This is a genomic window from Flavobacteriales bacterium TMED191 (assembly GCA_002171975.2).
Classification (GTDB): domain Bacteria; phylum Bacteroidota; class Bacteroidia; order Flavobacteriales; family TMED113.
Map to the genome: position 1 here is coordinate 1 of NHIO02000051.1, position 108,395 is coordinate 108,395.

Here is a 108,395-nt window from a genome sequence, read left to right on the forward strand (position 1 = left end):
AAAAAGAGGTCGGAACCGGATTCGAACCGGTGTAGATGGTTTTGCAGACCACTGCCTAGCCACTCGGCCATCCGACCTGAATTTAGACTGCAAACATAATAAAAAAAGTTATACAAAATAAAATTGCGCTTTATTGCTGACGTCGTTCAACAGTGTACTCGACAGATTTAACAAGTTCATTCATAGGGGGAGAAATTTTAATTACTGTCAACCCCGCAAGTTCTATGTGCGGCCATTTATTGATTATCTTTGTGATAATTCGATCTGCAACATGTTCAATTAGCTTAGATGATTTTGACATCTCCTTTGCAGCTAAATCAGTAAGTGCAACATAGTCAACCGTATCAAATAGCGAATCCGTCTTTTCAGCTTTTGAAAAATTACCTTCAACCCAAATATTTAACTTATACTTTGATCCTATTTTATTCTCTTCATTATAGCAACCGTGATAGCTATACAAAATTAAATCCCGAATTAAAATTTTTCCCACTATACAATTGTATTTAAAGCATACTTAATGCGACCTTGAACTTTGCTTGATCCAAGTAATTCCATCACAATAAACAGTGATGGACCTGCTATTTTACCGGTAACCGCAATTCTTAACATTGGCATGATTTTTCCAAAACCTAAATTATTTGATTGTAGATAGTTTTTAAAAACTAACTCTATATCTTCTGCCACAAACTCTTCAAGAGCCACTAAAGAGTCTAAAATATTGTTTAAATGAGGGATCATCTGTTTATTCCATTTTTTTTCAATAGCTAATGAATCAAAATCAATTTTTTCATTGAAAAAACATGATGCTTCATCAAAAATATCAGACACGAAAACTGCCCGATCTTTAACCAATGAAATAACCTTTAATATAAATTCTTTTGAGAAATTATTTAATATAGAATCATCTTTTAATATCAACAACTCAAATAAATCTGTATCCGATTTAAGCCTTAAATGCTGTTGATTAAACCACTTCGTTTTAGTGTAGTCGTATTTTGCACCTGACTTACCTACTCGATTTAAAGAAAACGCCGAAATTAACTCTGTCATTGAAAAAACTTCTTTATCAGTTCCTGGATTCCATCCTAAAAAAGACAACATATTAACAAATGCATCACTTGAAAAGCCCTTTTCACGATAACCAGGAAACACTTCACCTTCTTGAGAGGTCCAATTAATTGGGAATACGGGAAAACCTAATCTATCTCCATCTCTTTTACTTAACTTTCCGTTTCCATCAGGCTTTAAAATTAACGGGAGGTGCGCAAATTTAGGTGCCGATCTCAGCCATCCAAAACATTCATATAAAAAAATATGTAGTGGNGCTGAAGGAAGCCACTCCTCTCCTCTAATAACGTGAGTGATTTTCATGCAATAGTCATCTATAACATTTGCTAAATGATAAGTTGGCATACCATCAGATTTATAAATTACCTTGTCGTCAATATGGTTTGTGTTTACACTTACCCAGCCACGAACCAAATCTTCAAACTTAACCTCCTGGTTTCTTGGCATCTTTATCCGCACAACATACTTTTCCCCAGAAGAAATTAGTCTGTTTGTTTCTTCAGAGGGGAGAGTCAAAGAATTTTTCATGCTTTCTCTTGTAATACTATTATATGTTGGCGACTGAACACCCGATGACTTCANTTTAGATCTCATTGCATCTAGCTCTTCTGGTGTATCAAACGCATAATATGCATGCTTGGACTCCAAAAGCTGCTGAATAAACGAAGAATATATTTCTTTTCTTTCGGACTGTCGATAAGGACCAAAACTTCCACCTAAACCTGGACCCTCATCAGGATTTAAACCACACCAATTTAATGAATCAAGAATATACTTTTCAGCACCATCAACAAATCTTTTTTGATCAGTGTCTTCTATTCTGAGTATAAATTTGCCGTTATGTTTTCTGGCAAACAAAAAATTATATAAAGCTGTTCGAACTCCACCCAAATGCAATGGACCTGTTGGACTAGGTGCAAAACGTACTCTAATATTTTTTTGTTCAGAACTCATACTAATAATCAATATAAATGTAAAAGCAAATATAATTAAATCTAACATCTTCAATTTGTCTTTATTACTATTTTTGTATAATGAACCGCAACTACACAACTCTTCTTGAAAGACTAAATATATTTGTTCGCGAATACTATAAAAATCAAATACTCCGTGGCACAATTTATTCTTTAATTGGATTAGCTTTAACACTAATTGTCTTTGCAATTATTGAGCACTATGGTTTTTTTAACGGTCTTATTCGAACAATTTTGTTTTGGACATATTTATTTACAGCTGCAATAGTCTGCATTTGGTTTATTTTACGTCCTCTATTAAAAATGTTAAACCTAACTGGAACTATAACGCACCAAGAGGCAGCTAAAATTATTGGAAAACATTTTAGTGATGTATCTGATAAACTAACTAATATTCTAGAACTTAATGATATTGATTCTGGGAATTATGAAATAATTCAGGCAAGTATTAATCAAAAAATAAAAGAAATTGAACTTACACCCTTTCAGCGAGCAGTTGACTGGAAAAAAACATTAAATTATAGTAAATACTTATTAATCCCGCTAGGAATTATTTTAACACTTTTTCTTTCAGGCAACAAAATTGTTATCTCCGAAAGCACTCATAGAATTATCAATTATAATAACGAGTTCATAAAGCCAGCACCTTTTTATTTTAAACTTGATTCTGACACAATTGATGTCATAGAAAAAGACAATATTAATTTAATATTAGAAATTTATGGTGAAGAGCGACCGAAAGAGGTATTTATTAACTATAACAATAATATCAAAAAATTAAAAAAGTTAGCTATTGACCAGTACTCACATAAATTTAAAAATGTACAAACTGACATTTCATTTTATTTTTCTGCTAATAATGAGTTGTCACAAGAATACAACATCCGAGTTCTTTCTAGACCTGAAATTCAAAGTTATGCTTTGACCATTAGTCCGCCGAAATACACAAATACTTCAACACAAAAATTAAAAAACCTAGGAACTATAAGCATACCCGAAGGGAGTCTGGTAAACTGGAAAATAAAAACGCTTCAGACAGATAGTATTATTTTCAACATAAACGATCAAAACACCCCCACAAATAAAGTTCAGGACAATAATTATTCAGCTAGTAAAAGGATTTATGTTGACACTGAATATGCAATCTCACTAGCTAATGAACATGTCAATTTCACAGATACAACTTTTTACAACATAAAAGTTCTTAAAGATTCACCGCCAAGTATTCAAATTGTAGCAAATAAAGAGCCTGAAGTAAATAAATCGCTAATATCTGGTGTAATTCATGATGACTATGGTTTCTCTAGCTTAGTATTTTATAGTGAAATAATTGGAAACACAAGTGTAATCATTGACACAATCGCTATAAATAACGATTTAACTTCGCAGTCATTCATTTACAGTCTTGATTTGATTACAGCTCAAGCACAAGCTGGTCAAAAAATTAAGTGCTATTTAAAAGTATCTGATAATGATAAAATAAACGGATTCAAAACCACAACCAGTGAGTTAATTATAATAAATATGCCAACAAGAGAGGAAATCAAAAATGAATTTGCTGACAAAACAGATGATGTTAAAAAATCTATTGAATCCGAAATAGATATACTTGCAGATCTTAAAAAAGAATTAATCGATTTTGAAAAAATATTAATTGAAAAAGACTCTCTGGACTGGAGGGACAAAAAAAGATTAGATGAAATTTTGCAAAAACAAAAGGCTTTTGAATCAAAAATTACAGAACTAAAAAAAGAAACAAAAGAAAATTTTGAAAAACTAAACGCATCTACGAACCCAACTGAAGAAATGATAAAGAAGCAACAACAATTAGAAAAATTGTTTAACGAAATTATGCCCGAAGAAATTAAAAGCCTTTATGAAGAACTAAACAAACTGAAGGACGAATTAAATAAAGATGACCTACAAAAAAAAATCAAAGACTTACAACTATCTAATGAAGACTTAGAAAAAGAACTTGATCGAAATTTAGAAATCCTTAAACAAGTTGAATTTGAACAACAGCTTATTGATGTCATTTCACAATTAGAAACACTTAGCAAAGAGCAGTTAAATCTCTCATTAGACAGCTTGAATAATAAAGAGAGATTAGATCAACAGCAAAAACATCTTAATCAATTTGAAAAAACACAGCAAGAAATCCAAAAGCTGAAAGAACTAAATCAAAACTTAGAAAACAAACAGGATTTGCTGGATACGAAAACACAAGAAGACGAGATTACCAAAGAACTAAAAGAGGGATTTAATCAACTTGAAAAAAAGAATAAAAAACGAGCAAGTAAAACACAAAAAAAGACTGCTCAAAATCTAATGGAATTAGCCGATTTGTTTAGCCAAATGAAAAAAGAAAACGACAAAACAAAAAGCTATGAAGACATGGAGGCACTAAGACAAATTTTAGAGAATCTAGTTTATTTCTCTTTTGAAGAAGAAAACATACTGCTATCATTTCAAGAAATAAATAAAAACAACCCGCAATATATCGACTTAATGCATAAGCAACAGGACCTACGAGATGCTTCAAGTATAATTGAAGACTCGCTATTTGCATTAAGCAAAAGAGTGCCGCAAATATCATCAAAAGTAAATCGTGAGATAAACGCTATCGACCAAAAAACAATTTCAGCAATAGACCATTTAAGAGAGCGAGAAACATTAAAGGCTGTCCAGGACCAACAATTTGTTATGACTTCGGCTAATAATCTTGCCGTTATGTTGTCTGGAATATTAGAGAGCATGCAAGAAGAAATGGCTAGTGACCTTCCAAGCACACAAGAATGTGAAAAGCCTGGAAAGGGTTCTCCAAAACCCGGGGACCTAAAAAAAATGCAAGAGGAATTAAATAAACATATGGAAAATTTAAAAAAACAATTAGAAAAGGGGGAGACAAATAATATGCAAAAAGGGGAACAGTCCAAACAACTAGTTGAAATGCTAGCTAAACAAGAATTAATACGCAACTCACTTGAAGATTTAAGAAAAGAAATGCAAAATAAAGATGCAATGAATAAATTGAACAACACTATTAATGAAATGCAAAAAACCGAAAAAGACATAGCAAATAAAAAAATAACCTATGAATCTCTTAATCGACAAAAACAGATTGTAACCAAACTAATCGAAATTGAAAACGCAATGAGAGAACAAGGTGAAGATGAAAGAAGAGAATCAAAAACTAATCTAACAGAGTTTGAAAGAATTATCCAGGAGATTCAGCACAAATATGAACTCGAAAAACTACGACAAAACGAGATGTTAAAGACACAGCCTCCTAACATAAACAGATTTTATCAAGAAAAGGTTGACCAATATTTTAACAAAATGTTACAATAAAAAAGTACTTAATGTGAATCAAATAAATTACTTTTTTGAAGATATAAAAAACTACAAGCATCAATTGCCCGCTAAAAGTTGGATAAAACGATGTTTAGAGAACGAAAAATTTTGTATTGGATGTATAAACTTTATATTCTGCTCTGATAAATATCTAAAAAAAATTAACAAAACCTATCTAGAAAAAACATACCTAACTGATGTTATAACCTTTCAAACAACTCCTCCTAAAATAAATCGCATCAATAATAAAAAAAATATTTTTGGAGATGTCTTTATCAGTATTGAGAGAGTAAAAGAAAATAAAAAAATATATAAGACTATATTTGCAAGTGAGTTGCAAAGGGTTATGATTCATGGAGTCCTGCACCTATTAGGTTATAACGACAAAACAGAATCCGAAAAAAAAATAATGACACAAAAAGAAAACCAATATATAAACCTATTAAATAAATAATTATGTTCTCAAGAAATTATGACATTATTGTAGTTGGAGGGGGACATTCTGGTTGTGAAGCAGCCGCTGCAAGCGCCAAGCTGGGCAAAAAAACGCTACTAGTTACTATGAACATGCAAACCATTGGACAAATGTCATGTAATCCTGCTATGGGGGGGATTGCAAAAGGTCAAATAATTCGAGAAATTGATGCACTTGGCGGACTTTCGGCAGAAATTACAGATAAAACAATGATTCAGTTTAAAATGCTAAACCAATCAAAAGGACCTGCAATGTGGAGTCCAAGAGCTCAAAGCGACAGGATGGAGTTTGCAAAAGAATGGAGATTAAAGCTGGAGAGCATTAAAAATATAGACTTCTGGCAAGATATGGTGACAGATTTAGTTATTGTAAACAAGAAAATCAAAGGAGTAAAAACCGCACTCGGCATGACTATTAAATCTAAATGCGTGATTCTTACAAATGGGACATTTCTTAACGGAAAAATTCACGTAGGAGAAAAAAAATTTAAAGGCGGGAGATCAGGCGAATCTGCTTCATATGGGATATCAGAATCACTGAAAAAAGCTGGATTTAAAACAGGAAGAATGAAAACCGGAACTCCTCCAAGAGTGGATGGCAGATCAATTAATTTTAATAAACTTGAAGAAGATTGCGGAGACACAAATCCTAAAAATTTTAGTTTTTTGAACAAATACCAAATAACTAATCAAATACCTTGTCATATAAGCTACACAAACAAAAGTGTCCACAAAATACTTAGGGACGGGTTTGAGAAATCACCTCTTTTTGATGGATCAATACAAGGCCTAGGCCCCAGGTATTGCCCATCGATTGAAGATAAAATAACAAGATTTGCAGAAAAAGAAAGACATCAAATATTTATTGAACCCGAGGGGCGGGAAACGTGTGAAATTTACGTTAATGGTTTTTCAACATCTCTCCCAGAAAATATTCAAAATGAAGCACTAAAACAAATACCAGGTTTTGAAAAAGTAAAACTCTTTAGACCTGGATACGCAATTGAGTACGACTATTTTCCGCCAGTTCAACTTTTTCACACTCTAGAAACTAAACCAATTAGCAACCTGTACTTTGCAGGGCAAATTAATGGAACAACAGGCTATGAAGAGGCCGCATGTCAAGGGTTGATGGCAGGAATAAATGCAGCATTTAAAATTGACAAACGAGACCCTTTTATCTTAAAAAGAAATGAAGCATATATTGGCGTACTTATTGATGACCTAGTCACAAAGGGCACTGATGAGCCATATAGAATGTTTACGTCAAGAGCAGAATATAGGATAATTTTAAGGCAGGACAACGCCGACTTAAGACTAACCCCAATTGCACAAAAAATTGGGCTTGCTACAACGAAAAGAATAAAAAGACTGGAGCGCAAAACTGCGTACATAAACGAGCTTATTGATACTTTAAAGTCCAAAAACATACAGCCCAATGAAATAAACCCAAAGCTGGAAAGTTTGGGTGAAAGCACCATCTCAAGAAACACTAGGCTTGAGAGACTCTTATCACGCCCAAACATACGTTTTGAAGATATAAGAGAGGCAAAAGCATTTGAATCTTTCTTTCAAAAAAATAATGATGACCAAGAAGCTATAGAGCAAGCCGAGATACAAATAAAATACTCCGGATACATTCAAAAAGAGCAGGAAAATGTTGAAAAATTTAATAGACTAGAATCAATCAAAATTCCCGAAGATTTCAATTTTTCAAAAATTAAATCTATTTCAAGTGAAGGAAGAGAAAAACTTACCAAAATAAAACCAAAGACAATAGGACAGGCCTCTAGGATTTCTGGGGTTTCCCCTTCTGATATTAGCGTGCTTTTAGTTTACATGGGAAGGTAATGTTCCACATGGAACATGCTAATCTGTTAATTTAATTTAAGGCCGCTTCTGACGCCCCACAAGGTGATTTGGTGTATAAAAAGAAAGAGTGCCTCCAGCGGCTCCTTTTTTTTAACCCGCTGCTTATCAGGGCTTTAGCTACCTGCTTATGGATACCTTTTCGACAAAAACGCCAATTTCTGTTTGAATACTTACAAAATAAATCCCAGTATTAAAAGAACTAACGTCAATTGTAAATGCACCATCAGTATTGATATCTGCATTTACACATGAAAAAACCTTTTTACTAGCCATGTCAAATAAGGAAATAGACTGAAGAACTTTTGCGTCAGTGTAAATTTTAAGCCCTGTGGAAGCGGGACTAGGAAAAACTATTAAGTTTTCTGTATAATCAAGCTCTGTTGTAGATGTTGGTGCAACCTCCTCAATCACAATATTTACAAACAAACACTCCAACTCTCCAAGTGTATTAAATTGAGTTAGAACTATCTGACCCTCTCCAGTACCATAATTCCACTGAATACCAATAGTATTTTCAGACGATGAAGTAAACAGAACTTCTCCACCTGAAACACTCCACTCAGACGTGTTGGTAAATTCAGAAGGAAAGGTATACTGCCAAATTGAACCTCCTTCAACAGCTGTTGGTCCAATTATATCTGTTGTTGGAACAGATGCGCATGCATCAAAATATGCCACAATTGTTACAGGGCCATTTATGTCAAATACTAGATTCGGGTCTGTGGGATCGTCTAAAACAACATCCCCATCGATTACTTCCCAATAAAAATTAAATAACTCATCACTATTTGAACTTGCTTCTAATTCAACTGGAAGACCCGAGTAATAAATCCCCGTCCAGGGACTATCAAGAGTCTCAATGTCGATCGTATTAATAGAAACCTCGCCCTGCCCTTCAATTATAACAGTTAAATCGACTGCTTCAACATCATAACAGTCTTCCATGCCCTCAACAAACTCATCTGAACATCTGTCTAGAATAAAGTCTCTAAGCTCTTGTACGTTTTCTTGCCATTCTGAATAATCACCCCCCCATCTTTCAATCTGCCTAGGCATTTCTGGATCAATAATAGTTATTAGACTATCTAAATGACTAATCATGAAATCACAGCTAAAAATAGTGTTTGACAGGTCTGCATATCTGTTAATATAACTGGCTTCAAAATCTGGATTATCAAATAAGGCATTTAAAATAGGGACATGTCCTTGTCCACCAGGATCACCGAGTTCCTCTGGATCACAAGGATCAGCATCTGAACTTGTATCTGGTACGCCTGTATAATTCACATAATGATCAAAAGTGGCATCCATGTCCCACAAAATGTATCTCCACTTTTTCTTGTCGCCATCCGGGTTCCTTCCTCTCCACCATCCTGTATTCCAGTTTAACCAATCCATAGCAACGACATATGAGTTTAAAATAAAGTAGTCGATTAAGCTTCCAGTATTGTATACACTCTTTACATAGTCATAATTGTCTGCGTCTGACATATCATTGCTAGTAATAAAATCTACTAAGTTGTCCCATTCATTATTGGTTGCATTATTACCAAACTCAACCCAAGTATTCCCCCAAGTTTTCAAAAAATCTACATAACCTTCTCCTTGATCATAATAATGTTCTAAAAAATCTAAATCGTCCACCTTTTCTCTAACATCATAAACCCCCCAGTACTCACCATTAACATATAAAATGCATGACTCATGTGAGCGCTCATCCATCCTTAAGTCACCAACTTGAGATAAACTGTGGCAATATGAATCTCTAATATGCGCCGGTGAACCAAAAGTAAATGGGTAATTATCGTTTGCTGCGGCCTTCAAAATTAACCTTTGAAAGGAATCTCTGTTTTTAATAGTAAATAATTTATCATTAATTGCGTAATTATAGCCATACTGATCTCTTGTTATGTAATCAAGTCCCCTCTGACCATATGCCCAAGAGTCATTACCATGCTTATTAAACTCTCCGACGGCCTCATCGATAAGATCGCCGTTTTGATCAAAAATCTCAAAAGAACCAATAGGCCTATTGCCATAATCACCATTAATTAATTCATCAACTTCATCTCCTGCGATTGACACTACATATAAACTGTGATTATCATTAATAAAATATGTGTTCGTTTCTGAAAAACTAGACAAAAAGTTTGAATTTTGTGAAATAGCAACAGCGCGGACTACAGTTGTGTTATTAATCGAAATGGGGGCAGTGTAATAATTTGAATTTGCATCAGGGAAAGAACCGTCTAGTGTATAATAAATGTCAACCTCCGAGTCATTTGAAGATAAGCTCAGGTCAACTGAATTATTAAAAAAACCAGACTGCACATCAAAAGTAGGAACAGCCACATAGCTATTATATCCTGTAGATGAAGTGTTATTATAGCCTGGAGTTGGACTCTCATATACTCGCCATTCAGATTCCCCATTTCTTCCCCATGAATGAGTTAATTGATGACGATCTATCTTTTTATAATCAACTATCTGTTCACTGCTGTCTGTTAAGACAATATACTCGGAAGACTTTGTTTGTGTTAGTTTAAAGCTTGTATTTGTATTAGATATATCAAGTGTAGGATCAAGTCCTGAGGCGTATACAATTAAATACGAATCCGGCTCAATAACCGTTGAGCTTGAAAACTGCCATTTTGTGATATTATCAATCTTGTCACTTAAGAAATATCCTGCAAGATCTATTGAGTTGTTAGAGTTATTATATAACTCAATCCAGTCTTCGTAATCGCCACAATCACTGCCGTCTGGGTTACAATTAGCCGCAGAGTATTCATTTATGATGAGTCCCGATATATCGTCAAACATACAAGAGCCATCATCTACGGTGGCATCCTGATTATAATTATACGCATTAACACTAGTACAGCCTTCTACTAGTGGACATGGCTCATTGAACTCTCCCGGAGTTGGACACATGGTTAAGTCCCAGCCAAGGCTATATGGAGCTCCATCTGGAAAAGCAGAGTACGAAACATCTTCAATTTGAGCAGGAAAAGCAACATTTATAATGGTGTCACCATCTTCATTTAAACATAAAACAACTTCACCGTCATTATTTAGCTTTGCGTCGATATGTAATGGTCCTTGTTCCGGGTCATTATCAAACCAAAGCAATAAGACCTGACCACTACTTACAGTGGTAAGTTCAGGGTAACCAGAGGGAATAATACTTCCGCCATTTCCATCGCCGAAAAAATACCCTGCAATATTTACGGGAGCAGGGCCAGTATTGATAATCTCAACAAAGTCCTCAGTTTCCAAAGAATCATCTAGACAACATGCGCCATTATCTGCAAAAATCTCATTAACTTGTATTTGTGAAAATGAAATAAATGGAATAGCAATAAATAAATATAAATAATACCTCATAGTAACTAATTTATTAAATTTTTGTTTTTTTATTTTAAGTCTCTTAGCCGGTTAATGTAGTTGGCTATTTCTGACAAACCTAAGTTCAATCGGGTCTTTAATTTTTTTATTTTCAACCAATTCTTCTTTTGAGACAACCTTCTGGGGGAGAGTTGCTGGATTTAAAGATCCGCTCAAACATATAGTATCGTCTTTTTTTTCTAATCTTTTTCTAATTTTAGACTGCACCTTTTGACAGACCTTTTCAGTCTTGTCTAATTTTTTTTGTATTCTATTATTCCACTTTTGCTGAGGAACAGGATTCTTAATAGCACCGCCTTTTTTTGGATTCCATGCCGTTTCTACGCTATAGTTTTTTCTTATCTGAACACATTCTCTCTCTTTTAAACTGAGAGCCTCCCAGGCAATTAGAATTGACTCATTATTACATGGTAATTTTTTTTTGTTTAACTCAATCTCTAGTTCTTTGGCGTGCCACTGTATAATATCAAATTCTCGTTGACGAGATGCTAAGATTATTGATTTTGTTTTAGGCGGTATCGAACTGCTCCACCAAGATAAATTTTTTCTAAAAATAGATGCACCTTCAAAAATTGCAAAGCCCGAGAGACATTCACATGAGAGAATAATAGAACCCTCTATGGCTGCAGGGTTTTTTAATTTTTTATAGTCCCGCTCTGATAATCGCTTATAGTATCTAAAATCTTCCGACTTCAGTCCAAAAGAGGACCAAAGAATTTCATCTTCATATTCCTCAGTTAATCTTCCTTGAAAAACACCATTTACAAACGTTCCTTTTAATTTGTTTTTTTCGATTTTTTTAGACCTACCATACTTGACTTCTCTAACATAACTTAGTTCACCTTCGCCGCAAATTACATCATTAGACCACTCACCTGTATAAACTATCTCATCAATAAACCTGGTGCTAGGAAACCAGGCGGTACCATTTCCGTGCTTTAAGTTTGATGCGAATTCCCCCTTGTAAGTATGGCCACGCTTGAAACTTTCTTCACCAAATTTATTTTTCTCTCCCTGGTTCCAATTCCCAGAGTATGTGTAGCCTTTCCTGCTTTTAAAAAGCCCATTTCCGGTTAGTGTCCCGTCAACAAAATCGCCAGTATAGGTTCCATTTTTATATTTATATTCTCCTTGCCCATTAGTGCAGTCTCCAGAAACACACTGGGAAAACACGAAAAACGGGACTAAAGATAATAATATAAGTGGCAATTTATTCATACTTCAAATATACGAGTTTTATAGCAAAAAATATAAATGTAATTTAAGAATTGTTTTTCGGTTTTATGTCCTGTAACCGACATTAAACAGTGCATATAGTTGGGTAAATTGCTTCATATGTATTTACATAGCTTTACATAAATATAAATAATAGTAGCAAATTAATCTGTTTTTTTAGATGAGATTATAAAGGTGCGTAAAGCGATGAAAAGAAGTTTGTGACCCTGGCAGGATTCGAACCTGCAACCGGCAGAGCCGAAATCTGCTATTCTATCCAGTTGAACTACAGGGCCATATATGGTGTACAAAATTACCAAAATAGTAAAGATATTCGTTATATTTGAAAATAAGTTATAATGAGAAGTTTTTACATATTTTTTTTAATTATTGCTTTATCTTTCAAGGCAACATCTCAAATTCCTGTGGGTCAGTGGGATATGCATCTTAATTACTCGAATGCTAACATAGTGTTAGAAGTAGACAATAGTGTTTACGTCGGCACAAAATCTAATTTATATATATATGATCGAGAAGACTACAGCCTCGAAACCTACTCTGTACTTAATGGTTTATCGTCCATGGATATTTCTGCCCTATCATATAGTTCAGAATATAATCTATTGATTATAGGATATAGTAACGGCAATGTGGACCTACTATCAAATGAAAATGTAATTAACATTCCATACATAAATTTGGCTAATACACTTACAACAAAAACTATCAACCACATATTTATTGATAATAAACTAGCCTACCTGTCTTGTCCTTTTGGACTGGTAGTATTAGATATTGAAAAAGCTGAGATCAAAGAAACCTGTTATTTATCAAACAACGGGATTAATGCTGTAATATATGAAAGTTTTGTTTTTGATGAATCAATCTACACTCCGTCGGACAGTTTTCTAGCTAATAAAATATTTTTAGGCACCAATAATGGGCTGTATTACGCAGATAAAAATGAAAATCTACTAGATTTAGATGTGTGGCAAAATGACTCTAGGCTTTCTTTCGCTCAGGGGAATTACGATTCAATAGTTAGCATTGCAAATATTCCTATATTACAAATAGATGGCATTGACCTAAAAGATGAGGGTGGCAAGAGATTGGTGATAGGCACTGATATTAACTTCGATGAGCTCGACATACCGTGGGTTAAGGACTCTAAATATAATTTTTTTGAATTTAATACAATCGCTTACATGGAACCCTTTTCCCCATCTTTAAATCTTTTTGTGGTTAAAACTGAAGTGCCGGGTGAAATTATTGACTTAAACTATAATGCCAGCACCAATTATGCTGTTACTGTTACCAATGACAACTATACAGAAAAAGTTATTGTTTTAGGAGCTTGTGGGGGGGATTGTTTTGATTCACAAAGTCTAGAAAGCCTATTGTCAAAAAACACCAATGAAATCAATGACCTAAACACAGCTACAAGCATAAAAAGTGCTGTATTATCTGAAAATTATATCAACAATCAAATGGTATTTCTCGGTAGCGAAAAATTTGGATTAATAACAGGTAAAAATAGTTGGTATGACCTAAGGGAAATAAACATCATTGCACCAAACGGACCGGCAGCAATAGATCAAGGTTCTATTTTTGCTCACAAAAACAGTGTTATGTTTACACATGGTGGAATTAATTCATCCTGGAATAACAATTACAATTATAAAGAATTATCACTGTACAAAAATTATATGTGGTCTCAATCAAGTCAACTTGTTAATTTAAATATCTACGATGTAATTGCGGTATCGGGGGACCCCAAAAATGAAAATCGTTTTTTTGTGGGCACATGGAATAGTGGCTTAATAGAATTAAATGATGATTCTATTACAACTATTTACAATGCTGAAAACAGCTTATTACAAAGCGCCACTAATGAGGGTTGGATTAGAATTGGTGGGCTAGCCTATGACAATAACAACGATTTATGGATAACAAATAGCCAAGCAGAAAAGCCTCTAGTNAGGTTATCCAANAATGAGTGGCAACAATTTACAATACCNAGTTTATCAACTAGCTCAATGGTNGGGAAGATAATGTGTACAAGTAATGATCAGTTTTGGATTCAGCTTAGAAATGAAGGACTAATCGTTGCTTCAGAATCAGGCAGTGGAATGGCATCTAAAAAACTTGGCACCGGAAATGGCTTAGCAAGTCAAACTGTTAATTGCTTTGCAGAAGATCAGGAGGGAGTTGTCTGGGTGGGGACTGCTCAAGGGTTATCAATATGTTTTAATACAAATAACATTATCAACAACAATAATTATAGTGCAGATTATATTTTGGTTGAAACAATTGATGGATATGTGGAGCGTTTATTTGAAAACACTAATATTTTAGACATCGAGGTTGATGAAGCCAATAGAAAATGGGTTGCAACTAATAATAATGGCGTGTTTTTAATGTCCGAAGATGGCACAAGGGAAGTTCTTCATTTCACAAAAGAAAACAGTCCACTTCTGGATAATACAGTTTCTGATATTTCTATTTTAGATAATACTGGAGAAGTTTTTTTTGTTACTGGGCAAGGTTTATGTTCATACAGAGCTAATGCCACAAGCTCTATGGTTGAGTTTGATAACGTTAATGTTTTTCCTAATCCAGTTAAAAAAGACTTTAGTGGAGACATTGTGATATCTGGCTTAAAAAACAACACAAATGTTAAAATAACAGATGTTGCAGGAAACATAGTATTTGAAACATATTCTTTAGGCGGAACTGCCACATGGAATGGTAAAAATTTTGATGGAAGAAATGTTTCAACAGGCGTCTATTTATTTTTATGCATAGATGATACATTTAATAAAAGTGTAGTTAAAAAAGTTCTCATATACAATTAACTATAGTATGTTTAAGACAACAAAGGGAATTATTCTTAAGGTTACTCAGTATAAGGATAGACAATTTATTGCAAATATATACACTAGAGATTCGGGTATTATTGGTTTGATAATTAGAAAGACCAAAGAACATATTATTCTGTCCCAACCACTAACAATTGCTGAAATAACTTATAGACATTCAGATAATCGAACCTTATTCTATGTGAAAGAAGCTTCGGTCGAATACGCATACTCTGATTTAATTTTTAACAATCGCAAGCTTAATAAAGCTGTAATATTATGCGAGCTTTTAAGCCAACTTCTAACTGAAAAAAATCATGAAATATATGATTTTACCGTTAACAGTCTAATTTGGCTAGACAAAGCACAAAATGACTATACCGGCTTTATCAATTTATTTTTAATGAAATTTTGTAAAATCGCCGGCATTGGTCCCACAAGTAACTTGGTGGATTCTAAAGAAGCATGTTTTCAACTAAATATAGCCGACGGGGTCTTTCAAAGACACAATAATAAAGATGAATCAAAGCAACTAACACCTAAACTAGAAAGCCGTATAATTAAACATTTATGCGAAATAGAATTTAATGATTTACAAAATCAAAAAACTAGTTCAGAACTTCATGATTCTGTTTTTAATTACATTATAAATTATATATCTGTACATCTTTCAAATATTAAATCCATTAAGTCTCTAAAGATTATAAAAGAATTAATGTAGTATTGGTATGATTTTTGATAAATAGTATAAAAAACTTTAAATGATTGAAAATAGGCTATTAATAATTTGTATAATGTTAATTCATATTAATTTTTGGGGTCAAGAAATTCTAATTCTAGACGAAGAAAAGAACCCTATTACAAATGTAGCTGTTTTTAATTCTAAAAATACAAAAAGTGCACTATCTAACTCCGAGGGCTTTGTTAATCTAAGCAGGTTTGAAAAAACTGAACTTTTGACAATGCAACACCCAAATTATGAGGAGAAAAAAATAGTCAAAAAGTTAATTCAATCTACTGTGCAACTAGAAAAAAGTAATAAGCTTTTACAAACTATTAATTTAAAAGAAAATAAAAACATTAATAATATTACAAATGTAGCTGAAAAAAAAATATTTATATCTAGTGCTGAAATTCGCGAGCTAAACGTTGTATCTACTGCGGATCTATTAGAAAAAAAAGGTGGCATAAGTGTACAAAAGAGTCAAATGGGTGGAGGGAGTCCAAACATAAGAGGTTTTGAAGCTAATAAGGTTTTATTAATGCTAGATGGGGTCCGACTTAACAATGCAATTTATAGGTCTGGACATCTTCAAAACATAATAACAGTTGATGAATATATGCTAGAAGATATTGAGGTTATATTTGGGCCAAGCTCTGTTTTATATGGCAGTGACGCTCTTGGTGGAACCATTAATATGAAAACTAAAAATGTCAATTTTAAAAATTCCAAAAAATGGAGTGGTAGCGGAACATCTTCTTATAGTAGCGCATACCAAGGAATAAAGAATAGTTTCTCTTTAAGCTATGAAGCGTCTAAATTCGCAACTATCACTAACATTTCAATTAAAAAATTTGGTGACCTAAAAATGGGTAGTTGGAGACCACATGGTTATGATACTTGGGGGCTAATATATCACTATGTAGATGATAATGGAATTCAGTGCAATGATGAACCCGAAATACAAAAAGGCACTTCATATAGCCAATATGATTTTTTTAACAAAAGCCTAATCAAAATAAACTCAAAATGGAGGTTTACATCTAACATACAATACTCAAATTCTTCTAATATCCCTAGATTTGACAAATTAAATGATGGCAATGTAAAGTACATGTATGATGACAATGGAAACTGCTTAGCGGGAGAAAACTTAGAGTTCCACTCATATTATTATGGCCCTCAAAAAAGGTTATTTAGTAGCTTAAATTTAACTGGTTATAACACATATTTTGACAAGTCTGAATTTATTGTTGCATACCAAAAAATAGAAGAGTCGCGACACAAATGGTATATGGACGATTATCTTGACTATGTAGAAAGCGGGGGAGAGAATTATGATCTGCCGACTCATCAATACGAAACAGTAAATGTTTATAGTTTAAACACCAATTTTCGAAAAAAAAAATTACATCTTGGATCTGAAACAATTTATAATGATGTTCAATCCAAATCACATTCAAATGGTGAAAACATATGGGGGGTCGGGGACACCAGGTACCCGCCTGAAGGATCCAACTTATTTAGTTCTGCAATTTATGTTAATATACTTCATAGATTTTCTCATACCCTACAATTAGAAGCTGGGATGCGTTACACTTATTCAAATGTTCAAGGGGCATACCCAGACTCAATGGATCGGCCGGTTGCAAATATTGAAGGGCTCAAATTATCATCTAAAAACCATATTTTTTCAGGAAATGTTAAAATTCTATATTATCCCAGTGACTCGTGGAAGATTAGCTCAGTAACTGCTCGGGGCTTTCATGCACCTAATGTAGATGATATGCTTAAGGTGTTTAAAAAAGGTAGCATATTAACCATTCCAAATATAGATCTGAAACCCGAGTACTCACTGTCACAAGAGTTTTCTATATCAAAAAAAATTAATAGCAATCTGACATTTTATGGCGTTGGTTTTTATACAAGACTATATAATGCCATTGTAAAGGATAATTTCCCATATGAATTCTCCCCAAATCCTGATACAACTATGTTAGCATGGGCAGCTGATTATGATGATATGATGCTAGATACTTATGCGAATCAAAATATTGATGGAAGTTTAAGCATTTATGGTGCAACACTTGGTTATTACGGTAACCTTTTAGGATGCGAAATAAATGGGGATTTTAATATTGTTAAGGGGATAAATAAGGGTTTAGAGTCAGGCCCCATTGCACATATTCCCCCATTGTTTGGAAAACTTGAAATAACAAAAAAATTAAAATTATTTGATCTAAAATTATTATGTTTTTATGCAGGTCATAAACCTGCAGACGAGTTTGATGAAGCTGGGGTTGACAATATCGATGAGACCCCTCTCTTAAATGAGATGAATGGAATTCCAAATTGGGCAGGCAGTCCAAGTTGGTGGACTTTAAATTTTTATGTTAAATACAGTATTAATACAAACTTTAATCTGCAATTTGGGTGTGACAATATCTTTAATGCTCACTATAAAACTTTTGGGTCGGGAGTGAGTGCACCTGGCAGAAATTTAATTGTGGCTATTAACTACGGTTTTTAAATAAAGACATAGTGTGTACTATCGCCTCTAATTGAATTAGTGATGTTTTTTTCTCCTCACCTGGAGAATATAAATATGTATATATAAAGATCGGTTCTCTATTGATAGCTTCGCTTAAAACATAGCACATATAAATACCTCCCATAAAATCATTCTTAATGCGCCATAAAGACTGATGCTTAATCATAGGTAATCCACTAACCAAAATAGAATCTTTTTTTACTGTTGCACTGCGCTCAGTAATCATATATGAACCTAACAATGGCCCTGAAACATGGTCTTTTATTAAAGAATCAATTACGTTGGATGGCTCTTTGAAGAATTGTTCTTGTAATTCTTTACTTATGTTTGCAATAAAAATCCCCTGACTTAGTTTAGGCGTCTCTCTTCTTATCCAGGTCAAATTAGTGTCATCATGAGCTAAAAAGAAACCATTAGGGACGAGAATGGAAATTTGATGGTTTTGTGAAATTTTATTACTTAAATTTTTATTGTTCTTCTTTTTAATTTGGGAAATTAAACGATCAATTTCGACACTTTTTATACTATCATTTAATTGCCTGATTTTTACTTTGTGTAAATCTAAATCCTGTATTGATCTGCAGGCTAATAATATCACTGTTTGGTCTTTGGCAAAAACATCCTTTTTAATTTGGATACTGAAATTCTGTGACTTTGAAATTATTAGAATATTGTGGTGCCTTTGTAAAATTCCTGTAAATTTTTTATTATCTATCTCAATAATATTTAACATCATCTCTGTCTGAGGAGAAGGGCCTATGTCAGTATTCAACAAGTTAGCTAGAGTTTGATAAAAATCGCTTTTAAATTCTGACAAATCCTTAACAACAACTAATTCTAGTGGGTCGCCTATGGCGCTTGGTAGCTCTAATTCTGGTTTTAGTTGAGATAACCAAAAAAATAATCCAGATAAAACAACTATTGAGATAATAATATACTGCTGTGCCTTTGTCAACGTTTTAGCTATTTGATGGTTCTGTAAATATATAATTTTTGCCCTTCTCTTATTTTGGTAGATTTTAAATCATTCCACATCATTATGTCAGAAACCTTACATTTATATATCCTGGCTATACGACCTAAATAATCGCCCCTCTTAACAACGTGCTTCACTTTTTCTATATCACTAAAAAGGGGGTAGTCTAATTTTTCTGATTCTTCCATTTTACCCAAAATACTATAGATACTATCTTCATGATTTAAAAAGACGCCCCATTTATATTCTGGCAATATAACATGGAAGTTTTCTCCTTTCTTATATGGAACTAGTTTGCTTTTATAGACGGGGTTTAACTCTTCCAAGAATTTTTCACTTATATCTAAAACCTCAGCAAGGTGAGAAATTTTTACTGGTCTTTTTAAAAAGACTGTGTCTATTTTATGCCTATCAAAATGATAACTTGTATCCGGATAAATACCATAGTGTGAAGCGTAATTCATCACATAGACAATGGATATAAAAGCGGGTATGTAGTTTCGAGTTTCTCTAGGTAAAAAGGGACGTACCTCCCAATAGTTAAGTTTTCCTCCAGACCTTCTTAGGGCTTTGGTCACATTTCCTCTACCACAGTTGTATGAAGCAATTGCCAACTCCCAATCATTAAAGACCTTGTAAGCTTTACTTAAGTATCTGCAAGCTGCATTCGTTGACAAATAAATGTCTTTTCTTTCGTCTAAATATGAATTTATTCGCAACCCGTATTCCTTTCCTGTATAATACATAAACTGCCACAAGCCTACTGCTCCGGCTGGGGATTTTGCATTTGGATTTAAAGCAGATTCTATAATAGGGAGATACTTTAATTCTAATGGTAATGAGTGTTTGTCTAAATACTCCTCAAAGATCGGGAAATAATAATCAGAAAGCGCAAGTAACTTAGAGACTTGTTCGGGTCTTTGTTGTAAATAAAATTTAATATATTGACCAACCGTAGTGTTGTAAACTAGATTGATTGGTGTCAAACTATTTAATGAATCCAACCTTAAAGCAACAACTTCAGCATTGTATTTTTCTTTCGGTTGAAATTGAGTTTCTGGTAAATCTAAATCTAAAAGCATTGTATCATAGGATAAAAATTTATCTGAAGGAAATACTGACAAATAACTTTTATCTTGAGATATAGCTAAAAAGCTTATCAAAAATATAATTAATGGTATATATAGGGAATAATTATTCTTAAATAACATTTTGTACAGTATTTAATAAGTCTTTTTCAGTAAAAAAATTTCCAATTATCTGAGCTGATGCCTTAAATCCCCCCTCGACTTGTCCAAGAGGAAAAGAAAGTGCAGGGTGTCCTGACAAATTTGCCTGAACAGTAAACACATCTTCGTTGTAAAGCTGGGTTGGCCTTAAATTTTTTTCTCCAATTTTAAACGGTAAATTAGGTGAGGTTGGAAGTAAAATATAATCATGTTTCGATAAAATCTTATTTGTTTGGATCTGTACCAGTCTTCGAACCTTTTGAGCTTTGATATAAAAATCATCGTAATATCCTTCACTTAAAACATATGTACCAAGAAGTATTCTTCTTTTAACTTCTTTGCCAAAACCTTTACTTCTAGTTGTACTAATTAATCCATCATCAGACTGATAGCCGTATTTTACGCCGTCGTATCTTGATAAATTTGATGATGCTTCTGCGGTAGTTAAAATATAATAACAGGGAACTAAATACTCTAAAACTGGTAGGTTTACATAACAAATTTGATGCCCCTCTCGCTCTAAATTGTTTAGCATTTTTACAAATTCATTTTTTATTCCTGGATTAATCCCCTTAAAATTTATAGCCTCATTCAAAATAGCAAATTTCTTTTTTTTGTTTGTTGATATTTTTTGTGTGGTAAAACTTTTTACTGTACACGTGCTGTCAAAGTTGTCTTTTCCTGATATAATTTCCATTATTAAACTTATATCATAAATTGATTTTGCAATTGGACCTATCTGATCAAAAGAAGAAGCATACGCAATGAGCCCATGTCTAGATACAAGGCCATAAGTTGGCTTAAGTCCAATTATTCCACAAAATGCTGCTGGCTGACGAATCGATCCACCTGTATCCGAGCCTAAAGCAATGTGACATAGATTAGCAGCAACAGCGGCTGCAGAAGCACCCGAAGATCCTCCAGGAACATAGTCTTCATTAATTGGATTGCGAGTAGGACCATAAATAGAATTTTCATTACTTGATCCCATTGCAAACTCATCACAATTTAATCTACCAATAATAATTGCATCCTCTTCTATAAGACGCTCTACCACTGTGGCTGAATAGGTTGATTTAAAACCTGACAAAATTTGCGAAGCAGCAGTACAAGCGTGATTTTTATAACAAATATTATCTTTAATACCAATAACTAAACCTGCTAATTTTCCTGCTTGGTTTTCCAGTATCTTCTTATCGATTTCTTTTGCTCTTTTTAGCGCCTCCTCACTAAATACTTCCACAAACGCATTGATTTTAGAAAGCCTTGTTATATTCTTGAGATAGTTCTGAACAAGTTTTTCGCACGCTATTTCTCCACTAAGCAAGTCGACCTGTATATCTTTAAAAGAATCATAGTTTTTCAAAACGTGCTAGTCTTTAATCTCCTTGTCCTTGTTTTCTTCAGTTGATGTATCTTCACTGCTTGCCTTCTTAAACTCTTTGATTCCGCTGCCCAAACCTTTCATAAGCTCTGGAATTTTGCGACCACCAAATAATACTAAAATAACTAATGCAATGATTATCCACTCACCCCCTCCAGGCAAGCCTAATATAGCTAATGTTAAAAATACTGTATTCATATTTGAAAATTTTATCTAAAGTAACAAAGATTTTTAAATTTTAATAACTCGTAAGCCATTGAGTTGGATTTAATTTATTACGATTGTTCCAAATTTGGAAACCAATTAAATTTCTCTCTGTCTTTTCGTTCTCGTACAAAACACCAATAGTTTGCTTTGTTTTTACCCTGTCTCCTTTAAATACATTGAGGTCTAATAAATTAGAATATACTGTCAAATATGTTCCGTGTCGAATAATAACAACTTTTAAGCCGTTTGGCAGAATAATAATTTTTGTAACTTCTCCATCAAAAACTGACCTTACATATTTATCATTAGTTGCAATCTCAATCCCGTTATTCATTGTTGTAATTCCCGAGAGAATTGGGTGTGGGACTTCGCCAAATTTACTAACAAGAGAGCCTTTGTTTACTGGCCAAGGTAGTCTGCCTTTGTTTTCAAAAAAATTTTTTGAAATTAATGTTAGCTCGGGTGTTATGTCTTGATTATTTTTTTGTTTTTCTAATATTAAAATTATTTCTTCTTCTATTTTTTTTGTTTCTGCTTGTTTAACAAATAGCACATCTCTTAAAGAGTCTTGTTTATTTTTTAAAAAATTCACTGAATTTTGCTTTGCTATTTTAGACTGGGACAGTAATACTAACTCATTTTGTTTTTCAAACGAAACATCTCTTTGAAGGATTTTTTTGTTAATTATTTGTTTTTTGCGTTCTTGAATTATTAATTGCATTTGATTAATCTGCTCAAAATAATGTCTCGCATTTTGTTCAATTTTCTGCAAATGATACATTCGCCTTGCTAATTGATTAAAGCTATTAGAAGATAAAAAAAATAAAATCCTGTTATAGCTTCGAGAAATATGGTGTGCTTGCTTAATTAAAATACTATATTGTTGTTTTAATGATTGTAGACTCTTCTGTGTTTCTGCCAATTCATTTTCTATTGATTTTTGAGCATCTACTAAAACAATTAATTCTTCCTCTAGTAGCTCTAAAATTTTTTCTTGTATACTGATTTTTTCATTAACAATGCTTAACTGCTCTATAGTGTTATTTTGTATAGATTGTGTTTCTTCAAGTGTTCTAGTAATGGCGCGAGACTCTTCTATTAAATCATCCTTTTTCGTCAACAACTGATCATAAGTCTGTGCATAAATAGCCGGAACTCCCAATAAAAAAACAATAAAATGTAATCGCATATTTTGCATTTATTATTTGTTAAGTTTTATCAATTTATAGTCTATCATTATATCAACATGATTGTGATTATTGAATTGATGTACTGGCTTGATGCTTATTTGCCGTGGTAAAGAAAGGATTTTATTTTTAGTGTTTTTAATTTCTACATTGTCATAATTATAAAACATATAGTCCACATTGGGATTTTGGTAGTGCATAGTATCATTGAAGTTCTTTTTTTTTATAACTAGCCTTATTAATTTTTTCACATCAAGTTCGGGGTCAAAATCATTGATCGGAAAAGTAACTTTATCATTAGTCAAATTATTAGTAACATAAATACTATTGTCTTTTATTAAAAGTGTTGCAAAAGAAAAGCCAACCAAGGGATTAATTTGAACGACTGCACTATCGCGATATAAATCTGTTTTTAATTTTAACTTTATCGAAGATTGAGAGAGGATATTAGTAGAAAAATTAGCTATTACAGTTGTAGAGTTATTTTTTTTTCCTGAAATCAAACTGCAGGATGATAATAACAATAGTGATATTAGCGTTATACACTTATTCATTTGTGTATATTTTATTTTTTAAATCTTTATTGTTTATATCTAAGGCTAGAGCTCTTTTCCATTGAATAATCGCGCTAGCAACATCACCTAGCTCATATAGTATGTCTCCATAGTGATCATATAGTGTTCCGCTATTCGTATTTATTTCTAGTGCTTTTAATATTCGATCCTTCGCAAGTTTATATTTCTTTAGTTTATATAATACCCACGCATATGTATCTAAAAACGATGAATTAGGCTGATCAACAGTTAGTGCATTGCAGTGCCGTGCCATTTCTAAAGCTAAATTTAAATTTTCTTCTCTTAGGGCTAAATAGTAACTATAATTATTTAAAACAAATGTATTGTTGCTATTGTATTCTAATGATAAAGAATATGATTCATCTGACATTAAGTGGTTGTCTAAAGTATGATAAACATCGCCCAATAAAGAATAAAACTCTGATTTTAAAATAGGGTCATCAATAACTATATCAACACCCTTTAAAAGAGTCTCTAAGGCCATTGGGTGCTGATTTGTGTTTATGTAAGCTAATGCCTTTAAGTAAAACAATCTTGGGTTAAAGGGGTGCTTTTCAATAGCCTCTGAGGCAGTACTTATGACGGATGCATAATCACTCTGTTTAAAAAAAATTTCTAATAATTTATTATAAACATATTCCGCTTTAACGAGTGTGGAGTTTAGTGCGTATTTGTAATGAATAATGGCCTTATCGAGGCTTTGTTGCTTTGTGGAAATATCTCCTAAAATTAAATTTAATAGTGGGTCTTCAGGAGCAAGCTTTAATGCTGACTCTACAATCATTTGAAAAGAAGTGAATTTAGTAAAGTCATTTTCTAATAATAGCTTATAAAAAATATCTTTCTTAGTATCTAAGTCTATCTCTTTATTACTTGCAATTTTTGCCAAATAATTTTGCTGTTCACTTAAATCATTTTTATTAGAATATATTTGATAAAGTGCAATCAAAGCTTCTGCATTATCAGAATCATTGAAAAGAAGCTGTTTATATATTGAAATTGCTTTTTCATATTCACTAAAATGTAAATAGACCCTTGCTAAAGCACTGTAGCTGCTGCTCGATTTTGGGAAAAATTCAACTAGTTTTTGTGCTGTTTTTTCAGCTAATTTAAAATTAGATTGTGCAAGATGTATATCAATTTCGGATTCTATTAAAACTATCGATTTCCCGAAGATTTTAGTAGACTCCTTAGTAAATTTGATTGCTTGTTTGTATTGTTTTAACTGTCTTAATAAATCTAACTTTTGTATATAATAGGTAAATTGATTTTTATCTAAATTGATAAGTTGAGTGTATACAATAACTTGGCTTTGTAGATTGCCTTGAACAAAATATATATCTAGAAGCAGGTAATAATACCACTTGTTATTTGAATCTAATAAAATAGCTTCATTAATATAATACTCTGCATTGCTCCAGTCCTGCAAGTAAAAATATATTTTCGCTATTTCGTTATAGGGTGAGGACTCCTCTGGGTAGATAGAAATACACTTTTCATATAAAACTAGTGATTTCTCATACTCTTCTAAGACCTTGTATTTTTCTGCTTCAAAATAATTATTGAGAAATTGGATTTCTTTTTTTGAAATATGATTTGAAAACTCTTCTTGCGCATGTAAAAATACGCCAAATAATAAAAAAGAATATATCAGTATTTTTTTCATTTTTCTTTTTTTAATGTACAGTAGTCGCCAATATTTATCTCCGTAAAGTTTTGGTCGTAATCAACAAACTTTCCTATTATTGAGTTTTTTAAATTTGCATTATTTATATTACAATTAGATTGAATAATTGTGTCCGAAATTTCTGAAGATGAAACGATTGTATCCTTACCTATACTTACATTTGGGCCAATTTTAGAGTTCTTTATTTTAACTCCTGAATCAATAAAACATGGCGGTTTTATAATTGTATTTGGATAGTCCTTATATTTTATCTTTTGGGTTGTTAATAATTCCTTGTGAGAAGAAAGAAGATTTTTGGGAGTTCCAAAATCAAGCCACTGTTGTATTTTATGAGGAGTGAATTTTAGATTTTTATTTTTTAAATTTTCTAAAGCAGTAGTAAGTTGGTATTCACCCTTTTCAATTATATTTTTATCCAAAATATATTTTATCTCATGTTGTAGTACTTGACCACTTTTAAAATAATAAATGCCAACAATTGCTAAATTCGAAATTGGTTTTTTTGGTTTTTCTACAAACTCTGTAATATGACCATCGGCGTTTGTAAGCACTACACCATATGAGCTTGGGTCTTCAACTTCTTTTACAAAGATGCAGCCATCTGACTCAGAAGGAAAGTTTAGTTTTGTTTGAAAAATTGTGTCCGCAAAAACAATAAGAACGGGTCCCATTAACAACTCCTTTGCTGAATATAAAGCATGGGCTGTGCCTAATGGTAATCCTTGATAATAAATTTCATGAGAAAGATTATTTTTTTGCGCAACATTTTGCAACATTTTTTCAATACTTTGGTCCTGCTTTTCAAGAATAAAGCCAATCTTATTTATTTTTATACTCGACTCCTTAACAACAAGATCGACAATTCTTTGAATTATAGTCGTACCAGCAATTTCTAAAAGTGGCTTGGGAGTAGTTAGAGTTTGTGGGCGTAATCTAGTTCCCTTTCCAGCCATTGGAATAATTAAATTCATATATTTATTTTGTTCCTGTGCTTCCAAATCCCCCGACTCCTCTCTCCGTTATTGTTGACTTAGCTATATCTTGCCAATTAATTTTTTCTACTCTACTAACCACAATCTGTGCAATCCGATCTCCATCCTTAATCTCAAACAAATCTGATGAGTGATTAATTAAAATAACTTTTATTTCTCCTCTATAATCTGAGTCTATTGTCCCAGGTGTATTTAAAACGGTTATTCCACTTTTTGCTGCTAACCCACTACGGGGTCTAACCTGTATTTCAAAGTTTTCAGGTATTTCAACAAATATTCCCGTGGGCACGGTGACTCTATCTCCGCACGCAATAAAAAGACTCTTGGGAATATTTGCTCTAATATCCATCCCCGCAGAACCTGCTGTTTTATAAATGGGATTTGGATGACTTGATTTATTAATTAATCCTACTTTCATATTTATATTTTTTATTTTTATTTAAAATATCCTTCATCTGCATATATATAAATATAATGTATAAAAAGAACAAAACCGTGTTGTCTATTTGAATATTGCGACATATCTCCGCATCAAAAAATTGGCTCAAATAAAATACAACTAGTGCAATAAAAAGCCACTTCGATATTGAACTGATTTGGTATTTAATTTTAAAGTGCTTTTGACCTAAACAAAAAGATATTAACATCATAGTAGCATAGCAAGCAAGGGTAGACCAGGCTGCACCCATATATCCTAGTTTAGGAATTAAAATAAAATTTAAGGAAATGGTCACCAAACCTCCAAAAGAAGATATGATAGCAGCATATCTAGTTTTATTAGTAACCTTATACCATACGGATAGATTATAATAAACACCTAAACAAATATTTGCTAATAGAACAATGGGGATTATTTTTAACCCCTCATGATAAAGGGTATTGGGTATTAATAATTTAACTACATCAATATAAAGTGTAATTAATAAGAAAATAATTAATGCAAAGGCAACAAAGACTTTTAACATAAGTGCATATAATTTTTTAGCATTTGGCCTTTTAAACTGATTGAAAAAAAAAGGTTCAGCGGCAAATCTATAAGCCTGAACAAATAAGGTCATGAAAATTGTCAACTTATAACAGGCAGAATAAATACCTAATTCACGCATTGCGATACCTTGTGGCAATAAGTATTTAATTAATATTTTATCTGCCGTCTCATTTACTACAAAGGCAATACCTGCAATCAATATTGGCCATGCATATTGAAGCATTTTTTTCAAAATCACATAATTAAATGTGCTGAAATTATTCTTAATATCTTTAGATAAAATTACTATTGTTATTACACTGGCTATTAAATTTGATAAAAATATGTACTCAACAGAGATGGAGAAATTATCTAAATTGACCATTGAAAATAAAAATTCTTTTTCAATTAAATAAGGCAACAGTATTAAAAAGAAAATATTAAAGAATATATTAAATAAAATATTTACCGTCTTAACAACCGCGAACTTAATTGCTTTATTTTGTTGCCTTAAAAGAGCAAATGGGATTACACATAATAAATCAAATCCAATAATAAAGGTGAAATAGAGTATATATTGAGGTGTCTGGGAATAGCCTAAAATATTCGCAATTGGTTTATAAAATAAACAACCACATATTATTATTAAGAATGCGTTTGAGAACAAGAAAACTAATGCGGAAGAAAAGACGGTTGTAAACCTTTTGTCCTGATATTGATTAATATAACGAAAAAAAGCTGTTTCCATGCCAAAAGAACCAATAACCATAAGAAGGGCTGCATATGCATACATCTCTGTAACTATCGCATATTCTGAGGGGATAAATAAAATGGTGTAAAGAGGTACTAAAAAAAAATTTAAAATACGAGCTATGACACTACTAAAGCCATATATAATTGTTTGATTAAATAATTGTTTTATTTCAAGCATTAGCTAAAATTAGGTTGTCTTTTTTCTAAAAAGGCGACTACACCCTCTTTAAAATTACTTGTTTCAAATAGTTGAGAAAATTCTTTACTCTCTATTTCATCCCCCTTTGGGTGATAACAAGAATTTATAGATTTTATTGCAGCTCGTGCAGAATCAGGAGAAATTCGTCCACATAAGGAGGCAATTTTTAAAGATTTTTCCGCAATCTCATTAATAGTTACTACATGATTTACAAGACCCAACTCCAAGGATCGCTGGGCATTAAGCATCTGCGATGTTAAAATCATTTCCATAGCAATATTTTTGCTGATAATTTGAGGCAACTTTTGTGTTCCACTGTAACCCGGAATTAGTCCAAGAGAGCATTCAGGCAAACCTAACTTGGCATTATCAGTTGCCAATCTAATATGACACGCTAATGCTAATTCTAGTCCACCTCCTAAAGCATATCCATTAATTGCTGCTATAACTGGTTTTGAAAACTGTGTAATTTTATTAAACAATTTTTCTTTTCCTAATAAGCTTAAATCTAATGCTTCTTTATTATTAAAATTTTGAAACTCCTTTATATCGGCTCCTGCAACAAATGCCTTGTTACCCGAACCAGAAATTATAACAGATCTAACTTTTCTGTTTACATCTACTTCTTGCAAAAAATCTGATAAAGCACTTATTACGGTCTTATTAAGTGCGTTAAGTTGTTTCGGCCTGTTGATTAAAACTATTGCTACTTTATTATCTAAATCATATTGAACTAAAAGTTCGTTACATGTTTTGTAAAAACTAAATTCGCCTGAAAATACTGTTAAATTTTGCATATATTAATAATTAAATATTGTTGTAAATGGGTATTATTATTTCAAATACCGTTCCTTTAATGGATGTTGTATAGTTTATTTCTCCCTTAAAATCATCAACTATTTTTTTTACCATTGCAAGTCCTAAGCCTGTTCCACTACTTTTAGTTGTAAAGTTTGGTTCAAATATTCTGTCTTGAATTTCTGCAGGAATACCGGTTCCATTATCTGCAACTCTAATTATACAATTTTTATCTATCTTCTCGATCTCAATATTGACACTGATGGGGGTGTTGTTCTTTTGAGCTTGTAATGAGTTGTTAATAAGATTATTTAACACCCTTGTTAAGTGTGTTCTGTCTATAAGGACAAAAATAGCATCTAATCTCCTGCTTTTAAAATATAAATTAACGTTATTATTTTTAAATAATGTAACAACATGCTCTACCTCTTTTATTATACATATTTTTTCTAAATTTTGTGCACTTAAACTAGCGAAATCTGAAAAAGCATTGGCTATTCGTGTTAAAGTATCTATTTGTTGAATCATCGTTTTTGAGAAATTCATTAATTTTTCTTCCCACTCGTCTGAATAAAGCTCACGTCCCTTACCATCTTTAAATGATTTTTCCAAATACTGAACACTAAGCCTCATAGGTGTTAGGGGGTTTTTAATTTCGTGAGCTATTTGCTTTGCCATTTTTTTCCACGCACCTTCTTTTTCGCTTTTTATTAATTGTGTAGTTTTGATGTCTAATTCTTTTATAAGTTTATTATAGCTTTCTACCAACTGGCCTATTTCATCACGCACTGGCCAATGAAGTGGCTTTAGGTTATTATGGACGTTTGTATTAGAAAGGTGCTTGGAAATAGACCTTAGTCCTGCAGTTATTTGTTTTAAAAGTGCGAACGTAAATATAATGGCAATCAATAGAAGAATCAAATAGAGTTTTACTAAGCTTTTAATTTGTTGATTTGTTTTTTCCAAAACATCCTGCTGTGTGCTTTTATCATAAATAACATCCAATATACAAAATGGATTATCATTAATAATTGGTTTTGAAGAAGTTAAGTGATTTGTAATTGTGTCTTTATATAATATTCTATATGTCCCAAAATACGATCCTTTTTCATATTCTGTTTTTTTATTTTCTGACAAAAAGCACAGCTTAATTTTATCTTTAGATATATTTCGTGTAATAATACTATCCTTAAGCAGTGTTGTGTCTGAAGACCAAATAAATTGGCCATCCAGATTATATATGTTGATTTTTAATTTATGTATATATCCTACATCTTTTAAAATGGGCCTAAAGGCTGTTTCTAAGTCTACATTATATTGTGTGCTCAAATTAATTATTGCCTCTATTGATTTTGCAACAGCCCTGTCTTTCCTTGCTAAACGTTCTGTGTTATAATTAGTTGTGTCGGTTTTGATTTGATTAATATTAACCCATGCAACGATTGCTAAAAAAAAACTAACCAATATAATTGTCGAAAAAAATATTTGTTGACTTAATGTAATTTTTTTTACAAACATGTAGATAAAATATTTCCGTACTAATGCGGTAACGTAAACGACAGTCTAAGATCCCTTCAGTGCCTCTGCTCCAGCAACTATTTCTAAAATTTCATTTGTTATAGCTGCCTGTCGTTGTCGATTGTAAGACAGTGTTAAGTCTTGTTTTAGTTCGTTTGCATTATCAGTTGCTTTATGCATTGCTGTCATTCGTGCACCGTGCTCTGCAGCAATGGAGTTGAGAATAGCTTCAAATAATTGTGTGTGTATTTTATTAGGAACTAGAGAGTTAATAATACTAGTTTTATCGGGTTCAAAAATATAATCTTTGTTGCTAACAAGTGACTCATCCTTAATTTCTATAGGTAATAATTGTTCCTTTACAACCATCTGAGTTGCTGCATTTTTAAATTTATTATAAATAAGAGAGACTCTTTCCCAATCACCGTTTAAGAATTTACTAATGATATCTTGTGATAACTTTTTAGATTCTGCTATTTGGGGGTTATCTAAAATATTAGAATTCGTTTCAACTAAACTGTAATTTGACCTTTTAAATATTTCAATAGCTTTTTTACCGATTGCGAATACTTCTAATGATTTATTATCTATATGTTTTTTAGTTTCTTTATAAATATTTGCATTAAAGCCACCACAGAGTCCTCGGTTGGAAGCAACAGCTATTACGAGATGTTTACCATTTGTTGAAAAGTGTGACTTTAACAGTATCTCGGATTTGCTTACACAAGGCAACAGATTATTAATAATTGTTGAAATACCGGATGAGTAAGGTTTAATATTAGTCATTCTATCTTGAGCCTTTTTTAATTTAGCAGCAGATACCATTTTCATCGCACTAGTAATTTTCATCGTAGATGAAACAGAACTAATTCTAGACCTTATTTCCTTTAAGTTTGCCATTAATTATAATTTTTCAGAACTTTTTCTAATGCCGTCTCAATATCTTGTTTTACTTGGTCTGTTAATTTACCACTTCTTAATTCAGTTAAAGAGGCTGAAAATTCTTGTCTCATAATACTAATTAAGTTTTCTTCACATTCTTTAATTTTCGAAACCTGAACGCTGTTCAGCAATCCTTGTACACCACAGTAAATAATTACAATTTGCTCCTCAACTCTCATCGGTCTATTAAGGCCTTGTTTTAAAATTTCTACATTTCTTTTACCCTTTTCTAAAACCGCAGTAGTAGCTGCATCTAAATCAGAACCAAATTTTGCAAAAGCTTCAAGTTCCCTATATTGTGCTTGATCTAACTTTAGTGTTCCTGAAACCTTTTTCATGGCTTTTAACTGTGCACTTCCACCAACTCTAGAGACTGAAATTCCTACATTAATAGCTGGTCTAACACCGGAGTTAAATAAGTCAGCTTCTAAGAATATTTGACCATCAGTAATAGATATTACGTTAGTTGGTATATATGCAGAAACATCTCCTGCTTGAGTTTCTATAATAGGTAGTGCCGTCAAAGAACCGCCACCTTTAACAATCGGACGAAGAGACTCAGGCAAATCATTCATAGATTTTGCGATAGAGTCAGAAGCATTGATTTTTGCTGCACGCTCAAGCAGTCTAGAGTGTAAATAAAAAACGTCTCCTGGGTAAGCTTCCCTACCTGGGGGTCGTCTTAGTAGAAGCGACACCTCTCGATAAGAAACGGCTTGCTTAGACAAATCATCATAAACTATTAAGGCATGTCTACCTGTATCTCTAAAAAACTCACCTATGGCAGCTCCGGTAAATGGTGAGTAAAACTGCATGGGGGCGGGGTCGGATGCAGCTGCCGCAACAATTACTGTATAAGGCAATGCTCCGTTATCTTTCAACATTTTGGCAATATTTGCTATAGTTGATCCCTTTTGGGAGGTGGCTACATATACACAATATACTGGCTCCCCTTTTTCATAAAACTCCTTTTGATTAATAATAGTATCAAGTGCTACTGAGGTTTTTCCGGTTTGCCTATCGCCAATTATTAATTCTCTTTGACCTCTACCAATTGGAATCATTGCATCTATCGCTTTTATACCTGTTTGAAGCGGCTCATTTACTGGTTGACGATATATTACGCCTGGGGCTTTTCTTTCAAGTGGCATTTCATAAGTTTCACCCTCAATTGGTCCCTTTCCATCAATCGGTTTTCCTAGAGCATTTACTACACGTCCTAACATCCCTTCTCCAACATTTACAGATGCAATTTTTCTAGTTCTTTTTACCAAATCTCCTTCTTTTATTAACGAAGAAGAGCCTAACAACACAGCTCCAACATTGTCCTCTTCAAGGTTAAGGACAATACCCTGTTGATTTTTATCGTCATTGAATTCTATTAATTCTCCAGACTCAACATTTGATAGCCCATAAAGTCGCGCAATACCGTCTCCAACGGCTAGTACAGTTCCCGTTTCATCTAAACTGGTGTGATTATTTAAGTTACTTAGTTCGTTTTTGAGGATCTGAGATACTTCTGATGGTTTGATTTCTGTCATTTTATTTATTATTTATTATAGTTTCAATGTTCTTTTAACATTCATTATCTGTTTTTTAACGCTTGCGTCATATAGTAAGTCGCCAATCTTTATTACAACACCTCCTATTAATTGTGGATTTAATGTTTTTTTTAGGGTTACACTTCCCAAAACACTAAGTTTGTCTTTTATAGTTTCAACTAAAGAATTTTCTATATTTTTTGAAGAAATGAGTTCAGCAACAATGATGTTTTTTTCTTTATTATGAAGTGAATTATAATTTTCTAAAATTATTGGTAAAATAGACTCTCTTCCCTTTTTCAACAATAACGAAATAAAATCCATTGTAATTGGCTGGATATTTTGTGAAAAAACTTTCGTGAATAAATTTTTCTTAATCGCTTTATTAATCGTAGGGTTTTTTATTATAGTAAATAATTCGTCCGCTTTATTAAACTCTGACAAAATAAACTCACAGTCTATCAAAACAGAATTTTGAAGATTTTTTTCTTTGGCCAAACTAAATAAGGCAAGAGCATATCTATATGAAACTTTGTTGTTTTGCATAATTATTTATATGTCCAATTTTTTTACATTTTCCTTAATCAGTTCATTATATTTTTGCTCATTATCTAGCTCTTGCTTGAGTATTTTTTCTGCAATTTCTATTGATAATTCCGCTACGACAGCTTTTAGATCTTCCATAGCCATCCTTTTTTGTTGAGCTATTTCTTCTTTTGCAGAATCTAACTGAAGGTCTATCTGACTCTTTATTTGAGTTTTTTGATCTTTTTTATATTCTGCAATCTCCTCTTTTGCTTGACGTAAAAGAGAATTTCTTTCTTCATTTGCTTGATTGATCATTTTTTCAATATCTGAGTTGGCTGATTCTGTTTTTTGTCTGGTTTCTTCGGCCTTAATTAAAGAGTCTTCGATTCGATCTTCTCTCTCTTTTAAAGCACTTAAAATTGGCTTCCATGCAAACTTTTTCAAAAGCACTAAGACAATAGAAAATGCAAATAGCATCCAAAACAACAGGCCAACACCTGGTGTAACAAGTTCCATATTTTAACTATTTAATTATAAATTACTTCATAAACATAACTAAGAGGCCAACGACCATTGCAAAGAAAGCTGCACCCTCAACCAAAGCTGCCATCAAAATCATACTTGCTCTTAAGTCGTTAATAGATTCAGGTTGTCTAGCCATTGCTTGCAAAGCGCCCTCGCCGATTTTTCCTATCCCTAGTCCTGCTCCAAGAGCAGCTACACCTGCTCCAAGAGCAGCTACACCATAACCTATACCAAGCGTTGCTCCGTAATCTGAAGCTGCTTCTAATAAAATTGATAATACCATGTTTTAAAATTTTAATTTGTTAATAATTTATTGTTTAATGTTCTTCTTCTACAGCCGACCCAAAATAAATGGCGGCTAATAATGTAAATACATAAGCTTGTAAAAATGCTACTAAAATCTCTAAAAAGCTCATAAAAATAACGAACGCCACTGACATAATCGACGCACCATATCCAGCAACTGGATTAATTTCTCCAAAAATAAATATTAAGCTAAAGAAAGATAAAATAATTATATGCCCAGCAGTAATATTTGCAAACAACCTAATCATAAGCACGAAGGGTTTTAAAAGCATGCCTATTATTTCTACGGGTGTAAGAATTAACAAAACTGGCTTTGGAACTCCTGGCATAGCAAATATATGCTTCCAATAGGTTTTTTTTCCACTTATTGTTGTAATAATAAATACCATGGCTGCCAATATCATGGGTACAGCTATGTTTCCTGTCAAATTTGCTCCCCCTGGAAACAACGGAACAAGACCTAGTAAATTGTTTAGCCAAATAAAAAAGAAGACCGTTAGTAAAAAAGGTAAAAATCTTTGATAATGCTTTTCTCCAATAGCAGGTTTAGCAATATCATCTCTAACAAAAATAATCATGAGTTCCAAAAAATTCCAAAACCCCTTTGGGTTAGAATTTGGTTTTGATTTGTATAGATTACCGGCCTTAATAAAAACAAGCAAGATGAGAGTGATACTGAAAAAAAGAGAAAACACATTTTTTGTGATAGAAAAGTCCCAAATCTTTTTAGAATCCTCATAATCTTTTTCACCAAAAGAATCAACTGAGAAGATTTTACCATGATCCATTTTATATCCTTTGAAAGAGGATTTTCCGTGATGAAACTTGGAAGACATGAAAATATCTAGACCCTTCTCTTCGTGAAATATAATAATAGGCAACGGTATGGATATGTGCTTGCCTTTCCAATCTAAGACGTGCCATTCGTGAGAATCAGTTATATGATGCATAATCATTTTGCCGGGCTCAAACTTTTTGTCAGCGGAATCCATATTAGTATCAGGACCTCCAACCGTATTGGCAGCTAACGACAAGTAAACTGTTGAAAAAACTATCCAAAAAAACACACTTATTCTATTCATTGTTTGATAATAAAAGCACGCTTAAATAACCGGTAACAAAAGTAATTAATTTATCAACAATAACAATTTAAATTGTACGTGATTTTATTTTTTTTTTTTAAACCTTTGCACCAGGTCAATCAAAGAGAATAATATGGCCACAATCGAAGTCATGATAGTAAAGGGAGCGTGAGATGTTTTAAAAACCTTATCTAGTTGGTGGCCAATGAAAACTGATGCAATAATAGTAATCGCAATTTGAGCGCCTATTGCATAATAAATGAACGTAGGCTTATTATTTTTTTTCATTTCGATTCAAAAACGTAATAATGGTATTTGCGATTAGATATATAAAGTAAAGACTAATAAAAAACACGGAAAAACATAACTTTTCTTGATTATCTAAGTTTGTTGCGAAAAAAATATAATAAGAAATTAGAAACAGGGCTGATAAAGCAAGTTTTAAAAACGTAGACAAATTATAAAATGCCACAAACATTGAGGGGCTTATGTTGCGCATGTTTAACAACATGTTTTGAACTGTATAGATGATAAAATAAAATAGCGGAGCCAAGAAGAAAAACCCATCAATATTTAAAGAAAATGTTTTTTTGGCTAAAAATAAACACACCAAAATAGTTGCCGAAAGAATAGTGTTTAATATGATTGTTCTTATCATTAAATTAGGCGAGCTTTTCTTTGCTGTTTTCCAAGTTTTTTGTGTCAATTTTTGTAATATCCTTAATAATAGGCCCCATACTACATTTGCCACTGAAAATGGCTCCTGGCTCAATTGCTAATTGACCTGACACAATTTCTCCTGATAATTTTGCAGTAGACTTTAGAGTTAAAAGGTCTTTGGTAGTGATTTTAGCTTTTAGTTGACCGCCAATTATAGCTGACTGACATGATATTTGTCCATCAACAACACCACTTTCACCCAAAACCAATTTTCCTTGGGTTTTAATAGACCCATTCAGTTGCCCGTCAATACGAACATCTCCTGATGAAACTAAATCGCCTACTAATTTTGTGCCCGATGCAATAAAGTTGATTTCTTCTTTTTTTTCTGTAGATCTTAACATAGTAATAGGGGGATTAATTTAATAAATAAATTGTTTGAAAGTAATTTTCGTATTCTTCAATATTTTTTTCTTTTAATAAAAGGTAAAAATTATTTTTACTAATGACAAATGAACGTACGGCCTTATTTTGAAAAATGCTCTTGGATGTGTTATTTTCTTTTATTGCCTCATAATACAATAAGGCGTTTGTTTTGTCCTTAAACTCACCAACCCTAAAAATTTGATCCTGTTTTGTTAGTAACAAATTTTCTGTTTCTAGGCTGTCTAAATTATAATTTTGCTGATTAAAACGAGAAATACTTGCTTGTATTTCAGGAAGATTAATTGAAATATCTGATAATAAAAGCATAAAATAATGTGACTCTTCAAACTCATTTATAAAACCTGTTTCTATTATGCCCTCTAACTCTCCTTTTAAAATTAGTGCCATACTATCCGATTTTTTTGAAAGTGGCGATTGCGGGTACTTGTCTCGCATTTCTTCGAGCTTAGAAATAAATACTCCCTTTTGTTGATATTTGGCTTCACACAATATACTTAAAAAGTCAATTTTGTCTATGTATATATTTTCAACTTCTTGTTCTTTTAGCTGACCTATCTGAGTACATGCAGCTTTTGTGTTTTGAATATAAAGTTCATAAATTTTCTCATAATTCTTTTGATCATTTAATAACTTTTCATTTAGAGGCCCTTCGCCTTTCAAGTTTAATAAAAAGTCACTATCGGGAAACTCTAGTTCCATTTTTTTAAAAAAACTATTAGCACGCAAAGTGTCTTGTTTAAGAGTGTAGATATTGTATAGATCAAAATAAACTAATTGCTTATAGTCCGTTTTTGGAAACCTCTCTGTAAGTTCGTTGAAAATAGAAATGGCCATATTGTAATCTTGTAAGTCTGATTTAAATATTTTGGCGAGATCATAATAGTCAGTCTCTATTTCTGAAAAAAGCATTTCTCTTTTTTCCTTGGTAAGGGGGAGTTGAGAAATGTAATAATCTCTATTGTATTTTTCTTTTTCGCTCGGACCCTCTAGTTGGGCCTCATCAATAATGTCGTTAAATTCATCGATTTGATTTTTATTTTTCCTTCTCCAATTGTCCTCAAGTTTTCTGCTTCCCCACCTAGACATAAACTCGGAATAACCCAAACTTATAGCTGATGGGTTATAAAAATACCAACCTCCGCCAGAAGTTATATTTATACTGTTTTGTGTTTGTTTGTTATACTCAAAAGAATTAAAAGTTGATCCTGTTTGTCGAGGATCTGAACTTAACGATTTTTCTTTTTCATCTTTTAACTTAAGTTCAGAAATAAAATTATCTATAATTGTGTTTCTTTCTTTGTCAGACAATAAGGCCAGGCCAATTATACTATCATTATAATTAATCCTTATATATTTTTGTGCTATTTTTTTAGAGTTTCTAAGCATCCTTTTTATTTCTGCATATTTTTTAGTCTCGGGGCCTAGAAGTTTGTGAGCTGAGTCAGAGTGATGATATGATTCAATATAATTTTGATTCCCCCAAAATATTTTTGCTAATATATAGTGTGATTCTATTTTTTGACCATTATTATTTGTGGATAAATGTGCAGATTGTTTAAGTGAGGAAATCGCTGCGATAGTGTCTTGATTTGTAAGTTCCAAATTGGCAATCGCAAAATAAATCTGATCCCTATACTCTTTGTTTTTTTTGTCAACCAACATTTTTTCTAAATCCAACTTTATTTTTTTAAAGCTATCATTATTTGGAATAAATGTTTTTGCCCGGTTAAGTTTTGCGTTAAAAGCAAGCTCATATTCAGGATTGCTTTTTAACACCTTTGTAAAAAATTCTTTTGCATCATTTTTTTCATCTAAGACTAACGAGATTTGGCCTAAAAGATATTGTGTCCGTACTTTTTCTGTTTTGTTGTTTGTTAAATTAATAAATGATAATAGATGTTGTTTGGCATTTTTATAATTTTGATATGTAATTTCATTTTCGGCTTTAATTGCAAATAAAATAGATTTTTGTTGTTTAGTAAGAATATGGTTTTCTTCTAAATCATATATTCGTTGTATTAATGCTTGTTTATTTCTTAATTTTTCTTGACACTTTGCCACCCACAAAACTGCTTCTGCAGCCATTTCTTTACTGTCGGCTTTTCTGACTAAATAATTAAATGTATTAATCGCTGAATCATAATCTTGTTTATAAAATTTTGATTTACCAATAATTAAATAAGCCTGGTTAATTAATTTGTTTTTTTCTACTCCTTCGATTTCCATGGAGTGTTGTTTAATGGCTATGGTGGCTTTTTGAATAGCTTGATCAAATAGTGGTTGAGCAGATTGTGCTGACTTTAAATCTATATGCTTAAAAACAGTAATGAGTTCTGAGTAATTTTCTTGATGTGTAGTGTTAATTTTTTTTATTCCTTTCTTTAAGTAATCTTGAGCATAAAATAAACCATTGTATTTTGTGTTAAGTTGGTGATAAAGCCGATTTATGGCTACATCTTTTTGTGTAGAGCAGCCAAAACAAAACCACAAAACAATTAGTGTGTTAATATATTTATAAATACGCATTTGTAGGTTTTAGGTTAGTTGCTATCTATTAAAACGTATATAAAATTATTTTATTTTTTTTACTATACACATGTTTTGACAATCTATTTTCCGATATTTGATTAAATCTGTTTTATCTAAATATGTGGAATAGCCAAAAAAAAAACAACAGTTGGATAGTTAAACATTTAACTAACACCTTCAGTGTGATTTCAATAAACAGGTCCTCATTAGAAGAGAGAAAAATAACGGAATTTAAGGGTTATCAACTTTTAGCGCTTGCGGCATACTCCTCTTTACTAATATTAATTGTTTCTTTTTGTCTGATAGCATATAGTCCAATTAAAAGCATTCTTCCTCAAGCGGAATTAGATAAAAAAAAGAAGATCATTGAGTTAATGATTCACATCGACTCTTTAGAAAGAGACTTGTTTATCAAAGCTCAATACGTAAATGCAATTACCAGAATAATAAATGGCGATATTATAGATAGTGTGATACCTGTCTTCAATAAAGAGTCAATTGTTTATGAGGACTTAACATTGTCACCATCAAAAGCCGACTCAACTCTACGAAAAGAGGTTGCAGATGCCGACCTATACAATATCCCATCATCTTACAAAGATAACATCGGGCAATTAGAAGATTTTGTTTTTTACAGGCCCGTTGATGGTTTGATAACAAGTCTTTTTAATCCTCAAGAACAACATTTTGGTTTAGACATTGTTACAGAAACAAATGCGTCGGTTAAGTCGTGTTTAGATGGTGTGGTGCTTTTTGCAGATTGGTCAAGTTCTAAAGGGAATGTAATAATTATTCAGCACGTTGATAATATAGTATCAGCATATATGCACAATGCGCTTTTAGTTAAAGAAACAAATGATTTAGTTAAGGCTGGAGAAGTTATTGGTGTGGTTGGTAATAGTGGCGAATTAACATCTGGACCGCATTTACATTTTGAGTTGTGGCAAAATGGCACACCCATAAATCCTGAGGATTATATAGATTTTTAATATGGCACTGTCTAGTTTTATATTAAAAATATTAGCACAAAAACAATATAAAAAGAGCTCGCTAATGCAGGCGTCTGCCGTTAAAGATCAAAGCATTGTGCTAAAAACAATACTAAAAAGAGGAGTACGCTCTTTGTTTGCCCGCGATTTAAATCTTTCTAAAAAAACCACATATCACAAGTTTAAACAAAACACTCCTATAACTGACTATGAATACATCAAGCCTTATGTTCGAAAAATTTCCGAGGGTAAAAAAAATATACTTACACAAGGAACACCAGCTTATTTTGCGATCACTTCTGGTACAACATCGGGAACAAAATATATTCCCCTCACAAAAGAAATGATGTCGTTTCAGACACAAGCAATAAAAGAGCTTTTGTTATTATATGCTTATCAAACCAATAATTATAACGTTTCTAATGTGGGAATGATGTTTATTCAGGGTTCTCCCGAGCTTAAATATTTCAACCAAATCCCTTACGCTAAATTGTCTGGTATAGCCGCAAGACACATACCGTTTTTTCTTAAAAAAAACAGATACCCTTCAATGAAAACAAATTGTATTTCTAACTGGAATGAAAAAATATTTAAAATTGTTGAAGAAACTCACAATAAGGATATGTCTATTATTGGTGGAATACCGCCATGGGTATTAACTTACTTTGATTCATTATTAAATTATACAAACAAAAAAAATGTTTTAGATGTTTTTCCTAATTTAAAACTTTATATCCACGGAGGAACATGCTTTGATAGTTATAATGATTCATTTTTAAACTTTTGTGGCAAAATTGACACACTTGAAGTTTACCCTGCTTCTGAGGGTTTTTTTGCGTATCAAAACATATTACAAGAACAAGGTCTTTTGTTGTTAACAAACCATGGAGTGTTTTATGAGTTTATTAAACTAGAAGATTATAAAAAAGGGGGGAGAGAGCGCATTTGTTTAGAGGATGTTTTAATAGATGTGGATTACGTGATGATTGTTTCTACAATAGCTGGATTGTGGGCATACAACACCGGAGACACCATTAGGTTTATTTCAACAAAACCCTATAAAATATTATTTAGTGGAAGAGAGTCTCAATTCTGCTCTGCATTTGGAGAGCATGTAATCGAAAAAGAGGTGCAGTTAGCTCTTAAAAAAACGATTGAGTTGGTTGGAGGCTCTGTTGCTGAGTTTTCGGTTTGCCCTCATGTTTTAGAAAGGCCAAAACTATCTCACCACATGTGGTTTGTTGAGTTTATTAAAAAACCTTCAAATTTAAATTTATTTACAAAAACACTAAACGAGGAGTTGGAAAATCAAAACATATACTATAAAGACCTTGTTGTTTCTGGTATTATTGGTCCTCTAAAAGTTTTTTGTGTTAAAAAGGGTGGGTTTAATGAATATATGAAATCTATTGGTAAATTTGGGGGACAAAACAAATGTCCTCACCTTTCAAATGACACAAAAATTGGGGACTTTCTAACTAATGGATATGTCTACTAAAAAAAATATTGTTATTTTGGGTTCTACTGGTTCTATTGGAACACAAACACTTGAAATAATTTCCAGGTTTCCAAATTTATTTAATGCATATATATTAAGTGCCAACAGAAACCACGAACTACTATTTAAGCAAGCAAAATTTTTTAAACCAAGACATGTAGTAATTAATACCGAAATAGGATATCGTTTTTTACAAGAAGGTTTAAAAAAACAAAACACTAAAGTATGGTTGGGGGATGATGCGTTGTGTCAACTGATGTTTGAAAAAGATATTGATTTGGTTTTAACTGCTATTGTTGGTAGTGCCGGTTTAAAGCCAACAATAAGTGCAATTAATTCTCATAAAAATATTGCTCTTGCAAATAAAGAAACTTTAGTTGTAGCTGGAGAATTAATTATGCGCCTGGCAAAGAAGAAAAATGTTTCAATTATTCCTGTAGACTCTGAACACTCTGCTATTTTTCAATGCCTAGTTGGTGAGTGTTCCAAGAATATTAAAAAGTTGATTCTTACTGCTTCAGGCGGTCCTTTTTTGAAACATAAAATGGAAGATTTTAAAAACATCACTGTTGAGAGGGCGTTAAAACACCCTAATTGGGATATGGGAGCGAAAATCACAATCGATTCTGCCACCCTCATGAACAAGGGTCTTGAAGTAATTGAGGCATATTGGTTGTTTGGTGTTAGTCAAAAAAATATTGAGGTAGTTGTTCACCCAGAGTCAATTATACATAGTTTGGTTGAGTTTATAGATGGTTCCGTTAAAGCTCAACTGGGGGTCCCAACTATGACAACTCCAATCCTATACGCTCTATCACACCCTAAAAGGATTAATTATAATAAAACCGCTTTTAATTTAAGTAAATATGGTTCTTTAAAATTTTCCGAACCGGATCTCATTAAATTTCCACACCTAAAGCTTGCTCTAGACGCTCTTGGCTTGGGCGGCACGGCACCGTGCGTCTTAAATGCTGCTAACGAAATTGCAGTTGAAGCGTTTTTAAATAAAAAAATAAAGTTTCTAGACATGATAAAAATCGTCGGGAAATCATTAGAAAATTTTACTTTTGTAAAAAATCCAAATCTAGATGATTATTTGTCAGCAGATGCAGAAACGAGATTAATAGCAAATAATTTAATTAAAAAATTATGATACAAATATTACAATTATTATTAAGCTTGTCCATTTTGGTAGTATTACACGAATTTGGGCACTATGCAGCAGCAAGATTTTTCGGTTGTCGTGTAGAAAAGTTTTATTTATTTATGGACTGGGGGGTTGGCGGTTGGAGCGGCTCATTGTTTAAAAGAAAGTTTGGTGACACAGAATTTGGGATTGGTTGGGTTCCTTTGGGTGGTTATGTTAAAATTGCTGGGTTCATTGATGAGTCTATGGATTCTAAGGGGGTAGAAAGCGAACCTCAAGAGTGGGAACTTAGGTCAAAACCGGCTTGGCAAAGATTAATTGTGATGTTGGGTGGTATTTTTATTAATGTGGTTTTAGCCTGGTTTTTGTACTCTATTATTCTTTTTTATTGGGGGGAAAAATACATCCCCATGGAGAAACTGGTAGATGGTTTTTCATTTAATGAGGGGGGAGAGTTACTAGGCTTTCAGGATGGCGACAAAATAAAGGCTATTGATGGGGTTGATTTAATGGAGTATGACCCAATGTTTGTTATGAGTTCTATTTTGTTTGAGGGTGCTCAAAGTGTTGATTTGATAAGAAATAATGAAACAATTACATTGTTTTTGGATAAGTCCGCAATAAATACGGTTATTAGCAACATACAAACATATGAGGGAAACGTAATTTCACCCAACTTTAAATGGATTGTAGATGAAATTTTTTCTACAAGTCCTCTGAAAAGCTCATTATTAAAAGAGGGCGATAGAATTGTAAAAATAGATTCTTTAGATACCCAATTCATTACAACAGAAGCCAAAAAGTATCTTCTTTCTAAAGTTGGGAAAAGTATAAAACTAACATATAGAGACTCCCGTTCCAATGAAAACACAATTAAACTAACTGTTCCTAATGACGGTTTGTTGGGGGTGGGTATAACTCGTGGATATTATGATGATAAGCGGTATACATTTGGTGGGTCTATATCTGCTGGATTTAAAAAAACCAGCGAAACTATTAAAATGTATTGGGGTCAAGTAAAAACTATATTTAACCCTAAAACTGGAGGATATAAACATGTTGGAGGCTTAATAAGTATTGGAAAAATGTTTCCCGGGGACTGGAATTGGTTGGCTTTTTGGTCTATGACCGCTTTGCTTTCTATAATTTTAGCAATTATGAACCTTTTGCCTATTCCCGCTTTGGATGGGGGTCACGCTCTAATTGCTTTAATTGAGATGATTTCAGGAAAAAAACTTCCCTTAAGTGTTTTAATGCCTCTTCAAATAATTGGAATGGTGCTTTTATTTACATTATTAATCTACGCTAACGGCATGGATGTTGTTAGATTATTTAACTAAAAATTATGAATGATTTATTGAAAAATTTAAATATCGAAACTAACCACCCTGGAACATCTACTGGGCTAAATTGGGAAAACAATCAAGAAGAAAGTTTTGTATCCCTTTCCCCTGTTGATGGTAAAGAAATTGGTAGAGTTTTTTCTACTTCTAAAGATAATTATAACGATGTTATAATTAGTGCACAACAAGCTTTTAAAGTTTGGCGTGTTATTCCTGCACCGAAAAGGGGAGAAATTGTTAGACAGTTTGGTGAAGAATTAAGAAAAAATAAAAGTGATTTAGGGCGTCTAGTTTCTTATGAAATGGGTAAATCTTATCAAGAAGGGTTAGGTGAGGTTCAAGAAATGATCGACATATGTGATTTTGCTGTAGGTCTTTCAAGGCAACTTTGTGGTATTACCCTCCACTCCGAAAGAGTACAACACAGGATGTATGAACAGTATCACCCCTTGGGAATTGTTGGGATAATTTCCGCTTTTAATTTTCCTGTTGCTGTCTGGGCCTGGAATGCCGCATTAGCCTGGGTTTGTGGAGATGTTTGTGTTTGGAAGCCTTCAGAAAAAACGCCATTCTGTGCTATTGCGTGTCAAAAAATTATGTCTAAAGTTTTAAAAAGAAACTCATTGCCAGAGGGAGTCTCATGTTTAATTAATGGTGACTACAGGGTGGGTGAGTTCTTAACCTCTGACAAAAATATTCCTTTGATTTCTGCCACAGGATCAACCCGAATGGGCCGAATTGTTGGTGCAAAAGTTGCAGAAAGATTTGGAAAAACCATATTAGAGTTGGGTGGAAATAACGCAATGATTATGTCACCAAATGCCGATTTAAATATTGGAATGGTTGGAGTGGTTTTTGGTGCAGTTGGCACAGCTGGTCAAAGATGCACATCAACACGGCGACTAATTATACATGAGTCAATTTATGATGACGTAAAACATAAATTAATCCAAGCGTATAAACAAATAAAAATTGGTAACCCCTTGGATGAAAAAAACCACATGGGCCCGCTTATTGACAAAAGTGCTGTAGAAGCATACAAGGATGCGCTTATTAAGGTTGAAAAAGAAGGAGGCAAAATTGTTGTTCCTGGTGGAGTTTTAGGTGGAGATGGATTTGAGTCTGGTTGTTATGTTAAGCCTGTCGTTGCTGAGGCAGATAATGATTTTAATATTGTTCAAACAGAAACTTTTGCTCCGATACTTTATATTATGAAGTATTCCAAAATTGAAGATGCTATTGAAATCCAAAATAGCGTTCCACAAGGTTTATCTTCGGCAATTATGACAAACAATATTAAAGAAGCCGAAACCTTTTTATCTCACGCTGGTTCTGACTGTGGTATTGCAAACGTAAATATAGGAACTTCTGGGGCAGAAATTGGTGGTGCGTTTGGTGGTGAAAAAGAAACTGGTGGTGGTCGAGAGTCGGGTTCTGATGCGTGGAAAGCGTACATGAGAAGACAGACTAACACAATTAACTATTCAAGTGAGTTGCCACTAGCTCAGGGAATAAAATTTGATTTTTAGTGCCAAAAACTTAAAAGTCATTCTTTTTATCAACCCTTGGTCTATCAATTCCATTAGCAATCTCCCATGCGGTATAAAAAATTAATCGAGCGGTTTTTTCAACCTTTTCGTAAATTATTTTTTCGTGTGTATCTGTGTGCATGTGATAATCCTCATGTACTCCACTAAAATAAAATATTGATGGAATGTTTTTTTTGGCAAAATTATAGTGGTCTGATCTGTAATAAAATCTATTTGGGTCACTAGGGTCGTTAAACGTATAGTCTAAATTTAGCCCCACATATTCGTTATTTGTTTTTTCCGAAAGGTTGTGTAGGTCTGTGCTTAATTTATCAGAACCTATTAAATATACATAATTGCTATCATTTGGGTGATTTTTGTCAACCCTTCCAACCATATCAACATTTAAACAGGTTATAGTTTTATTTAGTGGGAAGATGGGATTTTCCACATAAAAATATGAACCAAGTAAGCCCTTTTCTTCAGCTGAGTTGGCAAAAATTAAAACACTTCTTTTTGTTTTTTTTCCTAACTTTTTAGCTGCCTGAAACGATTCTGCAACTTCTAAAAGAGCTGCAGTCCCCGTTGCATTATCATCGGCACCATTATGGATTTTGCCATTTATTACCCCTATGTGGTCATAGTGTGCTGTGATTACAACAACCTCTTCTTTTAAATCGGGGTCTGAACCTTCAATAAAACCTAATACATTTTTGCCAACAAAAAATTCTTCTATAGTTTTCGTGTCAATTGAAATCGGTTTTTTAACATATTTAGTTGCAGTTGTTTCCGTGTGTAGAATTGTATCTATAAGTGGGGCTATAGATTTAATGTTAAGTAGGTCTTTTGCTATTTTTTTGTCAACAAAAAAAAATGGTATTGATGCTTGTTTTGCAACCAAAAAAACACCAGGATTTTTAATGCGGTGACTAAACAGCTTGTAGTCTTTTTTTATGTTGTTTTTTATTATTAAAAGTGCTTTTGCTCCTTTTTGTTTTGCGGTTTTTAATTTTTCCCTATAGCTAGCTTTTGGTGATTTTTTATTTGTCCCTGAGACAAGATACTGACCCTCTTTATTGGTCGGTTCGCCATCAAAGACTAGTAGTATTTTGTTTTTTACATCTACATTGTAATCACTGTAATTTTCTGAATCAATTCCGTAACCTAAAAAAACTATATCGCTTGAAAAAATACTAACATCCTTAAATTTAGGGTAACTGTAAAAGTTTTGGCCAAAAAAATACCTTGTGTGACCAACTTTTATTTTAGCATAGTCGAACTTTCTTGATCCTAAACTAAACTCTTGATAATAGCTTGAGTCTTTGAGTGGAGGGATATTAATTTGTTTAAAATAATTTGATATATAATCCGCCGCTAAAAGCTCACCATTAGTCCCAACCTCTCTTCCCTCTAAGGAGTCTGAAGCTAATACAAATACGTGCGATTTGATTTTTTTAATCTTGTTTTCTATTGACCAACTTGTTGGTTGTGGTATATTTTGGTCACTTTGCGAAAGAGTTACAAAAAAAACTGCAACAACAAGCATTAAAACTGTGTTTTTGTTTATGTAGTTCATTTTATGTTGGTTTTAAATTTTTTCAACTCTTCTTTTGTGTCTTCCCCCTTCAAATGGTGTTTCTAAAAAGTTTTTAATTATACTTTTAGCTTCACTAAAGCCAACAAATCTTGCCGGCAAAGAGATTATATTGGCATCATTGTGTGCTCGTGCTAATTTAGAAATTTCTGGTGTCCAACAGAGCGCAGCTCTAATTTTTTTGTGTTTATTTGCTGCCATACTAACCCCGTTTCCACTTCCACATATTAAAACCCCAAAATCTGCACCAACAACAACCTCTTTTGATACAAGGTGGGCATAATCTGGGTAGTCTACACTTTCTTTTGAAAAGGCTCCCACATCTAAAACTTGTGCGCCATAAACCTCTTCTAAAAAGTTTATTATTTTTGATTTATACTCAAAACCGGCATGGTCTGATCCTATTGCTACTTTCATTGGTTTTCTGGTTTCATTTGAGGAAAAAACAAAACATCTTGAATGGTGGTTTTGTTTGTTAAAAGCATTGTAAGCCTATCCATTCCTATTCCTATTCCCGAAGTTGGTGGCATGCCATATTCGAGTGCTGTTAAAAACTGTTTATCAATAACCATAGCTTCGTCGTCACCCTTTTCACCCAGTAACATTTGTTCTTCAAAACTTTCTTTTTGTTTAATTGGATTGTTTTGTTCAGAGTAGGCGTTAGCTATTTCTTTTCCATTAACAAAAAGCTCAAACCTTTCTGTTAAACCCCTTTTTGTTCGGTGTTTTTTAGATAGTGGAGACATTTCTGACGGGTAGTCTGTTATATATGTTGGTTGTATCAGTTCTTTTTCGCAAAACTCTCCAAAAATTGCATCCCACAACTTTCCTTTTCCCATTGTTTTATTTATTGTAATATTTTTTTCTTTACAATAATCTTGTAGGTTTTCCTTGGTCATTTGTGAGACATCATCGCCTGTTTTTTCTTTTATAGAGTCGAAAAAGGGCTGTCTTTTGTAAGGACCCTTGAAATCTATTTGACTATTGTTGTGGTTTATTTTTGTTTTTCCACACACTCCAATTACAGTCTCCTCCAAAAGTTTCTCAACAAATTCCATCATCCAAACATAGTCTTTATATGCAACGTAAAACTCTAACATTGTAAACTCTGGGTTGTGTGTTCTGTCCATACCCTCGTTTCTAAAGTCTTTAGCAAATTCATACACCCCCTCTTTACCACCTACAATTAGCCTTTTAAGGTATAGCTCGTTTGCTATTCGCATATATAGTGGCATGTCTAGTGTGTTGTGGTGTGTAATAAATGGTCTCGCTGCTGCACCCCCTACAATTGGTTGAAGTATGGGGGTTTCCACTTCCATATAGCCGACACTATTAAGTTTATTTCTAATTATATTAAATATTTTTGTTCTTGTTTCGAAAACACCCCAAGCATCATCATTAACAATTAAGTCTAGAGATCTTTGTCTATATCGGAGTTCTGTGTTTTTAAATGCATCGTGTGACACCCCCTCAGAGTCTGTTTTTACTATTGGAAGTGGTTTAATTGATTTTGATAAAACTTTTATGTTTTTAACCATTATACTAATTTCCCCCACTTTTGTTTTAAAAACACTTCCCTCAACACCTATAATATCACCAATGTCTAAAAGTTTTTTAAATACTTTATTATACATGGATTTATCTTCTCCTTCACAAATTTCATCTCTATTTAAATATAGTTGTATTCTTCCTTTAAAATCTTTTAGTTCAACAAAGGAGGCTTTACCCATTATTCTTCTGCTCATTATTCTTCCCGCCAAAGAAACATTTTGAAAGTTGTTTTTTTCTGAGTGATAGTTTTCTTTTATTTCTTTGCTGGTCGCAGTTATTTTAAACTCCTCTGCTGGATATGGGTTGTGTCCCATGTCTATTAATTCGTTGAGCGAGTTTCTTCGCGCCTGTTCTTGTTCTGTATATTTTTCCACTATTTAATTTAATTTTATCAAATATAGTTATATTCATATAACAAATGAATACCGTTATTTTTAAAAACTTAGGTATAGTTGATTTTAAAACAGCTTGGGATAAACAAGAGTTGCTTTTAAAATCAATAATAAAAGACAAGAGATCGGGTGTAAAAACCAAAAACTATCTTCTGTTTTGTCAACATCCGCATGTTTATACTTTAGGTAAAAGTGGGGACAGTAAAAACCTGCTTATAAATGAAGCTCAGCTTAAAAAAAATCAGGCTGCCTTTTATAAAATAAATCGTGGAGGAGATATAACTTACCATGGTCCTGGCCAATTAGTTGTTTATCCTATTTTTGATTTAGATAATTTTTTTACAGATATTCATAAATACTTGCGGTATTTAGAGCAGGTTGTTATTGATGTTTTAAGACATTTTGATCTTTGTGGAGAGAGGTTGGGTGGGTCAACGGGTGTTTGGGTGTCTCCAAAAAAAAACAATGAAAACTATAAAAAAATTTGTGCAATGGGTGTAAGGGCAAGTCGGTGGGTTACAATGCACGGTTTGGCTTTTAATGTCAATGTTGATTTAAATTATTTCAACAATATTGTTCCTTGTGGAATACAGGACCGAGGTGTCACCTCCTTGTGTGCTGAGCTTGATAGGGATGTGCCCATGAAAGATATAGAGTTACTTTTTAAAAAGTCTTTTGAGAATGTTTTTAATTTTTTTTTAAAAACTTAGATTATGAGGGGGGGGGTTGTTTTTATATTTTTAACAATATTGTTTGGTTTTATTTTTGACCTTTCTTATTTGGCTCATGGTGTTAGATGTACTTATTTGAGGGGTGAAAGTTCTGCTCAAGTAGATGATTATAGTTTTTTTTTTACACGACCTGTTGTTGCAAATCACCCCTTTATTATTCCAAAGTCTATAAATTATAAAAACAAAATTGTTAATGACTCTCTAAATGCTGCCCTTGTTAAATATAAAAGCACGGCTTTTTTGGTTGTTCAAAACGACAGTGTTGTGCTTGAAAAATACTGGGGAGATGGTGGGCCTGATGTTTTGTCTAATTCTTTTTCAATGGCTAAAAGTATAATGTCTTTGCTTGTGGGGTCAGCTATAGACGAGGGTTTTATTGAGAGTGTTGATCAGGACATTGTGTCCTTTATTCCGGAAATTGAAAACTTTGATAACAAAAACCCTGTGAAGATAAAACACCTTTTAGGGATGTCTTCTGGTTTAAGTTGGTTAGAAAACTACAAACGGCCGATAAGCGTAACTGCGAAAGCTTATTATGGTAAAAATATTAATGACTTAATGTTTAAACAAAACTTTATTTCTAAACCGGGTGAGTTTTTTAAATACCAAAGTGGTGACACTCAACTTCTTGGTGTTTTGTTAGAGCGGGCTGTTGGTGAAAGCGTTTCAGATTACGCTAGTCATGCCCTTTGGTCTAAAATTGGTGCCTCAAAAAACGCTTTGTGGTCCTTAGATTCTAGTGATGGGTCGGAGAAAACCTTTTGTTGTTTTAATAGTACAGCTAGAGACTTTGCTAAAATAGGGCTTTTAATGTTAAATGGTGGGCAACTAAATAATTCTATAGTTGTTAGCCCTGAGTATTTTCGTTGGTTATTTAGTGTTCCTTTGTTAAAAATGGGTGATAAAAAATCCTCTCGCTTTGGAAAAGTGATTAAACACTATTCTAACTCTTGGTATGTTGCTAAAGTTTTGGATTATGATGTTTTTTATGCTCGCGGCTTTTTGGGACAATATATTGTAGCTATTCCTGATTTAAACTTGGTGTTTGTTCGACTTGGAAAATCCGAAGATAGTGCTTCAAATAATAATGATTTTTTATTAACTAACAGTCTTAGTTTTTATATTGAGCAGGTTATTTTAGAATTCAAACATTAAAAGAATGTCTTTACTAAAAATAAAAAACCTTAATATCACTGTGAAAAACAAACCCCTTTTAAAGGGTGGTTTTTTTAGTGTTGAAGAGGGGGAGATTGTTGGTCTTTTTGGGGCATCAGGCTCTGGAAAGTCTGTTTTTTCATTGTTTTTGATGGGTTTTTTAAATCAAAATAAATCTTTTGTTGTGTCCTCGGAGCTCTCGAAGTATAATTACCTTTCTACTTATTTTGATTTAAACTCCAAACATGCTTCCTCTTGGCAGAAATTTAGGTCCAATGAGGTTTCAATGATTTTTCAAGACCCAGCTTCTAGTCTTAATCCAACTCTTAAGTGTGGTCAACAATTAAAAGAAGCATGTGTTAAAATTGTTTCTAACAATAATTCTTTTATTAAAAAAAACTGTGTTCATTTGTTAAATGAGGTTGGTGTCGAGTTTCCTGAAAAAATTATTAATTCATACCCTCACGAACTTTCCGGGGGACAAAAACAACGAGTAGTAATAGCTATTGCTCTTGCTTCTGAACCACGACTATTGATTGCTGATGAACCTACTACTTCTTTAGATCCTGTTACACAAAGAGGGGTTTTAGATTTATTGTTGAAAATAAAAAAAACGCGGAATATTGGTGTTGTTTTAGTGAGTCATAATTTAGACTTAATAAAATACTACTGCGATAGATTTTATATTTATAAAAACCGTACTTTTTTTTCTTCTTCTTCATTAGATGGTGTAAGTTATATTAAAAAAAAGGAGGTTTTGTTGAATATTTTAAAACTAAAAAAATACCCTAATTTTAATGCTTCTCATCTAAACTCTATAATTAAAAGCTTTAAAAAAAATACAGGTTTTTCTGATTTCTCTCTAGATTTAAAAGATGTTAATGTTGTTTTTAAAAAAAACAATATTAAATTTTCGGCTATAAAAAATATTAACCTTTCCCTAGTTAAAGGTGGTGCTTTGGGTGTTGTTGGTGGTTCTGGTTCTGGAAAAACAACTCTTGGAAGGGTTCTCTGTGGGATAGAAAAAAACTATACCGGTTATTATAATCATAAAGACTCTTTTTTTTTAAAAAATTGTATTCAAATGGTTTATCAAGACCCATATTCAACATTTAATCCTAAAATAAAATGTGGTAAATCTGTACTAGAAATAATTTCTCATTTTAAATCAAATGTTACGGTTCAAGAGCTTTTTAGCTTGGTTGGTTTAGATTATAAATATATTAATCTTTATCCTCATGAGCTCTCTGGAGGGGAAAAGCAAAGATTGTCTATTGCTCGTGTTATTGCTTCTTTTCCTAAAGTAATTGTTTTTGATGAGTCTCTTTCTGGTTTAGATTTAGATGTACAATTGTCTGTTTTGGATTTAATTAAGTTTATAAATATTAATTTAAATATTTCTGTTGTTTTTATTTCTCATGATATAAATTCTGTTTCGTATTTATGCAAAAATATTATGGTTTTAAAAAAAGGGGTAATTGTTGATTTATTTGAATCAAGTAATTTATTATCTAAAAAAAGAAATATTTATACAAAAAAAATCATACAAAATTCAAACTTTTAAAATATGAGAACTTTATTTTTTTTTATTTTTTTTTTATTTTTTTCCTGTAAAAAAACAGAAAATTTAAACAATAATATTTTTAAATTAAATAGTTCTGTTATAGAAATAAAAAATAAAAATTATACTATAAATGATACATTAATAATTCCTTACAATAAAACATTATTAATTAATATTGGTGTAACTGTAAATTTTAAAAAAAATGGTTTAATTATTAATAATGGTAATTTAAATATTGGTAAAAGTAATGATAGTATTTCTTTAAATTACTATAAAAATAAATCCAGTTTTTTTAAAGGTTCTATATTTTTATCAAATAATAATAATTTTAATTTAATAAATAACTCAATATTAAAAATTGATAATACTTATTTAAAAAATATTTCTATTAATTCTAATAAAGGATCTATAATTATAGATAATTCTATTTTAGAGTATTGTTATATTAATTTTTCAGATGAAAAATTAATAATAAAAAACAGTATTATTAATAAAAATTTAAATAGTTATTTAATTAAAGATTGTAATAATTTTATTTTAAATAATTGTTTAATAATAAATTCTGAAAAACTTTTAAAACTTAAATCCACTAAAAAAATTAATATAATAAATAATATTTTTTATACAAATAATTATGTTTTTGAAATTTTAGAAAACAATGATAATTTTTCTTTTTTTAATAATTTAATTGTAAATAATAAAAACCTTATTATTTCCAATAATGATAATAATTTAAATTATTATTTTATTAATAATACTTTTGATAAAAATAATACAATAATTGATATAAATAATTTAGTTAATTATGATAATTCTATTATTTCTAAAAACAATATTTTTAATAATAATAAACCTAATTTTAAATTAAAAAATATAAAAATTAATAATAGTTATTGTATTTCAAATAATTATAATTTAAAGGGTTATTATAATTTATTAACTGATCCAATTTTTATAAATATAAATGAATTTAATTATTCATTAAGCGATATATCTCCTGGTTTAAGTTTAGGTACAAATAATTTAAATATAGGAGCAAATATAAATAACATTGATATTATTAAATATTTAAAATATTAATATATAGTATATAATAGTAATGTTAATATATACAATAAAAATTTTAATGTTTAATTGTATATATAAATTATTAAAATTTATTAACATATTATTAATATAATTTACATCTAATAAACTTTAATTATTAACCTTATAATTTATTATTAAATAATATATAAATGTTATTAAATATTTAATAAATAATTGTTAATATAGATTCAAATTATAGTGATAAAAATTTATAAAAATTAGATGTTTTTTTTTTGTTAAATAACTTGTTAATAAACTACATCTATTATTATATATTTATTAACATCAATTGTTAAAATAATTAAAAACCAAATTACCTTTTTTTTCACCTATAAATAATATTAATTGTTCTTTACTGAGGGATTTTATTTTATTTATAGTTTTAAATTTTTTTAAAAGTTTTGTAACACTAATTTCTCCCAGACCATATATATTATTTAATTCAGAATTAATAAAATATTTATTTCTTTTATTTCTATGATTTTTTAAACAAAATCGATGCGCTTCATCTCTAATAAATTTTATTAATTTTAAAGAATTAGAATTGTTATTTAAAATTATTTCAGTTTTATTATTTGTATATATAATTTCATTTTTTTTTGCAATACTTATGCATTGTAATTTATTTAATTTTAATTTATTCAAAGATTTAATAGCAGATGATAATTGTCCTTTACCTCCGTCTATGACTATTAAATCAGGTAAATTTTCACAATTAGCATACCTTCTATAAACAACCTCTTCAATTGCTAGGTAATCATTTATACCTTCAAAAGACTTTATATTAAAGAACCTATAATCTTTTTTAGAAGGCTTACCATTTTTAAAAACAACACATGACCCTATAGAAAATTTTCCGCTTAAATGAGAAATATCAAAACATTCAATATGATAAGGAATATTATTTAAATTTAAATTTTCTTTTAGGGAGATAATATCAGTATAATTTTTAACATTGTTTTTATTAATAAAACCAATCAAATTTTTATAACTTAAATCTAAGACATCCTTTTTATAACCAGTTAAAGGATAAACAACTTTTCTCCCATGAAATGAAGAAAGTTTAATATTGGAAATAATTTCTTTAGAAAGAGAACCATAATCAACAAAAGCACGAGATAAAAAACACTTTAATAAAAAGTCGAAACTCCAGTTAATGGTTTTTTTAATTTTTGAATTTTTTAAAAAAGTAATTGACCCTTCTACAACTTTTATAAAATTAACATAGAAATACCCCCCTTTTTCTAAAACAAAAAAGCAATCAATATTTAAATTTTTAGAACTAATAACAACACTTTTGTGTTTAAGGCTTTTTAATGAAGTTATTTGATTTTTAAGATCATTAGCTTTTTCAAACATTAAATTATCTGAGTATTTAAATAGTTTTTTTTCAAGACCCTTTATTACTTTCAAATATCTTCCAGACAAAAGCTCTTTTATAGATTCTATATTTTTATTATAATCTATTTCTTTTTGTAATCCTTCGCAAGGACCTAAACACTTTTTTAAATGATAATCTAAACAAACCTTATGTTTTTTTACACGTATGTTTTTTTCCGATAAATTAAAACTACAAGATCTTACAGGATAGTATGATATTATAAATTTATATAAACTTTGAAGAAGTTTTTTAGAAACATAAGGACCAAAATAAAAAAAATCAGGATTTGTTTTTCTACGAGCAATAAAAACACGGGGAAAACGCTCATTTGTAATACATAGCCAGGGGTAAGATTTATCGTCTTTTAATAAAACATTGTACTTAGGTTGATGTTTTTTTATTAAATTATTTTCTAAAAAAAAGGCATCATTTTCATTTTTAACTAAAAAATAATCAATAAAAAAAGCCGACTTTATAATATATAAATCTTTATCAGTTTTTCCCTTAAAATAAGAAGAAACCCTATTTTTAAGTTTATTAGATTTACCCACATAAATAACCTTCTTTTTTTTATTGTAAAAAACATAAACACCAAAAGTGTTAGGAATATTTTTAATTTTTAATAAAGAAGACTTATCTAACATTAATATAAATTATTAAATTTCTATAAAATTAAAACAAAATACTCATGGTTATAGCATTGATTGGAGCAACAGGTTTAGTAGGCAAAGAAATAATTAAAAAACTAGAAATAAATAAAAAGTTTAAAAATTACGACTTTTTATTTGTTGCAAGTAAAAAAAACAAAAATAGACACGTAATTTTTAAAAAAAAGCAACACAAAATTATTTCAATAAAAGAAGCCATAAAAAATAAACCCAATTACGCTCTGTTTTCAGCTGGCTCTGAAGTTTCAAGAAAGTTTGCTAAAAAATTCACCAACACGGGCACAACCGTTATAGATAATTCATCTGAGTTCAGAATGAAAAAAAACCACAAACTTATAGTGCCCGAAATAAATGGGAAAAAAATAAAAAAAGAAGATAAAATTATTGCAAATCCAAATTGTTCAACAATACAACTAGTGCTTCCACTTTTTTCTTTACATGAAAAGATAGGCATTAAAAGACTTATAGTTTCAACATACCAGTCGGTGTCTGGCTCGGGCCAAAGGGGAGTTGACCAACTACAACAAGAAATAAAAGAAAAAAAAGTAAAAAACCCCGCATATTTAAAACAAATTTATAACAACGCCATACCACATTGCGATGTTTTTTTAAAAAACGGATATACCAAAGAAGAGGAAAAAATAATAAAAGAAACAAATAAAATTTTTGAATCAAAAATTAAAATAACAGCTACAGCAGTAAGAGTTCCAACCACAGGGGGACACGGGGAAAGCGTGAATGTTGAGTTAAAAAAACAAACAAGCATAGCAAGAATAATCAAGATCATAAGCAAACAAAAGGGTGTACAGGTAAGTACAAACGAAAACTACATAACACCAATAGAGGCAAAGGGTAGTGATGATGTTTTTGTTTCTAGAATTAGAAAAGACACATCTTGTCAAAATAGTTTTAACATGTGGATTGTTGCCGACCCATTAAAAAAGGGAGCAGCAACAAATGCCATGCAAATTTTAGAAAAAATAATTAGTCTAAATAACCAATAGTATTGTCCTCTTCCAAGGAAACACTTTTTTTAACAAACTGTGTTTTATCAACTTCGTCTACACTATCACTAGAGTGGTCATAATCAGCATTCTTAACACTAATGTGTGGGGCAATAACCAAAGCCACTATACTCATTAGTTTTATTAAAATATTCATAGAAGGACCAGAGGTGTCTTTAAAGGGGTCACCCACCGTGTCTCCAGTTACAGACGCCTTGTGCTCTTCGGAACCCTTTTCACCATCCGCTTCGATAGACTTTTTAGCATTGTCCCAAGCACCTCCCGCGTTATTTTGAAAAATACCCATCAAAACTCCCGAGACAGTTACTCCAGCCAACAATCCACCAAGCACTTCAGGACCAAAACCAAAACCAACAACAACAGGGACAACTAATGGTATCGCTCCAGGTAAAATCATTTCACGAATTGATGCGTTTGTTGAGATTTCAACACACTTTTCGTATTCAGGAGTAGTTTTGCCCTCCATTATGCCAGGAATCTCTTTAAACTGTCTGCGAACCTCCATAACCATATCCATTGCGGCACGACCAACAGCAGCAATAGCTAAGGATGAAAAAATAAAAGGAATCATGGCGCCAATAAAGAGAAAGGCTAATACTTCCGCTTTATAAATATCAATAGAGTCAATTCCCGCTAAACCAACAAAAGCAGCAAATAAAGCAAGCGCAGTTAGTGCAGCAGACGCAATAGCAAAACCCTTTCCAGCTGCGGCAGTTGTGTTTCCAACCGCATCAAGATTATCAGTTCTTTCACGAACCTCTTTTGGGAGACCGCTCATTTCGGCAATTCCTCCTGCATTATCTGCAATAGGACCGAAAGCATCAATTGCTAACTGCATGGCCGTAGTTGCCATCATCCCCGCGGCAGCAATAGACACACCATATAGACCAGCAAACATAAAAGAAACAACAATTCCCCCCGCTAATACTAAAATTGGAAGTACTGTTGATTCCATACCAACCGCTAGCCCGCCAATTATATTTGTTGCGTGGCCGGTTTCAGATTGTTTTACAATTGAATTCACAGGTCGTCTTCCCATAGATGTATAATACTCAGTAATAATTGACATAAGCCCACCAACAACTAAACCTGTAAAAACAGCCCAAAACACACCCATTTTTGAAAAAACCTCACCCCCACGAATTGTAAAAGAACCATCAGGAAGAATGGCCATAATAACAAAATATGATGCAATTAAAGTGAAAACAATAGAAAGCCAATTTCCCATATTTAGAGCGCCCTGAACAGAGCCACTATCATTTTTTATTTTAACAAAACCTGCACCTACAATAGAAAAAAGCAACCCTAATCCTGCAATAACCATTGGCAATAAAATAAAATTAGTGGATGGAAAAACTTCTCCACCCATAACACCAGCTAAATCAGAAACACCACTAATAACCTTTCCTGCGCCAACAACAACAATCTCTCTACCGAGCACCATTGTGGCTAAAATGGTTGCCACGTAAGAACCAAATAAATCAGCTCCCATTCCAGCAACATCTCCCACATTATCTCCCACATTATCAGCAATTGTTGCTGGGTTTCTTGGGTCGTCTTCGGGAATACCAGCCTCAACCTTTCCAACTAAATCCGCCCCAACATCAGCAGCTTTTGTGTAAATACCACCACCAACTCTAGCAAACAGCGCAATCGATTCCGCACCCAAAGAAAAACCAGCTAAAACCTCTAGAGCAAGCTCCATTTTTAATGGATCAATATACCCCCCACCAAAAATAGCACCATGAATATTTATAAAAATAATAAACAAAGAGCCTAGTCCAAAAACAGCCAACCCTGCAACACCAAGCCCCATAACAGTTCCCCCAGTAAAAGATACTTGAAGAGCTTTCGCTAAACTGGTTCTAGCCGCTTGAGTTGTTCTAACATTAGCTTTTGTGGCTATATTCATACCAAAATATCCCGCAAGTGCAGAAAACACAGCGCCAATAACAAAAGAAATTGCAATTGCACCACCACTTGGACCATGCAACATTACACCAGACCAAGCTAATAGTGCAGCAGCAATTATAGAAAAAACACTTAAGACTTTCCACTCAGCAACAAGAAACGCCATAGCACCTTTTGCTATGTGCCCTGAAAGTTCTTTCATTTTTTCATCACCAGGGTCTTGTTTTGACACCCAGTTCGATTTTAAAAACATAAACAATAAACCAACAACACCCAAAACAGGTGCTACAAAAATTAAATTATCTAATAAAAAGTTCATAAAAAATATTTTTTTAGTTTGGCAAATATAAATAACTAAAAGAAAAAACTAGAACAAAAAGTTTTATTTTGTTGGAATTTGTTTATGTAATAACAATAGTAAAAAAGCCCCAATTGTTATAGAACTGTCAGCAATGTTAAAAATATATCTAAAAAAAACAAACTCTTTTCCACCCAAAAAAGGAAGCCATTCGGGGTAGGTTCCACTAAAAATAGGTAAATAAAACATGTCAACAACTTTTCCATGAAAAAGAGGCGCATAATCAAACAACACACCATAAAAAACACTATCTATAATATTTCCAATAGCTCCGGAAATAATTAAAATAAAAGCAAAAATTAAAACAGTAGAACCTTCTTTATTTTTTATTAAGCGGTTAAGCCAGAAACAAATAAAACAAACAAAAAGAATTCGAGTTAGTGTAAGAACTGCTTTACCATGTTTACCAAAAAACTCTAAGCCAAAAGCAAAACCATTGTTTTCAACAAAATATAAAACAAACCATGGCAACACAACAAAACTTTCACCAATTTCAAAAGATGTTTTAATATAAATCTTTAACAACTGGTCTAATAAAACAATTATTATAATTGGTATTAAGAGACCGCGGTAGCCCCGTAAAAAAAACACTATTTAGACTTGTTTTTAGCCTCTATACTTAGGGTTGCGTGTGGAACAAGAACTAGTCTTTTTTTAGAAATTAACTTTCCAGTTTCTCTACAAATGCCATAAGTTTTGTTTTCAATCCTTATTAAAGCGTTTTTTAGATCACGAATAAACTTTTCTTGTCTTGAAGCAAGAAGAGTGTTGGATTCTTTTGAAAGTGTTTCAGACCCCTCTTCAAAAGACTTAAAGGAGGAATAGGTGTCATCAGTCCCATTAGAAGAAGCGTTACTATAAGAGTCTTTTAATAGTTTTAGGTCTTTTTGAGCAATTTCAATCTTTTTAACAATAATTTCTCTAAACTTATTCAACTCTACATCAGAGTATCTTTTTGAAACACCTTTACTCATTGTATATTCAATTTATTTGTTTAAACTAACTCAACACCAATATACAGTTTAAAATCATTAAATTCAAACAGAAAACTATTTTTTGGGTCAGAATCTGTGCGTGTTATTGAGTTGGCCAAAAGCTCCTTTGAAACATAAGTTTTATGTGCTTCAACCATTTTTAAAGCAACCTGGTCACCAAACAAATAAAGTTTAATTTTATCAGTAACAACAAGCCCCATTTCTTTTCTCAACCCCTGCACCTTATTTACAAACTCTCTTGAGTAACCTTCTGAAATAAGATCTTCAGAGAGTTGTGTGTTTAATGTAACTAAAAGACCATCAGACTGAGCCGTAAGATACCCGGGCATATTTTCTACACGAACCAAAAGGTCCTCTTCTTCAAGCTTTAATACATTACCATTGATATTTATATCTATTTGTTTATTGTCCTCATAAAAACCAACATCAAAATCTGACAAAGCATTAACAGCCACCACAATATCCTTAATTAAATTGCCGTGTTTTTTTCCCAACACAGGAAAGTTTACCACAAGCTTACGTTTCACCATTTTGTTTGAATTTTCTGCAAACAAAACCCTTTTAACGTTTATTTCAGATTTTATAATATCATGTAATAGATTTTTATCAGAGCTTTTCCCACTTAAACAAATAGTGATTGAATAAAGAGGTTGTCTAACTCTAATTTTTTGTTTTTTTCGAAGAGAAAGCGCCAACGAACAAACCTCTTTTGTGAGGCTCATAGAAGACAAAAGCTCTTTGTTAATTTGTTTAGATAAATTTTGTGGAAAACTTGCTAAATGAATAGACGTGTGACACTCTTTGTTAGTGTTGAGGTTTAGGTCGCGGTACAATTGGTCCATAAAAAAGGGGGCAATAGGTGAAGAGAGTTTAGCAACAACCACCAAACAATCATACAGTGTTTGATATGCAGAAATTTTAGTTTGATCATATTCACCTTTCCAAAAGCGCCTTCTACAAAGTCTTACATACCAATTGCTCAACTTATCAACAACAAAAGACTGAATTTCTCTTCCAGCAAGTGTGGGTTCAAATTCATTATAAAAACCCTCCACAACAGCTATAAGTTGATCTGCTTCCCCTACAATCCACTGATCTAACAACGGTCGTTCATGTATTGGAACACTAGTCTCTGCATATTTAAAATCATCAATATTAGCATATAAAGAAAAAAATGAATAAATATTATGCAGAGTACTAAAAAAACGCTGTTTAACCTCAACAACCCCACCAATATCAAACTTTAAATTGTCCCATGGTTGAGAATTTGTTATCATATACCACCTAATTGCATCAGCACCGTGTTTAGCCATTTCTTTGAAAGGGTCAATAGAGTTTCCAAGTCGTTTAGACATTTTTTGGCCATTTTTGTCTAAAACTAATCCATTTGAAATAACATTTTTATATGCAACTTCACCGAAACACATAACGGCAATGGCATGCAATGTATAAAACCACCCTCGTGTTTGATCAACGCCCTCAGCAATGAAGTTTGCGGGAAAAAACTCTTTTGAGTCAATCAAGTTTTTGTTTTCAAATGGGTAGTGCCACTGGGCAAATGGCATGGCACCCGAGTCGAACCAAACATCAATTACATCATTTTCTCTATACAGGGGGGTTCCTTCGGGGTCGCATAAAACAATCTTGTCAACCATGTTTTTGTGTAAATCAAATAAGTTGTAGTTTTCACTGCTCATGTTTTTTGGGTCAAAATTTTCTAACGGGTTAGTTTTCATGTGTCCCATTTTTACTGAGAATGCACACAATTCCTTAAGCTCCCCAACAGAACCAACACAAACTACATGATTAGAGTCTTTGCTTTTCCAAATGGGCAATGGAATACCCCAAAATCGTGATCTAGAAAGATTCCAGTCATTAATATTTTCAAGCCAATTTTGAAAACGTCCCTCTCCAGTGCTTTTCGGTTTCCAGTTAATTGTTTTGTTTTTTTCAATCATTAAATCCTTGTATTTTGTTGATTGAATAAACCAAGAGTCTAAAGGGTAGTATAGTATGGGCTTATCGGTTCTCCAACAGTGAGGATAACTATGCTCATATTTTGATGAACCAAAAGCTCTCCCCATTCCCTTAAGTTTCACAACAATATCCACATCAACAGACTCTTCTTCATCATTATCACCAAAAGCTGGTTTTATTGGGCGACCTGAAAACTCACCTAAACCATCAATGAAAAAACCATTTAAATCAACAATTGGAACCGCCTGACCCTCAGAGTTTGGAACCAACATAGCTGGTAACTTTTCTTTTTTTGAAACCAAAAAGTCGTCAGCACCAAATGTTGGAGCCAAATGGACAATACCAGTTCCGTCACTTGTGGTTACAAAATCTGCGCTTACCACGCGAAATGCACCATCAGGGTTGTCCGAGGGTTGAACATAATCAAAAAGCTGTTCATATCTTAAATCAACTAAATCAGACCCCAAACACAACTTAACCACACGATAATTGATGGTGTTTTTCTTGTCAAAAATGGATAAAATTAAATCCTCTGCACATATAACAAAACACTCTTTTTTTGTATATGGGTTTATAGTTTCAATAATAGCGTATGATATTTTTTTACCCACAGCAAGACCAGTGTTTGCAAACAAAGTCCAAGGAGTAGTGGTCCAGGCCATAAAAAAAAACATCGGTTTCGGTTTGTATTATTTTAGAATGATTAAGCACCTTAAATAATGCTACAACACTCAGGTCCTTTACAACTCTATAACAACCCGGTTGATTAAGTTCGTGAGAACTTAATCCTGTACCTGCTGCAGGAGAATAGGGTTGTATTGTGTAGCCTTTGTAAATAAGTTTTTTATCAAAAAGTTTTTTTAATAAAAACCACACAGTTTCGATATATTTATTTTCATAAGTTATATACGGAGATTCTACATCTACCCAATAACCCATAAGTTTTGTTAACCTGTTCCACTCTTTGGTGTATTTCATAACTGTTGTTTTACAAGCCAAATTGTAATCAGAAATAGAAATACTTTTTCCAATATCATCCTTTTTAATTCCAAGCTCTTTTTCAACACTTAATTCAACAGGCAGCCCGTGGGTGTCCCATCCAGCACGCCGTTCTACCCTAAAACCACTAAGCGTTTTATATCTACAAAAAATATCTTTTATTAATCTAGCCATTAAGTGGTGGATGCCGGGCAGACCATTTGCTGAGGGCGGACCCTCATAAAAAACAAACATATTATCTCTAGGTCTTTGATTGACACTTTTTTCAAAAACTCCATTTTTTTCCCACAGTTCATTTATGGTGGAACAAATTTGTGATAAATCTAAATTTTTATGCTCTGGAAACATTGTTAGGTTTGTTTTTTTAGGTAAGCAATCACTTTTAATTCAATAGCAATCGGAGTTGGTAAAGAAATAACTTCGACAGTTGTTCTAGTTGGAAAGGGTCCACTAAAATACTCCTTGTAAATATTGTTAAAAGTTTTAAAATCATCTTTCATGTTTGTTAAAAAAACAGTTACATCAACAATATCATTCCAATCAGCCCCAGAGTCTTTAAGCACTAGTTTAACATTTTCAAAAACAGCAACACACTGCTCATAGATATTATAATTAACAATTTCCCCGTCACTATTAAGATTTACACCAGGAATGGATTTTTGATTGCGCTTTCTAGGACCAACACCAGACAAAAAAAGAAAATCACCTACTTTTTTTGAATGAGGATAGTGCCCCACAGGTTTTGGCGCACTATTAGAATTAAAATGATTTTTCATACCAAAATATTATCAGGTTAAATATATTATATATTATTGTTGTTTTCAATCTTAAGACACACATTTTTCGTCTCTGTAAAAAAGTTCAAAGAATGGTAGCCCCCCTCTCTGCCTAAACCAGAGTGAAGCATTCCACCAAAGGGAATTCTTAAATCACGCATTAACCATGTGTTGATCCAAACAAGCCCCGAGTTAATTTGGGCCGCCAAACGATGTCCCCGTGAAATGTTACTTGTAAACACGGATGCTGCTAATCCATATTTAGTATGGTTGCACATTTTTATAACTTCTTTTTCAGATTTGAAGGGGATTATTGTTACCACTGGTCCAAAAACCTCCTCCGTATTAATGGGGTCTGTGTATTTGGTGTTTTCAAGGATTGTAGGTAACATATAATATCCACCCGACAACTTTCCATTTAAAGAAATACTTTTTCCACCACTAATAACTTTTGCGCCCGCTTTTTTAGCAGAATTAATTTTTTTAATAATTTTTTCTAAGTGTTGTTTTGACACAATTGCACCTAAATCAGTTGTTTCTTTTAAGGGGTCTCCTACAATCAATGATTTTGTTTTTGTAAAAAATGCATTTAAGAACTTTTTATAAATTTTTTGTTCCACAAATATTCTAGATCCACATAAACAAATTTGTCCTTGATTTAAAAAAGCCGACCTTACAGCTGTTTTTACCGAAAGGTCAAAGTCACAGTCTGCAAAAATCACCGTTGGGTTTTTGCCTCCAAGTTCAAGAGAACACTTTTTAAAATTTACAGCCGCATGTGATGCAATAAGTTTCCCAGTTTCTGTACCACCAGTAAATGAAATTACATCAGACATTTTGACAATTTCGTGTCCTGCAGAATCACCGTAACCATGGACAATATTTATAACACCCTTGGGAAATCCAATTTGTTTACAAATTTTACTTAGCAAAAATGCGGTGTAAGGAGTTACTTCAGAGGGCTTGGCTACAACTGTGTTGCCAGCAGCTAGTGCAGGAGCAATTTTCCATGTGAGTAAATAAAGTGGGAGGTTCCAAGGAGAAATACAACCAGCAACACCTATGGGGGGTTTTAGTGTGTAATTGAGGGCATTACCATCCATGTCATGTGATTTAGAGTCAAAATGCAATATAGCTGTAGCAAAAAATCTAATATTTGTTGAACAACGAGGAATGTCCATTTTTTTTGCCAGCCAAAGAGGTTTGCCGTTGTCTCGACTTTCAGCTTTGGCTAAATCTTCGGCATTTGCGTCGATTGCATCAGCAAGTTTCATCATCCAGTCATAACGGTGTTGTTTTGTTGAACTGCCCCACAAACCGAAAGCTTTTTTTGCCGCCTTAAAAGCAGAGTCAACATCTTTTTTATTGCTGTTAGGAGTTAAAGAGTATATGTGCCCATTAGCAGGACTAAAATTGTTAATATATTGTCCATCAATAGGTTTAGCAAGTACACCATTAATATAATTTGCTAGTTTTTTCATACTTTATTCATTTCTGGGGGATTTATAGGGATTTTGTTCGTCCACCATCAACAGGAAGGTTGATACCATTAATGTAGCTAGCTTGTTTAGAACATAAAAAAGTCACGGCATAAGCAATCTCTTTGGGCTTAGCAAAACGCCCAACAGGAATACTGTTTTTCATTTTTTCGCTCACCTCCTTAGAGGATAAGCTATGTTTGGTTGCACTATTTTTTATTATGCTGGAAAGTCTTTCTGTTTCGGTTGCTCCCGGAAGAATATTATTAACAGTAATACCAAAGGGTCCAAGTTCAGAGGCCATTGTTTTACTCCAATTTCCCATTGCACCTCTAATAGTGTTCGATACCCCAAGTCCACTTATTGGCTGTTTAACAGAAGTAGATATAATGTTAATTATTCTCCCAAATCCATTTTTTTTCATTTCAGGCACCGCAACTTGAGCGACAGTTTGTGCAGATAAAACATGTTGAAAAAAAGCAGACTTATATTCTTCTAATTCAGCCATATGAGCCATACCGCTCGGTGGCCCACCAGTATTATTAATTATGATGTCAGCAACACGCATATTATGGTGGCTTTTAATGGATTTTAAAAGAGCACCAGAATTTGACATATCAACACTTAGCACATCATGTGTTTGATTGTTATTTGTACAAAGAGATTTTTTTGTTTGGTTTAATAATTGGGAGCTTCGAGCAATTAATAAAATATTAGCACCAGCACTTGCAAGCTCAATCGCAATGGCTTTTCCAATACCACGAGATGCACCAAACACCCAGGCAGTTTTATTTATTAGATTTATTTCCATATTATCTCAAATATAACTAATTTACAAGTATGTTATAATTAAAGCGCATGTAAAGCCCAAACTAATTAATATTTCTATGAAAAATATAACCCCCCCATTTAATTTAAACCAGTGGATTTCCGAAAATCGTCACCTTTTAAAACCACCAGTTGGCAACAAAAACCTATACGTTGATGCGGGTGACTTTATTGTTATGGTTGTGGCGGGTCCAAATGCAAGAAAAGATTACCACTACAACGAAACGGAGGAACTTTTTTATCAAATAGAGGGTAACATTATTGTAAAAACACAGCAAAATAATAAAATGATTGAAGTTGAGATTAAAGAAGGGGAAATGTTTTTATTGCCAGCACGAATACCACACTCACCTATTAGACCTGAAGGATCAATAGGATTGGTTATTGAAAGAAAAAGAAAAAAAGAAGATAAAGATGGTTTAATGTGGTTTTCAGAAACGGCAAATCAACTTTTATATGAAGAGTATTTTCATTTAACAAATATCGAAAAAGATTTTTTACCCGTTTTTAAAAAGTTTTATTCTAATAAAAAATTAAGAACGTGCCCCAAGACGGGGGAGATTATGGATGCAGATCCGAGATATATATAAATCAGTAATTTGAAAAAGAAACCGACTATAGAAAACAATTAGATTAAATATAATAAAACTTAATCATGCGAATAAACGGACACGGACACATACTTCCAGAACCTTTTCAGATTCCCACATTTATGAAAAAAAAGAAACTTTTTTGGATTGATGAACAAAAAAAATATATGATGCAAGGAAATTGGTCAAGGCCCATTGAGGGGTTAGGGGGTTTTGTTAAAGACAAAATAGACTGGATGCGTCAACATCGAATAGACCACGGTGTTATGTTGTGTCTTTCACAGTTGTATTGCAACGGTTGGAGTGAAAGAGATTGTTTAGACGCAATTCGTTTCCAGAATGATTTTAATGCCTCTATTCAAAAAGACTACCCAAAACTATTTACTTGCGGTTTTGTTGTTCAGCCTCTATATATTGAGCAGGCTCTTAGAGAGATTGAAAGATGTGTGACAGAATTAGGTTTAAAGCTACTTTGTTTGCCCACACACTTTTTAAACTCAAAAGGAGATTGGGTGTCTACTGCAGAATCACATGTTGAACCGATATTTGAGTTGGCTAACCAGTATGGTTTGGCTGTTCAAATACACCCCTACGATGGCGAAAAAATGATTGCTTTACAAAATCAATATTGGAGATTTCATTTAATTTGGATGATGGCACAGTGTGCCGATACGCTACATGTTTATACACTCAGAGGCCTACCCGACAAATACCCAAAAATAAGAACTAGTTTTGCCCACGGTGGCATGCTTGGAATAGCTAATTATGGAAGAAGAATTCAGGGTTTTGATGGCCGCCCCGATCTTTTTAAAGGTCTCCAAGACCCCCGAAAAACACTAGGTCATAAAAACATATATTTTGACTCATTAGTGCACGACTCTTATACTTTAGATCTTCTAAAAAAACGTGTTGGGTCAAATCAAATAATAATGGGCCTCGATGACCCCTTTCCCTTGGGTGAGGTTGAGGGGGTGGGGAGTACATATCCTGGAAGAGTTATTGATTATGCAGAAGAAATGGGTTTTATATCCGAACAAGAGAAAAAAGATATATGTTTTAAAAATATTTTAGATTGGTTAGGTATAAAAAAAGAGGATTTTTGTTAAAAAACAAAACTTTTGTAATACATTTAAAAACATGAGCGACATAATAAAACATGAGTGCGGAATAGCCCTTTTGAGGCTTTTAAAACCACTATCATATTATCAAAAAAAATATGGCACTGCACTGTACGGGCTAAACAAAATGTATCTCTTAATGCAAAAACAAGTTAATAGGGGACAAGATGGGGCAGGTCTAGTAAATATTAAGCTAAATATTAAACCAGGCTTACCATATATTAGTAGACGTCGATCTGTAGAACAAAATTCAATTCAAGATGTTTTTTTAAAAATCAGTGAAAATTTTGACAAAATAAAAAACAAATATCCTAATAAGTTTGCCGATCCAGTGTGGCTAAAAAACCACTGCTCATTTGCTGGAGAATTATTTTTGGGCCACTTAAGATATGGCACATACGGTGGAAACAGTATAACCAATTGTCACCCATTTTTGCGACAAAACAATTGGAAATCTAGAAACCTAGTTTTAGCTGGTAATTTTAATATGACAAATGTTGATGAACTTTTAAATCAGCTAATTGATTTGGGCCAACACCCCAAAGAAAAATCAGATACTGTCACTATTTTAGAAAAAATAGGACATTTTACAGACGAAGAAAATGCTCGGCTATATAATAATTACAAAAAGAAAGATCATACAAATATTGAGGTTTCTAAGTTGATAGAAGAGAATATCAATATTTCAAATATATTGATTAATTCTTCTAAGAAATGGGACGGGGGATATGTACTATGTGGTTTGCTTGGGCATGGAGACGCGTTTGCGCTTCGGGACCCAAACGGCATTAGGCCTGCATATTATTATTGTAATGAAGAAATTGCTGTGGTTACTTCTGAGCGCCCAGTTATTCAAACTGCATTTAATGTTGAAGCCTCTGACATAAAGGAGCTTCCCAGGGGTCAAGCTATCATAATTAAAAAAAGTGGAATAATTGACTTTCAACAAATCAATTCCCCACTAAATAGATCTGCATGCTCTTTTGAAAGAATATATTTTTCTAGAGGAAATGATTTTGAAATAAATAAGGAAAGAAAAATGCTAGGCGCTTTATTAAAGCCACCCATCTTAACAAAAATTAATAATGATTTTAAAAACACGGTTTTTTCTTACATCCCGAATACTGCTGAAACCGCCTTTTATGGACTATTGTCCTCTTTGGAGGATGAACTCAACAATCAAAAAGAAACACTTCTAAGAAACGGACAACTAGATGAATTAAAGCAGATAATTAATCAAAAATTAAGAGTGGAAAAAATGGCAGTCAAGGATGCTAAATTAAGGACATTTATCACTGCAGACAGAGATAGAGATGGACTTGTTGGACATGTATATGATGTAACCTATGGTGTTGCTAAAAAAAGTGACACACTGGTTATTTTAGATGATAGCATTGTTAGGGGCACCACGCTAAAGAGAAGTATTCTTAGGATTCTAGATAGATTAAGTTTTAAAAAAATCATTGTGGTATCTTCGGCCCCACAGATTAGATACCCCGATTGTTATGGAATAGACATGGCAAGGTTAGATGATTTTATTGCATTTAAGGCCATTATTTATTTATTACAAAAATCAACAGAGGGAGAGACATTAATAAAAGATGTTTATCATAAATGTAAAGAAGCTCTTTTGCAACCAAAAGAGGACCAAGTTAACCATGTAAAAGAGCTGTATAAAAACTTTAAAGATGAAGAAATTTCAGAAGAGATTGCTAATCTTTTAAGGATAGACAATATCTCTGCAGACTTTGATATAATTTTTCAAAAAGTTGAGGATTTGCATGTTGCATGCCCCAATCATAAAGGAGACTGGTACTTCACCGGCAATTACCCCACTCCTGGAGGAAATATGATTGCCAATAAATCATTTGTTTATTATATTGAGGGGAATAAAGCAAGAGCATATTAATTAGCTTGAAAAATTTTTTTTTTAATTGCATGTGCTAAAAGGTTCGCCGAATTCGTCTTTTTTCTAAACCACATTTCTGGCTCAATTAATTCTAGTTCTGATAGAGCTAACAGCCCAGAGTTGTCTATTATTAAATCTACCCGTGCATAGGTAGGTAAAAAATTAAGCGCTTGAATAACTTTTTTTGCAAATTCTATTTCAGAAAACCCAGCCTCATAATTAGTTACAGTTCCACCAAAATCATCTTGTACTCTAAAGTCGCCCTTGCGAGATTTTTTAAGTACCCCATGAGAGTATTCTCCATTTATTATCATTAATGAAACCTCTCCAAAAGAAAGAATTTTTTTTTGAAAAGATTGAATTAGCATTTCATGTTTTGCGCTTAGTTTTTCAAATAATTCAGATTCTTTTGGGCCGACAGGGTATTTTAATCTATATGTTTCCCATGCTGCAGCTGAAACAGTCGGCTTAATTACAATCTCAGTCCATTTTTTTTCTTCGCAAACTTTATTTAGTGATGCACTACTCCCTTTTTCAACGAGAAGGGTGCCCGGTATATTTATTCCTTTTGCCTCCAACTCTATCAAGTATCGTTTGTTTAAATTCCAAAGAATTTGTGGATAAGAATTAATAAAGGAGACCTTGTCCTTCCATAATTGCAAAAAAGAGTAAAACTCATTGATTTTATCAAAATAGTTCCAGGTTGTGCGAAATAGGGCATATTGAAAGTTTTTTAAACAATTAGGGCTGTCCCAGGCCACCCTGGTGGCCTGTATGTTCAGCAACCTAAGCGCATTAGAGACAAGCAAGTCTTCGTTTAAAATATTTTGCACATACCAATTGCTTTTTGAAGGATTTAAATATCTTTCCTCGGTTAACAGCGCGACCTTAAACATAAATTAATTAGCTGCGCCAACTTGTAGCTCTGTGTTATAAGTTTCACCTTTCCACACGAAAGTTTTTTGACCACTCTTTCTTGCTTCTAAAAAGGCATCCGAGAAACTCATCTCAGCACTTTTTTTTAGAGAAGGAGCAACACCATCGATTATTTCAGGAAATTCTTCTATTAAATTTCTAATGTCACTAATAAAACGTTCAGTTTCTTTTTTTTCGGCTGTATTTTTTTCCTCATCACTCATTTTCACCAATGTGAGTTCGTCAATTATATGGCTTGCATTTGCAAATTTATCAATGATAAATAAAATATATCTAACATCTACAGAGATCGTTCTCTGCAGATTTTCCTCAAAAGCAATATCACCACTCATAGCCTCCCAGTTGCCATCAAAAGCACAACCAATCAACTCCCCCTTACCATTAATAACAGGAGAACCTGAATTGCCCCCTGTAATGTCGTTGTTGGAAATAAAACACACATTTATCTCTCCCTCTTCATTTGCATACACCCCGTAGTCTTTAGAATTGTATAATTCAACAAGCCTATCAGGAACAATAAACTCAGGATCACTATTATCAAGCTTCTCCATAACACCATCTAGAGTGGTGACATAATCATACATCATTGCGTTTCCAGGAGAGTACTCACCAACAGAACCAAATGTTAATCGCATAGTAAAGTTGGCATCTGGATAGAAAACTTTTTTTGGTGACATTTTTCTTAACCCATCAATAAATAGTCGATTGGAAACAGCTAGTGACTCGCGCGGGGAGCTAATAGCCGGCAGAATTTTATTGAAATAATTATCTAAAATTGATTTTTGTACAATGTACCCAGGATCTTTTTTTATTTTTTTGGCAGTTGGGTTTTTTAGAAAATTTATTAATTTTTGTTCATCTACAAAAATAGATTTTTCATAAAGCATGCTGCCCCACTTTTCAAAGTTTCCTTGGTATTTAGCTTCCATATCTAAAATAATTTTTGGCAATTGATCTTTAGGGACATTTTCGAAATACATTTGCATCATTTTAACAAAAATATCTTGATCAATCTCCTTTTTGTATTCTTTAAAGCTACTTGTAACTTCAGACATAAAAGATTTTTTTGAGGCATTAATTAGACTGTCGCTTCCACCTTCTAAAGACTTTAATAGGCCTTCAGACCTTCTCGCTAGTCTTATAAAGCTTGGCCCACCCCAAGCGGCTTCATTTAGGTATATTCTAGATAGAGTCATTTTTTCAATTTCGTTGTATGCCCTATCCATGTTAATTAATACATCTCCATAAATCTTTTTATTGAGGTTTGAAGAATTTACAAATTGAGAGAAAGCACTTTCAATAGATGTTTTTCGGTCGTAAACACGTAGTCTTTTCAAACCTTTTGTCTGGCCAATATAATACTTCCAATAATTAGATATTCGCGCCTTTTTGCTTGCGTACATAATACTAATATTTCTGTCTGAGCGCATATAATCATTTAATATGTCCAACTTAGCCTCTCTAACCTTGACTACAGTCGGGTTGTACAGGTCAACAGCAAGTTTTACACCAAAGGACGAAAGGTAGCGATCTGTGCCCCCAGGGTAACCTAAAATCATGGCAAAGTCACTTTCTTTAACTCCATCAAGCGAAATAGGAAGGTGATGTTTGGGCTTCATAGGAATATTATTTTTGTTAAATTCAGCTGGGTTACCCTCCAAGTCAGTATATACTCTAAATAAAGCAAAGTCACCAGTGTGTCTTGGCCACATCCAGTTATCGGTTTCTCCACCAAATTTACCAATAGACTCTGGTGGTGTTCCTACTAAACGAACATCATTAAATCGTTCGTAAATAAACAAGTAAAATTCACTTCCGCCATAAAAAGGCTTTATCTCTGCCCAGTAGTTAGTGTCTTTTGTTTCCCGAGACTTTATTTTTTCAATTCTAGATTGAATTAATTTTTTTCGAGTTGATTCTTCAGTGTCAAAGCTAATACTGTCAAGAACCTCCGACGACACATCATCCATCCTAATTAAAAAATCAACAAACAATCCTTCATTTGGAATCTCATCTTCATAAGATTTTGCCCAAAATCCATTTCCCAGGTAGTCATTTTCTACTGAACTGTGGTTTTGAATTGCATCATATCCACAATGATGATTTGTTAAAAGAAGACCGTTAGGGGAAATAATCTCACCAGTACAGTAACCATTAAAACTAATAATAGCATCTTTTATTGACGCATTGTTTACACTATATATTTCTTCTGCAGATAGTTGTAGGCCCTTTTTCTGCATATCGTCAATATTGAGTCTTTTAATTAACATCGGCAACCACATGCCTTCATCTGCTTGTGATGGTTGCGGAATAATAAAGAAAATTGATAAAAAAACGACTAATAAACTTCTCATAATACTTAATTTTTAATTAATGGAATACTTGAACATGGTTCACCATAAAACAAGCTTTTTACATGCGGTGCAAAAGCGTCTATACAAAGCGAGAGGCAACCTAAGGGAACACTCTCATTATTGCAAACTTTTAAAAACACCCGTTTATTTTTATATTTTTCAAAATTAATAATACTTAATTGCTGCTGAAAAAGTAGTAAATCCATTGTTTCTAAATTGGTAAAAAAAACTTGTTTTGCAATATTACGCAATTTCATTTGAATAAGGGGGTATGTCCAAGGGGGAATAATAACATCTTTGGTACAAATAATTGAAACATAGCAATCAGAATAGTCTGACCAGCTATGATTTTGTAGTTGTTTTTTAAAGGACGCTTCTCGAATTATTAGGCCTTCGTCCAACCAATCGCTTAAGTCGATTATTTTTCGAGGGGCTTTTAGATTAAAATCAGAAACATCAATCGTAATTAATCCAGAAGCATCAATTTTATTTATTATTTCAAGGTTTTTTTTCATAAAAATCCCAATTCTAGTTTTGCTTCTTCCGACATCATACTTTTATTCCAAGGAGGGTCCCAGGTAATTTCTACTTCAGTGCTATTTACGTCTTTTAATTCTTCTACTTTTTGTTTTATTTCAACAGGTAGTGATTCAGCAACAGGGCAATTTGCAGCAGTGAACGTCATAAGGATTTTCACATCATTATCATTGCTGATTTGAATATCATAAATTAAGCCTAGTTCATATATGTTAACAGGTATTTCTGGGTCATGAATTTCGCACAATACACCAATAACTTCTTCGCCAATTTTTTGAGTATTTTTAGTCATTTTTTAAAGATTTTTTTTTGCATAATTTTGTATTTTTTTTATCATCATTAATAGTCCGTTTGCACGGGTCATAGAAAGATGTTGTTTAAGTTGGATTTTCTCAAAAAGAGTATTCTGGTAATTTACTATTTCTAAAGCAGTGCTTCCAGAAAAAAGTTGAATTATTAGTGCAACTAGTCCTTTAGAAATTAAAGCATCGCTATCAGCATAAAAATATAGCCTTTCCTTTCTTTTTTCACAGTCTAACCAAACATTTGATTGACAACCCTGAATAAGATAGTCTGGAGTTTTTTTGTCGGACTTAATTAAAGGAATATCTTCGCCTATTTCAATCAAATGCTCATATTTTTCCTCCCATGAACTATACAATGAAAATTCTGAAATTATTTTATTTTCTTTTGTTTGCATATTATTTTTTTAAAAAAGCAATTATTTTTCCTAAAATTAATATAAATCTTTCTATTTCTTCTTCCGTGTTATAAATGGAAAGAGATATCCTGGTGGCGCCCGGAATGCCGCAATAATTCATTAACGATTGTGAACACAAATGTCCCGAACGCGTATGAGTATTATATTCTGCTAAAATTGATGCTAAATCATAATGGTGAACACCATCAATGTTAAATGTAAAAATAGGAGCAACTCGAGTGGCTTCACCTAAAATAGTAACACCATCAATATTAGATATAAGTTTTTCAAATTTATTAATCAGTTTCTTTTCATGTTTTATTATTTTTTCAAAACCAACTCTTTTAACAAAATCAATGGCCCTACCCAGCCCAACAACTCCAGCTATGTTAGGCGTTCCAGCTTCTAATTTATGAGGAAGTTCAGCCCACTTACTTTGTAATTTATTAACTGTAGAAACCATGCCCCCACCAAATTTATTTGGAAGGCAGTTGTGTAGAGCCTCTTCTTTTCCGAATAAAACTCCCGTACCAGTGGGGCCAAAAATTTTGTGACCAGAAAAACAGTAAAAATCACAATCTAAATTCTGCACATTGATTTTGGAATGTGCAATAGCTTGGGCGCCATCGATCATAATTGGAATATTAAATTGTTTTACTAGCTGTATAATTTGTTTAATATTTTGCTCAGCCCCAGTTACATTAGAAATATGATGTGTAGACACAAATTTCACATGTTTATTTAACAATTTTTGCAGCTTTTTCGGGTTTATTAATAGTTTCTCATTTATAGGCATAAACTGCAACCTTGCCCCAGTTTCTTTAGCAAGAATTTGCCAGGGAACTAGATTTGAGTGGTGTTCCATTGGGGACACAAGGATAATGTCATTTTCTTTTATTATGGGCTTTACATAAGACTGGGCTACCATGTTTATACTTTCGGTAGCACCACTGGTAAAGATAATTTCAGAATTTTTTTTTGCACTCATGAAACTCTGGACTCTATCTCTTACCTGCTCATATTCCCCTGTTGCCTTATTAGCTAACTTATTCATACTCCTATGAATATTACTATTATAGTTCTGGTAATAATTAACTATTTCATCTATAACAACTTGAGGCTTTTGAGTAGTTGCTGCATTATCAAAATAAATAGAGTCCTTATTTTGAGGTGAATTAAAATAAGGAAAATGACTTCTAATTTCATCAATTCTCATATAGAAATACTTTTAAAATATTTTGGGTGTTTTACTCAAATTGTTTATCAATTTCGTCAGTAATAATTTTTTTTAGTTTTTCGTCTGCTACAGAGTCAACAACATCACTTACAAATGCAGAAAGCAATAGTTTTTGAGCAGTATTTTTACTTATGCCACGTGAACGCATGTAGAACATTGCCAGGTCATCTATTTGACCAATCGTTGAGCCATGTGCACAAGCTACATCGTCTGCAAAAATTTCTAATTGAGGATTGGAATTTACCCTGGACTTATCACCTAACAAGATGTTATTATTTTTTTGGACAGTATTGGACTTTTGGGCGTGTTGAGCAACATAAACACAGCTGTCATATTGGCCACTAGACTCATCAGAATAAAGGCCTTTAAAAATCTGTGAACTTGAACAATTAGGCTTTAAGTGCTTTAATGAAATATTATTGTCAACTTTGACTTCGTCTTTTAACATCGAAACAGACCACATTTTAGATGATATATTTTCACCTAGAAGCTCAAGCATTATGTTATTTCTGATGTTACCTTGAAAGCCTAGAGCGCCGCGGGAAAAGAAAAATGAATATAAATCACATTTGCTTTTTGTATGCTGTTCTATAATTTCTGTATGGACTGATTGTGATTTTTTATGCTGACCAGCTCTAGAGCCAAAGCTATATTTAACCAGGTGTGCGTTTTCGTTGACCACCCACTGAGACAGTGTGTTTTCAAAACTTTCAGTATTTCCTTGAAAGGTTTCAATAAAGGTAACATGTGAGTTTGGAGCAATATTAATTATTTGCCTTGACTGCTCAAGACCAGTATTTTTTATTTCATGGTGTATATGAATGATTTGAGGTTTTGAATTATCTTCCACATTTAAAACAAAGCCCTTTGTGCAGGTTCCATTATTTAAATTAATTAATGGATCTTTATCATTTGTTGTTTTATTTAGATANTTTAAAAAATCCNGTTCATTTATCTGACTTAAATCCAAAANATCAACGTTGTTTGGTAAGACCATAGTTGTTGTTTTAACAAAACCATTTACAATATTAATTGATACGTCGACCAACTTTTCAAACAACTTCTTAGTGTCATTTGTTGGGTCTTTTTCAGAATTTTCAGACCCAGTGTATTTGTTAAAAGAAAGGTTATTCCAGTAGCTACTTTTTTTGGTTTTTTTTAAAATTTCGATGCATTTTTTTCTTGCATTAACACGACTTTCTTGTAGGATGTTGTTGGTGTGCTCTTTTGTTTCTAGGCACAAAGAGGTTAGTGTTTCGTGTAGGTATTTATTTGTAGAGTTTACTGTCATTAGATTTTAATTAACAATTTTGTCATAACCTGTTTTTTCTAATTCTAATGCTAATTTGGCATCACCCGATTTTACAATTTTTCCACCATGTAGAACNTGAACATAATCAGGCTTAATNTAATTAAGTAATCTTTGGTAGTGNGTAATAATTATAAATGCGTTATTATCAGATNTCAACTTATTTACTCCATTTGCAACCACTTGTAATGCATCTATGTCAAGACCAGAGTCTGTTTCATCTAAGATCGAGAGTTTTGGACTTAACATGGCCATTTGAAAAATTTCATTGCGTTTTTTTTCTCCTCCAGAAAATCCATCATTAATAGATCTAGACAGGAATGCAGGATCCATATTTAACAACTTTAGGTTGTCCTTCATTTTTTTTAAAAGCTCTGCAGATTTCATTGGCGGGTGGTCAAGGGCTTTTCTAATTTCATTGACAGATGTTTTTACAAAATTACTTACCGAAACCCCAGGTATTTCTACAGGATATTGAAAGGACAAGAATATTCCCATTCTTGACCGTTCTTCAGGCGAATAGTCTAAGATAGATTGGTTGAAATAACTAATTTCACCCTCCGTTACTTCGTGATTTTCATTTCCAGAAATTATTGAGGCAAGAGTACTTTTTCCAGAACCGTTTGGACCCATTATTGCGTGAATTTCACCAGCATTAACTTCNAGGTTTAGACCCTTAAGTACTGACTTTTCATTTATCTCGCTATGTACGTTTGTAATTTTTAACATGATATAATTATTTATCCTACACTATCTTCTAGGGTTATTTCTAATAATTTTTTAGCCTCTACAGCAAATTCCATTGGTAGTTTTTGGAGAACATCTTTACAATAGCCATTTACTATAAGAGCAACAGCTTCTTTTTCTCCAATACCCCTTTGGTTACAGTAAAACATTTGGTCATCGCCTATTTTGGATGTGGTGGCTTCATGCTCTACAATAGAGCTGCTGTTTTTAACATCAATAAAAGGGAAAGTGTGTGCTCCACACTGGTCTCCAATTAGCAATGAGTCACATTGCGTGAAATTCCGCGATTTTTTTGCATCTTTATTGATCTTTACCAATCCTCGGTAGCTGCTATTGCTTTTGCCAGCAGAGATACCTTTACTAATTATTGTACTTTTTGTTCCCCTGCCCATGTGCACCATTTTAGTTCCTGTATCAGCTTGTTGAAAGTTTTTTGTCACAGCAATTGAAAAAAACTCACCCACTGAAAAATCGCCCTTTAATATACATGAGGGATACTTCCATGTTATTGCGGATCCGGTTTCTACCTGTGTCCAAGAAATCTTAGCACGCTCATGAGCAACTCCTCTTTTGGTCACAAAGTTATATATTCCGCCATTACCATTCTTGTCCCCCGGATACCAATTTTGTACAGTTGAGTACTTAATTTCAGACGATTTTAACGCAACCAGTTCCACCACAGCTGCATGTAGCTGGTTTTCATCTCTTTGGGGTGCCGTGCAACCCTCTAAATAGCTTACATAGCTGTTTTCCTCGGCAACAATCAGTGTCCTCTCAAATTGCCCGGTTTGAGCTTCATTTATCCTAAAGTATGTAGAAAGTTCCATTGGGCAGCGAACACCACTAGGAATAAAACAAAAAGAGCCGTCGCTAAAAACAGCTGCATTTAGGGCTGAAAAGTAATTATCTTGAGCAGGAACAACGGAGCCAAGATATTTTTTGATCAATTCGGGATGTTTTTGTATAGCCTCAGACATTGAGCAAAAAATAATGCCTTGTTCGGAGAGTTTTTCTTTAAATGAAGTAGAAACTGATACGCTGTCAATTACAACGTCTACAGCAACTCCAGTAAGTTTTTTTTGTTCCTCAATTGAAATACCAAGTTTATTTAGTGTTTTTAAAATTTCTGGATCTACCTGGTCTAAACTTTCAAGTTTAGTTTTTTTTGTTGGAGCGGAATAGTATTTAATATTCTGTAAGTCAATTTTGTCATATTCAATGTTAGCCCATTTAGGTTGGCGCATGTTTTTTAAAACCTCAAATGCACTTAGTCTCTTTTCAAGCATCCATTCCGGTTCATTTTTCTTTTTCGAGATAAGTTTTATAACCTGCTCATTTAATCCACTTTCAATAGTATCGGATTTAAAATTAGAAATAAATCCATATTTGTATTCAGATGTAGTAACCTCCTTAATTATTTTATTTTCGTCTTTTTTCTCCATTGTAATATTATACAGCAAAGCTTTCGCCACACCCACAGGTTCTAGATGCATTTGGGTTTTCAAATACAAATCCTTTACCATTTAGTCCCCCACTGTAGTTAAGTATTGTCCCAACTAAATACAGGTAGCTTTTTTTATCTACTAAAAGTTTGATTTCATTATGTTCAAATAGTTTATCTGTATCTAGCATTTTTGAATCTAAGTCCAGGTCGTAGGAAAGACCAGAACAACCACCAGATTTAACACCAACCCTAACATAGTTAACATTTTCACCACTTTCCCTCATTAGTGAAAGTAGCTTTTCTCGCGCATTATTAGATACAGTTATCATATTTTGTGATTTTTTACAAAGGTAGTTAAATTACCTTTAAACAAAATAGAAATAAAGCTATATTTATTGTTATTATTACAATTAATATTTTATTTATGGCAAATAGAAAATTCACAACTATTTCTAAAATCGGTGAGTTTGGTTTAATTGAGCGGTTATCCAAGAATATCACGAATAGACACAAAGAAACACGATTAGGCATAGGTGATGATGCTGCGGTTCTTTCAATCACAAAGGACTTAGGCCACTTGGTTTCAACTGACATGCTTGTTGAGGGGGTTCATTTCAACATTTCGTATTCGCCACTGAAACATGTTGGTTATAAGTCCATTGTAGTTAATATTTCTGATATATGTGCAATGAATGGTTTTCCGTCCCATGCCTTAGTCTCAATTGCAGTTCCCAATAAATACAGCGTCGAGATGATTGAGGAAATTTACAGTGGCATAAAATTAGCATGTGATAATTTTTCTATTGACCTAATAGGAGGAGATACAACTGCAAGTGTGAGTACTTTAACAATTAGTATAACAGTTTTTGGAAGCACTCAGAATTCGAAACTAACATATAGGTCTGGAGCTAAGTTAAATGATTTGTTGGTTGTGACAGGTGATCTGGGTGGAGCATATCTAGGTCTACAAATACTAGAAAGAGAAAATTCAATTTTTCAAAAAAACCAATTAGCACAACCTGACCTAAGCCCATATAGTCAGATATTAGAAAGGCAGTTAAAGCCCGAGCCAAGGATAGACATAATTAGAAATCTTAATCAATTAGACGTTATTCCTACTTCAATGATAGATGTTTCCGACGGCCTTAGTTCGGAATTAATTCATCTATCAAACTCATCCCAAAAGAGCATGAAAGTTTTTGCTGATAAAATACCGGTTTCGTTAATAACAAAAAAAACAGCTAAAGAATTAAATCTTGACCCAGTAGTTTGTGCTTTACACGGAGGAGAAGACTACGAGTTGCTACTTACAATAAGTTTAAAAGATTACCAAAAAATAAAAGATACGGGTTTATATACTCCTATAGGCCATATTAGTGACCAAAAAAATAAAGTAGAGCTAATTACTAGTGACAACAAATCTGTCAATTTAAAAAATAAAGGCTGGGACTCGTTTACAAAGGACTAATATATATAAAAAACTATATATTTAATAGGTCTTCAATTTCTTCTGCTTCGATTGGAATATTTCTCATTAGGTCGATGTTTTTATTTTTTCCAATTAAAATGTCGTTTTCGAGTCTTATACCGATTCCTTCCTCAGGAATATAAATTCCAGGTTCACAGGTTAAAACCATTCCCTCAGAAAGCGGTTGATTACTGCCTGAAACATCGTGAACATCTAGACCAAGATGGTGTGACGTTCCATGCATATAATATTTTTTATAAGCAGGGGAAGAGTTATAATTTTGGATGTCATTAATCGACAACAAGCCCAGGTCTACAAGTTCTTTTTCCATTAATTTTCCAACCCCTCTTTCATAGTCAACTAGTAGTTTTCCGGGTTTTAGCAATTTTTTCGCGCCTTTTAAGACATTCAAAACACTATTATATATTTTGCGTTGCCTGGTACTAAATCGTCCATTAACTGGGAAACACCTTGTTAAGTCGGATGAGTAGTTTGCGTATTCTGCACCAAAATCCATTAGAATCATATCACCATCCTTACAGATTTTATTATTTAAGTTGTAGTGTAGAATGCAGGCATTTGGTCCAGAAGCAATTATTGGGTCATAAGCAAAGCCAGATGCCCTTTGTCGTATAAACTCATGCAATATTTCCGCTTCAATTTCATACTCATATACGCCAGGCTTCAGAAACTTTAAAACACGATTTACACCCAGACTGGTAATACTACATGCCTTTTTAATTAAATCAATTTCCAAGTCTTTTTTGATTGCTCTAATAGGGTATAGTATCTCGGATGCTTTTTTGATTATTGTATTTGGGAATTTGTTTTGAAACCATTTTTTAAACCTTGCATCTCTACTTTCAACAACAATATTTGCCCTTGGGTGTTCGTTGCTATTTAGATATATAGTATTAGCCATTTTCATATAATTATAAAACTGACTTTTAAAATCGTTATTCCACCTAACCTCATTAATTCTAGATATTTCGGATGCTCCTTTTTTTGATAGCTTTTCACCTTCCCAAACTTTTATATGCTCGTTAGTTTCCCTTATAAATAAATGTTCCGTTATTATATTATTGGTTTTTACCAGCATTAAGATAGTTTCTTCCTGATCTATTCCGCAAAGATAAAAAAGGTCACTATTTTGCTTAAAGGACATTTCTTGATCCGCATTTTTGGGCATTAAGTCGTTAGAGTTAAAAATTGCTAAAGACTTATCGTCCATTTTTTTAGTAAAATCGGCTCTATTTTTTTCAAATAACGTATTATTTATTTTTTTATATCTCATCTTGTGACTTTTGACTTTAAGTACTCCCTATTTAAATTTAATATATTGTCTAGGGAAATTCCTTTAGGACAATGTGCTTCACATGCGCCAGTATTTGTGCAGCTTCCAAAACCCTCTTTATCCATTTGATTCACCATATTTACCACACGATTTCTTGCTTCAACTTTACCTTGAGGCAGACGAGAGTATTGTGAAACCTTGGCCCCCACAAACAGCATGGCAGATGAATTTTTGCATGCAGCAACGCAAGCTCCACAACCTATACATGCCGCTGCTTTAAAAGCTTCATCCGCGTCTTCTTTAGGGATTGGTGTTGCATTAGCATCTACAGTATTTCCGGAAGTATTGACAGATACAAACCCCCCTGACTGCTGAATTCTATCAAAAGCTGATCTATCTACCACTAGATCTTTTACAATTGGGAAGGCAGAGCCTCTAAAAGGCTCAATATATATTGTGTCGCCAGATTTAAATTTTCTCATATGTAGTTGACAGGTTGTTGTTCCGTTTTCGGGTCCATGTGGGGCACCATTAATAACAAGAGAGCACATGCCACAAATTCCTTCCCTGCAGTCATGATCAAACGCTACAGGCTCTTCGCCATTGCTTATCAAATCTTGATTTAAAACATCGAGCATCTCTAAGAAAGACATGTCAGGGTCAATATTTTTAATTTTATAATTTTTAATTTCCCCTTTTTTATTTCGGTTTTTTTGCCTCCATATTTTTAATACTAATTCCATATTATTTATAACTTCTAGATTTTAATTCTACAGATTCAAATTTTAATTTTTCTTTATTTAATTTAGGTTTTTTATCATCCCCTTTATGTTCCCAGCATGACACAAATGTAAATTCATCATCATTTCTTAATGCCTCACCCTCTTCTGTTTGATACTCTTCTCTAAAATGCCCACCACAAGATTCGTTTCTTTCAAGCGCATCTCTTGCAAAAAGTTCACCTAGCTCTAAAAAGTCAGCAACTCGCCCTGCTTTTGCCAGCTCTTCATTATAGGAGTTAGAATCCCCAGGAACATATACGTTTGCGTAAAACTCGTCTCTTAAATTGCTAATTTCTGTAATTGCAGATTTTAAATCATTTTCATTTCGTGACATTCCGCACTTATTCCACATTATTTTTCCTAGTTTTCGATGATAATAATCAACAGATTTTCCAGACTTGTTGCGCATAATTTTGATAATAAAGTTTTTCACATTTTTTTCTGCCTCATCAAACTCATTACTATTGATATTTATTGGGCCACTTTTTATATCATTTGACAAATAGTCGCCAATTGTGTAGGGTAGAATAAAATATCCATCAGCGAGACCCTGCATTAAGGCAGAAGCTCCTAGTCTGTTTGCACCATGGTCAGAAAAATTTGCTTCGCCAATTGCGAAACACCCTGGAATTGACGTCATCAGATTGTAGTCTACCCATACTCCTCCCATTGTATAGTGAACAGCAGGAAAAATTTGCATCGGAGTTTCATATGGGTTTTCATCGACAATTTTTTCATACATCTCAAATAGATTGCCATATTTTGCTTTTATAATTTCTTTGCCTAATGACTTAACTAACTCGATATTGTTTCTATCTTGACCGGTCGAAATAGCTTTTTCCTCTCCATATCTTATAATTGCTGCTGCAAAGTCTAAATATACTGCTTGACCTGTTTTATTAACCCCAAATCCAGCATCACAGCGTTCTTTTGCAGCTCTAGACGCAACATCTCTTGGCACCAGATTACCAAATGCTGGATATCTTCTTTCAAGATAATAGTCTCTGTCTTCTTCGGCAAGTTCTGTCGGTTTGAGTTCCTTTTTTCTTATTTTTTCTGCATCTTGTTTGTTTTTGGGGACCCATATTCTACCGTCATTTCTAAGAGATTCGGACATAAGAGTTAGTTTTGATTGATGATCTCCAGAAACCGGTATGCATGTTGGGTGAATTTGAGTAAAGCACGGATTTGCAAAAAAAGCACCTTTTTTATAAATTTTCCAACCCGCAGTTACATTACTTCCCATTGCATTTGTGGATAAATAAAAAACATTTCCGTATCCACCACTTGCAATTACAACAGCATGGGCACCATGTCTTTCTATTTTTCCATCAACTAAATTTCTTGTTATTATCCCTTTAGCTTTGCCATTAACAAGAACTATGTCCATCATTTCATGTCGTGAAAACATTTCCACTTTTCCTCTGTTTATTTGTCGATTAAGGGCAGAATAGGCGCCTAGTAAAAGTTGTTGACCAGTTTGCCCTTTTGCGTAAAAAGTTCTAGAGACTAAAACTCCACCAAAAGATCTATTGTCTAATAAGCCGCCGTAATCTCTTGCAAATGGAACCCCTTGAGCTACACACTGGTCAATTATATTTGAAGAAACTTCAGCGAGCCTATAAACATTAGCCTCTCTAGACCTATAGTCGCCACCCTTGATTGTGTCATAGAAAAGCCTGTAGTCAGAATCTCCATCACCTTGATAGTTTTTAGAGGCATTTATACCCCCTTGTGCCGCAATTGAGTGCGCTCTTCTGGGGGAGTCTTGAAAACAAAATGCTTTTACATTATAGCCTAGCTCTGCAAGAGTAGCTGATGCGGAAGCTCCAGCTAAGCCTGTACCAACTACGATTACATCGATATTTCTCTTGTTGGCAGGACTAACAAGGTTAATTTTTACCTTGTGTGAACTCCATTTTTTGTTGAGCTCTCCTTTCGGAACTTTGCTTGGAAACGGAAAAGCCTCATCTTCCATTAGGTCTTCTCCCCCTAACAGGGCTGAAACGCCTTCTCTGGAAATTCTATGCACTCCTCCTAATTTTACAGATTTAATTTTTCCAGAGTTGATGTGTCTCCTTATGGTCTTTTGAGAAACATTTAGCATATCAGCTAACTCTTTAATGCTCATCATCTGTCTTTGATTGTCCATTATTGTCTATTTTGCATCAAATATAGCACATAAATCTCTAATCAAAAACAAAAACTTTTAAAATGTACAGCCCTGTCTTATTTTGTCCAGTTCTAAATAATAATTGTTAAAGGCTGAAAATCAATAAATTACAAAAAATATCAGCCTGTGGAATAATGAAATAACGCAATAATTGTAAAGCCAATTGAAATAAATAATGAATAAATATTAGCAATTATTGTTAATTTACGTTGACGAGTTGATGTTATTCCAACTGATTGGAATGATGAGGCAAGTCCATGTCTTAGATGTAGGCCTAATAATATAAAAGATACGCAGTAAATAATGGTTTTTGTTAAACTTGAATGAAACTTTTCTTGCAATTCATGAAAATATCTCTCGTTTTCAGGGAGCATATTATTTATGTATTTGTACTCCATTTCAGGAATCCAAAAATCATAAAAATGAAGAGCCAAGAAGGCCAAAATTACAAGCCCAGTTATAATCATGTTTTTTGAAATCCATGAACTACGTGTTTTATGATAGACATATTTTAAATTTCGCGCTTTTTTATTTTGATACTCAAGAATAATCCCCATTGTAAAATGAAAGAAAACACCAAAGATTAGAATTGGTTGTAAAACGAATTGTACCAATGGGTTATAGCCCATAAAATGCGAAATGATATTAAATGTTTTCCCGTCATCAGGCAGAAGAGAAGTTAAATTAATTAATAGATGTTGCAGTAAAAACACCATTAGGAAAATTCCAGACAATGCCATTAATACCTTTTTGATAATAGATGTATACATTTTTATATCTTCTTATTTACGCTAAATTTAAGTACAAAATAATATAAAAAAAAAAACTACGACAATTAAAACACATATAAAAAACTATATATTTATTCCAAGAGAATCAATTAAGATTTCTAATTCCCAGTTAGCTTTAACTTTCAGAATTTCAGGATAGACCCTAATGGGTTCACTCTTTATTGATTTTTCTAAATTTCCAGGATCCCAAAAATAATTATTATTTTCATCAAAATATACGCGCAAACTATAATTGCCGGGCTTAATCCATTTTATGGACTTTTTATGTCTTAGTTTTTCTTTTCTTATTATATTGTGACCATCAAACAACTCTATTACTAGAGGCTTATTAAAATCTTTAGAGACTATGTTTAATATCCCATATTTATTCTCATCTAAATTAATCATGAAACTTATAGAGTCATTTTCTTGACTATCAAAACTTGCAATTGCACTTTGATTTACAGTCAGTTTGCTTAAATCAAAACATTGTGAATAACACGGTATTTCAATTTCAAAATTATTGATAAGCTTAGGTAAGACGCTCTCTTTATTGTTGCTCCATTCAAAAAGACTTCCATTAATTTCTTTTATTGGAATATTGGATTCAATTATAATAGTATCTTTTCTTGCAATTCTTTCAGCATCAGATTGTAGCGTCAATTGTAGTTTTGGGACACTGTCATTATTGACAGCCAATACAGAGTCAGATAGATTATCATATTGATAATGTACATGGCTCACATTTTCTTCAAACCAAAAGCTTGAAGTTTCTTCTTTTCTATTCCAAACACCATTAACATTTAATACACTTATAGTATCAATCCAAGGCTCATGTGTAAAGTAAATAACATTTTTATATTTATTTACTGCTTCTTTAATGGCTGGTCCCCTTTCGTGGAAAACTCCAATGTTAATTGAAGTCTCAAAATCACCAATTTTTTCAGGTATTGACACTAATTCTCCGGAATCATATTTTAAATTATTATTTTCATCGTTAATAGCATGTATTGTATAATTATTTTTCTTTATGTTTTCAAATTTAAATTTTCCGTAATCATCTGTAAATGTATAGTAATAAGGCGACTTAAGTGTATCATTTTCCAATGCTAAATAAACGAGCATATTGTGCTTATTTTTATCGATATAAAGATCTTTAACAGAGCCCATGATTTGAAGAGAATCTAATGAATTTCCAGTTGAAAACACATACTTAAGTGTATTGGCATGATTACCTTCGTTAATGTCAACAATCGATTTACCAAAATTTATAGTATAAGTTGTATTTGGTGCAAGTAAATCATCAATTGAAACTTCAATTGTTTTGCCCTTTTTGGAAAATCGGGGTGGGTTAGAACATTTAGGTGAAATACGAATATTTTCGACATCAACTATTTTAATATATTCGTTAAAAAAAAGTTCTATTTTATTGGCCCTAAAGTTAACAGATTGATTTGGGGGATTAGATTTATTTAATATTGGGGGAGAGTTGTCTTTTTCGCCACCAGAAGGGGGCACAATATTTGCGCAACTGCAAAACAAAAATAAACATATATAGTTTTTTATATGCATAATTAAGAAACGAATGAAAGATCCATATTGCGTTGATTTAAATCAATTGCTTGAATTTCAACCTTTACTTCTTGCCCTAAGATATATTTTTTCCTATATCTTTTACCTACATATGCCTGGAGATTTTTATCAAAATAGTAATTGTCGTCTTTTAAGTTGTTCAAAGAGACTAGGCCTTCGCCTCTACCATCGCAAATTTCTACATAAAGGCCCCATTTTTGTACTCCAGAGATGACTCCTGAGAAGCTTTTACCAATTGAATTCATAAGTAAATGTAATTGTATAAACTTAATAGTTTTCCTTTCTAAATTTATATATGTTCTTTCAATAGTTGAAAAGTGCAAACATTTTTTTTCTAAATCTACTATATGGCTATTATTGTTATTTAAATGCTTTTGCAGTATACGATGGATTAATAAATCTGAATACCTTCTAATTGGTGATGTAAAGTGTGTGTATTTACTAAATCCAAGCCCATAATGTCCAATATTTTTAGTGCTATATTTAGCTTTAGCCATACATCTAAGTATTATATTTTCAAGACCGATTGATTTATTTTTTAAAAGCATATTAATAAACGGAGCGGAGTCTTTATGTGAAAAGTTATTTGTTTTTATTGTCGAATCAATGTTTTGCAAGTAACTTGCCATCTCATTTAGCTTCTCCATGTCAGGCAAATCATGTGTACGATAAATAGATTGTTGTAAACCACTAAGTTTATTAGCAACTATTTTATTAGCTAAAAGCATAAATTCTTCTACCAATTTATGTGCGTTAAGAGGTTCTTTTTTTTCTATGCCTATTGGCTCACCCTGTTCATTTAGTTTAAATGAAACGTCAGTTCTTTCAAAGTTTATTGAACCTTCCTTTATTCGTGTTTGGCGTAATTTCATTGCAACTTTATTTATGAAAACAAGTTCTTTTGAATAATCACCTTGTTCAGATAAAATGCAATGTTCTGCCTCCTTATAACTGTATCTTTTATTAGAGTTAATAATGCCCTTTCCAATCCAAATAGATTCAATTTTAGAGAAATTATTAATTTCTATTTCTACAGAAAATGTCAATTTATCTTCTTTAGGCCTAAGCGAGCATAGTATATTAGAAAGTTTTTCGGGAAGCATTGGTATTACTTTACCAGGGAAATAAACAGAAAATGCTCTTAAGAACGCTTCTTTATCAATTTCGGAGGATGATTTCACGTAATGTGAAACGTCAGCAATATGAATACCTATAGAAGTGATTTTATCGCTTAAAAATTTTACAGAAATTGCATCATCAAAATCTTTTGCATCATGTGGATCAATTGTAAAGGTTGTATGTTTTCTAAAGTCTTTTCGATTTTTTAAATCCTTTTTTTCAATTTTAGTCGGCAAATTAGCCAATTCTGTTTCTATTTTTTTAGAAAAAATATTTCGAATATTAAATAGCTCAATATTAGCCTCAATTTCGCTATTTAAATCAAATTTATCATCAATTATTTTAACAACCTCTCCAAATGGACAACCAGTTGTCTCGGGCCAGTCCATAAATTCGATAATGACTCTTGAATTATTTTTTGCATTGTTTAATTTTTCTCTAGGAATGAAAAAGTCTGATCCTATATTTTTGTTATCAGCTATGAAAAAAGCATTTTTTCCATTGTCTTCAATTACACCAATAAATTTAGTTTTTGCTCTTAATAACACACCAGTTACTTTGCCTTCTAGTTTATTTTTTTTTCTTTGAATTAACTGTACAGAAACAGTGTCTTTATTTAGAGAATTGAGTCGGTTTTTTTCGTGAATAAAAATATCCTGATCATAAATGTCGGTTGCAACATATCCATTTCCAGCACGATTAATTTCTATAGTTCCAATTACCAAATCTTTAGGCCACTTATATCTATACTTGTATTTTTTATCTGAATAAACTAGACCGTCTGAAACCAACTGATCAAGTGCTAATTTAATTGATTTAACAAATTTACTTCCCTTTAGATCTAGCTCCCAACCAATTTGTTTGATATTTAATCCGCTCTCTCGTTTTATCAACACTTTTTTTATCAACTCTTTTAGGGAGCCCAAGTCCACACGTCGCTTAATAATCATAAAAAGTACAAATTTGCATCATTTCACAATATACTTCAATTTATTAAATTTGTAATACAATAATTTTTTATTAATTATTTGCTGACGTAGCTCAGGGGTAGAGCACTTCCTTGGTAAGGAAGAGGTCGGGAGTTCAAATCTCCTCGTTAGCTCAAAATCATATGTTTTAAAATCAAATAATAATTAACTTTGTAATTAATGATTAAAATAAATTTAATTTTTTTAGCACTTATTTTTTTAGGGTCCTGTCAAGAATTGGAGAAAAAATATATTTGCGATTCAATTAACTGTATTGAAAGTGAAGAGGGAATATATATGTCTCTAGATGAATGTATGCAGGATTGTAATACACCAACTTTAGATAATACTATTATTACTGTTTTTATATATGAGAATTGTCCTATTGCTCAGTATATGTGTGGTCCCTTGCGGGAATCATACAAGTATTTTTGTGACACTTTAAATCAAAACATGACATTTAGAGGTTTTTCGCCTAATTCTTTTTCGACCGACAAAAGCTTATCTAATTTTATGTTGCAATATGACATTCCATTCCCTATCATTCATGATTATGATGAAATAAGCCAGGAACCAGGATTACACACACAATATTATTTACCAAGCGTCACACCTGAAGTATTTATTGAGCATAACGGCAGTTTAGTATATAGAGGAATGATTGATAATAGCTATCAATCTCTAGGACAATGGACCAATCCGTCAGAAAATTATTTAATGGATATTTTAAATGAAATAGTAGCGGGCGCTGAAATTACGTACACAGAAACACAAGCAGTTGGATGTTTAATTAATTATTAAAAAAACTTTTTATGAAATATTTTTTTATAGTATTATTTTTTAGTTTATCGGCTTTTAGTCAAACAGAAGAAGTTACTTTTAGCGAGGACATTTCTCCTATTATATATAATAAATGTACATCTTGTCATCGTTCTGGAGAGTCAGGTCCAATGAATTTTACATCTTATGAAGAAGTGGCAGCTTTAGGGTCGATGATAGAGTATGTAACACAAAATAATTATATGCCTCCATGGCTCCCGGATCCGGATTATACACCACATGCAATGCTTGATGAAAGATTTTTATCATCAAATGAAAAAAATCTAATTAGTGAGTGGGTAAAGCAAGGTTTTCTTCAAGGCAATCCAGAAGTCGAAGCTGATATGCCGATTTTTACTGATGGTTCTGCAGTAGGGGAGCCAGACTATGTATTTCAATTAGAAGATGAATACTTTATTGAAGGAAATAATCAGGATGATTATAGAGTTTTTGTTTTCCCGACAGGCTTTACCGAAGATACATATATTAAAGCTATTGAATTTAGACCCGATAACAGGCAGGCTGTTCATCATGCACTTATGATGATTGATGTGACTGGTACAGGGGCTGAACAAGATGCAGAATCACCGGATATTTTAGGTTATGAAGCGTTTGGTGGCTTTAATCTTGAGGGAGTTAGCCCAAACGATTATGTCTTTTTAGGTGGCTATGCACCCGGCATGAATCCTATTGTATGGAATGGTGAGTTAGGCATGAAAATTCCTGCAGGTGCTGATTTATTATGTCAAATTCATTATGCTCCATCTTCAGTAGATGAGTGGGATAGGTCATCTATAAATATTTTCACAAAACCCGCTGATGAGGTTGAGCGTGAAGTGCAAATGAAAATGTGGCTTAGACTCGATATCGATATTCCATCCAATACTGAGATCCAAATAGAAGCATGTTTAAACTTCTCTAATTCATTTGCTGACATGTTTGGCCCAGGTCAAATTTATCAATTTGGCCAACCTACAGGATTTTACGGGGAGCAAAATTGCGAGTTACCAGAAGCATGGAGTATTCTAGGAATTTTACCTCATTCCCATTTAATGGGCAAGTCTTGGGAGGTATATGCGGAAACTCCTAGTGGAGAAACTTTACCAATAATTAAGATTCCTAATTGGGATTTTGATTGGCAAGGATTTTACTATCCAGAGTTTATGCAATATATTCCAGAGGGTTCACGTATAGAAGCCATTGCAACATACGATAACACCAATGATTTTAATATGGGTTGGGGAGAATTAACAACTGATGAAATGTTTTTTTGTCCGATTTACTATGTTCCCTATCAAGAAGGAGATGAAGAAATTTTCCTTGGTATTCAAGANGAGACGNCTTTANCCGAAATTGATAATTTAGAATTTCAAATATNTCCAAACCCGGCTAATGATTTCATAGAAATAATATGCGANTTAGATTNTATGGGACCATTAAATTGGAAATTATTTAACGCAAATGGTAAGCAGATTGAAGTAATTTCATCAAAAAATTATAAATCGGCAAGAAATAGTATTAAATTAGACATTAAAGATTTANCACCAGGGATATATTTTTTAAAAATTCAAANNAATAATAAGATATTGTCCCGAAGTTTTGTTAAAAACTAAATATATGATTAGGATTTTTACAATTTTTTTTCTTNGTGTTTTNCAGTTTGTATTTTCACAAACAGGNTTTATNACTAGCCCACAGGTGATTTCAAATGCAGGAGGCCACNTGANTCAAGATAATTACAATGTGTCCTTTACTATTGGTGAGATTGCNATTGAATCTTATATAAATCAACCAATTATATTAACCCAGGGATTNCATCAGGAAAACTATCAAGTAANTAATCTTGATGAGCCGCNATTNCACTATGATATTAGTGTTTTTCCTAACCCAACACAAAATCAATTGAATATATCATTTGATATTCCTAAAAATACTGCAACAATAATAGTAACNGACATATTNGGAGGTATAGTTTATTCAAAACCNGACATTTTAACAGACGAAGATNTAATCATTGAATTAGAATNTTTTTCCCAAGGNGTATATTGGCTAGAAATAATTTTAAACAAATCCNAAAGGATAATTTATCAAATTCAAAAAATCAATTAACATGAAATTTATAAACCAAAGCATTTTAATTTTTTTATTATCATATTTTGCTGCTGCTCAAGCACCACAAACCTTTTCTTATCAGACTGTAATAAGAGACATGAATTGGGAGCCTAGGGCCAACGAGTATTTAAATATATCAATTAGTCTTTTAGAAGATGGACCAGATAATTACCCTCCTAAATATCGAGAAGTGCACACTTCTGTTTTAACAAATGAAATTGGGCTAGTGAATCTTGCAGTAGGTGCGGGCNTCCAAACATCTCNTGGTAATTTTGAAGACATTGATTGGGGCTCACATCTNCACTTTTTGGAGATTGGTATTGCCGAAGTTAGTGATGATTCATCGGACCCAGATTATTTAATTATTGGGGCAACACAATTAAGAAGCGTACCATATGCACTTTTTTCTAGTAGTAGTGCAAACCCAGGCAATCCNGGGCCGCAAGGTGCCACAGGACCACAAGGACCACAAGGTGAAATGGGACTTCCAGGCCCTACAGGACCACAAGGNCCAGCGGGACCACAAGGCCAACCTGGAGCTGATGGTTCTGACTCAACAGTGGAGGGACCACAGGGCGAAATAGGATTACCTGGGCCAAGTATGTATCAAGATTGGTTAGCGTATGAACCAAGCCCTGGTGATTTTCCAAATGCAGGAGGAACAATTGAAGAGTATTTATTAGGAACAAATATATATGATTACTGGTTAAGTATTGGAAACTCAGGTTCAGTAGAAGACTTTTTTCAATTCCTTCAACAAGGTCCAGAGGGACCACAAGGTCCAGAGGGACCACAAGGTCCAGAGGGACCACAAGGTGAACAAGGACCTTCTTTAACAGAAATAAACGATGAGTCGGGCGATTTAATCATAGATGATTTGACTATAAATATTGGAGGGATTTGTTATGAAATACAATTAGGTTTTGGTGAATCTATGGTGCTTATGGTTGGAGATCTATGTGGTGATTAGGACTAATCTATAATTAAGTATTTAATTCTAGTAAAATAGGGCAGTGATCTGAATGATAAACATTGGTAAGTATTTCAGCATCTTTAATAGATTCTTTTAATTTCTCCGAAAGTAAATGATAATCAATTCTCCATCCTTTATTATTATTTCTAGAATTTGCTCTATAACTCCACCAAGAATACCATTCNGGATTTTTGTTTAAAAATCGAAATGTGTCTACATAGCCTAGTTCTAGAAATTTTGAGAACCATTCACGCTCTTCAGGNAAAAATCCAGAAGTATTTTTATTTGCTATTGGATTGTGAATATCAATTTCCTTATGACAAATATTTAAATCACCAGAAATCAAATTATTATCTTGAGTATAATTTTTTTTAATAAAAGAGTAAAAAAAGTTTAAAAAATCAATTTTAAATTTCTGTCTTAATTCACCACTACTGCCAGAGGGAAAATAACAAGAAAAAATATTTAAATTTTTATATTCTGCTTTTAAAACCCGACCTTCATCATCAAATGCTTTGTGTCCACATCCCCAGATTACATTTTTCGGTTTAATTTTAGATAGGATTGCAACTCCACTATAGCCTTTTCTTTTAGCGGGATACCAAAAGCAATGGTAGCCTAAACTTTCAAAATCTGACGGATTAAATTGTGTTGGATTGGCCTTTATTTCTTGTAAACAAATAACGTCAGGACTGCTTGTTTTAATCCAGTTTAAAAAGTTTTTTTTAATAGCAGCTCTAATTCCGTTGATATTATATGAGACAATTTTCATTTCACTCAATTTTCATTTCACATACATTATCAGAAACAATTATTTCTCCCGCAGTAGAATTTATAATTTGGTCAATTGATACTCCGGGAGCATATTCTTTTAAGACAAATTTTGAATTAATGATCTCAATAACTGCGAGGTTTGTTACAATTTTTTTGATGCATTTTTGTCCAGTTAGTGGAAGAGTGCAATCTTTAAGAAGTTTAGATTGTCCTTTTTTATTCGTGTGCATCATAGCAACTATAATATTTTTTGCAGATGCGACTAGGTCCATTGCTCCTCCCATTCCTTTTACCATTTTTCCAGGAATTTTCCAATTCGCAATATCACCGTTTTGTGCGACTTCCATTGCACCTAAAACAGTTAGATCAACTCTACCACTCCTAATCATTGCAAAACTTTCAGCAGAGCTAAATATAGAAGAACCCGCAAGTGTCGTTACGGTTTCTTTTCCTGCATTTATTAAATCAGCATCAACATGCTCTTTTGTGGGAAATGGACCCATTCCTAACAGTCCATTTTCTGATTGTAAAACAACAGAAATATTTTTTGGAATATAATTAGCAATTAAGGTCGGAATTCCAATCCCGAGATTAACATAAAATCCATCTTGAAGTTCTTGGGCAATTCTTTTGGCAATTTGAAATTTAGATAAGGACATAATAATTATTGTGTTGTTACTTTTTCAATTCGTTTTTCATAATTTTTACCCTCAAAAATTCTATTGACATAGATGTTTGGGGTGTGTATTTCGTTTGGATCCAGGTCTCCAGGCTTTAACAAATGTTCTACTTCAACAATAGTTATCTTTCCTGCTGTGGCCATCATCGGATTAAAGTTTCTAGCCGTTCCTTTATAAACTAAGTTGCCTAGTGTGTCACCCTTCCATGCTTTAATAAAAGCAAAATCCGAGTTAAAAGCACTCTCTAATATATATGTTTTATCATTAAATTTTCTAGTTTCCTTGTTTTTAGCAATTTCAGTTCCGACACCGCTTGGGGTATAAAATGCGGGGATACCTGCACCTGTAGCGCGACATCTTTCAGCTAATGTACCTTGAGGGATTAGCTCTACTTCAAGTTCATTATTTAGTAGTTGCCGTTCAAACTCCGCATTTTCTCCGACGTATGATGATATCATTTTTCGCACTTGTTTTGTTTTTAACAGCAGCCCAATACCAAAATCATCTACTCCGGCGTTATTTGAAATACAGGTTAGCCCACCTACTCCTTTTTTAACAAGTGCGTTAATTAAATTTTCCGGTATTCCACATAGTCCAAAACCACCCAGCATAATAGTTGAATTATGCGCTACATCAAAAATTGCTTGTTCGGCATTTTCATATACTTTATTCATAATTTAAAATTCTTCTTCATTTGAAATTTTTTCTTTTTCTTCACAATCTAGGGTAATATTACCACCATTTTCAGGAATGTCAAAGTTTTTTTTAGATATATCAATTGTTGGCTCGTTATAGATTTTTTTCATATAGTTTCCCCATATTGGTAGAGCCATTTCAGCTCCCTGTCCTAAATATAAATCTCTAAATCTAACTCCTCTATTGTCAGCTCCTGTCCATACCCCAGTAACTAAATCAGGAACAAACCCAATAAACCAGCCATCAGAATGATTTTGCGTAGTACCAGTTTTACCAGCAATTTCATTATGTAAATTATATTTCCATTTAAGGCGATTTCCCGAACCTTTATTAACTACTCCTTGAAGGAGTTTAACCATAATAAAGTTTTTTTCGGCACTTAAAATCTCTTGAGGAGTGTTAGAAAAATTTTCAAGTACTACCCCATTTTTATCTTCGATTCTTGTCACAAAATAGGGTTCCATAAAAATTCCACCATTTGCAAATGTGCCATATGCACCAGTCATTTCAAACAGTGAGATTTCAGCAGTTCCTAAACATAGAGACGGTACAGCAGGCAGGTAGCTTGAAACACCCATTTTTCGAGCTAATTTAATAACTTTTCTAGGCCCTACCCGTTTCATTAAATAGGCAGAAACTGTATTTTTCGATTTTGCTAGTCCTTCTATCAAAGTTAATTCTCCACCGTACTTTTTGTTTGCATTTTCTGGAATATAATCTTCATCTAATCGCCATTTTTCTTTTTCAAAAATCACTTGAACATTTGGAACTTTAAAGCATGGAGAGTATTTGAATTGGTCAATCGCTGTAGCATATATAAATGGTTTAAATGTTGATCCAACTTGTCTTTTCCCATCTTGCACATGATCGTATTTAAATTGCTTATGATTAATTCCCCCAACCCATGCTTTTATTGCACCAGAACTAGGCTCAATGGAAATTAAACCAGAATGTAAAATATAATTATAATACCTGATAGAATCTAAAGGAGTCATTAATGTATCTATGAAGCCATTCCAAGAAAAAAGTGACATAGTGCATTTAGTATTAAATATCTGCATTATTTCAGTTGTGTCTACTTTAGCAAGTTTAAGTTTGCGATATCTTTCGGATCTTTTAATAGAGGGTATAATAATTAAAGTATCTATTTGCCCTTCTCTCCAACTTGTATCATATGGTGCATTTTCAAAACCTTCCCAATGATTGTAAAATTTATTTTGTAATTCTTTGAGGTGTTCTTTTACAGCATCTTCAGCAAATTTTTGCATTTTGGAATCAATAGTGGTATAAATTTTTAACCCGTCTTTATAGATGTTGTATTTTAGTCCTGAAGTTTTCTCTTTTTCTTTGGACCATTTGCTTACAAATGCACGAAGCTGTTCTCTAAAATATGTGGCATGACCTTCGTTATGGTCGACTTTATTAAAATTTAATACTAAAGGAAGCTTTTGCAAAGAATCTTTTAAATTAGCACTTAGGTATTCATTTTTAACCATTTGACTCAAAACAATATTTCTCCGGTTTTTTGTTTTTTCTAGTCGTCGAAGTGGATTATATAATGATGGGTTTTTAGCCATTCCAATTAATGTTGCAGCTTGTTCAATTGTTAAATTCTGAGGAGTTGAATTAAAATAAATTTTTGAAGCAGATTTTATTCCAACCGCTAAGTTTAAAAAATCGAATCTATTTAAATACATAGAAATAATTTCCTTTTTAGAATACTGTCTTTCAATTCTTACAGCAATTATCCATTCTTTAAATTTTTGCTGGATACGTTCTATTTTAGATTTCGGTCTTTCAGAAAAAAACATTTTTGCTAATTGCTGTGTAATTGTGCTTCCCCCGCCAAGACTATTCTTAGCTATTAAGAGCCCTTTGGTTACTCGAAGTAGGGCAATAAAGTCAATGCCTGAGTGGTCAAAAAATCGCTCATCTTCTGTGGCTATTAGAGCATTAATTATGTAAGGAGATAATTCATCATAGTCTACGTGAGTTCGATTTTCATAAAAGTACTTACCGAGAACTTTTTGATCGGAAGAAATAATTTCGGTCGCTAAGTTGGTTTCAGGATCTTCTAATTCTTTGAAATCTGGAAGCGGGCCCCATACTCCTTGTGACGCTATTAAAACACATATAATCAATAAAAACATTGGACCGACAATTGCTAACATTATAGCATACTTGAGAAACAGACTTAGTAAATTATATTTTTTCTTAGTCATTTTCGGATATTTTAAGTCCAATTCTATTACACCCTAATAAGGGGTTAGTTCTCATACCATGAGTTATATTAAATGTATAAGCACCAGCCTTAGCGAAGCTCATATTACTTTCAAATAAAAAATAATTATCCCTTGTGTCTCCCATGCCCCGCCCATACCACCGACCGTATTTGTCAGTAATTGCGTATTGTATTGTATCTGTACGTACAATATTATTCAGATGCAAAATTTCCACAAACATATAAATATTCCTATATGAATAATCTAAATTATTACGTAAGAAAAGGGAAACATCATATTTAGCCTCTGTTTTATCGACATTATAAGTGAACTGTATAGTATCTTTTTGAATATCCCACTGGTTATTTGTGAATTTATAAATAAAGCTTTTTTTATTGTCGCAGCTTATAAAAAAAAGCCCTATAAAAATTATCAAAAAATACTTATAATACTTTGTCATATTTTCATTATTTGTGTAATAATTTTCCAATTGAAAATGATAAATCTAAAAAAAGTATTTTAGAATTTGCATATCTATCAAGCGCAAGGAAAGCGTTATTAAGTAAGTCAACAAATTCGCTAATATTAGTACTTTTTATTCGCTCAGCGAATTTAATAAAATTAAAATTACTATTAGATGTTTGTGGCAGACTAATATTTGTCCCGTACTGTACTAGGTAGCTACACCTAATTATCTCCAAGGATGTTTTTATAAAATCTAATTGTTTAGCTTTTTCAAGAGCAGCAGTATTATTGCACCATTCAACCAAATCATCAACTTGTTTTTTGTTTTTTGCTAGAAAACAAAGTCTAACCCAATCAATAAATAGATTATAATTATTCTCGTGTTTAAAATCACCGGATAAATGTTTAATAATTTGGTTATAGTTATTATTAAAAAGAGATATTTGAGTATTAATATCTTTTTCATTTAGTTCTGGAAAAAGTTTCTGTACGCGATTTTTTAAAACCATACTTGTTAATTTACTAAATTTTTTGGTCTGTAGTCTAGAGTGAATTGTAGAAAGTAACTGGTTAGGTGATTTTGTAATTAGTATAAATATAGTTTTTGAATTTGGCTCTTCAATATTTTTTAAAAGTTTATTGCTTGCTTCGGAATTTAATTTTTCAGCGTGCCAAATAATAAAAATTTTATATCCTCCCTCATAAGACTTAAGATTAGTAATTTTATTAATGACTCGCGCATCAGAAACTCGAATTTCTCCAGAGTTTTTAATTTTAATAGATTTATACCAGTCAGATTCGTTAAGATAAGGGTTTTCTAATAATTGTTTTTGGAAATCAGGAAATGCTAGTTTACTGCCAGATTTTATAGTTCCCACACTTTTACTAGGAAAAAAAAAATGAATATCAGGATGAACTAATTTTAGCATTTTTTTACAACTAGAACATTTACCACATGCATCAGAGGAGGTTCTATTCTGACAAAATAAATACATTGAAAAAGCTAATGCCATTGGAAGAGCACTAATTTCCTCATGCTCATCGAATAGTTGTGCATGGGGAATGCGATTATTTGACACTTCTTTTATTAAAATATCTTTAATATTATTATGCCCTAAAACGTTGATAAATAACATTATGATTAAATTTACAAAATAAGATTTGTTAAAACTAGATATAATGATTCCGGAATTATATTAATTTTAAACTCTAATATTATGATAATCTAATGAATGACCCCTTTAAATCTTTAAAGCGAGTATTAATAAGAGTTGACTATAATGTTCCAATTTATAACGGAACCATAAGTGATCTTACAAGAATAAAGTCGACTATTCCAACAATTAATTTTTTTTTGGATTTAGGGAAACAGGTTATTTTAATATCTCATCTAGGAAGACCCAAGAAAAAGACGAAAGAGTCTTCTTTACAAATTGTAGTTAATCCACTTTCTAAATTATTAAAAAAAGATGTTTTTTTTTATCAGGATTGGCTGTTAAATCCTATTAATTTAAATAATAAGACCAATGTGGTATTGTTAGAAAATTTAAGATTTCATCCTGAAGAAATAAACAATGATAAGTTATTTGCCGAAAGATTATCAAGATTTGGGGATATATATGTAAATGATGCATTTGGGGTTTCACATAGAAACCATGCTTCTATATTTGGAATACTTGAATTTTTCAAACACAAATACCAGGGTTTTTTATTAGAAAAAGAAATTAAAGAACTAAACGCATTAAAAAATAGCAAAAAGAAACCTTTTACAGTTATTATTGGAGGCTCTAAAATAGGCTCTAAAATACATATTTTGGAAACATTTCTTAATATTGCTGACAACATTCTAATTGGTGGTGGCATGTCGTTTCCTTTTGTTAAAAAAACAGGTGGACAAATTGGATCATCATTGTGTTTAGATGATGAGTTAGCAATTGTTGCAGACTTTTTAAATAAAGCTAAGCAAACAAAGACAAATATTATTTTACCTGTGGACTGTGTGATTACTAATAATATTAAAAGTCGCAGTCAGATAAGTATTAAAGAAATAGACAGTATTCCAGAAAACTTTATGGGGGCAGATATTGGACCTAGGACAATAAAATTATTTAAAAAATATATATTAGATTCAAAATTAATTATGTGGAATGGTCCTATGGGGATAGCTGAAATAGAAGAGTTTTCGAATGGAACAAAAAAAACAGCAAATTACATTGTTAGATCAACGGATTTAGGAGCCTATAGTCTTATAGGCGGAGGGGATACCGTGTCAGATGTTGCTCGTTTTGGTCTTAAAAATAAGTTTAGCTATGTATCCACCGGAGGGGGAGCAATGCTTGAATTTTTTAAGAACAATTACTTAGAACCTACAATAGACTTAATAAAGATTAACACTTAAGAATGTTAATATGGAGCAAAACAAATCTAAATTGGAAAATAACTGGAAACAGCTAATTCAATATGTAACAGACATATTCGGAGACAATCAAAAATTAGACCTTCAGGCCGTATTATTTTTAATTGGAGTTAATGAGTTAGGTCAGGGCTATAGAGATTTTACGAAGGAAGAAAAAGTAAATTTATTGCACATTGCAATATGTAAGCTATTAAGCCGATATGGCTACTATCAGTTTTTAAAAAAAGATAAAGATGGATGGCCTCATTGGAAAACGAATGATGATTTACCTAGTTTGAAAGTTGATGAACAAACAGACCTATTGAAAGAGTCAGCGATATTATACTTTACAGATTCAGGAATAAATTTTTAATTTAAAAACAATATCCACAATTATCACCCTCTAACATCAATGATAATTCTTTATTAGTATTTTCTTCTAAATAAACATTACTTTCTTTACAAACATATGTTGAGGGATTGCTATTGCCACTAAAGCAAGCTCTCACGGTAACAAAAGCTTTATTTTCAAAACTAAAGAATACACTGCCATCTTGATTGCTAGTTCCAGATTGGCTAATAATAGAGCCTGATACAAGATTGCCATTTTGAATGTCGGTTATTTCTATTTTAACCTCACTATTAGCAACTGGATTTAGGTTGTCATCTAAAACACGAACAGTTAATTCAAAAAAAGGTTCAGTATAGCACTGAGTTAAAAAAAATAATGATAAAACAATTAGTGTTTTATGTATTTTGGATACAATCATAGTGTCGGTTCTTTAATTAAGATGTAAATTTAAATACAAACAAATATATTATAAATGCAGGAGAAAATAAATAAATATATAAATGACATTAATAATGCCTCAATTTCAAGTGACGAAGAGGTTAGTAATTTTAATAAAAAATATCTAAGCAAAAAGGGAGTTTTGAATCAATTATTTAGTGAATTTAAATCTCTTAGTGGGGCTAGAAAACGCGAGTTTGGCCCGCTATTAAATAATTTGAAAAAAATAATTACTGAAAAGTCACAACTCCCAAAAGTTATTAATAAAGATAATTCAGGCAAAAAGTCTAACAATATAGATAAATCTTTACCTTCTACTTGTGAAGATATTGGGTCTTTGCACCCGCTTTCTCAAGTTAAAAGAAGAATTATAAGTATTTTTGAAAAGGTGGGATTTACTCTTTCAGAAGGGCCTGAAATTGAAGATGATTGGCATAATTTTTCAGCTTTAAATATGCCTAAAAATCATCCTGCTCGTGATATGCAGGATACTTTTTTTCTCTCACTTGACCCGGACATGCTATTAAGAACTCATACTTCTTCGGTTCAAATAAGATATATGAATGAAACCCCGCCTCCAATAAGAACGATATCTCCAGGTAGAGTTTACAGAAAAGAAGATATATCTGCTCGTGCAAATTGTTTTTTTCATCAAATCGAAGGATTATATATCGACAACGATGTTAGTTTTTCAGACTTAAAAAAAATGATCAACTATTTTTTAAAAAGTTTATTTGGTGATAATGTACAAACAAGATTTAGGCCTTCCTTTTTCCCATTCACTGAACCAAGCGCTGAAGTAGATATTTATTGGGGTTTAAATTCCGAATCTGACCACAAAATTACTAAGGGAACGGGTTGGTTAGAGATTATGGGATGTGGTATGATAGACCCAAATGTGTTAGAAAATGTCAATATAAATCCTAAAATTTATTCTGGCTTTGCTTTTGGACTAGGTATTGAACGAATTGCTATGCTATTATACCAGATAGATGATTTAAGATTATTTTTTGATAATGATATTCGATTTTTAAAACAATTTCAGTCAACAAATTAATAATTATCTCACCTTTTCCAACTTTAGCATGTTTGTCATCCCCTTTTCTTTAATTGGCATACTTGCAATATTTATTACAAAATCTCCGGATTTAATTATTTTGGATTTTTTTAATATCAATTGAGTTTCCTCTATAGTATTATCCGTACTATCAAACTTATTATAATAAAATCCAAAAACACCCCAAATTAAACTCAATGTATTGAGCAATTGCCTATTATGGGTAAAAACACAAATGTGAGCATTCGGCCTGTTAGAGGAAACTTTTTGCGCATTATAGCCTGATGCAGTAAATGCTAAAATGGCTTTTGCTTCTACCTGATTAGCAATTTCAGATGCTTGATAACATATTGAATCAGACACATATCGATGGTTAGATTTTAATGGTAAGATTTTATTAAAAAATTTTCTTTCGTCAGATGCTTCTACATCTAAGATAATTTTGGATATGATCCTAATCACTCTAATTGGATATTTACCAACAGAAGTTTCTCCCGAAAGCATTAATGCATCTGCACCATCAAATACCGCATTAGCGGCATCATTTGTTTCAGCTCTTGTTGGGGCTAAATTATTAATCATACTTTCCATCACTTGTGTAGCGATAATCACAGGTTTTGCGTTTCGGCGTGCAGCTCTAACAATTTTTTTTTGTAAGACTGGCACCTTTTGTGTTGGAACTTCAACACCCAAGTCTCCTCTAGCAACCATTAAAGCATCTGAGTGTCTTATAATATTATTTAAATTTTTTATTGCTTCGGGTTTTTCAATTTTTGCAATTATTCTGGATTTTGAATTATGCTTTTGTAAGATCTCCTTAAGATCCAAAATATCTTTACCATTTCTTACAAATGATAATGCAATCCATTCAATTTTATGTTCTATACAAAAGAAAAGATCTATTTTATCTTTATCAGTTATTGTAGGGATAGATATTTTAGTATTTGGTAGATTTAGACCCTTTTTTTCTTTTAGTTGACCCCCTTGTACAACAAGACAATGAATTTGATGATTTTTGATTTGAGTTACTTTTAAAACAAGTTTTCCATCATCTAGCAAAATTTTGGCCCCATATTTTACATCATTATTAATTGTTTTATAATCTACAAAAATCTGGTTATTATTAGATTTATTATTGCCATGTTGTATTATAATATTATCTCCTTTGTGAAGAGTACAATTTTTTTCAACTGTTCCAATTCGGAGTTTAGGACCTTGTAAATCACCCATTATAGCAACATGTGTATCGAGTTCTAAATTTAATTCAGTTACAATATTTATAATTTTGAGAGCATCTTCATGATTAGAGTGAGAGAAATTAATACGGCATACATTGAGGCCCGCCATAATCATCCTTTTAATCTTTTTTTTAGATAAAGAATTTGGACCAATGGTACCAACCACTTTTGTTCTTTTTAGTCTATATTTTTTTTCAATCATTTTTAAAAAATTAGATTATTAATAGACTTTAACGTATTTAAATCTATATGTGTTTCGGAGTTTATTTGTGTTATCATATTAAGATTCTTAGAAATGTCTTTTATCTCATGGGTTTTCCAAACACCAATAAGCTTAAGCAAATAGTCAAATTTACTTAATTCTGGTATTAAAAATGCTGTATTGACAAATAATCCAGAACTAAACAATGAGTTTTCAGCACTGAAATTTTCGTTGTAAAGTGATTTATTGCAAATTAAATAGCATGACTTTTCATAATCTAAATCGTTATCTTCAAAGGTCGAAAAGTAAATATTTTTGCCATTAATTACACAGTGTAAGTCTTCGACCATTCGTCTAAATAAGAAGTTAGAATATTTATTAAGAAAATACGCAAGACGATAATCTTCTATGTTGCTTCTAAATGCAAATAAGTTATAATTTTTTTTGTAATCATTACTAGATAAATGCAGTCTCATGTTTTAAAATTGGTTATTCATATAATTAATAAATTTTAACAATAACTTAGTTAAAATTTTTAAATATAATCGATGCATTGTGTCCTCCGAAGCCAAAAGTATTGCATAGACTATAGTTTACAGATTTTTCTTGTGCAGAATTAGCCGTATAATTGACTTTGGGGTCCAATTGAGGGTCTAATGAATCTAAATTGATAGTAGGAGGTATTGTTTTATGTTTTATAGCAAGTATTGAGGCAATACTTTCAATTGCACCTGCAGCTCCGAGAAGGTGGCCTGTCATAGACTTTGTAGAGCTAATATTTAAATCATAAGTATTATTTTTGAACACGTTATGTATAGCTTTCATTTCTGACACGTCTCCCAAAGGAGTAGATGTTCCATGTACATTAATATAATCTATTTGTGATGATTCAATCTGCGCATCAGACAGTGCTTGTTTCATTACATTAATTGCACCGGCTCCATCAGGGTGAGGGGCGGTTATATGATAGGCATCAGCTGACATGCCTCCTCCTACAATTTCTGCATAAATTTTAGCACCTCTTTTTCTAGCGTGGTCATAATTTTCTAGAATTAGGGCTCCTGCTCCTTCACCCAAAACAAATCCATCTCTACCAACATCAAATGGTCTTGAAGCAGTTGTAGGACTAGCATTTTTAGTAGATAGGGCTCTTAAAGCGTTAAATCCCCCCACACCTGCAGGGTGAATAGAAGCTTCTGAACCGCCACAAACAAATAAATTAGCTTTGCCCAACCTAATGTAGTTAAAGGAGTCAATAATTGCATGTGATGATGATGCGCATGCAGATACTGTAGCAAAGTTTGGCCCTCTTAAACCATATTGTATAGATATAATACCAGCTGCGATATCAGCAATCATTTTTGGAATAAAAAATGGACTGAATCGTGGAATATTTTTATTTTTCACATAGCTTTCAACCTCCTCAGAAAAAGTTTTTATACCACCAATACCAGACCCCCAAATTACACCTGCTAAATCTTTATCAATTTGATTTAAGTCAAGATTAGAATCCTTAATAGCCTCTTCTACTGCTATTAAAGCATATGAAGTATAGTTATCATATTTCCTAATTTCTTTTTTATCAAAATGATTGCTTAAATCTAAATCTTTTAATTCACAAGCAAATTGTGTTTTAAAATTTTCAGGTTCAAAATGTGTAATTTTTGCAGCTCCACTTTCTCCATTAACTAGTGCTTTCCAAAATGCTTCAATAGTATTTCCAATTGGAGTTAGTGCACCTATTCCGGTTACAACTACTCTATTAAGTTTCATAATAAATAGATTAGGAAGCGCGGCTTGTTATATATTCAATTGCTTGGCCAACAGTTGTAATTTTTTCAGCTTCATCATCAGGTATTTGAAGGTCAAACTCTTTTTCAAATTCCATAATTAATTCTACTGTATCAAGAGAGTCTGCACCTAAGTCAGACATAAAATTAGATTCATCTGTTACTTCACTTTCGTCGATTACTAATTTATCAACTATAATTGCTTTTACTTTTGATGATATTTCAGACATAATTGTGTATTTTTAGTTAAAATTTTAATTAATTTACCTAGTAAAGATATAGAATTTATTAACGTATAAATAAATAAAAAAACTAGGTTATTTACAGGGTTTTCAACATTTTAACGGTTATGTTTAATGATTAAAATAGCTGTATTTGCATCTGGAAATGGAACAAATGCAGAAAATATTATAAAATATTTTCAAAACCATCCTAAGATAATAGTAGATCTTGTTGCTTCAAATAATTTAGAGGCAAATGTGTTAAAAAGGGCAAGAAGGCATTCAATTTCGATATTACCATTTTTACCTTCGGAGCTTAAAAATGGTAAAGTAATGGAACATTTAAAAAAACAGGAAATATCCTTTATTGTATTAGCAGGGTTCTTGTTAAAAATCCCCACCAATTTAATTAGTACTTATCAAAATAGGATAATAAATATTCACCCTAGTTTATTACCTCTATATGGTGGAAGAGGGATGTATGGAATTAACGTACATAAAAAAGTTTTTGAAGAAAGAAATACCGAAACAGGTATAACTATTCATTTTGTTAATGAAGATTACGATGATGGAGCTATCATTTTTCAAGCAAAATGTTCAATAAATAAATATGATTCGGTAAAGGAAATTGCAAACAAAGTCCATAAATTAGAAAAAAAATTTTTTCCTAAAATCATAGAAAGTATATTAGATGAACAAAATTAATATGTATACAGATGGATCAGCTAGAGGGAATCCAGGGCCTGGGGGATATGGAATTATTTTAGAGTATAAGGGGCATATTAAAGAAATATCAGAAGGCTTTAAATTAACCACCAATAATAGAATGGAATTATTAGCTGTAATTGTGGGTCTTGAATCAATCAAACAAACAGACTATATGGTGTATATATTCTCAGACTCTAAATATGTTGTTGATGCAGTAAATAAAAGTTGGGTTTTTAATTGGGAGAAAAAAAAATTTGCAAAAAAAAAGAACCCAGATTTGTGGAGACGTTTTTTAAAAGTTTATCGCAAGTTTCAGATTAAATTTATTTGGTTAAAAGGACATTCTGGTCACATTCAAAATGAGAGATGTGATGAACTTGCTGTAGAAGCATCTAGGGGCCAAATATTAAAAGCAGACTTGGCTTATGAGAAATCTAAAGATACTCCAAAAGGCTTATTTGATTAAAGATTTATTTTCTCTAAAAAATTTACTCGCTCTTGAATATTTTGAATAGACTGATTCATTATGTTTTGCACACCAAAATTTTCTACACAAAAAGATGCCATTGCACATGCTCTAATAACTCCCTTTTTCATGTTGTTGAAAGAAGTGTCATTAGTACTATTAAGATATCCGATAAATGCACCAGCAAATGTATCTCCAGCACCAGTTGGGTCAATACATTTTAGTGATTTAAAAGCAGAACAATTGAAAGATTCATTTTTGTTGAATAAAATAGCACCGTGCTCTCCTTTTTTAATTATTAAAAATTCTGGACCCATTTTTTGTATTTTAGCAGCAGCATCAATCAGGTTCTTACAACACGAAAGTTGTAAAGCTTCTTCATCATTTATTATTAACACATCAGTTTTCGAAATTACTGCGTGTAGGTCATTTAAACATGTATCCATCCAGTAATTCATGGTGTCTGTAACAACTAGTTTAGGTTTAGAGTGTAGTTGTTTTAATGCCTCCATTTGTAATGATGGCATTAAGTTAGCTAGCATAAGAAATTGACAATTTTGATAATTATCAGGAATTTTAGGTTGAAAATTCTCTAGAACATTAAGATGTGTTTCCAGTGTATCTCGACGATTCATGTTGTCGTGATATTTACCAGACCAATAAAATGTTTTTTCTCCTTTTTTGATCTCAAGTCCTTCACAGTTAATTCCATGTGAAATTAGAAGATTAATATTAGCTTCAGGAAAATCTTCACCAACAATTGAAATAAGATTGGAATTTTTATTAAAATAAGAAGCTGCGATACCAATATATGTAGCAGATCCTCCTAAAATTTTATTTGCTTTTCCATATGGTGTTTCAATTCCATCAAAAGCAACAGTGCCAACTATAAGTAAACTCATATAAGTAAAATAAAATTAGTTATCAAACGATACAAAAAAACAATTATTTTCTATATTTGCTTTCTCAATATAGTAAAAATCCTCCTTAGCTCAGTTGGTTAGAGCATCTGACTGTTAATCAGAGGGTCCTTGGTTCGAGTCCAAGAGGGGGAGCATAACAAGACAAGCGGGTATTTTTGCCCGCTTTTTTTATTTTCAACTTTTTTAATTCATTGACCTTCAGGAAGATAAGTTCAACAAGTTTATTACTCTTATTGGTTCGGTATTTTTTTCCATCAAAAATTAAATTTTCGTTAAATATGGAACCTATTAGTTTTTGTTTTAGTTCAAAA

92 protein-coding genes, 4 tRNA genes and 1 pseudogene are annotated in these 108,395 nt (G+C 32.4%); 31 read left to right on the plus strand and 66 right to left on the minus strand.

What is annotated here, in order from left to right; translation table 11 throughout:
- Positions 1-6: 6 nt before the first annotated feature.
- The 3 genes from CBD51_005725 to CBD51_005735 form a co-directional block, all read right to left on the minus strand.
- Positions 7-77, minus strand: a tRNA-Cys gene (locus tag CBD51_005725).
- Between the two features lie 53 nt (positions 78-130).
- Positions 131-493 carry a dihydroneopterin aldolase gene (folB, locus tag CBD51_005730; GenBank protein ID RPG57996.1) on the minus strand — a complete coding sequence of 121 codons (363 nt, stop codon included), beginning with the start codon at positions 491-493 and terminating at the stop codon, positions 131-133.
- The gene (locus CBD51_005735; GenBank protein RPG58087.1) at positions 490-2,022 is read right to left on the minus strand and encodes a glutamate--tRNA ligase; all 1,533 of its coding nucleotides are present in this window, start codon (positions 2,020-2,022) and stop codon (positions 490-492) included. The genes folB and CBD51_005735 overlap by 4 nt, the downstream gene beginning before the upstream one ends.
- An 80-nt stretch (positions 2,023-2,102) precedes the next feature.
- On the opposite strand from CBD51_005735, the gene CBD51_005740 reads away from it, so the two are divergent.
- From CBD51_005740 to mnmG, 3 genes are read left to right on the plus strand one after another with little or no spacing between them, the layout of a single operon-like run.
- Positions 2,103-5,393, plus strand: coding sequence for a hypothetical protein (locus CBD51_005740; GenBank protein ID RPG57997.1), 3,291 nt, complete (start codon positions 2,103-2,105; stop codon positions 5,391-5,393).
- Positions 5,394-5,406: 13 nt separating this feature from the next.
- Positions 5,407-5,850, plus strand: coding sequence for an rRNA maturation RNase YbeY (ybeY, locus tag CBD51_005745; GenBank protein ID RPG57998.1), 444 nt, complete (start codon positions 5,407-5,409; stop codon positions 5,848-5,850).
- Positions 5,851-5,852: 2 nt separating this feature from the next.
- The gene (mnmG, locus tag CBD51_005750; protein ID RPG57999.1) at positions 5,853-7,721 is read left to right on the plus strand and encodes a tRNA uridine-5-carboxymethylaminomethyl(34) synthesis enzyme MnmG; all 1,869 of its coding nucleotides are present in this window, start codon (positions 5,853-5,855) and stop codon (positions 7,719-7,721) included.
- A gap of 138 nt (positions 7,722-7,859) precedes the next feature.
- Here mnmG and CBD51_005755 read toward each other — a convergent pair whose 3' ends face one another.
- The 3 genes from CBD51_005755 to CBD51_005765 form a co-directional block, all read right to left on the minus strand.
- Positions 7,860-11,129, minus strand: a complete 3,270-nt coding sequence (locus tag CBD51_005755) for a T9SS C-terminal target domain-containing protein (protein RPG58000.1) — start codon at positions 11,127-11,129, stop codon at positions 7,860-7,862.
- 51 nt (positions 11,130-11,180) lie between these two features.
- A complete protein-coding gene (locus tag CBD51_005760) occupies positions 11,181-12,368 on the minus strand; it encodes a hypothetical protein (GenBank protein RPG58001.1) in 1,188 nt (395 codons plus the stop codon).
- Between the two features lie 216 nt (positions 12,369-12,584).
- Positions 12,585-12,661: transfer RNA gene (locus CBD51_005765), tRNA-Arg, on the minus strand.
- A 63-nt stretch (positions 12,662-12,724) separates the two neighbouring features.
- On the opposite strand from CBD51_005765, the gene CBD51_005770 reads away from it, so the two are divergent.
- From CBD51_005770 to CBD51_005780, 3 genes are read left to right on the plus strand one after another with little or no spacing between them, the layout of a single operon-like run.
- Complete coding sequence (locus tag CBD51_005770) at positions 12,725-15,220, plus strand: T9SS C-terminal target domain-containing protein (protein ID RPG58002.1); 2,496 nt, start codon at positions 12,725-12,727, stop codon at positions 15,218-15,220.
- 7 nt (positions 15,221-15,227) lie between these two features.
- Positions 15,228-15,944: a DNA repair protein RecO gene (gene recO / locus CBD51_005775; protein RPG58003.1), complete on the plus strand. Its 717-nt coding sequence runs from the start codon at positions 15,228-15,230 to the stop codon at positions 15,942-15,944.
- A 40-nt stretch (positions 15,945-15,984) separates the two neighbouring features.
- Positions 15,985-18,474: a hypothetical protein gene (locus CBD51_005780; GenBank protein ID RPG58004.1), complete on the plus strand. Its 2,490-nt coding sequence runs from the start codon at positions 15,985-15,987 to the stop codon at positions 18,472-18,474.
- Here the strand turns inward: CBD51_005780 and CBD51_005785 are convergent.
- The 21 genes from CBD51_005785 to CBD51_005885 form a co-directional block, all read right to left on the minus strand.
- Positions 18,458-19,513, minus strand: coding sequence for a DUF4837 family protein (locus CBD51_005785; GenBank protein ID RPG58005.1), 1,056 nt, complete (start codon positions 19,511-19,513; stop codon positions 18,458-18,460). The genes CBD51_005780 and CBD51_005785 overlap by 17 nt on opposite strands.
- Positions 19,459-20,682: a LysM peptidoglycan-binding domain-containing protein gene (locus tag CBD51_005790; protein ID RPG58006.1), complete on the minus strand. Its 1,224-nt coding sequence runs from the start codon at positions 20,680-20,682 to the stop codon at positions 19,459-19,461. The genes CBD51_005785 and CBD51_005790 overlap by 55 nt, the downstream gene beginning before the upstream one ends.
- Positions 20,672-22,066, minus strand: a complete 1,395-nt coding sequence (gatA, locus tag CBD51_005795; protein ID RPG58007.1) for an Asp-tRNA(Asn)/Glu-tRNA(Gln) amidotransferase subunit GatA — start codon at positions 22,064-22,066, stop codon at positions 20,672-20,674. Before gatA ends, CBD51_005790 begins: the two co-directional genes overlap by 11 nt.
- 6 nt (positions 22,067-22,072) lie before the next feature.
- Entirely contained in the window at positions 22,073-22,282 is a 210-nt protein-coding gene (locus CBD51_005800) for a twin-arginine translocase TatA/TatE family subunit (GenBank protein RPG58008.1), read from the minus strand.
- 40 nt (positions 22,283-22,322) lie between these two features.
- On the minus strand, positions 22,323-23,489 hold the full coding sequence (locus CBD51_005805; GenBank protein ID RPG58009.1) for a hypothetical protein: 1,167 nt from the start codon (positions 23,487-23,489) through the stop codon (positions 22,323-22,325).
- 3 nt (positions 23,490-23,492) lie between these two features.
- The gene (locus CBD51_005810; GenBank protein RPG58010.1) at positions 23,493-24,032 is read right to left on the minus strand and encodes a hypothetical protein; all 540 of its coding nucleotides are present in this window, start codon (positions 24,030-24,032) and stop codon (positions 23,493-23,495) included.
- Positions 24,025-25,719 carry a hypothetical protein gene (locus CBD51_005815; protein ID RPG58011.1) on the minus strand — a complete coding sequence of 565 codons (1,695 nt, stop codon included), beginning with the start codon at positions 25,717-25,719 and terminating at the stop codon, positions 24,025-24,027. Before CBD51_005815 ends, CBD51_005810 begins: the two co-directional genes overlap by 8 nt.
- Complete coding sequence (locus CBD51_005820; GenBank protein RPG58012.1) at positions 25,716-26,711, minus strand: nucleotidyltransferase; 996 nt, start codon at positions 26,709-26,711, stop codon at positions 25,716-25,718. Before CBD51_005820 ends, CBD51_005815 begins: the two co-directional genes overlap by 4 nt.
- 4 nt (positions 26,712-26,715) lie before the next feature.
- Complete coding sequence (locus CBD51_005825; protein ID RPG58013.1) at positions 26,716-27,150, minus strand: dUTP diphosphatase; 435 nt, start codon at positions 27,148-27,150, stop codon at positions 26,716-26,718.
- Positions 27,131-28,630, minus strand: a complete 1,500-nt coding sequence (locus CBD51_005830; GenBank protein RPG58014.1) for a polysaccharide biosynthesis protein — start codon at positions 28,628-28,630, stop codon at positions 27,131-27,133. The genes CBD51_005825 and CBD51_005830 overlap by 20 nt, the downstream gene beginning before the upstream one ends.
- A complete protein-coding gene (locus CBD51_005835; GenBank protein RPG58015.1) occupies positions 28,630-29,448 on the minus strand; it encodes an enoyl-CoA hydratase in 819 nt (272 codons plus the stop codon). Before CBD51_005835 ends, CBD51_005830 begins: the two co-directional genes overlap by 1 nt.
- A gap of 10 nt (positions 29,449-29,458) precedes the next feature.
- Positions 29,459-30,967 (minus strand): GHKL domain-containing protein, encoded by a 1,509-nt coding sequence (locus CBD51_005840; GenBank protein ID RPG58016.1) that lies wholly within the window; start codon positions 30,965-30,967, stop codon positions 29,459-29,461.
- A gap of 45 nt (positions 30,968-31,012) precedes the next feature.
- Entirely contained in the window at positions 31,013-31,867 is an 855-nt protein-coding gene (gene atpG / locus CBD51_005845; protein RPG58017.1) for an ATP synthase F1 subunit gamma, read from the minus strand.
- Positions 31,867-33,450, minus strand: coding sequence for a F0F1 ATP synthase subunit alpha (locus tag CBD51_005850; protein RPG58018.1), 1,584 nt, complete (start codon positions 33,448-33,450; stop codon positions 31,867-31,869). The genes atpG and CBD51_005850 overlap by 1 nt, the downstream gene beginning before the upstream one ends.
- A 15-nt stretch (positions 33,451-33,465) precedes the next feature.
- Positions 33,466-33,996, minus strand: a complete 531-nt coding sequence (gene atpH, locus CBD51_005855; protein RPG58019.1) for an ATP synthase F1 subunit delta — start codon at positions 33,994-33,996, stop codon at positions 33,466-33,468.
- 6 nt (positions 33,997-34,002) lie between these two features.
- Positions 34,003-34,494 carry an ATP synthase F0 subunit B gene (gene atpF / locus CBD51_005860; protein ID RPG58020.1) on the minus strand — a complete coding sequence of 164 codons (492 nt, stop codon included), beginning with the start codon at positions 34,492-34,494 and terminating at the stop codon, positions 34,003-34,005.
- Positions 34,495-34,516: 22 nt separating this feature from the next.
- On the minus strand, positions 34,517-34,786 hold the full coding sequence (gene atpE / locus CBD51_005865; protein ID RPG58021.1) for an ATP synthase F0 subunit C: 270 nt from the start codon (positions 34,784-34,786) through the stop codon (positions 34,517-34,519).
- Positions 34,787-34,820: 34 nt separating this feature from the next.
- Positions 34,821-35,891 (minus strand): ATP synthase F0 subunit A, encoded by a 1,071-nt coding sequence (gene atpB, locus CBD51_005870; GenBank protein ID RPG58022.1) that lies wholly within the window; start codon positions 35,889-35,891, stop codon positions 34,821-34,823.
- Positions 35,892-35,975: 84 nt separating this feature from the next.
- On the minus strand, positions 35,976-36,179 hold the full coding sequence (locus CBD51_005875; GenBank protein ID RPG58023.1) for an AtpZ/AtpI family protein: 204 nt from the start codon (positions 36,177-36,179) through the stop codon (positions 35,976-35,978).
- A gap of 374 nt (positions 36,180-36,553) precedes the next feature.
- Complete coding sequence (locus tag CBD51_005880; protein ID RPG58024.1) at positions 36,554-36,955, minus strand: polymer-forming cytoskeletal protein; 402 nt, start codon at positions 36,953-36,955, stop codon at positions 36,554-36,556.
- Positions 36,956-36,968: 13 nt separating this feature from the next.
- Positions 36,969-39,524 carry a hypothetical protein gene (locus tag CBD51_005885; GenBank protein RPG58025.1) on the minus strand — a complete coding sequence of 852 codons (2,556 nt, stop codon included), beginning with the start codon at positions 39,522-39,524 and terminating at the stop codon, positions 36,969-36,971.
- Positions 39,525-39,646: 122 nt separating this feature from the next.
- On the opposite strand from CBD51_005885, the gene CBD51_005890 reads away from it, so the two are divergent.
- Genes CBD51_005890 through CBD51_005910 form a run of 5 tightly spaced genes read left to right on the plus strand, consistent with a single transcriptional unit; the run spans position 39,647 to position 46,033 of the window.
- Positions 39,647-40,516, plus strand: coding sequence for a M23 family metallopeptidase (locus CBD51_005890; GenBank protein RPG58026.1), 870 nt, complete (start codon positions 39,647-39,649; stop codon positions 40,514-40,516).
- Between the two features lies 1 nt (position 40,517).
- The gene (locus CBD51_005895; GenBank protein ID RPG58027.1) at positions 40,518-42,014 is read left to right on the plus strand and encodes a hypothetical protein; all 1,497 of its coding nucleotides are present in this window, start codon (positions 40,518-40,520) and stop codon (positions 42,012-42,014) included.
- A complete protein-coding gene (locus CBD51_005900) occupies positions 42,004-43,167 on the plus strand; it encodes a 1-deoxy-D-xylulose-5-phosphate reductoisomerase (GenBank protein ID RPG58028.1) in 1,164 nt (387 codons plus the stop codon). Before CBD51_005895 ends, CBD51_005900 begins: the two co-directional genes overlap by 11 nt.
- Positions 43,164-44,501, plus strand: a complete 1,338-nt coding sequence (gene rseP, locus CBD51_005905; protein ID RPG58029.1) for an RIP metalloprotease RseP — start codon at positions 43,164-43,166, stop codon at positions 44,499-44,501. Before CBD51_005900 ends, rseP begins: the two co-directional genes overlap by 4 nt.
- A 5-nt stretch (positions 44,502-44,506) precedes the next feature.
- On the plus strand, positions 44,507-46,033 hold the full coding sequence (locus tag CBD51_005910; GenBank protein RPG58030.1) for an aldehyde dehydrogenase family protein: 1,527 nt from the start codon (positions 44,507-44,509) through the stop codon (positions 46,031-46,033).
- Positions 46,034-46,043: 10 nt separating this feature from the next.
- On the opposite strand, the gene CBD51_005915 is transcribed toward CBD51_005910, so the two are convergent.
- From CBD51_005915 to lysS, 3 genes are read right to left on the minus strand one after another with little or no spacing between them, the layout of a single operon-like run.
- Positions 46,044-47,609, minus strand: a complete 1,566-nt coding sequence (locus tag CBD51_005915) for a M28 family peptidase (protein ID RPG58031.1) — start codon at positions 47,607-47,609, stop codon at positions 46,044-46,046.
- A 12-nt stretch (positions 47,610-47,621) separates the two neighbouring features.
- Complete coding sequence (gene rpiB, locus CBD51_005920; protein RPG58032.1) at positions 47,622-48,044, minus strand: ribose 5-phosphate isomerase B; 423 nt, start codon at positions 48,042-48,044, stop codon at positions 47,622-47,624.
- Positions 48,041-49,552: a lysine--tRNA ligase gene (gene lysS / locus CBD51_005925; GenBank protein ID RPG58033.1), complete on the minus strand. Its 1,512-nt coding sequence runs from the start codon at positions 49,550-49,552 to the stop codon at positions 48,041-48,043. The genes rpiB and lysS overlap by 4 nt, the downstream gene beginning before the upstream one ends.
- A 44-nt stretch (positions 49,553-49,596) precedes the next feature.
- Between lysS and lipB the strand changes: the two genes are divergently transcribed.
- Genes lipB through CBD51_005945 form a run of 4 tightly spaced genes read left to right on the plus strand, consistent with a single transcriptional unit; the run spans position 49,597 to position 54,100 of the window.
- The gene (gene lipB, locus CBD51_005930) at positions 49,597-50,280 is read left to right on the plus strand and encodes a lipoyl(octanoyl) transferase LipB (GenBank protein ID RPG58034.1); all 684 of its coding nucleotides are present in this window, start codon (positions 49,597-49,599) and stop codon (positions 50,278-50,280) included.
- A gap of 3 nt (positions 50,281-50,283) precedes the next feature.
- On the plus strand, positions 50,284-51,456 hold the full coding sequence (locus CBD51_005935) for a class C beta-lactamase-related serine hydrolase (protein RPG58035.1): 1,173 nt from the start codon (positions 50,284-50,286) through the stop codon (positions 51,454-51,456).
- Between the two features lie 4 nt (positions 51,457-51,460).
- On the plus strand, positions 51,461-53,020 hold the full coding sequence (locus CBD51_005940; GenBank protein RPG58036.1) for an ABC transporter ATP-binding protein: 1,560 nt from the start codon (positions 51,461-51,463) through the stop codon (positions 53,018-53,020).
- 3 nt (positions 53,021-53,023) lie between these two features.
- Positions 53,024-54,100 (plus strand): hypothetical protein, encoded by a 1,077-nt coding sequence (locus CBD51_005945; protein RPG58037.1) that lies wholly within the window; start codon positions 53,024-53,026, stop codon positions 54,098-54,100.
- A 294-nt stretch (positions 54,101-54,394) separates the two neighbouring features.
- On the opposite strand, the gene uvrC is transcribed toward CBD51_005945, so the two are convergent.
- The gene (uvrC, locus tag CBD51_005950; GenBank protein RPG58038.1) at positions 54,395-56,134 is read right to left on the minus strand and encodes an excinuclease ABC subunit UvrC; all 1,740 of its coding nucleotides are present in this window, start codon (positions 56,132-56,134) and stop codon (positions 54,395-54,397) included.
- Between the two features lie 44 nt (positions 56,135-56,178).
- Between uvrC and CBD51_005955 the strand changes: the two genes are divergently transcribed.
- Positions 56,179-57,162 (plus strand): aspartate-semialdehyde dehydrogenase, encoded by a 984-nt coding sequence (locus CBD51_005955; GenBank protein RPG58039.1) that lies wholly within the window; start codon positions 56,179-56,181, stop codon positions 57,160-57,162.
- Here CBD51_005955 and CBD51_005960 read toward each other — a convergent pair.
- The 7 genes and pseudogenes from CBD51_005960 to CBD51_005990 all read right to left on the minus strand — a co-directional run bounded on the left by CBD51_005960 (position 57,143) and on the right by CBD51_005990 (position 66,488).
- Entirely contained in the window at positions 57,143-59,413 is a 2,271-nt protein-coding gene (locus CBD51_005960; protein ID RPG58040.1) for a sodium-translocating pyrophosphatase, read from the minus strand. The two genes, CBD51_005955 and CBD51_005960, sit on opposite strands and share 20 nt — an antisense overlap.
- 63 nt (positions 59,414-59,476) lie before the next feature.
- Positions 59,477-60,043, minus strand: a complete 567-nt coding sequence (locus CBD51_005965) for a lipoprotein signal peptidase (GenBank protein ID RPG58041.1) — start codon at positions 60,041-60,043, stop codon at positions 59,477-59,479.
- Positions 60,043-60,426 carry a TraR/DksA family transcriptional regulator gene (locus CBD51_005970; protein ID RPG58042.1) on the minus strand — a complete coding sequence of 128 codons (384 nt, stop codon included), beginning with the start codon at positions 60,424-60,426 and terminating at the stop codon, positions 60,043-60,045. Before CBD51_005970 ends, CBD51_005965 begins: the two co-directional genes overlap by 1 nt.
- Before the next feature lie 20 nt (positions 60,427-60,446).
- Positions 60,447-63,771: pseudogene (locus tag CBD51_005975) on the minus strand (isoleucine--tRNA ligase).
- Positions 63,772-63,773: 2 nt separating this feature from the next.
- Complete coding sequence (locus CBD51_005980) at positions 63,774-64,199, minus strand: RidA family protein (GenBank protein ID RPG58043.1); 426 nt, start codon at positions 64,197-64,199, stop codon at positions 63,774-63,776.
- A 26-nt stretch (positions 64,200-64,225) separates the two neighbouring features.
- Complete coding sequence (locus CBD51_005985; GenBank protein RPG58044.1) at positions 64,226-65,680, minus strand: aldehyde dehydrogenase; 1,455 nt, start codon at positions 65,678-65,680, stop codon at positions 64,226-64,228.
- 22 nt (positions 65,681-65,702) lie between these two features.
- Complete coding sequence (locus CBD51_005990) at positions 65,703-66,488, minus strand: SDR family oxidoreductase (GenBank protein RPG58045.1); 786 nt, start codon at positions 66,486-66,488, stop codon at positions 65,703-65,705.
- Positions 66,489-66,564: 76 nt separating this feature from the next.
- On the opposite strand from CBD51_005990, the gene CBD51_005995 reads away from it, so the two are divergent.
- The 3 genes from CBD51_005995 (at position 66,565) to CBD51_006005 (ending at position 70,122) form a co-directional block, all read left to right on the plus strand.
- A complete protein-coding gene (locus tag CBD51_005995) occupies positions 66,565-67,095 on the plus strand; it encodes a 3-hydroxyanthranilate 3,4-dioxygenase (GenBank protein RPG58046.1) in 531 nt (176 codons plus the stop codon).
- 65 nt (positions 67,096-67,160) lie between these two features.
- A complete protein-coding gene (locus tag CBD51_006000; GenBank protein ID RPG58047.1) occupies positions 67,161-68,201 on the plus strand; it encodes an amidohydrolase in 1,041 nt (346 codons plus the stop codon).
- A 31-nt stretch (positions 68,202-68,232) separates the two neighbouring features.
- Entirely contained in the window at positions 68,233-70,122 is a 1,890-nt protein-coding gene (locus tag CBD51_006005) for an amidophosphoribosyltransferase (protein ID RPG58048.1), read from the plus strand.
- Here CBD51_006005 and CBD51_006010 read toward each other — a convergent pair.
- From CBD51_006010 to CBD51_006055, 10 genes are all read right to left on the minus strand, one after another.
- Complete coding sequence (locus CBD51_006010) at positions 70,119-71,018, minus strand: hypothetical protein (GenBank protein ID RPG58049.1); 900 nt, start codon at positions 71,016-71,018, stop codon at positions 70,119-70,121. The genes CBD51_006005 and CBD51_006010 overlap by 4 nt on opposite strands.
- A gap of 3 nt (positions 71,019-71,021) precedes the next feature.
- On the minus strand, positions 71,022-73,412 hold the full coding sequence (locus tag CBD51_006015) for a S46 family peptidase (GenBank protein RPG58050.1): 2,391 nt from the start codon (positions 73,410-73,412) through the stop codon (positions 71,022-71,024).
- 5 nt (positions 73,413-73,417) lie between these two features.
- On the minus strand, positions 73,418-73,927 hold the full coding sequence (locus CBD51_006020) for a DUF2480 family protein (GenBank protein RPG58051.1): 510 nt from the start codon (positions 73,925-73,927) through the stop codon (positions 73,418-73,420).
- Complete coding sequence (locus CBD51_006025) at positions 73,924-74,241, minus strand: DUF59 domain-containing protein (protein RPG58052.1); 318 nt, start codon at positions 74,239-74,241, stop codon at positions 73,924-73,926. Before CBD51_006025 ends, CBD51_006020 begins: the two co-directional genes overlap by 4 nt.
- 3 nt (positions 74,242-74,244) lie before the next feature.
- On the minus strand, positions 74,245-74,649 hold the full coding sequence (locus CBD51_006030; protein ID RPG58053.1) for a SufE family protein: 405 nt from the start codon (positions 74,647-74,649) through the stop codon (positions 74,245-74,247).
- 1 nt (position 74,650) lies between these two features.
- Entirely contained in the window at positions 74,651-75,865 is a 1,215-nt protein-coding gene (locus CBD51_006035) for a cysteine desulfurase (GenBank protein ID RPG58054.1), read from the minus strand.
- Between the two features lie 31 nt (positions 75,866-75,896).
- Positions 75,897-77,177, minus strand: a complete 1,281-nt coding sequence (locus CBD51_006040) for a SufD family Fe-S cluster assembly protein (protein ID RPG58055.1) — start codon at positions 77,175-77,177, stop codon at positions 75,897-75,899.
- 6 nt (positions 77,178-77,183) lie between these two features.
- On the minus strand, positions 77,184-77,924 hold the full coding sequence (gene sufC / locus CBD51_006045; GenBank protein RPG58056.1) for a Fe-S cluster assembly ATPase SufC: 741 nt from the start codon (positions 77,922-77,924) through the stop codon (positions 77,184-77,186).
- 11 nt (positions 77,925-77,935) lie between these two features.
- Positions 77,936-79,384, minus strand: coding sequence for a Fe-S cluster assembly protein SufB (sufB, locus tag CBD51_006050; protein ID RPG58057.1), 1,449 nt, complete (start codon positions 79,382-79,384; stop codon positions 77,936-77,938).
- A 7-nt stretch (positions 79,385-79,391) separates the two neighbouring features.
- Positions 79,392-79,715 carry an iron-sulfur cluster assembly accessory protein gene (locus CBD51_006055; protein ID RPG58058.1) on the minus strand — a complete coding sequence of 108 codons (324 nt, stop codon included), beginning with the start codon at positions 79,713-79,715 and terminating at the stop codon, positions 79,392-79,394.
- A 95-nt stretch (positions 79,716-79,810) separates the two neighbouring features.
- Here CBD51_006055 and thiL point away from each other — a divergent pair, with 95 nt between their 5' ends.
- Positions 79,811-80,854, plus strand: a complete 1,044-nt coding sequence (thiL, locus tag CBD51_006060) for a thiamine-phosphate kinase (protein RPG58059.1) — start codon at positions 79,811-79,813, stop codon at positions 80,852-80,854.
- Between the two features lie 13 nt (positions 80,855-80,867).
- Here the strand turns inward: thiL and CBD51_006065 are convergent, their stop codons facing one another.
- The 6 genes from CBD51_006065 to rnr all read right to left on the minus strand — a co-directional run bounded on the left by CBD51_006065 (position 80,868) and on the right by rnr (position 89,535).
- Positions 80,868-82,148, minus strand: a complete 1,281-nt coding sequence (locus CBD51_006065; protein ID RPG58060.1) for a M24 family metallopeptidase — start codon at positions 82,146-82,148, stop codon at positions 80,868-80,870.
- The gene (locus CBD51_006070; GenBank protein ID RPG58061.1) at positions 82,145-82,891 is read right to left on the minus strand and encodes a succinate dehydrogenase/fumarate reductase iron-sulfur subunit; all 747 of its coding nucleotides are present in this window, start codon (positions 82,889-82,891) and stop codon (positions 82,145-82,147) included. The genes CBD51_006065 and CBD51_006070 overlap by 4 nt, the downstream gene beginning before the upstream one ends.
- Position 82,892: 1 nt before the next feature.
- A complete protein-coding gene (gene sdhA / locus CBD51_006075; protein ID RPG58062.1) occupies positions 82,893-85,082 on the minus strand; it encodes a succinate dehydrogenase (quinone) flavoprotein subunit in 2,190 nt (729 codons plus the stop codon).
- Positions 85,083-85,222: 140 nt separating this feature from the next.
- The gene (locus CBD51_006080; protein ID RPG58063.1) at positions 85,223-85,873 is read right to left on the minus strand and encodes a succinate dehydrogenase cytochrome b subunit; all 651 of its coding nucleotides are present in this window, start codon (positions 85,871-85,873) and stop codon (positions 85,223-85,225) included.
- 84 nt (positions 85,874-85,957) lie between these two features.
- A complete protein-coding gene (locus CBD51_006085) occupies positions 85,958-87,445 on the minus strand; it encodes a hypothetical protein (GenBank protein RPG58064.1) in 1,488 nt (495 codons plus the stop codon).
- A gap of 2 nt (positions 87,446-87,447) precedes the next feature.
- Positions 87,448-89,535: a ribonuclease R gene (rnr, locus tag CBD51_006090; protein RPG58065.1), complete on the minus strand. Its 2,088-nt coding sequence runs from the start codon at positions 89,533-89,535 to the stop codon at positions 87,448-87,450.
- Positions 89,536-89,615: 80 nt separating this feature from the next.
- Here rnr and CBD51_006095 point away from each other — a divergent pair.
- The 5 genes from CBD51_006095 (at position 89,616) to CBD51_006115 (ending at position 93,454) form a co-directional block, all read left to right on the plus strand.
- Positions 89,616-89,690 (plus strand) — tRNA-Thr (locus tag CBD51_006095).
- A 43-nt stretch (positions 89,691-89,733) separates the two neighbouring features.
- Positions 89,734-90,354, plus strand: coding sequence for a hypothetical protein (locus CBD51_006100; protein ID RPG58066.1), 621 nt, complete (start codon positions 89,734-89,736; stop codon positions 90,352-90,354).
- 11 nt (positions 90,355-90,365) lie between these two features.
- Complete coding sequence (locus CBD51_006105) at positions 90,366-91,985, plus strand: T9SS C-terminal target domain-containing protein (GenBank protein ID RPG58067.1); 1,620 nt, start codon at positions 90,366-90,368, stop codon at positions 91,983-91,985.
- A gap of 4 nt (positions 91,986-91,989) precedes the next feature.
- On the plus strand, positions 91,990-92,481 hold the full coding sequence (locus tag CBD51_006110; GenBank protein RPG58068.1) for a T9SS C-terminal target domain-containing protein: 492 nt from the start codon (positions 91,990-91,992) through the stop codon (positions 92,479-92,481).
- Position 92,482: 1 nt separating this feature from the next.
- The gene (locus CBD51_006115; GenBank protein RPG58069.1) at positions 92,483-93,454 is read left to right on the plus strand and encodes a collagen-like protein; all 972 of its coding nucleotides are present in this window, start codon (positions 92,483-92,485) and stop codon (positions 93,452-93,454) included.
- A 13-nt stretch (positions 93,455-93,467) separates the two neighbouring features.
- Here CBD51_006115 and xth read toward each other — a convergent pair whose 3' ends face one another.
- Genes xth through CBD51_006145 form a run of 6 tightly spaced genes read right to left on the minus strand, consistent with a single transcriptional unit; the run spans position 93,468 to position 99,430 of the window.
- Positions 93,468-94,229: an exodeoxyribonuclease III gene (gene xth / locus CBD51_006120; protein RPG58070.1), complete on the minus strand. Its 762-nt coding sequence runs from the start codon at positions 94,227-94,229 to the stop codon at positions 93,468-93,470.
- Between the two features lies 1 nt (position 94,230).
- A complete protein-coding gene (locus CBD51_006125; GenBank protein RPG58071.1) occupies positions 94,231-94,890 on the minus strand; it encodes a CoA transferase subunit B in 660 nt (219 codons plus the stop codon).
- Positions 94,891-94,895: 5 nt separating this feature from the next.
- The gene (locus CBD51_006130) at positions 94,896-95,588 is read right to left on the minus strand and encodes a CoA transferase subunit A (protein ID RPG58072.1); all 693 of its coding nucleotides are present in this window, start codon (positions 95,586-95,588) and stop codon (positions 94,896-94,898) included.
- Positions 95,589-97,829, minus strand: coding sequence for a penicillin-binding protein (locus CBD51_006135; GenBank protein ID RPG58073.1), 2,241 nt, complete (start codon positions 97,827-97,829; stop codon positions 95,589-95,591).
- Entirely contained in the window at positions 97,822-98,289 is a 468-nt protein-coding gene (gene gldH, locus CBD51_006140) for a gliding motility lipoprotein GldH (GenBank protein ID RPG58074.1), read from the minus strand. Before gldH ends, CBD51_006135 begins: the two co-directional genes overlap by 8 nt.
- 7 nt (positions 98,290-98,296) lie before the next feature.
- Positions 98,297-99,430, minus strand: a complete 1,134-nt coding sequence (locus tag CBD51_006145) for a hypothetical protein (protein ID RPG58075.1) — start codon at positions 99,428-99,430, stop codon at positions 98,297-98,299.
- A 92-nt stretch (positions 99,431-99,522) separates the two neighbouring features.
- Between CBD51_006145 and CBD51_006150 the strand changes: the two genes are divergently transcribed.
- Both CBD51_006150 and CBD51_006155 read left to right on the plus strand, forming a co-directional pair.
- The gene (locus tag CBD51_006150; GenBank protein ID RPG58076.1) at positions 99,523-100,692 is read left to right on the plus strand and encodes a phosphoglycerate kinase; all 1,170 of its coding nucleotides are present in this window, start codon (positions 99,523-99,525) and stop codon (positions 100,690-100,692) included.
- Between the two features lie 10 nt (positions 100,693-100,702).
- The gene (locus CBD51_006155; GenBank protein ID RPG58077.1) at positions 100,703-101,062 is read left to right on the plus strand and encodes a hypothetical protein; all 360 of its coding nucleotides are present in this window, start codon (positions 100,703-100,705) and stop codon (positions 101,060-101,062) included.
- A gap of 1 nt (position 101,063) precedes the next feature.
- Here the strand turns inward: CBD51_006155 and CBD51_006160 are convergent, their stop codons facing one another.
- The gene (locus tag CBD51_006160; GenBank protein RPG58078.1) at positions 101,064-101,459 is read right to left on the minus strand and encodes a hypothetical protein; all 396 of its coding nucleotides are present in this window, start codon (positions 101,457-101,459) and stop codon (positions 101,064-101,066) included.
- Positions 101,460-101,513: 54 nt separating this feature from the next.
- Between CBD51_006160 and CBD51_006165 the strand changes: the two genes are divergently transcribed.
- Complete coding sequence (locus CBD51_006165; GenBank protein RPG58079.1) at positions 101,514-102,536, plus strand: phenylalanine--tRNA ligase subunit alpha; 1,023 nt, start codon at positions 101,514-101,516, stop codon at positions 102,534-102,536.
- Positions 102,537-102,539: 3 nt separating this feature from the next.
- On the opposite strand, the gene pyk is transcribed toward CBD51_006165, so the two are convergent.
- From pyk to CBD51_006185, 4 genes are read right to left on the minus strand one after another with little or no spacing between them, the layout of a single operon-like run.
- Complete coding sequence (pyk, locus tag CBD51_006170) at positions 102,540-103,976, minus strand: pyruvate kinase (GenBank protein RPG58080.1); 1,437 nt, start codon at positions 103,974-103,976, stop codon at positions 102,540-102,542.
- Positions 103,977-103,978: 2 nt separating this feature from the next.
- Positions 103,979-104,452 carry an IPExxxVDY family protein gene (locus tag CBD51_006175; GenBank protein ID RPG58081.1) on the minus strand — a complete coding sequence of 158 codons (474 nt, stop codon included), beginning with the start codon at positions 104,450-104,452 and terminating at the stop codon, positions 103,979-103,981.
- A gap of 46 nt (positions 104,453-104,498) precedes the next feature.
- A complete protein-coding gene (gene fabF, locus CBD51_006180; GenBank protein RPG58082.1) occupies positions 104,499-105,749 on the minus strand; it encodes a beta-ketoacyl-[acyl-carrier-protein] synthase II in 1,251 nt (416 codons plus the stop codon).
- Between the two features lie 10 nt (positions 105,750-105,759).
- Positions 105,760-105,996: an acyl carrier protein gene (locus CBD51_006185; protein ID RPG58083.1), complete on the minus strand. Its 237-nt coding sequence runs from the start codon at positions 105,994-105,996 to the stop codon at positions 105,760-105,762.
- 126 nt (positions 105,997-106,122) lie between these two features.
- On the opposite strand from CBD51_006185, the gene CBD51_006190 reads away from it, so the two are divergent.
- Positions 106,123-106,692 (plus strand): phosphoribosylglycinamide formyltransferase, encoded by a 570-nt coding sequence (locus CBD51_006190; protein ID RPG58084.1) that lies wholly within the window; start codon positions 106,123-106,125, stop codon positions 106,690-106,692.
- Positions 106,679-107,161: a ribonuclease HI gene (locus CBD51_006195; protein RPG58085.1), complete on the plus strand. Its 483-nt coding sequence runs from the start codon at positions 106,679-106,681 to the stop codon at positions 107,159-107,161. The genes CBD51_006190 and CBD51_006195 overlap by 14 nt, the downstream gene beginning before the upstream one ends.
- On the opposite strand, the gene CBD51_006200 is transcribed toward CBD51_006195, so the two are convergent.
- The gene (locus CBD51_006200) at positions 107,158-108,063 is read right to left on the minus strand and encodes a sugar kinase (GenBank protein ID RPG58086.1); all 906 of its coding nucleotides are present in this window, start codon (positions 108,061-108,063) and stop codon (positions 107,158-107,160) included. The genes CBD51_006195 and CBD51_006200 overlap by 4 nt on opposite strands.
- A gap of 79 nt (positions 108,064-108,142) precedes the next feature.
- Between CBD51_006200 and CBD51_006205 the strand changes: the two genes are divergently transcribed.
- Positions 108,143-108,216, plus strand: a tRNA-Asn gene (locus tag CBD51_006205).
- Positions 108,217-108,395 lie beyond the last annotated feature (179 nt).

Coding starts and splice junctions, on each gene's coding strand:
- CBD51_005990 (RPG58045.1), bottom strand. CDS start 66,488: ATGGAAATAAATCTAATAAATAAAACTGCCTGGGTGTTTGGTGCATCT.
- CBD51_006035 (RPG58054.1), bottom strand. CDS start 75,865: ATGAGAATTGATGAAATTAGAAGTCATTTTCCTTATTTTAATTCACCT.
- gldH (RPG58074.1), bottom strand. CDS start 98,289: ATGACAAAGTATTATAAGTATTTTTTGATAATTTTTATAGGGCTTTTT.
- CBD51_005825 (RPG58013.1), bottom strand. CDS start 27,150: ATGAAAGTAGGATTAATTAATAAATCAAGTCATCCAAATCCCATTTAT.
- CBD51_005815 (RPG58011.1), bottom strand. CDS start 25,719: ATGAAAAAAATACTGATATATTCTTTTTTATTATTTGGCGTATTTTTA.
- CBD51_006135 (RPG58073.1), bottom strand. CDS start 97,829: ATGACTAAGAAAAAATATAATTTACTAAGTCTGTTTCTCAAGTATGCT.
- CBD51_006150 (RPG58076.1), top strand. CDS start 99,523: ATGAATGACCCCTTTAAATCTTTAAAGCGAGTATTAATAAGAGTTGAC.
- rseP (RPG58029.1), top strand. CDS start 43,164: ATGATACAAATATTACAATTATTATTAAGCTTGTCCATTTTGGTAGTA.
- CBD51_005945 (RPG58037.1), top strand. CDS start 53,024: ATGAGAACTTTATTTTTTTTTATTTTTTTTTTATTTTTTTCCTGTAAA.
- CBD51_006030 (RPG58053.1), bottom strand. CDS start 74,649: ATGCAAACAAAAGAAAATAAAATAATTTCAGAATTTTCATTGTATAGT.
- CBD51_005850 (RPG58018.1), bottom strand. CDS start 33,450: ATGACAGAAATCAAACCATCAGAAGTATCTCAGATCCTCAAAAACGAA.
- pyk (RPG58080.1), bottom strand. CDS start 103,976: ATGATTGAAAAAAAATATAGACTAAAAAGAACAAAAGTGGTTGGTACC.
- CBD51_006165 (RPG58079.1), top strand. CDS start 101,514: ATGCAGGAGAAAATAAATAAATATATAAATGACATTAATAATGCCTCA.
- CBD51_005910 (RPG58030.1), top strand. CDS start 44,507: ATGAATGATTTATTGAAAAATTTAAATATCGAAACTAACCACCCTGGA.
- CBD51_005830 (RPG58014.1), bottom strand. CDS start 28,630: ATGCTTGAAATAAAACAATTATTTAATCAAACAATTATATATGGCTTT.
- CBD51_005900 (RPG58028.1), top strand. CDS start 42,004: ATGTCTACTAAAAAAAATATTGTTATTTTGGGTTCTACTGGTTCTATT.
- recO (RPG58003.1), top strand. CDS start 15,228: ATGTTTAAGACAACAAAGGGAATTATTCTTAAGGTTACTCAGTATAAG.
- CBD51_005995 (RPG58046.1), top strand. CDS start 66,565: ATGAAAAATATAACCCCCCCATTTAATTTAAACCAGTGGATTTCCGAA.
- CBD51_005895 (RPG58027.1), top strand. CDS start 40,518: ATGGCACTGTCTAGTTTTATATTAAAAATATTAGCACAAAAACAATAT.
- atpG (RPG58017.1), bottom strand. CDS start 31,867: ATGGCAAACTTAAAGGAAATAAGGTCTAGAATTAGTTCTGTTTCATCT.
- CBD51_005935 (RPG58035.1), top strand. CDS start 50,284: ATGAGGGGGGGGGTTGTTTTTATATTTTTAACAATATTGTTTGGTTTT.
- CBD51_006025 (RPG58052.1), bottom strand. CDS start 74,241: ATGACTAAAAATACTCAAAAAATTGGCGAAGAAGTTATTGGTGTATTG.
- CBD51_006145 (RPG58075.1), bottom strand. CDS start 99,430: ATGTTATTTATCAACGTTTTAGGGCATAATAATATTAAAGATATTTTA.
- CBD51_005820 (RPG58012.1), bottom strand. CDS start 26,711: ATGAATTTAATTATTCCAATGGCTGGAAAGGGAACTAGATTACGCCCA.
- CBD51_006015 (RPG58050.1), bottom strand. CDS start 73,412: ATGAGAAGTTTATTAGTCGTTTTTTTATCAATTTTCTTTATTATTCCG.
- fabF (RPG58082.1), bottom strand. CDS start 105,749: ATGAAACTTAATAGAGTAGTTGTAACCGGAATAGGTGCACTAACTCCA.
- CBD51_006125 (RPG58071.1), bottom strand. CDS start 94,890: ATGTCCTTATCTAAATTTCAAATTGCCAAAAGAATTGCCCAAGAACTT.
- CBD51_005740 (RPG57997.1), top strand. CDS start 2,103: ATGAACCGCAACTACACAACTCTTCTTGAAAGACTAAATATATTTGTT.
- sdhA (RPG58062.1), bottom strand. CDS start 85,082: ATGGACAATCAAAGACAGATGATGAGCATTAAAGAGTTAGCTGATATG.
- CBD51_005960 (RPG58040.1), bottom strand. CDS start 59,413: ATGAACTTTTTATTAGATAATTTAATTTTTGTAGCACCTGTTTTGGGT.
- CBD51_005970 (RPG58042.1), bottom strand. CDS start 60,426: ATGAGTAAAGGTGTTTCAAAAAGATACTCTGATGTAGAGTTGAATAAG.
- CBD51_006160 (RPG58078.1), bottom strand. CDS start 101,459: ATGATTGTATCCAAAATACATAAAACACTAATTGTTTTATCATTATTT.
- CBD51_006175 (RPG58081.1), bottom strand. CDS start 104,452: ATGAGACTGCATTTATCTAGTAATGATTACAAAAAAAATTATAACTTA.
- uvrC (RPG58038.1), bottom strand. CDS start 56,134: ATGTTAGATAAGTCTTCTTTATTAAAAATTAAAAATATTCCTAACACT.
- rpiB (RPG58032.1), bottom strand. CDS start 48,044: ATGAAAGTAGCAATAGGATCAGACCATGCCGGTTTTGAGTATAAATCA.
- CBD51_005780 (RPG58004.1), top strand. CDS start 15,985: ATGATTGAAAATAGGCTATTAATAATTTGTATAATGTTAATTCATATT.
- CBD51_005810 (RPG58010.1), bottom strand. CDS start 24,032: ATGAATAAGTGTATAACGCTAATATCACTATTGTTATTATCATCCTGC.
- CBD51_006070 (RPG58061.1), bottom strand. CDS start 82,891: ATGGAATTAGTATTAAAAATATGGAGGCAAAAAAACCGAAATAAAAAA.
- mnmG (RPG57999.1), top strand. CDS start 5,853: ATGTTCTCAAGAAATTATGACATTATTGTAGTTGGAGGGGGACATTCT.
- CBD51_006190 (RPG58084.1), top strand. CDS start 106,123: ATGATTAAAATAGCTGTATTTGCATCTGGAAATGGAACAAATGCAGAA.
- thiL (RPG58059.1), top strand. CDS start 79,811: ATGGCAAATAGAAAATTCACAACTATTTCTAAAATCGGTGAGTTTGGT.
- atpF (RPG58020.1), bottom strand. CDS start 34,494: ATGGAACTTGTTACACCAGGTGTTGGCCTGTTGTTTTGGATGCTATTT.
- CBD51_005790 (RPG58006.1), bottom strand. CDS start 20,682: ATGTTATTTAAGAATAATTATTCCCTATATATACCATTAATTATATTT.
- atpE (RPG58021.1), bottom strand. CDS start 34,786: ATGGTATTATCAATTTTATTAGAAGCAGCTTCAGATTACGGAGCAACG.
- rnr (RPG58065.1), bottom strand. CDS start 89,535: ATGATTATTAAGCGACGTGTGGACTTGGGCTCCCTAAAAGAGTTGATA.
- CBD51_005890 (RPG58026.1), top strand. CDS start 39,647: ATGTGGAATAGCCAAAAAAAAAACAACAGTTGGATAGTTAAACATTTA.
- CBD51_006065 (RPG58060.1), bottom strand. CDS start 82,148: ATGAGATATAAAAAAATAAATAATACGTTATTTGAAAAAAATAGAGCC.
- CBD51_006000 (RPG58047.1), top strand. CDS start 67,161: ATGCGAATAAACGGACACGGACACATACTTCCAGAACCTTTTCAGATT.
- CBD51_005985 (RPG58044.1), bottom strand. CDS start 65,680: ATGAAAAAACTAGCAAATTATATTAATGGTGTACTTGCTAAACCTATT.
- CBD51_005840 (RPG58016.1), bottom strand. CDS start 30,967: ATGTTTGTAAAAAAAATTACATTAAGTCAACAAATATTTTTTTCGACA.
- CBD51_006010 (RPG58049.1), bottom strand. CDS start 71,018: ATGTTTAAGGTCGCGCTGTTAACCGAGGAAAGATATTTAAATCCTTCA.
- CBD51_006085 (RPG58064.1), bottom strand. CDS start 87,445: ATGCATATAAAAAACTATATATGTTTATTTTTGTTTTGCAGTTGCGCA.
- CBD51_005755 (RPG58000.1), bottom strand. CDS start 11,129: ATGAGGTATTATTTATATTTATTTATTGCTATTCCATTTATTTCATTT.
- atpH (RPG58019.1), bottom strand. CDS start 33,996: ATGCAAAACAACAAAGTTTCATATAGATATGCTCTTGCCTTATTTAGT.
- atpB (RPG58022.1), bottom strand. CDS start 35,891: ATGAATAGAATAAGTGTGTTTTTTTGGATAGTTTTTTCAACAGTTTAC.
- CBD51_005880 (RPG58024.1), bottom strand. CDS start 36,955: ATGTTAAGATCTACAGAAAAAAAAGAAGAAATCAACTTTATTGCATCG.
- lipB (RPG58034.1), top strand. CDS start 49,597: ATGAATACCGTTATTTTTAAAAACTTAGGTATAGTTGATTTTAAAACA.
- sufB (RPG58057.1), bottom strand. CDS start 79,384: ATGGAGAAAAAAGACGAAAATAAAATAATTAAGGAGGTTACTACATCT.
- CBD51_005955 (RPG58039.1), top strand. CDS start 56,179: ATGGTTATAGCATTGATTGGAGCAACAGGTTTAGTAGGCAAAGAAATA.
- CBD51_006200 (RPG58086.1), bottom strand. CDS start 108,063: ATGAGTTTACTTATAGTTGGCACTGTTGCTTTTGATGGAATTGAAACA.
- CBD51_006195 (RPG58085.1), top strand. CDS start 106,679: ATGAACAAAATTAATATGTATACAGATGGATCAGCTAGAGGGAATCCA.
- CBD51_005875 (RPG58023.1), bottom strand. CDS start 36,179: ATGAAAAAAAATAATAAGCCTACGTTCATTTATTATGCAATAGGCGCT.
- CBD51_006155 (RPG58077.1), top strand. CDS start 100,703: ATGGAGCAAAACAAATCTAAATTGGAAAATAACTGGAAACAGCTAATT.
- CBD51_006005 (RPG58048.1), top strand. CDS start 68,233: ATGAGCGACATAATAAAACATGAGTGCGGAATAGCCCTTTTGAGGCTT.
- CBD51_005800 (RPG58008.1), bottom strand. CDS start 22,282: ATGAATACAGTATTTTTAACATTAGCTATATTAGGCTTGCCTGGAGGG.
- CBD51_006020 (RPG58051.1), bottom strand. CDS start 73,927: ATGAAAAAAAACCTTGAAATAATAAATAAAATTGATGCTTCTGGATTA.
- CBD51_005835 (RPG58015.1), bottom strand. CDS start 29,448: ATGCAAAATTTAACAGTATTTTCAGGCGAATTTAGTTTTTACAAAACA.
- CBD51_006185 (RPG58083.1), bottom strand. CDS start 105,996: ATGTCTGAAATATCATCAAAAGTAAAAGCAATTATAGTTGATAAATTA.
- CBD51_005940 (RPG58036.1), top strand. CDS start 51,461: ATGTCTTTACTAAAAATAAAAAACCTTAATATCACTGTGAAAAACAAA.
- CBD51_006055 (RPG58058.1), bottom strand. CDS start 79,715: ATGATAACTGTATCTAATAATGCGCGAGAAAAGCTACTTTCACTAATG.
- CBD51_005885 (RPG58025.1), bottom strand. CDS start 39,524: ATGCGTATTTATAAATATATTAACACACTAATTGTTTTGTGGTTTTGT.
- CBD51_005805 (RPG58009.1), bottom strand. CDS start 23,489: ATGCAAAATATGCGATTACATTTTATTGTTTTTTTATTGGGAGTTCCG.
- CBD51_005915 (RPG58031.1), bottom strand. CDS start 47,609: ATGAACTACATAAACAAAAACACAGTTTTAATGCTTGTTGTTGCAGTT.
- CBD51_005760 (RPG58001.1), bottom strand. CDS start 12,368: ATGAATAAATTGCCACTTATATTATTATCTTTAGTCCCGTTTTTCGTG.
- CBD51_006100 (RPG58066.1), top strand. CDS start 89,734: ATGATTAAAATAAATTTAATTTTTTTAGCACTTATTTTTTTAGGGTCC.
- CBD51_006080 (RPG58063.1), bottom strand. CDS start 85,873: ATGTATACATCTATTATCAAAAAGGTATTAATGGCATTGTCTGGAATT.
- CBD51_005980 (RPG58043.1), bottom strand. CDS start 64,199: ATGAAAAATCATTTTAATTCTAATAGTGCGCCAAAACCTGTGGGGCAC.